The organism is Formosa algae, assembly GCF_001439665.1.
Classification (GTDB): domain Bacteria; phylum Bacteroidota; class Bacteroidia; order Flavobacteriales; family Flavobacteriaceae; genus Formosa; species Formosa algae.
On record NZ_LMAK01000076.1, the window covers coordinates 1 to 99695 of the forward strand.

Sequence of the window (99695 nt, forward strand, 5' to 3'; positions counted from 1 at the left end):
ACTGCTTATTAAAATTAAAATCGTACTAATTAAAAATGCATTTGGCAGTTGGTAATCTTCTAACCAATCTGGTCTATTACTACTTACAATAAATGCACTGGTCCACCCAGCAAATGTCATGATTAAGGAAATTAACCCGAACCAAAGCATAACTTTCTTTGCTCTGTATGTTTTTTCTTCTAAAGTACCTTCTGTTAAATCCATATTATCTTAAAAATTTATCTAGTACATATATAATTTGAATTAGCGTAATGTAAGATACACTGGCTAACATTAATTGTTTTGCAGCTAAAGCAGTCATCTTTTTAAATAAAAGAATAGCGTAATATAACATTACTAATCCAAAAAGAAATACAATTACGGCTGCTAATGGTGTTAAAAATAATTTCCCTGTAAAACCAAAAGCGGGTACTATAGATACTATAATGGTCCAAACAGTATACATTATAATTTGTACAGCAGTACCTTTATCGCGTTTTCCAGTTGGTAACATAAAGAAACCACCCTTCTTATAATCCTCAAACAAAAACCAACCAATAGCCCAAAAGTGAGGAAATTGCCAGAAAAACTGCCACATAAACAATACACCTGGTTCTATTCCAAAACTATTTGTTGCTGCAACCCAACCTAACATAAACGGAATAGCCCCTGGAATGGCTCCGACAAAAACAGACAATGGCGTTTTTGTTTTTAACGGCGTGTACACACACGTATAAATAAATATAGATATAGCGCCAAACATTGCTGTTTTAGGATTAATAGTGTACAATACTATAATACCTAATAATGTAAATACAGATGCAATTATAAATGCCATATTTACAGACATCCTGCCGGCAGGAATAGGCCTGTTCTTGGTGCGATCCATTAAAATATCCAAATCTTTTTCAATAATTTGATTGAATGAATTAGACGCCCCAACCATAAAATAGCCACCAATACCTAATAAGATTAGTGTTTTTAGATCAACCGTATCCACACCCAACAAATATCCAGTTAAAGAAGAGAACACCACACTTATAGATAAGCGCATTTTAGTGATTTCTTTAAAATCTGAAATTAGAGAATGGGTCTTAATAGACGATTGTGTACTACTCAAGGTGTCGATTACTTATCGCTTTAATTAATTTAAAGTGCGCAAATATACTTTGAAAAGTTAATTCTACAAATCAAAATACCAATTAAATAGGTCGCTGCGTAAACCTACATTAAACCATACGGTATTACTTTGAAAAGTTGTTGAGGTTATGGCATCTGGGTCGAAATTACGGTAACTAATGTTTGTAAACAGCTTTAAATTGGTCGCCGGATTAATTAAATAGCCTGCTTGCAGTTCTGCATTTACCGTTTTTGTTTTAATACCTTGCCCTATTTTAACATTAGTATCGTAAGGTCTATCGTTATAATCTTTATAAATATCGCCTCCATAACTATAGCTATCCTCATCGGTATCGTAATCTAATCCTCTTACACCTACTATTAATTTAGCATCTGCAAACCAACGCTTATAATTGTAACGTCCTATTAAAATAAACTCTCTAAAATTGGCTCCCCACAAATGTGCCATAGATTGATTGTAGTTACCGTAGTTTAGTGTAATGGTATTGTGTGAATAGGTATAAGGACGCACTTGATTATATTCTGCTTGTAGCATTAAATTATCAACCTTAAACGCATTGTAGTATTTATATCCTATTTGGAAACCGTATTTATTTTTCCAACTTTTATCTCCGCCAGTAACATCATCCAAAGAAAATTCATCTAAAATAAATTGTCCGTATAGATTCATATTATCGTTTAGCTTATACTTCGAGGTTAGTCCTAAAAGGGCATTTCCTGCACCTTGACCCGTTTCAAATTCTATAGCACGTAAAAAGATAATTGGGTTTAAATAATTAACATCAAAACCTCTATCGTTGGTATTTCGCCACACTACAGATTCAAACAATCCAATATTTAAGCGTTTTGTAACATTTAAGCTTAAATAATGATTAGACATGTATTTGGTTAAATAGGTTTTATCTTCTACAACTTCATCTCTAACATCTTTTAACCATAACCATGTACTGGTATATTTTAATTTCCAAAACGAGACATTCAACTTTAAGAACGGAGAAGGAATAGACACATCGCTTAACAATAACGAGCGATACCCATCTCCTATAAAGTTTTTACCATGACCAAATTGTACGTTTAAAAACTTTGCTGGCGAATAGGACATATAAGCTTCTGCTACTGGATAATCATAAGCATCTGTTTTATATGCTTTGGCAATACCACGACCAGGAATTATGGCTGGATCTGGTCCCCAAGCTTGTAAACTTTCAGCATATTCGTTGTAATACTGCGCAAATCGTCCTTGACTTTCATAAAACGAGGTTGAGAAACTAAAGTTTTTTCCTAAGCCTCCCTGAAAATTTACACCTCGAGTATTGTTATAAGTATAATTAAAATCGGCTTCTGTATCTTTTCCGACTTGTAAATCGAAAATAGGATCTGCAGTAAACCAATAATTTTCACCTTCTACCTCTACCAAATGATCGTTCCAGAATTTACGTCCTAACCACGTTGATACGTCTTTCTTTGTCAGTGCTTCTTCGGCTTCAAAATCGTAGTAATTACTAACATCTGAATACAATAATGGTTTAGATCCGGTATGACTATTTGTACCCACAAGATTGATATTTCTATCAAACTTCGCATAATAACTGTGACTAAATGGAATATTTAGCGTGCTTTTAAACTGCCTTTTTGTATTAAATTTAACCGACTTATTAATACTATCTAATTCGTTCTTTACACGGTCTTCTATAGGATTAATTGCAGCTACAGTAGCAATTGGTTCTGTCTGTTGCTGATAAGCAACTAAAGGAATCTGGATTTTAACCGAATATTGCTTAAATACAGGATTGCCATTATAAAGTGCTGGCTTTATATTTGGTAGAAGATTAAATACACGTCTCGCTTCATCTTGAAGAGACTGATACATCGCGTCTGTATATAATACTTTAAAAGCACCAGATTTATCTACTTCGAAAAGCACTATAAGTTCCCCTTTATATTGATCTTGAACAACCTCTTCTGGCATTTGAAATGCATGATAAACAAAATTATAAACAGTTTCATCGAAACACGATTGCAGATTGTCAAGCGTTGAAGCTTCGCAATCTTTAAATACAGGCGGTTTCTCGGAAAAGTGTTGTTGTATTTGTTGGTTTTGTGCATACTGCAAGATAGGGCATGCAAGCAGTAGTATTACAAGTAATGATTTCATAAAAAATGATAGCAATTAGTTTAACGCCGAAAGATACTATTTTTTAAGAAGACAGAAATTAAAAAAGCCGATACGATTACACATCATATCGACTTTTAATAGGTTTTCTAAGCGTTTTAATTCTGAACCTTAAATAAAATAGGCATAGTATACATTACACTTACATTTTTATTACGTTGCTTTCCCGGAATCATAGTTGGCACTTGGCCGATAACACGTTTTGCTTCGTTCTCTAATGTTTTATTTGGCGCACGTGCTTTTACATCAGTAACCTCTCCTTTATTATTTATTTTAAACTGAACATGTATTTTTTGAATACCAGTAAGTCCTTCTTCTGAAGCTAAATTGACATTAAATTTTTTTTGAATTAATTTAGAAAGCTTTTCAGACATACACGTTTTACGGGCTTCGTTAGATTTTGAAGATTCACAACCTGGAAACACTGGAACAACCTCAACACCCATCATATTAAAAATTTCATCTTCATCTTCTGGAACCTCTACAATATCAAGGTCGGATGCATCTTTTAAAACTGGTGCATCATCGGACTGAGTAAACACATCTTTAAAATCTGTTTCAACTGTAGCATCATCATCTACAATAATAGGTGTATCGCTTAAAATGGTTTTTTTAACAGTTTTTTGCTCAATGGACGGCGCATCTTTAGGTGCTTCATAAATTATAAAATCGTCCATCATGTATTCTGAAGATTCTTCAATATTTGCAGCATAATCTACCTTAGGTAAGGCATCCTGCTTAAAGGACGTTTCCAGCAAACCGTAGACTAAGAGTAAACACACAATTAATCCAATTTGGAAATAAATCATCGTGTTGTTTTTAAGCTGCACATCCTTACTGCGAATTACATCGCTTTTATCGTTGTTTTTAGACAACAACAATTCTTTTTGCTTTAAATCTGTCATAATATTTAAATTTAAATGTTAATATTATGATAAATTAACAATAAGCGTGCCGCAAAAAAAAAAAAAAAATCCCGATACGAAATGTATCGGGATTTTTATATAAACAATATTGTTGTATTTAATCCTGTACTTGGAATACAATTGGAAGTGAGTAAGGCACAATTACAGCTTTACCACGTTGCATTCCTGGCTTCATTTTTGGTAATTTATTAATTACACGAGCAGCCTCTTGTTCTAATTTAGGGTGTGGTGCTCTTGCACGTACACCTGTAATGTTACCATCTTTACCAATTTTAAAGATTACGTTAATACGTTGTCTTCCTGATAATCCTAATTCTCCAGCTAAATCTGTATCGAAATTTTTCCCAACAAATTTTGAAATTTTATCTGACATACATTTTTTCTTATCAGCATTACTTCCTTTTTCACATCCTGGAAAGACTGGTACGTTTTCAATAATTGAGAACGGAACCTCTACATCTTCGTCTACTTCTTCAATCTCTATATCCTCTACTTCTGCAATTTCTTCTTCCTGACTTGTCTCAGTAGATTCAATTACAGTTTCTTCAACCTCAACCTCATCTTCTACAACCTCAATAACTTCTGGTGCTGCTGGTGGCGGTGGTGGCGGTGGCGGTGTGTTTAACTGCTCAGTAATTGGAATTTCTTCTTCCAATTCTTCATCCATATTAATCATACCGATATCGATAGCTTCTTTATCGTAAGTTTTGTAATTGATAGCAAAATTGGTTAAGGCTAACATTATTGCTAAACCAATCGCAAAGTATAAAGCACTGTTACGAGAAACATTTGCTTGAGGATTTTTCTTAGGTTCCATAATATATTGTTTTCAGGATTGCTAAAATAACCATTTATTTGGCAAAAAAGCAAACGTTTATATTTATTTATGTTCAGTTTTCTTCTTAATCGCTAAAATTAAGAGCATTATAATTACTCCGGCACTGTTTGCTGCAATATCTAAAACATCAAATTGGCGTGTTTCTGTAAAATTCCCTTGAAGATATTCTATTAATACACCAAAACTTATTGAAAATAGACCTGCACTACATAGTGCTTTTATTTGTGACCACTTGTAACCGTATTTAAATACGATATACCAAACTAATGCAAGCAAACAATATGCCAAGAAATGAAATGCTTTGTCACTATTTTTAGGACTGCCCTCTGTGATATTGTTTAAATTAACCAAACTCAGCGTTGCTAATGCAAACGTATAGAGTAAAGCTGCTGGAATTAGAACGGATTTTTTAAGCACCTATTAAGGCTTTATAATCTGCATCTGACAATAATGTTTCAAGCTCTTCTGGATTACTAAATTTAATTTTAATCATCCATCCGCCTTCATAAGGATCAGAATTTACAACTTCAGGCTCATCTTCTAAACCTTCATTAAATTCTATAATCTCACCAGATAAAGGTAAAAACAAATCAGAAACGGTCTTTACAGCTTCCACTGTTCCAAAAACGTCTTCAATGTTTAAAGTTTCATCTACAGTTTCTACTTCAACATATACAATATCACCTAATTCGCTTTGTGCGAAATCTGTAATACCTACTGTAGCTACATCACCTTCTATTTTAACCCACTCGTGGTCTTTAGTGTACTTTAATTCTGATGGAATATTCATTTATATAAAATTTAAATTAGGTTTAACAAATGTATTTATTCAAGTTAGAATATCAAACTTAAATGCTTTAATTCCCAAAATTATAACGTAAAGTTAAACCAGTACTTAAAGTGGTCTGCGGATACGAGGTTGATATCGCATATTCTGAGAAACTATAATCGAAATAAAAGATCGCAGATAAGTTTTTACTGAACGTATAATCTGCAGTGTATTTTAACGCCCAAATGGTTTGTCCTGATGTAATTTGGGTATTATCTAAATCTAAATATCTAATGATGGTTTGATTATCTCTGAAAGACACATCTGCTTTCATGTTAATATCACTCACTATGGTTTGATTTGGACCGGCTAGTTTCGATTTCATTCGAACATCTTTAATTCTGTACCCTAATCCTAAAATGTACTCGTTACCGACAATCTCTGTCATTAAATTGTTGTCGAAACTTAAGGATAGTAATCTATCTTTTTGAAGCTCGGCTAAAACCTTTATAGAATTATTCATTTCGAAATCTATACGGACTAACGGACTAAACATTTCTGTTAGGTTAATATTACTGTATAAATTCTTGTTTTTATAATCGCCAGATTCATTAAAAACATCGTCAGACTGTTCTAAATAATCTACAGAATAATCTACATTACTATAATTTAAATTACTTGTAAATTGATTAATAGTATAGGTTGATCTATAACCGTGACTTATAGAAAATCTTTTAAAACGTTTTTTAAACCAAGCCATTTTCATGAAACCTGTATATTTTAAATCCCAGTTTGGTAACGGTACATTTCTAAATGCTCCTAAACTTACACCACCTGGATCTTCGCCTAAATAAGCTGATAAAAATGATGGTAATAATACAGCTTGATTGGTTTTTCCGAAACCTAAAGCATAGCTATTAATATCTCCATCCTCGAAGTTATCTGGGTTGGTCATATCTACACCTGCACGTTCTGCTAAACGTCTAGATATGGTTAATCTATTGGCTTTAAAATCGTCGAAGGCTTTAGACTCTGATGCCGTACTTTTTCCGAAACTCTTAATCATGATGGTAGACACATTAAAATTACCATATGTATAAGGTGTTAAAGATTCGTATTCGTAATTATTATCGACCTCATTAATCACATAATTTTCGGTTAGACTTTCTGAATACAAACGATTAAATAATAAATCAATTTTTAAATCGCTTACAGGTTCTAAATTTGCCGAGATATCTAACTGTCTGTTATGTGTTTCTATATATTGCTCGTTATAATCTTCATATAAGGTTAACCAACCATTACTAGCTGCTATTTGCCTAACATCGTCTTGACTACCTAAGGTATATCCAAATGTAGGCTCTACAGTTCCAAAAAATCCTGGTGTTTGTAAATATCCTGGTATGTAGGTACCATTATTTTCTTGATAATTTAGTTGCACACGTTTTACCATGGTCACCAAATCGATTCCTGCATTTAGCAAAGTGTTACTTTTCTTTTTAGCAGATGCTTGCTCTGCAACAGGACCGCCATCTTGAGGTAAATCTCGAGGCGATGGTCTTGACGTAGTTACACGAGCCGTTTTCTTTTTAACCAAACCTACATATTTATACAGCTTAGTTAAGTCCATAGACGTATTTATGTTATGCACATTTGCATTCTGTATGCTGTTACCCAGATCGTAAGTTTCTCCATCTATCTCTAGGTCTCCATACAAGTCTGATCCTTTTTCCCATTGAAAATCTCCGGTATATGAATAAGTTGCCTGTAAAAAACTTAAAAACGGTAGTTTATACAATGGTAATTCATAATTTATACCAAGTTGTTGGTAGAGAGTATTAGGTTCTCCCATATCGAACATGCCATCCCAAACATCTAAGCTGGCATCTTGCAATTCGTTAGTATCATCTGTATAATAATTCTTTACAATATTACTTCTAGAAGTGGTATAATTAAGCTGTAACGCACGTGTAAGATTGAAACTAAACGCATACTGAAAATCGAAGGTATAATTACGTCTATATAAATCTTCTACTCCAATATTTCCTTCTACAAGCTCTACTTCTCTATAGGTTTGTTTGTTATAATCTCTTAAGAAACTAGAACTCACCGTAAAGGTTGTTGGTAAATAATTAAAGTTGAAATCTTTTAATATTTTCCAATATTTCCCTGTAAACAAAGAGTCGTTATTTTTGAAAGGTTCGATGGTTTTTGGAGTAAAATTATAACCGTAGTTAGCACCTAAATTAATAGTTTCTTCTACAGAACTCTCGATATCAAAATCGTGATGATTTACTTTATTATACGAGTAGTTTAAAGTAAAGTTTTCTACATCGTAAAAATGAGGTTTAGTCTCTTTGGTTCTAATCTTCCTTACTCCAATAAAGTTGATACTTTTTCGCTTAGTATAATCTTGATTAACGTTTAATACAGAATCTTTATTCGTGGTACTTTCTAAAATAGCATCTAGTTCAATATCCTGATAATATTCGTCATATTTAGGAGTCGATGTTTCTTCACTTACACCATAAGTAAACGGAATTTGCACGCCCCATTTTTCTGGTAATAATTGCCCTAAATTTACATTAGCAACTAAATCATACTGCACCACATCTTCCAAACTACGTTCTGTAGAACTTTGCTCTATTGTACCAAAACCAGCCGTACTCTGACTTCCTGTTACACTTAAACTTGCAAAATCTGCAATATTGGTATCCATGCTTACAACAGCTGCCCAACCTCCTTCACTATCCATATCGGATAAGCGCAATTCGTTAAACCAAAACGTACCACATTGCTCACTAGTAGACCCGTTTTTTATTCCTAGCATTAAAGTTCTAACATCACCTGAACTCGGATTTCCTTTAATACCAATACGATGTTGCCCTAGCACATATCCAGAATACGGATCTTCTACCAAACTTAATTCATCTTCAATCACATCGTAAAACGTAGGATCTTCACTAGATAATGTACCTGCTGCTAGTCCTAAAGATTTCGCTTCTTGTAGCAAATCTAAAGACAGATTAATTTCGTTATTTTCTGGCCAAAGTGCTTCACTAGAAGAGCCTGTACTTACCTCTAACGGAATTTCTATTTGATAATAATTCTCTGTTAAATCACTACCCATTCTAATAAATGCCACAGGGTAATCACTTAGTCCAAGAGCGCCGTCATCTTCAGCATGGACAAACATTTGTAAATTGTTATACTGGCGCATATCTAAAGTGATGCTTTTATAAACACCTCTAGAATCTTCAACCTCTAAACCACAAACATCTAACACTAAAGACTGCTCGTCTTGCTCAATCACCGTGTTATTACTATATAATTCTTCTGGTTCTACATCTGGTGGAGACTCATAAATTCCGTCATTTTCTAACGTACTAATTACACCTACAGAAAACTCAGTATTTTGGTCGTCTGGAGAAATATCATTATCGTCTAATGCTAATGTATAACGAATCCAATCACTTCTAACTAAGTCTAAAGTTCCAAATCGGAATACGGTTGTATCTGTAAAATCTTTTAAATAAATACGAGCAAAACGCACCGATCTCAAATCTGAAATACCACCAATAGCTGTAGCGTTATCATCTTCTACTGGAATTCTAAATTGATACCATCTTACGTTTGTACTTTGTCCGTTTGGTAAGGTTCTAGACTCTACTTTAATATCTTTTATATATTCACTTAACGGGTTTGAATCTGGAATATTCCCTACGTCGCTCGCATTATCTGGTAAATTTTGTGGTGTTAATTCTAGTTCGTATTCGTAATAACTGTTTATGGTATTCATTGTGTTATCACGGTTAATATCTTCTACATCTGGTAGAGTTGTAGATCCTCTATTGGTATCTGTAAACACATCTGGAGAGTTCCCATCTAATCCATTATAATACTTATAACGATTAAAAATATCTCCCGTTGTATTTAAATAATACACATAATTATCATTAGAAGGATCGGCCCCGAAGTCTGTTCCAAAAACGGCTCCTTCATCTGTATCGTCATAACCATCATACCCAACATCTTGGTTTGTACGTTCTGTACCTTCTGTATCGAAAGCATAAACTAACGATTGGTTTTGAGGGACAACAGTTCCCCATGCGGTTGTTGGAAGTATGGAGATATCGCCATCGTCAGGCAATCCGTTTTCGTATTGTTTTTTTCCGTCTTTTATAACATCTTCAGAAACATTCCCTAAGTTAAATACTAATTTCCCTCCTGGATTAGATTCATTTTCCTGAAAAGGATCTTGTAACCAAAACTCGATATACTCTACATTAGATTGTTCAAAATCTGTAGTACTTAGCTCCCTAGTAATTCCTGCCCAACTGTATTGCGGGTCTTGAATTACACCACTTTTAGTATTCGGATCGAAATTATAAGGCCCACGTTCTTGAGGATAATACGCTAAATCTAAAGTACTTATTACTGTAGATTGGCCTGAGGCAACATCTTGTTCTGGAAACAGTTCGTCTATGTAAACACGACTAGTATATAAACTAGACATATCATCATCAGTCATATCCGACGGACGTTCACTAGTGTAGAAAAGCGGATCAATAGTATACCAGTTTAACATGGCACGTTGATATCCGTTTTGGATTCCGTTAGAATCTTCATTAGTATTTCCTGGTACACCTAGGTCTAAAGGCCTACTAGCTAAAGTCCATGAATCTTGAGTTAATAAAGAAATATCACTTTGTGTACCTTCAAAATCATCGACATACACGGTTGATTCTCCATCAAAATCCGAACCTGAAGACGTTCCCGGAATTAAATAGGCAAACTCACCTTGTACAGAAACATTAGATGGCACATCTGTATCTATATTTGGTAATTTATTAACTAAACGAGTTAAAAACGGTAACTCTGTCGAGTAATTTCCGTTAATACCAAAAATGGTATTATTTATAGATTCTGAACTATAACTTGATTTTTGAGTAATGGGTTTTTCATTTAAATTTAAAATGGTAGCGCCTAAAACAAATTTATCATTAAACTGGTGCTGAACATTTAACCCCATAAAAGTTTTGGTTTGCTGACCAAAAAGCGAATTATTTTCTGTAGAGACTTGTATTGGTGTATCTGAAGCTTTTAAAGCTTCATCTAAAATCTCTACGGTTCCCATTTGATAATCGACAGTATAATCTATCCCCTCTATCAATTGGCGTCCTCCTGCGGTAACCGTTACCGAACCTCTTGCTACATTGTAAGCTCCAATAGAAATACCATCACTTCCTGAAGAAGTATATTTACCAACTAACTGGAACTTGTTCTTCTCGGCATAATCTAAAGCATTAGTTTTTGTGACTTGATATAACTCATTATAGACGTATTTTTTCTGATTCTCGTTATAAGTACTAGGAAAATCGTAATCTTCAGATCCTGTCGCTACATCTAAAACATCGAATAAATACTCTCCAAAAGGCTCTACTTTAGTGAATATAATTTTTCCTTCAGAAGACATAATAGTGATATCTTCTTCATAATCGAAAAATCCGTCTCCTTTGGTTTGAGGGTCTCCATTATAATCTAGCTTATCAAAATTAAATAATCGTAATAAGGCTACTTCTTCAATAACATCACCGTTAAAAGTTGTCCCAAAATCACCATTAACCGGCGTTATAAAGTTTAGTGCAGATGCATCTTTATAATATATATTTAATTTAAAATCTTCTTCTGATAATTGATATCCGCCAGTATCATAAATGTTCTTCATCATCAGTTTCCAAACAGGCTGAGCGACACTGGTTGTAGAACTTTTAAGTAATTTTAAAACTAAATTGTTATTGGTTACTACAGTTTGGTCTCCACTATCATCTATACCTGTTGCATCTACTCCATCACTAGCAAATTCCCCAACCTGATAGACTTTTCCGCCTACAGTAAATTGGAAAGCTACCGCAAGGATATCGTCACTACTTAATCGCTGACTTAATGAAATATACCCCAATTGGGTGTTAACGGTATAATCTGTATTCTTAACTAATTTATCTGCATTTTCAAGCTTACCATAATCGTATCCTTCGCTCGTTCCTGATACTAAAATCCCAGATTGCACTGTAGATACTTCTCTTACTGCCGAAGTTAATTGAGAGTTGGCATTCCCAATCGCGGTAGGGTCAAAACCATTATTTCCGTTATCTGGATATGCGCCAGAGCTGGCATACACATTAACGGCAGAGTTTATAAATTCGGGATTAGATTCTCCTAAATCTTGAAACGCTACAATATTTCTAACATTATCGGTTTCGTTAGTTCTATTAGTTTTCCAAACTTCAATATTTGTAATTTGAATGTTTGAATTAATAAACGGATAGTTTGATAAAGCAGCATCATACTTTTCTCTAAAATACTGAGCTAAGAAAAAGTGCCTGTTCTCGTCGTAGTCTCTTGCATATAGTTCAAATTCTTCTGAAGTCCCACCACCTTCTGAGATGACAGTGGTCGTTTCTGAATTCTGTTGAGAAAATACACCTGTAACTGTAGTTTTACCAAACTTTAATTGTGTTTTAACTCCAAATAAACTTTGTGCTCCCGTAATTAACGAGCTATTTAAAGGCATACTAATATTACCGACTTCAATTTTCTGAACAATATCGTCTTCGGTAGGTGTATATTCTAATTTTACTAAATTCTGAAAATCGAAAGTCGATTCTGTATCGTAGTTTGCTGTAACTTGTAAACGTGTTCCTACTTTACCAAGCAAACTTAAACTTATACGCTGATCGAAATCGAAACTAAAATTACTTTGGTTTTGAGGAGAAAACGACGGATTATCTTGTTTAGAAAATAATACACCTAAATCCATTTCTACAGAACCTTGTGGAATCACTTCAATAGTACTTCCTCCAAAAACAGATTCAAAGAAGCTTGAATTTACATAAAATTCTGGGAGCAAATTTTTCTTAGCATCTTCTGATCCTTCTTTTTTACCATCGAAAGCATCAATTTTTTGCTTGTAATACGATTTTAAATTCTCTGCTTGTACCAATCTTTCGTACTCTGCAGGTGTTAGTATTATGGGATAATTTATATTGAATTCGCCAACCGTTTCGGTATAGATATAACGATCTGTAAACGCATCGTAAGTATATTTAGACTCTATACTTGATGGATTATTCATATGTATACGCCCTAAAGCATGACCAGTTTTAATGCTATCTTGTTCTGTCGCAGGAGCAACCTGAGCAAAAGCACTGGCACTTACTAAAAACAGAACAAAACAAAGAAGATATATTTTTGTTGTGAAATTAATAGCGTTAAAGTGAGTTGTATTCAAAATGTATTATAAATTTTTTAAAGCTTGTTTTATGATGGATTCTACGGAAGCATCTGGCTCTGTCTTTAAAATTTTCTCGACAGCACGTTCTGCTTGTTTCTTAACAAAACCAAGAACTTCTAAAGCAGATAACGCTTCATCCTTGTTGGTATTGTTTGCAGACACAGAAACTTCATCAATATCGTATATCTTTAAAACTTTATCCTTTAAATCTATAATTACACGTTGTGCTGTTTTTACTCCAATTCCTTTAATAGATTGAATTAAGGCTACGTCTTCTTTAGCAATACCTTCGCGAACTTGCTTAGGTGTTAAAGACGATAGCATGGTACGTGCTGTTCCGGCCCCAATACCACTTACAGAAATTAATAGTTTAAACATATCACGTTCAGCAATAGAAGAAAACCCATACAATGTATGGGAATCTTCTTTTACTAAAAGTTGAGTATATAATTTTATATTTTCCTGATCAGGAATCTGAGAATATGTGTGTAGAGAAATGTTTAGAAAATAGCCCACACCATGACAATCTATTACGACATCGGTTGGGTTTTTTTCTACCAATTTCCCATGAATATGTGAAATCATTTGTTAGTTTTCTTATAACTTCAAATGTAACATTTTTTTTCACATATTAAATCACTGTACGTTAATCATTACGACTTAACGTTTACGCTTTTGTTGTGCGTCTACCACAGCAATTGCCGTCATGTTTACAATTTCATCTACACTAGATCCTAATTGTAAAATATGAACGGGTTTACGCATACCTAACATTATTGGTCCAATAGACTCTGCATTGTTTAAAGATTTCAACATTTTATAAGTAATATTTGCTGAATCTAGATTTGGAAAAATTAAAGTATTTACTTTTTTACCTGCTAATTTAGAGAACGGAAATTTCTCTTGAAGCAACTCATTATTTAAAGCAAAATCTGTTTGTACTTCTCCATCTACAATCAAGTTTGGATACTGTCTGTGTAAAAACGAAACCGCTTCGCGTATTTTTGCAGCTCCAGGATTGTTTGATGACCCGAAGTTAGAATACGAGGTCATGGCAATTACAGGATCTAAACCAAACATTTTTATGGCTTGCGCAGTCATAGTAGTAATGGTTGCCAAATCTTTTGCAGAAGGATCTACATTTATGGCCGTATCACTTAAAAACATCGGGCCACGTTGTGTCATCATCAAGTTTGTAGTTGCCACACGTGTTGCACCTTTAGCCATTCCAATAACTTCCAACATAGGTTTTAATACTCTTGGATATGCTCTAGAAAACCCTGAAATTAATGCATCTGCATCGCCTTCACTCACCATCATTGCAGCAAAGTAGTTACGCTCGCGCATTAAACTCTCTGCAGAATAATACGTTACACCACGACGCTTACGTTGCTCCCAGTAAACATTTGCATAACGCGATTTACGTTCTTGTTCTTCATCAGATTTTGGATCGATAATCTCTAAATCGGCATCAAATTCAATCTCTTCCATTAAAGCTATAATAGTATCGCGACGTCCTAATAAAATTGGAATAGCAATACCTTCTTCTAAAACGATTTGAGCTGCTTTTAAGACTTCTATTTTATCTGCTTCAGCAAATACCACTCGTTTCGGATTCATTTTAGCACGATTAAATAATAATTTAATCAACTTATTATCTGTTCCTAATCGTCCTTCTAATTCAGATTCGTAATGATCCCAATTTAAAATTGGTTCTTTTGCAACACCACTTTCCATAGCTGCTTTCGCAACCGCTGGTGGAATTTTTACAATTAATCTTGGATCGAATGGTTTTGGAATAATATAATCCTTACCAAACGTTAAACGGGTTTCGCCATAAGCGATATTTACTTGTTCTGGAACGGGTTCTTTAGCTAATTCGGCAATAGCAACTACGGCTGCCATTTTCATAGCTTCGTTAATTTTAGTTGCACGAACATCTAAAGCGCCTCTAAAAATGAAAGGAAAACCAAGCACATTATTCACTTGATTAGGATGATCGCTTCGGCCAGTTGCCATAATAATATCATCTCTTGTATCTATAGCCAATTGATATTCAATTTCTGGATCTGGGTTAGCCATGGCAAATACGATTGGATTATCGGCCATGATTAATAACATGTCTGGAGTAACAACATCGGCCATAGATAGTCCGATAAACACATCGGCATCTTTCATGGCATCTGTTAGCGTATTTATATCACGATCTGTCGCAAATTCTGCCTTCTCTGCAGTTAAATTATCACGGTCTTGACGGATTACACCTTTACTGTCGCACATCACAATGTTTTCTCGACGTGCACCAAAAGCTTGGTATAATCGTGTACAAGAAATAGCTGCTGCTCCAGCACCACTAATTACAATTTTAGCATCTTCAATCTTCTTTTCTGTAATCTCTAAAGCATTAATTAACGCCGCTGCAGAAATTATAGCAGTTCCATGTTGGTCGTCGTGCATAACAGGAATATCTAATTCTGCTTTTAAACGTCGCTCAATTTCAAATGCTTCAGGTGCTTTTATATCTTCTAAATTAATTCCACCAAAGGTTGGTGCAATCATTTTAACCGTCTGAATAAATTCTTCAACATTTTCTGTTCCTACTTCAATATCAAACACATCAATATCTGCGAAAATTTTAAATAACAATCCTTTTCCTTCCATTACTGGTTTAGAAGCTTCCGGACCAATATTTCCTAGCCCTAAAACTGCAGTACCGTTAGATATTACAGCGACTAAGTTACCTTTAGTGGTGTACTTGTATACATTTTCTTTGTCTTTTGCTATTTCTAAGCAAGGCTCTGCAACTCCTGGCGAATACGCTAGTGCTAAGTCTCTTTGGGTAGCATATTTTTTAGTTGGAACGACTTCTATTTTACCTGGCTTAGGTTTTGCGTGGTAAATTAGTGCTTCTCTTCTCTTGCTTTGTTTACTCATAGTTACTGGTATTATAGACTAACAAATGTATGAATCATTACGGTTAAACTCTAATCTAATTTTCACGAAAACGATATTGTTTTATTAATTTAACAATAAGCAAGTCTCAATTTAAGAATAACATTGTTTATTTAACAATAAATATAAAATACTTAAATATTCAAAGATAGATTTAAACAGCTAGCTGTACTTTAGTAGGTTTTTATTTTTAGAAGGTTTAAATCAAACACCTAGCATAAATGCTATTGGGTGTAAAATCAATTCCGTTTCGGTTAAACAGATCATTAAAAAGCAACTATTTTTACATGCTTTATTTAAGTTAATTACTATCTTAAATAACTTGGGTGTTAAAATTTAATATAATCAATGCGAATAAAATACTTGTTTTTAATAGTGTTTGTGGTCTTGGCGAGTTTACCTACTCAAGCACAAGTTGTTAAAAAAGATAGTACTCAGATTTATCAGAAAATTCAGAATTATTCTAAAGGAAAAAAATTTACCAAAGCCATACATAAACTAATTTTTAAATCTACTGATGGTAAAAAGTCTAAAAAAAATAAGGTAGAATCGAAACCAAATCTAATTTCGTTTCAGGGAAATCCCATAAGACGCATAACAATTGAAACCTTAGATCCTTTTGGGTATTCTATAAAAGACTCTACTCAGGAACCCACCAAATGGATAGATAAATTCGGGAATAAGATTCATATTAAATCCAAGCAATTTGCCATTAAGAACTTATTGCTTTTTAAAGAAAAAACACCTTTAGACACTTTGTTGTTAAATGAATCTGAACGACTTATACGTTCTCAAAGTTACATTAGAAGTGTAAAAATTGAGGCTACTAAATCCAATCAAGATTCAGATTCTATTGATGTTAAAATTCGAGTTTTAGACTCTTGGAGCTTTATTGTAAAAGGTTCTATCTCTACATCTAAAACTAAAATAGACCTTGAGGAACGAAATTTTCTGGGGTTTGGACATGAATTTAATAATTCCATAGAAAAACGGTATGATAAAAATAATACAGGCTATCAATTTAACTACATAGTTCCCAATATAAAGAACTCTTATATTAGAACAGAAATTGACTACGATATTGATCTTGATGGCTTTTATGAAAAAAGTTTAAATATTGAAAGAACGTTTTATTCACCTTTAACCAAATGGGCTGGTGGCGTATATATAGATGAACAATTCCGTAGAGATTCATTACCTAATGCTCAAAACAATCTTGGTTATGAAAATTTTAAATACAGAACTAATGATTTTTGGGCGGGATACGCTTTTAAAATTTTTAAAGGAAAATCTATTGAAGAACGCACCACCAACCTGATAACCTCATTGCGCTATATTAATGTTGATTATAAAGAGTCTCCAACAGTGGCTTACGATTCTATTCATTATTTTTCGAACGAGAATTTCTATTTAAGTAGTGTAGCAATAGCTTCTCAACAGTTCGTACAAGACAATTATATTTTTAGAGATGGTATTATTGAAGATGTGCCAATTGGTTTAATCGCTTCAGTAACCTCAGGATATCAGAGAAAAAACAAAGAAAACCGATATTATGTTGGTACTAGTTTTACAGTTGCAGAGTACTTTAAATGGGGATATTTAAGTGGTTCTATTGGTCTAGAAACATTTTTTAATCATTCCAAGTCAGAACAATCAACCATAAATATCGGAGCAACTTATTTTACCAACTTAATTTCTATAGGTACCAAATGGAAAATGAGGCAGTTTATAAAGCCACAGCTTAATTTGGGATTTGATAGATTAAACACGCTTGCAGATCGTGTTTCTCTTAACGAAAACACAGAGCCACTAGGTTACGACCGGAATTATACCTTACGTAATAAGTACAATGCAGGAATTCCTGGTTTTGATGCTAATATTTACGGTACAAAAAAATTACTTATTGCCTCTCAAACTCAATTTTATTCGCCTTGGGATGTCTTAGGTTTTAGGTTAAATCCTTATGTAAATTTTACTGCGGGCACCATTGGAGATGACTATAATTCGCTTCATAATGGTAAAATTTATTCCTCTTTTGGAATTGGTGTTATTGTACGAAATGATTATTTAGTATTTAGCTCTTTCCAATTATCTCTTTCTTATTATCCTGAAATTCCTGGACAAGGGAAAAACATTTTTAAAACCAATTCTTTTGAAACTGACGATTTTGGATTTCAAGATATTTCTATTGGGAAACCTAGCACGCTTTTATATCCTTAATAGGATTAATTATACAAAAGCACGCCTGAAAATTTACATTCTCAGGCGTGCTTAATATTCTTGTATTATGTAAACTGACAATTATTTGTTCAGTATTTCTGCGCCTTCAGGAGCAGAAAAGAAATTATCCTCTACCGTTGGGGCAAAACTAATGTCGTCTACAGTGATTTTAGTTATATATTCTCCCATTCCATCTTTTTCTTTTGGAGCAGACCAATAGGTTTTAAACCCTGTAGCCAAAACAATACCGTCTACAGTGGTACGCCCTTGAGTAACTGTTAATTTTTCTGGAGCATGTCCGCCATTTGGAAAATACTCTGGATACGAAACTATGTATTTAAAAGCATCTACTAAATTAGTCTTAGCATTAATATATAAAATATAGTAATCGTCTGGGGCAGATCCTACGCCAGCATCATAAGTCGCTTTAATTACGTTCTGCATTTCACCATTAAATTCTTGTTCAGGTAACAATTCTAAATTAACACCTTGACCATCTAACACAAAAGGTTGTCCAGAAAAATATAAAGGTGTTAAGGCCCAAAACTGAGTATCATAAGTAAAAGATGTACTATCTTTTGCTACCACCCAAGCTTCTTCGCCATCCCAACCGTAACTGTTTGAAGGATCTGTCATACTATGATGTCTCGCTTTATTACTCCATGTATCTATGGTTTGATAAGAATCTCTTACCCCTTTTCCACTTAGTGGTTCGTAATTAAAATGAAAAGAAAAGTACCCGTTAGCAAACCATTGTTCTAATCCACCATGCGCTTCCATAGCACTCCATAAGACCTTACCTGCTTCTGTACTATCTAATTTTATATGAGCTTTTTCTACTCTTTTTTCTATCCATGAATTTGGAATATTATATTCTGATGCCACAGTTTCTGTTTCAGTATTAACTGATGGAATTTCTTTTTTTGGAGCCTCTTTACAAGCCACGAAACTTAGTACTAAAAATAAGCCTAGAAGTGTAGATGTTGTCTTCATTTATATCGTTGTTTAATTTATTATAGTCGATTAAAAATACTTTCCTTTCAAAATACAAAAATTATTTTTTTTATGGACTGCATTGCAGTTAAAGCTACAGCTCGAGTACATCTTTCTATCCAGTTCTACTTTAAAAAACTAATATTCCGTTTTAATCCAGCAAGCTTAGTCCGCTTGACAGCAGATTTCTGAAATATGGTTTTAAAGGTATCTTCAGTAATATCTTCCCAATCGCTTTTAGTCATACTTAATACGTCAGGATGTGGATTAAAAAGTGGTTCGTTATGTGGTTTAGAAAACCGATTCCAAGGGCACACATCTTGGCAGATATCACAACCAAACATCCAGTCTTCGAATTTACCTTTTTCAGATTCTGGAAGTTGATCTTTTAATTCTATTGTAAAATACGAAATACATTTACTGCCATCTACCACATAGGGTTCTGTAATTGCATCTGTAGGACAAGCATCTATACATTTTGTGCAACTCCCACAATGGTCTGTAGTTATACCATCGTAATTCAATTCTAAATCGATAATCAGTTCAGCAATAAAATAGAACGACCCCACTTGTTGTGTTAGTAAATTACTATGTTTTCCAATCCATCCTAAACCAGATTTTGCAGCCCATGCTTTATCCAAAACAGGTGCAGAGTCTACAAAAGCTCTTCCATCTACCTCTCCTATTTCTGTTTGAATAGTGTGAAGTAATTCCTTTAATTTCTCTTTTATAACAAAGTGATAATCCTTACCATAAGCATATTTTGAAAGCTTGTAAGTGTCTTTTGTTTGACATTCATGCGGATAATAATTCAGCAATAAAGACACTACCGATTTTGAACCTTCTACCAATTTAGTCGGATCTAAACGCTTATCGAAATGATGTTCCATGTACTGCATTTGTCCATGGAAATTTTTATTTAAGTATGCTTCTAAACGTGGAGCTTCCTCTTCAAGAAATTGTGCTTTACTAATCCCACAAGACAAAAAACCGAGGCGTTTGGCTTCTGCTTTAATAATATGGGTATGTTCAGATTTTAAAGACATGTAGTTTTAATCTTGTTATTTATGTCTCTTTTACTGCTACAATTACAGTCTCCGAAGGGTTAAAACCATTAAAATGATTATCGTCTTCAGTAAAAGACCTGACTTCTACCTTAAAGCCAGCTTTGCGTAATCGCAAAGTTAAACCTTCAACCGAATAAATTCTTAGATGATCTTCTTGTCCAAAATATTTTAAGCGTGCTGCAGGTGTTAAAATAGTATCGTCTTCATAAATTTCGCCCATTTTAAACGGAGTTTGTATATAACACATCCCTTCTGGCTTTAAAACACGATAAAGCTCTTCCATAGCTTTAACATCTTGTTGGATATGCTCTAAAATATGATAACAGATAATAACATCATAGCTATTATCTCCTATATTTATGGCTTCAATATTATAATTTTTATCTGCCACAAACTCTCCCATATAATCAGATGACTCATAAGTAACGGAGCTTATTTTAGACAATCTATTGCTTAAACTTTTAGAAGGCGAAAAATGTAAAATTTTTTTATCGGTAACTTGATTTTCTAGCATAGAGAATAAACGTCGTGTTCTTGGAAGACTTCCACAATTTGGACAAAGCTTATCCCCTGTTTTAAGTATTACAAAATTTGTCAATTTAAATTGGCAAATATTACATTGAAAATTATTTCCTCGATAAAATATAGAAATCAAAGCACGAAATGCCTCTTGATTGTTTCTTAACCAAGTCTTAGGAAATAGTATTTTTATAACACTTTTGAATTGGTTATACATTAGAAAAATCTAATTATTAATACACGATTAAAACAAGCCACCTTGAACAGCCCCTTTAATGCGCCCTAAGTGAGAATATGCAGCTTCGGTAACCTCTCGACCGCGTGGTGTACGCATGATAAAGCCTTGCTGAATTAAGAATGGTTCATACACTTCTTCAATGGTTTCGGCACTTTCACTAACCGCAGTAGCTAAAGTGGTAATCCCAACTGGGCCACCCTTGAATTTATCGATTATAGTCGTTAAAATTTTATTGTCCATTTCGTCTAAACCGTGAGCATCTACATTTAACGCTTTTAATCCGAATCTAGCGATGGCTAAATCTATAGTCCCATTACCTTTAATCTCGGCAAAATCTCGAACACGACGTAATAAGGCATTTGCAATACGTGGTGTACCACGGCTTCTGCCAGCAATTTCTATAGCGGCATCGACATCCATGGGAACCTCTAGGATTTCGGAACTACGTTGTACAATCGTAGATAGTAATTCAGTTGAATAATATTGAAGTCTGCTACTAATTCCGAAACGGGCACGCATAGGCGCAGTAAGCAATCCAGAACGTGTTGTAGCACCAATAAGTGTAAATGGATTTAAATGAATTTGAACCGTACGTGCATTTGGTCCAGATTCTATCATGATATCTATCTTATAATCTTCCATTGCAGAATACAGATATTCTTCAACAATAGGACTTAAACGATGAATTTCATCTATAAATAATACATCGCGTTCATCTAAATTGGTAAGTAAGCCTGCCAAGTCCCCTGGTTTATCTAAAACAGGACCTGAGGTCACTTTTATACCAACACCAAGTTCGTTGGCTAAAATATGTGCTAAAGTGGTTTTACCAAGGCCTGGAGGACCATGGAACAATGTATGATCTAGAGCATCTCCACGACGGTTAGCTGCCTCTACAAAAATACTTAGATTTTCCAAAACCTGATCTTGACCAGCAAAATCGTCGAACGATAAGGGTCTTAATGCTTTTTCAACATCGACTTCTTCTGGAGAGAAGTTGTCTTTTTCTGGATTCAAGTTTTCATTCATAAGTCGTATAAAAAAACAAAGTAAATCATTATTTAAGTCGATTGAAAGAAATTGATCAATTATCTAAATCGCCAATCACTAGTATTTGCTTTTGCTTCGAGTTCAATCTCTAAAGCATCTTCTAATTTAGGAAAAAAATCGATACCTGTTTCCGCTTCAATCCGATCTACAGATACCACATAACTTTTAATAGGTTTCTTCTCATTCGCTCTATTTGGCATTAAAAAAGCAATCATTTTAGAGTGTGCCCCATCGGCTTTAAAGATAATTTTATAAAAATAATTAGGGACAGAAACCTGATCTTTACCTATAGTTTTAAGATCACCTTTTAAAACACCACCAGTAACTACATACACATCCTGATATGATTTTGCCCAAGAACGAACCGTTTGTTCTAATTCGTTCCAAATTCCTGCATTAAAATCATGATTTTGAGGAGAAATATTACTAGTTAAAAACGTTTCATTATAAGTTTCTACCGTTTTTCTGCGGTCTGCGGCTGGACATAAATGTCCCTTATCATAACCCGATTTTTTATAACTTCTCCAATCTGCAGATTTGGTTTTTACGGCTTTGTCTTCATAAAAATACGGACGTTTTCTATCGACATAAACAATATCAGATTTCTTTAACTCATAAGCCACCCACTCTGCTTGTTCGTGGGCTTCGTTGTAAGATAAAGTATAATTATTATGATATACGATCTGACCAGTTGTAGACGTGGGTAAATAGTATGCATTATCTTTTTTATTACGAAGATCTGGTTGTTCATTATACTCTTCGTCAACATCTGTATCTGCCGTCTTGAGATATTGTTCGTACACATACACACCAATAATAATGATGACACCGATAATAGATAAAAATTTCTTCATAATATATTTAGGCAATTAAAGTACAAAGAAAAAGCCTTTTCAAACAAAATGAAAAGGCTTTTTAATATGTTAAGTAATAGAGTTCTTAGTGTTGTAACTCTTCTTCTCCTTCTTTTAAAGGAATATTTTGAGGTACAAAATCTACATCGTGACCTGGTTTACTATAATCGTAAGCCCAACGATATACTACTGGAAGTTCTCCTGGCCAGTTTCCGTGAATGTGCTCTACTGGAGTAGTCCATTCTAAAGTAGTCGATCTCCATGGATTTGCAGTGGCTTTTTTACCATAGAATATACTGATAAAGAAATTGTATAAGAATACTATTTGGAAAATTCCACCTACAATAGCAAATATGGTAATTACTTTATTTACATCGGCTAAATCGTCGAATAAAGGAAAATTAGAGTTTGTATAATAACGTCTTGGTAAACCAGCCATACCTATAAAGTGCATTGGAAAGAATACACCGTAAGCACATACTGCAGTTACCCAAAAGTGAATATAACCTAAGTTTTTGTTCATCATACGTCCGAACATTTTAGGATACCAGTGGTACACTCCTGCAAACATTCCGTAAAGAGCAGATATCCCCATTACCAAGTGAAAGTGAGCAATTACAAAGTAAGTATCGTGAACATTAATATCTAAAGCACTATCTCCTAAAATAATCCCTGTTAATCCACCAGTAATAAAAGTAGATACAAAACCAATAGAAAATAACATTGCAGTGTTCATTTGTATATTACCTTTCCAAATGGTTGTAATCCAGTTGAAAGCTTTTACAGCAGAAGGAATTGCAATTAATAATGTTGTAAATGTAAATACAGATCCTAAGAACGGATTCATACCTGAAACGAACATATGGTGACCCCAAACAATTGTTGAAAGGAAAGCAATAGCTAAAATAGAAGCAATCATGGCACGGTAACCAAAGATAGGTTTACGTGAATTTGCAGCCATAATTTCTGATACTAATCCCATTGCAGGTAAAATAACAATATATACTTCAGGGTGTCCTAAGAACCAAAATAAGTGTTCGAATAATACTGGAGAACCACCTTGATAATGTAATACTTCACCTTGAATAAAAATATCTGATAAGAAGAATGATGTTCCAAAACTTCTATCCATTATTAATAATAATGCTGCAGATAATAATACAGGGAAAGATACTAAACCAATAATAGCTGTAACGAAAAATGCCCAAATTGTAAGAGGTAATCTTGTCATAGACATCCCTTTTGTACGTAAATTAAGTACAGTTACAACATAGTTTAAACCTCCAATTAATTGAGAAGCAATAAATATAGCCATAGAAACTAACCAAAGTGTCATTCCCATCCCAGAACCACTAGATGCCATTGGCAATGCAGATAAAGGCGGATAAATAGTCCATCCTGCTGCTGCAGGTCCAGCTTCAACAAATAATGAAAAAATCATGATGATACATGATACAAAGAATAACCAATAAGATACCATGTTAAGGAATCCTGAAGCCATATCTCGTGCACCAATTTGCAACGGAATTAAAAGGTTACTAAACGTACCACTTAATCCAGCTGTAAGCACAAAGAATACCATTATAGTACCATGTATAGTTACTAATGCCAAATAAATATCTGCATCCATTACACCGTCTGGAGCCCATTTACCTAATAAAGCTTCAAATAACACATTAGGCTCTTCTGGCCATGCTATTTGCATACGGAACATAATAGACATAAGAATTCCAATAATCCCCATGAAGACTCCTGTAATCAAATATTGTTTAGAGATCATTTTATGATCTGTACTAAATATATATTTGGTTATAAAAGTTGGTTCATGATGATGTCCGTGATCGTCGTCGTGAACGTGAGTATCTGCGTGTGCTGACATAATCTATTTTCGGTTTTTTAAATCTTGTTGATTGAACTAGTTTTTTACTAAGGAATTTTTGAAAATCTTTTGCTCTTTAATCCAAGCATCGTATTCTTCTTGAGTTTCCACGATTATTTTCATTTGCATATTGTAGTGAGATTTACCACAAATTTTGTTACATAATAATAAATAATCAAACTCATATGCATCTAAAGCGTCTTCACCCTTAGCAACTAAGTCTTTACTATTTTCTACTCTAATTTCATTAATATGTTTTACTTTATCAATCATATCTGGATTCTGACGCATTTCTGCGGTCGTGATTGTTGGTGTAAAACCAAATTGAGTTACCATACCCGGAACACAGTTCATTTGTGCTCTAAAGTGAGGCATGTATGCAGAGTGTAAAACATCTTGAGAACGCATTTTAAATAATACTGGTTTTCCTACCGGTAAATGCAATTCAGAGGTAATGATATCATCTTGTGCATTCGGATCAGATTCATCTAAACCTAAGATATTTGCTTTATCAATATCAATTAATCTTACGTTAGCTTTTCCTAAAGTATTATCGGCACCACTATATCTGGCTTTCCAGTTAAATTGTTGTGCATATAATTCTACTACAATTGGATCGTCGTCTTCACTCACATTCATGATGCTTGTCCAAGTGAATAAACCGTAAATAATTAAACCTGCTAAAGTAATTACAGGAATAATAGTCCAGATCGCTTCTAAGGTATTATTGTCTGCAAAGAATAATGCTTTACGACCTTTTTGTCCTTTATATTTAAATGCAAAATAATGTAATAAGAATTGAGTAATAGTTTGTACTACAAAAATTAACACTAAAGAGATAATCATTAAATTATCAACTTCAGGTCCGTGAGCAGACGCAGAATTAGATAATAAAGGTAAGTCTCCCCATTTTACAATACATACAATAGTAATGATATAAATGAACGCCAAAAACCCCATCATAAGATAGGCGTTTATGGTATTATCTTTTTCTGTAGCAACTTGATCATTTTCAGGAAGGCCCGCTTGAGCCAAATCGAAAATCTTTACCATTTGCCAGATGGCTATTAATATAAATACTAAAACTAAAATTATAAATAAAGCAGTCATACTGTTTGTTATTGGTCTTTATATGTTATAAATAATGGACAGTGAATTAATAATGAAAATGTTCACTTTCCTTCATCAAAGGATTACGTTTTGCATGTAATGGTGCTTTTGTTAAAGCTGTAAACACGACAAATATAAACAATCCTGCAAATAATAATATTGAACTTATCTCAGGAATACCTATAGACCATCTATCTCCAACGGTAGCAGGCATAATCATGTTGAAAATATCAATATAGTGTCCGAATAAAATTACAACACCAGCCATTACAATAAACCAAGGAATACGTTTGTAATCACTGTTCATTAAAATTAATAATGGGAATAAGAAGTTTAAGACAACCATACCAAAGAAAGGTAAGTTATAATCTTCTATACGTGTAATAAAATAAGTAACCTCTTCTGGAATGTTAGAATACCAAATAAGCATAAATTGAGAGAACCATAAGTATGTCCAAAACACGCTAATACCGAACATAAATTTAGCTAAATCATGAATATGACTATCGTTAACTAATTCTAAATATCCTTTAGACTTTAAGTAGATTGTTATTAAAGCGATAACTGTAATACCACTTACAAACATACTTGCGAATACATACCATCCAAATAATGTAGAGAACCAGTGTGGATCTACACTCATAATCCAGTCCCAAGACATGATAGATTCTGTATAGATAAAGAATACTAGGAACCCTGCAGAAATACGAAAGTTTTTCTTGAAGTTAGAGTTATCATCTGCATTATCTTGAGCCAAACTAAATTTACGTGAAAAATATCTGTAAGCGCTCCATCCAGCGATAAAGACTAATCCTCTTACAGCAAACCATCCAATGTTTAACCATCCTGCTTTACCTTGAATTAATTTATCGTGAGCAACTACTTCAGGATCCATCCATACAAAAATATTGTAATGACCAATTGTTCCGGAAGCAACAGCAATTAAAAGTACAATTACAGCACCTGGTAATAAGTAAGCAGTAATCCCTTCCATCACTCTAAAAAGTACTGGAGACCAACCTGCTTGTGCAGCTATTTGTATTGCATAAAAGGCTAATACACCTAAAGCAATCATCATAAAAAAGAAAGCAGCTACATATAATGCAGACCACGGTCTATTTGCTATTTGATGTTGAACATGCTCTGCGTGAGCATCACCATGAGCGTCATGAGCATCTGCTTCTGCATGTGCATGTGCATTTTCTCCATGTGCTGGGGCTTCTCCGTGTACTTCATGAGTATCATCAGCATGTGTAGCTTGTGCTACTTCGTGACCTCCTCCTTCATGATGTGCAGCCTCAGTGGCCAACATTGTTTTTACTTCGTCTAAAGATTTATGAGAAGACATAAAACCATATACTACCCCTATAAATCCTAAGATTATTAGAGCGAAAGAAAATGTTCTTAATTTATTTGAAAGTGTGTACATATCTATATATAATCTTTATCTAATCGACTTACTTTTCTAAATCTGCTTTAAGTTGCATAACATAAGCAGCTACTTGCCAACGTTCTTCGTCTAACAATTGGTTCTTGTAAGATCCCATTGCATTCTTTCCATAATAAATAGTATGGTATACACTACCAACAGTAATATTACGTCCAGCATCATCGTATTGAGGAACCCCTAATATTTTTTCTCTTTTTACTAAGTTTCCTTGTCCATCTCCTTTTGTTCCGTGGCAAATTCCACAGTAGATGTCGTACAATTCTTTACCTCTTTTAGCGTCAATTAACGTTGAATCTAAAGGATTCATTAAGTTTAATTTTGCATCGTCGTATCCTTCTAATGTATTAGGGATAGTAAAAGGCATGTGTCCTCTTGCTATAGCACCATCTGCTGGTAACTGCGCTTCAACACCATTTCTAAATGCTGCTGTTTCACTGTACGTCTCATATCCTACAGATTCGTACATGTTAGGCATAAACTGATAGTTTGGTCTGCCGTTCTCCTGACAAGATACTGCAGATATTAAAACTACGGCTATGGCAAATATTTTTATTAAGCTTTTCATAAGTCTATTAATGGGCTTTATCTACTAAGTTAATTTCTACTGCACCTGTAGTTTTTAACAACTCGGTGATAGCGTATTCATTGTTATTATCTACTGATATCTCCATTAAAAAGTGATCATCTGTAGTTCTTGGATCTGGATTTTCTGCATCTTTAAAAGGCCAAATTCTACTTCTTAAGTAAAAAGTAATAACCATTAAGTGAGCCGCAAAAAACACAGTAAGTTCAAACATAATTGGTACAAAGGCAGGCAAGTTTTCTAAGTAACTAAAACTTGGTTTACCACCAATATCTTGTGGCCAGTCTTCAATCATGATAAAATTCATCATAAGTGTTGCCACTGTTAAACCAATACATCCATATATAAAAGCGGTGATTGCCAAACGAGTTGGCGCTAATCCCATCGCTTTATCTAGTCCGTGAACCGGAAAAGGTGTATAGACCTCGTCTATGTGATATTTTGCTACGCGAACATCTTTAACGGCAGCCATTAAAATATCGTCGTCTGTATAAATAGCGTGAATAACTTTTGAAGATTCCATATGCTACTCTTAGTTTTTTGAATTATTAACTGAGGCTCCAGAAGTTCTAGGATCTGCACCTGTTCCAACTAAACTATCTCCTCGTTCTCTGATGTTTTTATAACTCTGTCCAGAAGACTTTAAAATAGTCTTAACCTCTGCTTGAGCGATTACAGGGAATGTTCTAGAGTACAATAAGAATAATACAAAGAAGAATCCTATTGTTCCAATAAATATTCCAATATCTACAAATGTAGGTGAGAACATGGTCCATGATGATGGTAAGTAATCTCTGTGTAACGAGGTTACAATAATTACAAAACGTTCAAACCACATCCCAATGTTTACTACTATAGAGATAAAGAATGAGAACATAATACTTGTTCTTAATTTTTTAAACCACATAAATTGTGGAGAGAATACGTTACAAGACATCATCATCCAGTATGCCCAAGCATAAGGACCTGTTGCTCTGTTTAAGAAAGCGTATTGTTCGTACTCTACACCAGAATACCAAGCAATAAACAATTCTGTAATATAAGCCACACCAACTATAGAACCTGTAATCATGATTACAATGTTCATTAATTCGATATGTTGTACTGTAATATAATCTTCAAGGTTACACACTTTTCTCATAATAATAAGAAGTGTATTTACCATAGCGAATCCAGAGAATACTGCTCCTGCAACGAAATATGGAGGGAAAATGGTAGTATGCCATCCTGGTATTACTGAAGTAGCAAAGTCAAAAGATACAATGGTGTGTACAGAAAGTACTAATGGTGTTGCTAAACCTGCAAGCACTAAAGATACTTCTTCAAAACGTTGCCAGTCTTTTGCTCTACCTGACCAACCAAAACTTAATAAAGCATAAATTTTCTTTTGGAAAGGCTTTACTGCACGGTCTCTTAACATAGCGAAATCTGGTAATAAACCTGTCCACCAGAATACTAATGATACAGATAGATACGTTGAAATCGCAAATACATCCCAAAGTAAAGGTGAGTTAAAGTTCACCCATAACGAACCAAATTGGTTTGGAATTGGTAAAACCCAGTAACCTAACCATGGACGCCCCATGTGAATAATTGGGAATAAACCTGCTTGGAATACCGCAAAGATGGTCATGGCTTCTGCAGATCTGTTAATTGCCATTCTCCATTTCTGGCGGAATAATAATAGTACTGCAGAAATTAACGTTCCTGCGTGACCGATACCTACCCACCAAACAAAGTTGGTAATATCCCAGGCCCAACCTACGGTTTTATTCAAACCCCAAGTTCCAATACCAGTTGATACTGTGTATAATATACATCCTATTCCCCAAAGGAAAGCTGCTAATGAAATAGAGAAAACTATCCACCATAACTTATTTGCTTTTCCTTCTACAGGTCTTGCTACATCGACAGTAACGTCGTGGTAAGACTTTTCTCCTGTAACTAAGGGTCTTCTTATAGGTGCTTCGTAATGAGACGCCATATCCTTATCTAATTATTTCTTAATTCGTTATTATGCTTCTGTTGTATTTCTCACTTTTGTCTGGTAAATCACATTAGGTTTTGTCCCAACATGCTCTAACAAGTGATACATACGATTATCTTCTTTAAGGTGTGCTACCTTACTTTCTTTATCGTTAACATCTCCAAATACCATAGCTCCACTACTACAAGCGGCAGAACAAGCTGTTTGGAATTCGCCGTCTTTAATTACACGTCCGTCACGTTTAGCGTCAAGAATTGTTTTCTGTGTCATTTGAATACACATAGAACATTTTTCCATTACACCACGAGATCGTACTACTACGTCTGGGTTTAAAACCATACGTCCTAAGTCATCATTCATATGGTAATCAAACTCATCATTACCATTGTATAAGAACCAGTTAAAACGACGTACTTTATACGGACAGTTGTTAGCACAATATCTTGTACCTACACAACGGTTATATGCCATTTGGTTTTGTCCTTGACGACCGTGAGATGTTGCCGCTACTGGACAAACTGTTTCACAAGGTGCGTGATTACAATGTTGACACATTACCGGTTGGAAAGCGACTTGTGGATTCTCTGAAGGATGCTCCATTTCTCCAAATCCACCAAGAGAACCTTTATCTCCAAATAGACCTGAAAACTCGTCTTTCTTAGTATTATCTTCATCAAATGTTTCATCAGAAGAATAATATCTATCAATACGTAACCAGTGCATATCACGGCTACGACGTATTTCACTCTTACCTACTACTGGTACATTGTTTTCTGCGTGACATGCAATAACACATGCTCCACATCCTGTACAAGCGTTTAAGTCGATAGATAAATTGAAATGATGTCCAACACTACGGTCAAACTCATCCCATAAATCTACATCTGGAGACGTTACAGGCGTTTCAACATGGTTTAAAGATACCATTGCCATAGGATTCCATACAGATTTATCTTTAGTATTAAAGATTTCTAAAGTAGTTTCCTTAATAATATCTCCACGTCCCATTAACGTATTATGCAGTTGTACACAAGCAAATTCATGCTCACCATCAACAGCAGCAACTGTTACGTTTTGAACCGTATTAAAATTTTGATATAAACCAAAAGCGTTTACACCAGTTTTCATTTCATCTTTTAATCCAGCGTATCTACCATATCCAAACGATAAACCTACAGAACCTTTAGCTTGCCCTGGTTGTATTAAAACAGGAACACGTTCTAAAGTTACTCCGTTTACAGTTACACTAGCATAACTTCCATTTAAACCACCATTAGCAACATTCTTGTTCATTAATCCTAACGCTTCTGCATCAGATTTTGAAACTGTTAAGTAGTTATCCCAAGAGGTTCTTGTAATTGGATCTGGAAATTCTTGTAACCATGGGTTATTGGCTTGTTGACCGTCTCCCATACCTACTTTAGTATACAATACTAACTCTAGACCTTCAGACTTAGCTGAAGCTACCAGTGCAGATGCTGCAGCAGTTCCAGAGATTTCAGACACTGTAAATCCTTCACCAGAAACACCATTTTCTGCATTAACAGTTTTAGATGTAGATGAAGTTTCAAACTCGTCTTGATCTTCTTTAGCAAGACCTATACCTACAGCTGCATCGTGAATAACGTTACCAGCCCAAGTTCTATCTTTGTTGTCTTTTAAAGTTGTTTTAGTCTCTTCAATTGTTTCTTTAGACATGCCATTTACTAAAGCTCCTATTGAACCTGCAATAAAAGAACCATCGTGAATCGCTTGATTAAATGAAGCGCCACCTAAAACACTATCATTCCAAGTTTCTTTAATATAATCGTGGTAAGAAGATGTATTTCCTGTCCACGCTAATAAAGCCTCTTGAAATTGTTTGGTATCAAACAACGGACGAATAGTTGGTTGCGTAAGCGCAAAATGTCCGCGTTTTAATTCTACATCTCCCCAAGCTTCTAAATAATGAGGTGCTGCAGCTAAATATTCTGTTTGAGAAGCTGTCTCATCTGATTTCATCGAGAATGTTACAGCTAATTCTGTTTTCTTTAAACCTTCAGCAAAATCTACTGTGTTTGGTAAACTATATAATGGATTTACTCCACTCATAATAATTCCGCCAATACGACCAGCTTTCATGTCTGCTACTAATTGTGAAACAGCTTTATCGTTACCTTGTCTTGTTAAAATTGGCACTCTAGGTCTAAATGCTTTACTACGTAAGGCTGCATTAATTTCTAATACTAACGCTTGAGCATTTACATCTTGTAAACCTGTAACAACAACTCCAGCACGACCAGCTTTTTTAAGTTTTGCAGCAGCATTCTTAACAGCGGCATCTATATATTCTGGTAAAGTTCCAGAAACCGAACCACCTACTACATGACCATACAATTTAGCTAATGCTATTTTTTGTTGACTTGGAGTAGAAGGGTAACGTTTATCTGCATTCGCTCCTGTAAGAGACATATTAGCCTCGAACTGAAGGTGAAGTGACATTTTACCATCTTTAGGTATACGTCCTGCAGAATATCCAGCATCGAAACCACCACCTTGCCAATCACCAATAAAATCTGCTCCAAAAGAAACGATTGTTTCTGCATCGGCAAAATTATAATCGGCTAATGCACGGTGACCGTATTTAGCTTGGTATGCATCTAAAGCAGCAGATTCTGAAACGGCATCATATACAACATGACGTACCTTTCCGTACTTCTCTTTAAATGTATTTATTAATCGTTCTGTAGAAGGACTAGCAAAAGTTTGAGTTAACAACACGATTTCTTTTCCTGCACTACTTAAACCAGATAATTTAGAAGATATTTCAGCATTAAAATCGCTCCAAGAAACAGGGTTACCAGATTTTAATGGCCCTTGCACTCTTAAACTATCATACAATCCTAATACCGAAGCATTAACTCTTGCATTGGCACTTCCGTTAGTTTTAGCTAAGGAATTGTTCTCAATTTTAATAGGACGACCTTCTCGTGTTTTAACTAAAACACTTGTAAAATCGAAACCATCTGCGATAGTTGTAGCATAATAATTTGCAACACCAGGAATAATTTGTTCCGGCTGAACTACATAAGGAATCGATTTAATAACTGGTCCTTCACAAGCTGCAAGCGATGCGGCTGCTGTACTAAAACCAACATATTTTAAGAAATCTCTTCGAGTTGTAGAAGATGACTCAAGCGTTGCTTTATCACCTAAAAACTCGTCTGTAGGAATTTCTTCAACAAATTCGTTTTGTTTTAGCGCCTCAACAATAGAGCTATTTTCGTTTAGCTCCTCAACACTTTTCCAGTATTTCTTGTTTGATGACATATTGTATAATTGAATTACTTCTTAAATAAATTAATAATGACACTTACCACATTCTAAAGCACCCATTTGCGCAGCTGTAAGCTCCTCAACACCGTACTTTTTAGATAATTCTTCGTGGATTTTTGTATAGTAATCGTTGTCTTTAACTTTTACATTTGTTTCTCTGTGACAGTTAATACACCATCCCATTGTTAATGGAGCGTGTTGGTACATAACTTCCATTTCCTCTACAGGTCCGTGACAAGTCTGACACTCTACTCCTGCAACAGTTACGTGTTGTGAGTGATTAAAGTAAACGAAGTCTGGTAAATTATGAATTCTAACCCATTTAACTGGTTGTGTTTCTCCTGTGTATTTTTGCTCTGTATCATCCCAACCAACAGCTTTGTATAACTTCTGGATTTCGCCATCGTAAAACTCTTTACTGTGTTCTGGAGTTGCTGTAGATTCTGCTACTTCATAAATAGATTTATGACAGTTCATACACACATTTAAAGATGGTATACCTGAAGTTTTACTCACTCTTGCAGACGAGTGACAGTACTTACAATCGATACCGTTATCCCCAGCGTGAATTTTATGAGAATAATGAATTGGTTGTACTGGTTGATACCCTTGATCTACCCCAACTTGCATCATAAAGCCATAAGCGTAATACGCACCAACTAATAATAAAATCACAACGGTTACTAAAACCAAGAATTGATTTTGAATAAATGCTTTCCATAAAGGTAAGCCTGAAGTTTTTTCAACCTCTACACCTTTAGCTTCAGCAAAACGATTTAAAGTTTGACGCACTAAGATTAAAGCCATCGCTAACAAACCAAATAAAAGCACTAAAGCCCCTAAAATAATTTGATTAGAAATACCATCACCATCACCACTTGCAGGAGCAGCACCAACAGCACCCGCTGCGGCAGGAGCCGGAGCAGCTTTTTCTTGCGCTGTATACGCTAAAATATTATCTAGATCCTCGTCTGACAACTGAGGAAAAGCCGTCATTGGAACATTATTGTATTCATTAAAAATCTTGTTCGCATATGCGTCTCCAGACTTAATCAATCCAGAACTATTACGTACCCATGAATGAATCCATTCTTTATCAAGACCCTCTTCACTTAACCTTGCTTCGATATTACGCAACGCAGGACCTGTCATTTTTTTATCTAATTGGTGACATGCGGCACAATTAGAATTAAACAATGCTTTTCCTTTTGCCGGGTCGCCCTGAGCCGATACAGAGGTTGTAAACGCAAGTAAAATAACTATAGCTAAACGAAAGATGTTTTTGCTGAATTTACGGTGAATCACCTGTTTCATATTATTGGTTGAATTAACTTCTTAACTTTGGTAAAATTTCTCCATCTAGAAGAGACGAAAAAACAGTCATAAAATATGCAACAAAAATAACATTTAAAGTGGATTGAGAAAACGTTATAGTATTGTTAATGGTAATTTAGAAAAGGTCTAAATAAAAAAACATAATCCCCGATATAGGTGGATTATATCAGTATTTTCAGTAATACTAGCTAATTATATTCACAGCATGAACACCTCAATTCATGTATTAATGAAGTGAATACACTGCTTTAAGATTCTAATTTTAAACACGTTCAAAATCTATCATTATAGCAAATTATTAATGTGTGCAAACGTTTTCATATCGCTAAATTTAAGCGAAGTTAACTTTAGTAGTAGACGTAAAAAATCTAGAAAAAACTCTTATTACTATACCATATTATAGTGCAGAATAAGCTTAGACCTTAAGCGTGAAAAAAGAATGTATAGACAGTTTATTATATCTTTATCTGAATTACTTTACATTTGTAAATGCAAATAATAACTAGAACATGAAATTATTTAAAATAAAGACTATTGCCTTAACTGGTTTTTGTGCTATAGCACTTTCAGCAACAAGCTATGCACAACAAGGAAGTGTTGTACTGAATCAAGATGATAAGATTGATAAGTTACTCGAGGTAAAAAAAGAAATGAATAAGGATGAAAATGCGACAAATCGTTTTAAGATTCAAATTTATTCTGGTAGTCGTGTAGGTGCAGAAAAAGAATTATCAAACTACAGAAACGGATTTGATCAATGGAAAGCGACTTTAGTTTATGAAACACCAAACTATAAGATTTGGATTGGAAGTTACCGTACCCGATTAGAAGCAGATCGTGCACTAACAGAAATTAAGGAGAAATATCCTAATGGTTTTATTTTTCAACCCAAACCAAAGAATTAAAAAAGTAAACGCATAAAAAAAGGCAACCAAATGGTTGCCTTTTTTGTTACTATATATAAAACTCTTATTTAAGTTTCTTTTTCACTTCTACTTCGTGGAAAGATTCGATAACATCGCCTTCTTTAATATCATTGTAGTTTTTAATTTGCATACCACAATCATAACCTTTAGACACTTCTTTAACATCATCTTTAAATCGTTTCAATGAAGCTAATTCTCCAGTGTAAACTACCACACCGTCTCTAATTAAACGGACACCAGAAGTTCTGATAATTTTACCGTTTGTAACCATACAACCAGCAATACTTCCGATTTTAGATACTTTAAAGATTTCTCTAATTTCTGCTGTTCCAGTAATCTCTTCTTTAAGTTCTGGAGATAACATCCCTTCCATAGCATCTTTAAGATCGTTAATAGCATCGTAGATAATTGAATATGTACGGATATCTATTTCTTCTTTATCTGCCATGGCTCTTGCATTACCCATTGGTCTTACATTAAATCCGATAATAATCGCATCTGATGCAGACGCTAATAACACATCACTTTCTGTGATGGCACCAACACCTTTATGAATAATATTTACTTGAATCTCTTCAGTAGATAATTTCTGGAATGAGTCTGTTAATGCTTCTACAGAACCATCCACATCACCCTTAAGGATAATATTTAATTCTTGGAAGTCTCCTAAAGCAATACGACGTCCGATTTCATCTAGAGTAATATGACGTTGTGTTCGTACAGATTGTTCACGTTGTAATTGCGTACGTTTAGTCGCAATACGTTTCGCTTCACGTTCGTCTTCGAATACATTGAATTTATCTCCGGCTTGTGGCGCACCATCTAAACCTAAAATAGATACTGGTGTACTTGGTCCCGCTTGCTTAACTTCGTTTCCACGTTCATCATGCATGGCTTTAATCTTACCACTGTTTTTACCAGCTAAAACGTAATCACCAATTTTTAATGTCCCTGCTTGTACTAATATCGTTGATATATAACCACGACCTTTATCTAAATATGCTTCTACAACTGTTCCTGAAGCAGACTTATTTGGATTGGCTTTAAGCTCTAATAATTCAGCTTCAAGTAATACCTTTTCTAATAATTCTTTTACACCTGTCCCTACTTTTGCAGAAATATCGTGAGATTGTATTTTACCTCCCCAGTCTTCTACTAATAAGTTCATTTGTGCTAAACGTTCTTTAATACGTTCTGGATTAGCGGCTGGTCTATCTATTTTGTTAATCGCAAATATAATTGGCACACTCGCTGCTTGAGCATGAGCAATGGCTTCTTTAGTTTGCGGCATAATATCATCATCGGCAGCAACTACAATAATTGCTAAATCGGTAACCTGAGCACCACGAGCACGCATAGCTGTAAAGGCTTCGTGACCTGGAGTATCTAAGAATGCGATTTTTTGTCCGCCATCTAATTGCACTCCATAAGCACCAATATGCTGTGTAATTCCTCCAGATTCTCCTGCAATAACGTTTTCCTTACGGATATAATCCAGTAAAGACGTTTTACCGTGATCTACGTGACCCATTACTGTAACAATCGGTGCACGCTCTATTAAATCTTCTGGTTTATCTTCAATAACCTCTAAGTTATCTTCAAGATCTGATGTTACAAACTCTACTTGGTAACCAAATTCGTCTGCAACAATAGAAAGTGTTTCAGCATCTAGACGTTGGTTCATGGTAACCATCATACCTAACGACATACAAGCCGAGATAATTTGTGTTACAGACACATCCATCATCGTTGCTACTTCACTAGCCGTAACAAATTCAGTTACTTTTAAGATTTTGCTTTCTACTTCTTGTTGATCAAGGTCTTTCTGACTTTGTTCTCTATGTGAATCTCTTTTATCTCTACGATATTTAGCTCCTTTACCTTTACTAGATTTTCCTTGAAGTTTTTCTAAGGTCTCTCTAACTTGTTTTTGAACATCTGCTTCACTAGGTTCTTCCTTAACGATCGGACGTCTTGCTTGTCCTGGACCGCCAGCTCTTTTACCTTTATAAGTACTTGGTTTTACAGTTCTACCAGGTCCGCTAGTGTTTCCACCAGGTTTATTGGTATTGTTATCACCAGGTTTACTTATACGTCTACGCTTTCTTTTATTTGCAGCAGCATTATCGCCAGATTTAGCAACAGGCTTCTTTTTAGGCTTATTAAACTGAGATAAATCTATCTTTTCTCCAGCAATTTTTGGCCCTGAAAGTTTAGTATACTTTGTTTCTATACGTTCATCTACAACCGGTTTTTCCTCTTCAGCTTTTGGCTCTGATTTTTTAACAGGTTCTGATTTTTTTGGAAGTTCTGTTTTCTTAACCTCTTGAACAGGTTTAGACGGAGATGGTTTAGCAGGAGTTGAAGGTGGCGTTACTGGTTTTGGCTTATGCTCTACTTTTGGGGTTTGTGGAACTTTGGGCTCTACCTTTTTAACTGGCACTTCTTCTTTTTTCTCTGCTTTTGGTTCTACTTTTTCAACAGGCTTTTCTTCCTGCTTTACTTCTGTTTTCACCTTTTCTGCTTCTGGAACAACGTCCTTAGGTTTCTCTACTTCTGCTTTAGGCTGAATAGGTTCTTCCTTTTTTGCTACAGGCTTCGCAACATCTTTCGGTTTGGGATCTAAGTCGATCTTACCTACTTGTTTTGGGCCCGAAAGCTGTGATTTGGCTTTTACTATCTGCTCCTTCTTAGCTTCTTCTTTTTGTTTAGCTTCAAGTTCACGCTCGCGCTGTTCACGCAAGGCTTCTTTTTCTTTTAGCTTCGCTTCACTTACTTCTTGAGAGGCCACCTTCTTACTTGCGTCTGTTTGAAATTCGCCTGAAAGTACATTATATACTTCCTGAGAAATTTTTGTAGTAGGACGCTTATCGATGTCGATGCCTTTAGACTCTAAAAAATCTACTGCACGGTCGATAGAGATGTTTAACTCACGTAAAACTTTATTTAATCTTATTGTTTCAGCCATAAATTGCCTTTAATATACCCCAAATATAAGTTATTCTTCAAACTCTTCTCTAAGAATTCTAATAACTTCGTTAATTGTTTCTTCTTCTAAATCGGTTCTTTTCACCAAGTCTTCTACATCTTGTTCAAGAACACTTTTTGCTGTATCAAGCCCAGCTTTGCTTAACTCATCAATAATCCACTTATCAATTTCATCAGAAAATTCAGATAATTCAACATCTTCTTCTGCACCTTCTCTAAACACATCAATCTCATAACCTGTTAATTGACCGGCTAATCTAATGTTGTGACCACCACGTCCAATGGCTTTACTTACTTCTTCAGGCTTTAAAATAACCTCTGCACGTTTGTTTTCCTCATCAATTTTAATCGATGTCACTTTTGCTGGACTTAACGCTCTAGTGATGTACAATTGTAGGTTACTTGTATAATTGATAACGTCTATATTTTCGTTACCTAATTCACGAACTATGCCGTGTATTCTAGACCCTTTCATACCTACACAGGCACCAACTGGATCTATACGATCATCGTAAGAATCTACAGCTACTTTTGCTTTTTCACCTGGAATTCTTACTACGTTTTTAACAGAGATTAATCCGTCAAAAACTTCTGGTATTTCTTGCTCGAATAATTTTTCTAAGAATAAAGGCGATGTACGCGACATAATAATAGCCGGTTTACTTCCTTTTAATTCTACATTTTCGATAACTCCTCTTACATTATCTCCTTTACGGAAGAAATCTGAAGGAATTTGTTTTTCTTTTGGTAAAATGATTTCGTTACCTTCATCATCTAACAAAATTACAGCTCTGTGACGAATATGATGTACTTCTGCTGTATAAATATCTCCAATTAAATCTTTAAATTGCTTGTAGATATTTGTATTATCATGTTCATGAATTTTAGAAATTAAATTCTGACGTAATGCTAAAATAGCACGACGACCTAAATCTATTAATTTCACTTCTTCAGATACATCTTCACCAACTTCAAAATCAGGCTCAATTTTACGAGCAGCTGTTAAAGAAATCTCTTGATTAGGTTCTTCTACTTCACCATCTGCAACGACAACACGGTTTCTCCATATTTCTAAATCACCTTTATCTGGGTTAATAATAATATCAAAATTATCATCGTCTCCAAATTTTTTCTTTAAGGCGTTTCTAAAAACATCTTCTAAAATCGCCATTAACGTTACACGATCTATTAATTTATCGTCCTTAAATTCTGAAAAAGAATCAATTAACGCAAGATTTTCCATAACTCTTTTGAATTAAAATTTAATCATCACTTTAGCTTCTACAATATCGTTATAAGAAATATTTGCTTTTTTCTGAACAGTCACTTTACCTTTCCCTACCGGTTTAGGCTCTCTAGCTTTCCATTCTAAAACTATTTCATCTTCATTAGCATCAACCAAAACAGCTTCAATAGTCTCTGTTTCCGTTTTAACTTCTAAGGTTCTTCCTATATTTTTAACATACTGCCTACTTTGCAACAAAGGCGATGCAGCTCCTGCCGACATAACTTCTAGCGAAAAATCTATTTCTTCTCTATCTATATTATGTTCTATAGCTCTACTTATAAACATACAATCCTCAACACTCACACCCTCATCTCCGTCAATAATAACTTTAACAGCATTATCTCCAGAAATAGTTAAACTTATCAAAAACAAGTCATCTCGTTCTTGTAAGGCGCTTTCTAATAAATCTTCAACAGTTGTTCTAAACATTTTTTAGTATAAAAAGAGGGGACTCTGTCCCCTCGCATATTCTTTTTTCTTACAACGGGGCAAATATACAATTTTTTTATTGATTCACACAAGCTTTCAAATATCAATTTTTATCCGTAATTTTATATAGCCGTTTAACAAAAAACAAATATACTTATGAAAAGAATAATGGTCCCAACAGATTTTTCGGATGAAGCAAAATACGCTACTAAAGTTGCCGCAAAATTTGCCAAAAAATTTGATTGTGAAATACATTTACTTCACATGATAGATCTACCAGTAGGAGAATTAGACAAAATGACTCCAACCTACAGCGAAATACCTGAAGCACTATTTTTTATGAAGCTTGCTGCTAAAAATTTCGCAGAACTTTTAGAAGAAGATTTCTTACAAGATGTAACCGTACACCACTCTATTAAAACAAACACGACTTTTGAAGGTATTAATGAAACCGCAAAAGAATTAGACATAGACCTAATTATTATGGGCTCTCATGGCGCCACTGGTTTTAAAGAAATATTTATTGGATCGAACACAGAAAAAGTCGTTCGTACATCGCATATTCCTGTTTTAGTGATAAAAAGCACTGAAAACGAATTTGAAGCCAATGATATGGTATTCGCATCAGATTTTAACTTAGACAATAAACACACATACACACAAGCTGTAAAATTTGCTAAAAAATTCGATTCTAAAATTCATTTATTGTTAGTGAATACACCAAACAATTTCTCTACAACTAAAGAATCTTCAGACCGTATTGAAAAATTTATTGCTGGTTCAGATTACACAAACTACACAATAAATATTCACAATGATGATACTGTTGAAAAAGGAATTCTAAACTTTGCCGAAAAAATAGGTGCCGATCTTATTGGTATTAGCACACATGGCAGACAAGGTATTGCACATTTCTTTAATGGCAGTATTAGTGAAGACATAGTAAACCACGCAGTACGTCCTGTAATTACTTTTAAAATATAAACAAATTAAAACGGAAAAATTAAAGCCCCTATAATGTTAATTCATTTTAGGAGCTTTTTTTTATGTTATAAATAAGCGCTACATCTTTTTAATAAAACACGTATAATTAAACATTAAAAGACCACCTAAATGCAGATGGTTTATTCATCATTATATTTACTCTCCTATTAAAGGTAAAGATTCCTGCAACACTTCGTCTATCGACGTTTGCACATACCGTTCAAACTGCACAAATTGAGAAGCCGTTTTAGCACCCAATTCTTTTTTCACCTTTTTATAATATTTTTTCTGAAGTTTTTCACTCTTTGCTCGTATAGAAAATGTCTCTTTAACAATTACATCTGCTTGCTCGTCTGTTAACGCATCATACTGCTCTACATATTTTTCCAACAGCGACATACGTCTATTACTTATTTCTTTGCGTTCTAAAATATAGGCATCATAAATACCATTAAAAATCATTGCAGCTGTTGCATCTAAATCTAAAAACTCACCTATTACCGTTTTCTTTTCAGAATTAAACAAATCTTTAAAAGCTTCTAATTCTGCATCTTGAGCAAACACACCCAAACTAAATACCAGAGTGAATACAAGTAAAATCTTTTTCATATCAATTTAATTTTTAGTTACTATGTTTTTAAAGATATAATAAAATGAATTAATTAGAAACAGATTTACAACGCTTCTTTTTATAAAAAAAGCATTTTAAAATATATACATCACAAAGGCAAACCCCTAAAAACCAGACGGCACGTAAAAACGAGACCATTTCGCAAAACACACATTATCAATGCCATCTAAAAAAGCTTGGCTTGACTTAAATTTTATCAAAATTAACCGTTCGTCTAGAATCTAAATTTTCGAGTTCAAAAACAAAACTAATTTTATATATTTGGTAATACCTACTTATTAAATCAACTTATTAACCTAAAAAACAACACTTTAAGATTAACCCCAAAACACAAACATCTACTAGAATTTTATGACTCAACACGCTCCTTCCGTTATAAATCAAATTTCAGACAACATCTTAGGACTCTTGTCCTCTTACGAAGATCCTGAATTTAAAGACATTTTTAAGAAAACAAATCCAGGTAAAATAGACATGGATTATATTGCAAAAGCATTGCAAAGAAAAGAATGGGAAAAATACTCCAAAGACGCCATTAAAGACAAACTAATTCGTGATGGCTATATTACAGAACACGAAAATGGGAGTTTAACCATTACACGTTTTGGTTTAGAGTTTCAGAAAAAAGGTGGTTATTACCTACAAGATCTAAATCTAAACCAAACAACACAAACAGAAACGCCTTTTGAAAAAATAAAGAAAAAAATGGACTGGCAATTTATCCTACTAGGTGTAGCGCTATTTGTTATTCAAATCTTATCTATAGACTACATCAAGGATTTCTTTAATTAAATCGCTTAATAAACATTTAACCTATAAAATAACAAAACCCCAACCTTTTTCAAGATTGGGGTTTGTTGTTGGCCCACTAGGGCTCGAACCTAGACTCTTTGGTACCAAAAACCAACGTGTTGCCAGTTACACCATGGGCCATCAATAATTTGAGAGTGCAAATATAGAACATTTCATAATACACACAAACTTTTTTTTAAAAAATTTTAAACTAAATATTAAGGTTTACATAAAACGCTTCACTGTTACATATTTATTATTAAATTCGCCCTACTGAATAAACAACAAATTTCATGACACAATTCAACTTTAAAAAGTGGAATACCATCCTAGGTTGGTTTGCTTTTGCAATTGCTTTAGTAACCTACGGACTAACAGTCGAACCTACCGTAAGCTATTGGGATGCTGGAGAATATATTTTAACATCGGCAAAACTTCAAGTAGGTCACCCACCAGGAGCTCCGTTATTTCAAATGCTTGGAGCATTTTTCTCTATGTTTGCTCTAGAACCGAATCAGATTGGGTACATGTTAAATTTAATGAGTGCCGTTGCTAGTGCATTCACTATTTTATTCATGTTTTGGACCATAACTTTATTATTAAAAAATATAATTTCTAAAGACGAATCTTTATCTAAAGCTAAAGCCATGGCTATTCTTGGTAGTGGTTTAGTAGGAAGTTTGGCTTTTACTTTTACAGATTCGTTTTGGTTTAATGCTGTAGAAACAGAAGTATATGCTATGGCCACTTTAATTATGGCCATTATGTTTTGGTTGGGATTACGTTGGGAACAAGATATGCATACGCCACGCGGAAATCGCTGGTTGGTTATTATTGCTTTTGTTATTGGATTGTCGTTTGGAGTACACTTTATGGGATTATTAACCATTCCTGGTATTGCACTGGTGTATTACTTTAAAAATTACAAAACCATTACCGTTAAGAATTTTATTATTGCCAATGTTGTAGCCGTAGCGATTTTACTTTTTATCTTTAAATTGTTACTTCCTAATGCGCTATCCTTTTTTAGTACTTCAGAAATATTTTTTATCAATACTGTAGGATTACCGTTTAATTCAGGAACTATAATCGCTGCTATTTTACTTATAGCTGCATTTTATTTCGCTTTAAAATATACCAGAGATAAAGGCTATGTCCATTTAAATACCTTAGCGCTTTGTTTAATATTTATTTTTATCGGATTCTCTTCTTGGATGATGCTTCCTATTCGTGCAAATGCAAATGTGGTTGTAAATGAAAATGCACCGTCTGATGCGCGTGAATTATTAGCCTATTATAACTTAGAACAATATCCGGAAACGCATTTATTTTACGGTCCGCAATTCACTGAACAATATTCAGGTTTAGATGAAAACAATCCATATATAGACGATAAACCAAATTACGAAAAAGACGAAGCCCAAGGCAAGTATGTAATTGTAAACGATTATAAGCGCGCCAAACAAAATTATAATTCAGAGCACGCTTCTATTCTTCCTCGTATGTGGAGTTCAGAACATGCAGAAAACTATATGTTGTTTACTGGCTATTTAGATTTTAAGTTGAAACCGGAATACCAAATGGAAAACCAATTGCGTACTTCTGTGTCTAACTTTAAAAACGATGTTGCTCAGGGTAATGTAGATTTTGAAGATTACAACAGCTTCTTAACCCAATTCGGACAATATTTAGATATCGAAAAACCGTCTTTAGCAAGTAACATTGTATACTTATTCCAATATCAATTAGGCTACATGTACTGGCGTTATTTTATGTGGAATTATGTAGGTCGCCAAGACGATATTCAAGGAAGATACGACAATCATGGAAATTGGTTAAGCGGCATAAACTTTATAGACGAATGGCACTTAGATATGCCACAAACCAATTTACCTAGCGACGTTAAAAACAATAAAGCGAGAAATACCTATTATTTCTTACCGTTTATTTTAGGACTTATAGGTCTATTCTTCTTATTTAACAAAGACAAAAAAATGTTTTGGGTACTCTTTGTTTTCTTTCTCTTTACCGGAGTTGCCATACAAGTGTACACCAACGTCAGACCTTTTGAACCTAGAGAACGTGACTACTCGGTTGTAGGATCATTTTATGTGTTCGCCATTTGGATAGGTTTTGGTGTGTATGCCATTTTCGAAGCTCTTAAAAAGCATGTAAAAACACCATTACTGGCTCCAGCAATAACACTAGCTTGTCTGGTACTTGTTCCTGGAATAATGGCAGCCAATAACTGGGACGATCACGATAGATCTGATAAATACACGGCACGTTCTATGGCCAAAATGTATTTAGATTCTTGTGCCGAAAATGCCATCTTATTTACCATTGGAGATAACGATACGTTTGCCCTGTGGTATGCTCAAGAAATTGAAGGCTACCGTACAGATGTGCGTATTGTAAATACCAGTTTATTCCAAACAGATTGGTATATCGATCAAATGAAACGTAAAGCTTACGAGAGTGATCCTATTCCATCTCAGCTTACGCATGAACAATATAGATACGGTACGCGTGATTATATCATGAAACGTATAGTCTCTCAAGACACTATGGATATTAAAGACTTTATCAATTTTGTAGGTAGCGATAATCCTAAGACTAAATTTAAATACATCTTAGAAATGCAAGGCGAAGACCCTAGCTATTACCCTACACAGTTGCAAAACTCTAATTATTTCCCTGTAGAGAATCTAACAGTTAAAGTCGATAAACAAGCCGTACTTAACAATGGTATAGTGGCCGCAAAAGATGCCGACAAGATTGTAGACAAAATCAATTTAAACATTAGTAGTAGTGCACTGTATAAAAACAGATTATTAATGTTAGATATTATTGCTAATAACAATTGGAAACGCCCAATTTACTTTACTGGCGGTAGTTTTGGAGACGATGATTATTTATGGATGAAAGATTACCTGCAACTAGACGGTATGTGTTATAAATTAGTCCCTATAAAAACGCCTATTAGTAGAAGTAACCCATTTGATATGGGACGTGTAGATGCCGACTTAATGTACAAAAAAGTTAAAGCCTGGGATTGGGGTAATAGCGGAAGTCCTGACATTTATCACGATCCAGAAACGCGTAAAAATTCTATTTCTTACAGAGGAAACTTAGCCCGATTAATGGAACAATTAATAAACGAAAACAAATTTGACAAAGCTGAAGATGTAGCCGATATTGCTATGGAAAACATGCCTGTAGATTATTTCGGATATTACACCCTTTTAGAACCATATATTGCAGGGTATTATGAGGTTGGTGCAACAGAAAAAGCAAGAAAACTGTTTAAAGAAGTGGCTGCCAAGTATCAAGAAAATTTAAATTACTACAGTACTTTAAAAGTTGAAAAGCAATACGACATAGCCGAAGAAATTGTAACCAATATAGAGCGTTACAAATCTTTAGTAGATGTTTTATTACGTAAAGATGAAGCGTTTGCGAAAACAGAAATGCAAACGTTTAATAATCATTTAAAATTATTTGAACATTTTTATGGTGGTAGCGCTCCAGAACCTGAAGACATACAACCCACAGAATTAGATATTCGTCCTAATGATAGTGCGATTGTACCAGTAGAATAAATATGGGATTAATACCTGTTAAAACACCAAAATTTATAAAAGGCATATTTCCGAACTACGTTTGGGATATGCCTTTATTAGATACAAAGACCATCTATTTAACATTCGACGATGGTCCGAATCCAGAAATTACACCTTGGGTTTTAAAAACGTTAGAAGCTTACCAAGCTAAAGCCACATTTTTCTGTATTGGCGATAATATTAGAAAGTACCCAGACACCTTTGAAGCCACCATTGCTGCAGGTCACGCCATAGGAAATCATACGTTTAACCATTTAAAAGGATGGAAAACAAATACAGAAACGTATATTGAGAATGTAGAAAAAGCGGCGCAATTAATGTCTTCAAAACTATTTAGACCACCTTACGGCAAGATAAAAAATAAGCAGGCAAAGTTATTAAAGCAGCAAGGCTATCACATTATAATGTGGAGCATTATTTCTTTTGATTGGGATAAAGATTTATTGGAAGAAGACTGTTTAAAACATGTTATTAAACATGCCGAAGACGGACATATAATTGTGTTTCATGACAGCTTAAAAGCAGCTAAAAACATGCAATATGCTTTGCCTAAAGTCTTAGAATATTATAGTAAAAAAGGATATCAGTTTAAGTCACTTTCGGTTTAAAGAAACTGCTGAACAATGCCAATAAGTGTATTCGCATCTTGTTCGCCACTATGTCTCCATTTCATTTCGCCGTTTTTATAGACAATTAATGTAGGCAAACCTTTTACTCGAAGTGCTTCAGCTAATTCTTTGTTTTTTTCAACATCAATTTTTATCACTTTAGCTTTATCTCCAAGAGCAGCTGCCACATCACGTAATATAGGATGCATGGCTGTAGATTGTTCATTCCATTCGGTAAAGAAATTTAATAATACCGGAATGCTAACATCTATTAATTCCCCGAATTTTGACATATTTTACTATTTAAGAGCTCATTTTTTATTTCAACATCCTTATTAATAGTCATAAAAAAACTAATAAAATAAGGCTTTTGCTCGTGTTCTATCACATAAAAATAAGCAATTCTAAATTAATAATACCATTTATGTTAATTTAGGCCGTTTCAGAGCCTTTTTTAAGCTCTATAACGGTAATTTCTGGCCATATACCAACACGACCGGGAAAACCTAAGAAGCCAAAACCACGGTTTACATTAATATATTGTCCCATTTCTTTATATATCCCTGCCCAATATTTGTAGCGCCATTTTATGGGACTCCATTTTACCCAACCCGGAATTTCAATCCCGAATTGCATCCCATGTGTATGTCCGCTTAAGGTAAGATGATAATGGTAGTCGTCATGAATCACTTGGTCTTCCCAATGCGACGGATCATGACTCATTAAAATCTTAAAATCGTGAGCATCTATTTTAGACACCGCTTGCTTTAAATCGCCTGCTTTTTTAAAGTGACCTCTCCCCCAATTCTCGACACCAATTAAAGCAATACGTTGGCCATCTTTTTCAAGGTATCTGCTATCATTTAAAATCAGATCAAATCCAATCTCTTTCTGTATCGCCTTCAAATCTTCTAAATTTTGATCTTTTTCAGCCTCAGAATTCCACTGCACATAATCACCATAATCATGATTCCCCAATACAGAAAACTTACCATCTTTAGCCTGTAGTTTACTAAATGTCGTTTTCCAAGGAATCATTTCTTCTGCTAAATTATTTACCATATCACCTGTAAACAAAATGGTATCGGATTGCTGTTCATTTATCAAATCAATAGCGTATTCTATCTTCTCTCTATTATCAAAACTCCCGCTATGTATGTCACTAATTTGAGTAATTCTATACCCATCAAACGCTTCTGGTAAATCTTCAAAATTCATAGTATATTTTAATACCCTGAAATCATATTTTCCTTTAAACATCCCGTATAATAATCCTGCAAAAGGGATAGCAGCCATACCTATAGCGAGTTTACTAATAAAGGCTCTGCGTTCTGGAAAGTAACCAAACTCTTGCTTGTCTTTTGTAAAATAACGGTACACCCCTTGAGGAAAACGCAACAGGTCTTCGAAACCCAAAACCACTAATAAAATTAATTTAGGCACGATTACTACCAATAAAAATCCGAACGCATAACTTTTCGCATGCGTAAGCACTTTTAAATGACTAGGATTTAGAAGTAACTGATAAACAAAATTACCTAAAACAAGAGCACTTAAAACCCAATAAAGACGATACACATACCGTTGTTTGGTTATGGATTTAAAAGCCTGAAACGAATACCAATCTAAAAGAGCATAAACTAAAAAAAACAGAATCCAGCGTATCATGTAAACTTAATTAAAAGGTAAAATTAACAAATACACCATCAATGTATCTTATTATAGTGTTAAAGCTTGGGCCCTTGGAATTGATAACAGAAGTATTTGAAATAACAGAAATAAGCTTCAGTTTGAACGACAATAAGAGATTCAATTAATCTAAAACCACTTGAGTGTAAAATCGACTAGTTTTTGTTTAAAATTGGTATACGGTGGAAACAGAAATTCTATACTTCCTTTGGTATGTTGTTTTAACACCGAACGCATATTAGAAAACTCCTGAAACCCAAAATAGCCATGCGCTTTACCAATGCCACTATTATTACTACCTCCAAATGGCAAATAGTGATTGCTATATTGTAATACATTTGTATTGATACAAGTACTTCCCGCACGCGTATTATTGATAATAAACTGAGTTTCCTTTTTGTCTTTACCGTAAATATACAAGGCTAGCGGTTTTTCGTTAGCGTTTACATAGGTAATCACCTCGTGTATATCTGTATAAGTTTTAACAGGTAAAATCGGACCAAAAATTTCTTCTTGAAATAGTACAGAATCTTCTGCTAAATTAGAGATCACTGTCGGTTCTATAAAATTATCTAAATCGGTGGTGTGACCACCAAGTTCTATAGTAGCATCATCTTCTTGGGCTTGATTTATATAATTTTTCAGCCTATTAAAATGCTTATCATTTACAATTCTAGCATAAGACTCTGAATTTTCTGCTTTATCATAAAAACTTTGAACTGCAATTTTAAACTCAGCAATAAACTCTGCTTTCAAACCTGCTTCAATATAAATGTAATCTGGAGCGATACACGTTTGTCCATTATTTACAAATTTTCCCCAAGCCACACGTTGGGCAGCTGTTTTTAAGTTTGCACTAGGTGTAATAATTGCTGGCGATTTTCCTCCCAACTCTAAAGTTACAGAAGTTAAATGTTTTGCTGCGGCCTGCATAACAATTTTACCAACATGTGGAGACCCCGTAAAAAAGATATGATTAAAGGGAAGTTTTAGCAATTCGGTAGAAACGTCTACTTCTCCTTTTACTAAAGCAATTTCATTTTCAGGAAACAATTCCGAAATAAGCTCACTCATCACTTGTGTGGTGTGCGGTGTTAATTCCGAAGGCTTAATAATTACTGTATTTCCTGCTGCAATGGCCGACACTAACGGACCCAAGGTGAGATTTAAAGGAAAATTCCAAGGCGAAATAATTAAACACACGCCTTTAGGCTCGTATTTAATCCAAGACGACGACCCTAATAATTGCAAAGGCGTATCGACTTTTTGTCGTGCCATCCATCCTTTAAGTTCAGAACTCACATATTTAATTTCACTAATAACAGGATAAATCTCGGTGAGATCGGTTTCTAAAAACGGCTTTTTAAAATCGGCATATAACGCCTCGCGTATACGCTGCTTATAATCTACAGCAATGGCTTGTTTTAACGCTTTAAGTTTTTCTATACGTGCTTTATACGTGGTATTTCCAACATTAAATTGATTGGCTTTTTGGGCATTAAAAATATCTTGATAACGGTTCATTAATCTTAAGATTCGCGCGCTGGCAGTTTAGAATAATTTTGCAATCCGCTTACAAATATATTGGCTAAAAAATGAGCCATTTCCTCTTTAGACGATTCAAAATAATTGTGATGTAAGCACACAAAAAGTTCTGATGCCGAAGATATAGCAACCAAACTAAACATTTTAAAATATTTATTATCGGCAAAAGCCACTTCGGGAAAACGTTTTAAATCTTCTTGCATATTAAGCACCAAACTCAATATGCTTTCACTACCGTAAGAAATGCTTCTAATTTGGTTCTGATTGTTTTTATGAAACAGCATCATATCTTCCGTACTCACCAAATCTAAATACGCTTTAAACGAGGCATACAAAAAATCGTAAGCACTTTTTAGCCCAACCTGAGCTTGTTTCACTTCAAAATTAATTTTGCAATTCAGTTCATCTAAAATCACACAGAAAACATCTTTAGGCGTATTAAAATAATTATAAAATGTTCCGCGACCAATATTACTTTTTTCAACAATATCGCTAATAGACGTGTTTTCTAATCCTTGTTCAGAAAACAGTTTTAGCGAGGCTTTTATAATACGTTCACGTTTTTCTTTTTTATTTAACTCTCGTCTACTCATTCTGCGCTATCCTACTTTAGTTTTTGTCAAAAAATAAAAGTACATAATAAAGCGTAAAAGCATCTGAGATCTCTAAAATAAATACGGTTTCCCTCAAATTTTTAAGACATTATGTAAATTCAGTTTTAAAAATATTGGTTCTTTATTTAAATTCTAATTAACACGCCTTTTTTTGTAGTTTTGACATTCTTACAAAATCTATATCATGTCAGAACAAAAACGTCTATTTTTAGTTGATGCTTATGCACTTATTTTTCGCGGTTATTACGCTTTTATAAAAAACCCAAGAATCAATTCTAAAGGCTTGGATACCTCAGCTATTTTAGGGTTTACAAATTCGTTATTAGACGTTATAAAACGTGAGCGTCCAGACCATTTGGCAGTGTGTTTTGACAAAGGCGGAAGTGTAGATCGCGTTGAGATGCTTGAAACATACAAAGCAAATCGCGATGCCACACCTGAAGCCATAAAAACTGCAATTCCTTATATCTGTAGTATCCTTGAAGCGATGCATATTCCAATTATGGTGAAGGAAGGTTTTGAAGCCGATGATGTGATTGGAACCCTAGCAAAAAAAGCAGAGCTTGAAGGTTACCAAACGTTTATGGTCACACCAGATAAAGATTTTGCGCAGTTGGTTTCCGAAAATATTTTTATGTACCGCCCTGTTTTTGGTGGTGGTTACGAAACTTGGGGTATTCCTGAAGTACTTAAAAAATTCGAAATTGAACGCCCAGAACAAGTGATCGATTTTCTTGGTATGATGGGAGATGCTTCCGATAATATTCCAGGCCTTCCTGGCGTTGGAGAAAAAACAGCCAAGAAATTTTTAGCGCAATACGGCAGTATGGAAAACCTTTTAGCAAACACACACGAGCTAAAAGGCAAAATGAAAGAGAAAGTTGAAGCCGCTAAAGAACTGGGATTATTATCTAAGAAATTAGCCACCATTATGCTTGATGTGCCGGTTGATTTTGATGCTGAAGATTTTGAAATGTCGCATCCAGATATCGATGCTGTAAAAGGCATTTTTCAAGATTTAGAATTTAGACGACTTGTAGATAGCTTTGAAAAAATATTTACCGTACAAACGGAAGCGACAAGCGATACGACTACGGAAAAAACAGCTTCTAACGCTTCAACATCGGCAGCAGGTGCAGGACAATTCTCGCTATTTGGCGGAGATGCAGCACCAACTTCAGATGCAACAGCAGAAGATCCTAACCAAAGAAAAACAGCCGAAAACACCTCGCATTTTTACCAAAGTGTAGCCTCGGGCATGGCCACAAAATTATTCCTTAAAAATTTAATGAAACAAACCAGCGTTTGTTTCGATACAGAAACTACCGGTTTAGATCCGCTTACAGCAGAACTTGTTGGTATTGCGTTTTCTTGGGAGACAGGTAAAGGATTTTACTTACCCTTTCCTGAAGATAAAACCGAAGCTCAAGAATTAATCGAAATACTTCGTCCGTTTTTTGAAGCTGAAGACATTCAGAAAATCGGTCAGAATTTAAAATACGATATTAAAGTCCTTCGCAAATATAACATCACGGTTAAAGGCAAGTTGTTCGACACCATGTTAGCGCATTATCTAATCAATCCAGATATGCGTCACAATATGGAAGTTCTGGCCGAAACCTATTTAAATTACTCGCCAATTTCTATTGTGGATCTGATTGGTAAAAAGGGAAAAAACCAGTTATCCATGCGCCAAGTGCCTTTGGATAAGCAAACAGAATATGCCGTTGAAGATGCCGATATTACCCTGCAACTTAAAGAACATTTTGAAAACGAATTAGGCCAAGCCAATACTCAGAAACTGTTTGATGATATCGAAGTGCCACTACTTCGCGTGCTTGCAGACATGGAATTAGAGGGAATAAATTTAGATGTGCCGTTTTTAAACGATTTAGCTGGAGCTTTAAACAACGATATCGCTACACTTCAGGACAAAATATATACTGAAGCTGGCGAAGAATTTAATATCGCCTCACCAAAACAATTAGGAGAAATCTTATTTGGTAAAATGAAGCTAGTCGATAAACCTAAAAAGACCAAATCTGGACAGTTTGCAACCTCAGAAGATATTCTATCGTACTTGGCCAAAGACCACGAGATTATTCAGCATATTTTAGACTATCGTGGCCTAGCAAAACTAAAAAGCACCTATGTCGATGCCTTACCGTTACAAGTCGAGCCATCAACAGGGCGTGTGCATACAGATTATATGCAAACCGTTGCAGCTACTGGCCGTTTAAGTAGTAATAATCCGAATTTACAGAATATTCCCATTCGTACCGAACGCGGTCGCCAAGTTAGAAAAGCCTTTATTCCTAGAAATGAAGACTACATCTTACTAGCAGCCGATTATTCGCAGATTGAACTTCGTATTATCGCCGCCTTAAGTCAGGAGGAAACCATGATTGAAGCCTTTAAAAACGGTGAAGATATTCATGCCTCTACCGCAGCAAAAGTATTTAATGTGCCTTTAGAAGACGTGACCCGAGAACAACGTAGCAATGCAAAAACCGTGAATTTCGGGATTGTGTATGGAGTATCTGCTTTCGGATTAAGCAATCAAACCGATTTATCTCGTAGCGAATCTAAAGACCTTATCGACACCTATTACAAAACTTATCCGAAACTGAGAACCTATATGAGTGAGTTGATAGATTTTGCTCGCGATAATGGCTATGTACAAACCGTTTTAGGACGTCGTCGTTATTTAAAAGATATCAATTCCAGAAATGGTGTAGTTCGTGGTGCTGCCGAACGTAATGCGGTTAACGCCCCTATACAAGGAAGTGCTGCCGATATTATAAAGCTAGCCATGATTAATATTCATGAGAAATTAGTCGCTGGCGACTTTAAAACCAAAATGCTTCTACAGGTTCATGATGAATTGGTATTCGACGTTTATAAACCCGAGCTAGACACCATAAAAACCCTAGTAAAAACCGAAATGGAAAATGCCTTTGTTATGGATGTACCTTTAGATGTAGAAATGGATACCGGTTTGAACTGGTTGGAGGCGCATTAAAACATGAAAATAATTCAGGTTACTTGTGCTATTATTCTGTTCGATGATAAAGTTTTAGCTGTTCAAAGAAGTAAAACCATGAAACTTCCTTTGAAATGGGAATTTGCAGGTGGAAAAATTGAAGCAGGAGAAACTGAAATTGATTGTATTAAAAGAGAAATATTTGAAGAATTAAATATAAACATTCAAGTTAACAAGAGACTTACACCTGTAATTCATGAATACCCAGATTTTAAGATTGAATTAATTCCTTTTATAACAGAATACCGTTCAGGCGAACTAAAACTAAGTGAACATTCTGATTTTGTTATCGCTAATAAAAAAGAATTACTTAATTTAGATTGGGCTGAAGCAGATTTACCTGTTTTAGAAGAATTTTTAGCATTATGAATCAAGGTATTTATGAAGAATTAATCACACAACTTGTATCTGAAAAACTGAAGACACTTGACAAAGAAAAATTCTACTTAAAGAAAAATATCATTGACAAAGAAGAAGCTTCGACCATTCTCTCTAAACATGTATCGCAAACTTTAAAACATGCTTTTCAACTTATAAAAGGTGGAAATAAAGTAGAACAACAAATCTCAATTGCGAATAAAATTATTAGATTATTAAAAGAAGAACTCAATAATCAAGAGTTTGAAGATGATTTAGTAAATATTGAAGGTGAAATTTTAAAAGCTGTATTTTCTAAAACAGATGCTCATTTTACAAATCTAGATCTTCACCTTAAAGAAATAACACCATACACAAGATTAACACAAAGTGAACTGTTCACAGGAGGAAATGCAGGTTTATCTTTAGAAAGCGAACTCAAAAAGGAGATCCTATCTTCTAATAAAATAAATTTATTAGTCTCCTTTATTAAATTTAAAGGCATTATTATTCTTGAAAAGGAGTTAAGAGAATTTACCGAACGTGGTGGAAAACTAAACATAATTACCACCACTTATATAGGCGCAACAGATTATAAAGCCATTCAATTACTTTCTAATTTACCAAATACAGAAGTTAAAATATCTTATAATACGAGTAATGAAAGATTACACGCTAAAGCATATTTATTCTATAGAAACACAGGATTTCATACCGCTTATATTGGCTCTTCTAACTTTTCAAGGTCTGCTTTAACAGATGGATTAGAATGGAATTTAAAAGTAACAACTAAAGAAGTTAGCCATATTATAGATAAGTTTCAAAAAACATTTGATGCCTATTGGTTAAGTGACGATTTCGAATTATTTAATGATTCCATTCATAAAGAAAAACTTCAAAATGCATTAAAGCAAAGTAAATTCAGTAAGCCATACGAGAACACAACGGCTTTGTTTGATATAAAACCCTTTCCATATCAAAATGAGGTTTTAGAAAAACTAGAGGTAGAAAGAACTGTACATAATAGATTTAGAAATCTTGTGGTTGCCGCAACCGGAACAGGAAAAACAGTAATTTCTGCATTTGATTATAAATACTTTAAACAAAACAATAAATCATCTAAACTACTATTTCTTGCTCACAGAAAAGAGATTCTACAAAAATCATTATCTACTTTTCAAGGTGTTTTACGAAACAATAATATAGGCGAATTATGGGTTGACGGTATGGTTCCTGATAATTTTGAATTTGTATTCGCTTCAGTTCAATCTGTCAATAATCAATTTAAAAACTACAACCTAACACCGGAATATTACGATTATATAATTATTGATGAATGTCACCATCAAACCGCAAATAGTTATAGAGAAATAATTAATTATTTTAAACCAAAAATACTTCTTGGCCTTACAGCAACGCCCGAACGTATGGATGGCGGAGATATTCTAGAAGATTTCAACAATAAAATTGCTGCAGAAATACGATTACCAGAAGCAATGAACAGAAAATTGCTTTGTCCTTTTCAGTATTTCGGAATAACAGACAGTATAGATTTAACTCACGTAAGTTGGGCAAGAGGAAAATACGTCGCTAGTGAATTGACCAATTTATATACAGGAAATGACAGAAGAGTTCGAGAAATAATTGATGCTTTAGATAAATACACGAAAGACATAAACGATATTAGAACTTTGGGATATTGTGTTTCTATGGAACACGCCAAATACATGGCAGAGAAATTTACTCTAGCAGGTTTAAAAGCAGATTACCTTACAAGTAAAAACAGTAATGACAGAGTTTTAATTCGACAGAAACTAGAAAAGAAAGAGATTAATTATCTTTTTGTTGTCGATATGTTTAATGAAGGAATTGACATTCCTGAAATTGACACCGTACTATTTTTAAGACCAACAGAAAGCTTAACGGTATTCTTACAACAATTAGGAAGAGGCTTGAGACTTCATGAAGAGAAAGACTGTTTAACTGTTTTAGATTTTGTTGGAAACTCTAAACCTGAGTATAATTTTGAAAGCAAGTTTAGAGCTTTAATAGGCAAAACAAATACAACTGTTTTAAAAGAAATTGAGAATGATTTCCCACATCTTCCTTTAGGTTGCTCCATTATTTTAGAGAAGAAAACAAAAGACACCATTCTTAAAAATATTTCGGCAGCAACAACTTTAAATAAAAATAAATTAATTCAAAAAATTAAGCAATTTCAACATGATACTAGTTTGCCATTAACTATCGGTAATTTTAGCAAGTTTTACAACATCCCCATACAATCTATTTATAAAAGAGAAAGTTGGAAACGCTTATGCCAACTAGCAGGAAAAATAGATAATTTCAATTCTGAAAACGAAAAAGCTATCGTTTCTGCTATTTCAAACAAATGGTTATCCACAAATTCACTAAGCTATTTTACTTTCATTTTAAAAATTGCTAAGCAGAATTTTAACGTGACTCTTTCCGAATTAAATGAAAATGAAAATACAATGCTTTTAATGTTACATTATGATGTTTGGCAAAAAGAAGGCGGTTTTAATTCCTTAGAAAAAAGCATAAATAAAATTGGAGCAAATACTGTTTTAGTTGAAGAAATAAAAGAAGTTCTTGAGGTGTTAATTGAAAACATAGACTTTAAAGAATTACCTATTGAACTTCCTTATGAGCAACCACTGAAATTACATAGTCGTTATACTAGAGACCAAATCTTAGCAGCTTTTAGACTTAGTGATTTTAATAAAAAATCGTCTAACAGAGAAGGAACAGCTGAAAATAAGGATATAAATACAGAACTTTTATTTATCAATTTAATTAAATCTGAAGAAAATTTTTCACCAACAACCATGTATGACGATTATGCTGTAAACGAGTTATTATTCCATTGGCAAACACAAAACTCAGCAAGACCAGATTCAGGTAAAGGTTTATCATATATTAAACATAAAGAGCAAGAAAAACGAATATTACTTTTTGTTCGTGAAAAAGCAAAAAACGAATTTGGTAATACAAATGGCTATGTTTTTATTGGCGAAGGTGAATTAAAAGATCATTACGGCTCTAAACCAATAAGTATTAATTGGGAATTATTAGAACCCATGCCTCATTATCTATGGAAAGATGCAGCTAAACTTTCTGTTGGATAAAACATTTTTTTAACCCCCTCTACTTCCCATCAAAATGTTCCTTAAGTTTCACACCAGGATTTGTTGCTCTATTAATGTATCCATGATACAGACTACTCAACACCAAAAGTATAGCCGATCCCATTGCTGTATAGGCTACAGCCGTATTGACATCTGAATTTGCCACATAAATAGCTATTAAAGCCCACGCCCCAACAAGTGCAAATTCTCTCATGTTTCGTGTCCACGTCACCACTAGATTTATAATAGTTGCAATCGCAATTAAGCAAATCGCCCAAAATGTAGGAGACAAACCAAAACCATCCCAATTGTATTTTACTAACACTGCCGATACATTAGCAATACTAGCTACGGTAACCCAACCACTATAAAATACAAAGGGCCACCATAAAAAGGCGATTACCGATATGGGTGCATCAAACACTTGCATCCTATTTTTAAGCACAATCTGAATTAATGAGAAGAGCAAGAGAAAAATAAACACAGACGATAAGGCCGTGTAATTATAGATCCAAGCTACAATCCATAAACAATTTGCTAGGCAAGACACCACAAACCACCATCCGGTTTTTAGAATAAAATCGTCGTCTCTTACGGCTACAAATAAACTGCGCCCTTGATAAACAATAAAACCTAGAACCAACAGGTATATTAAGCCCCAGATTGAAAACGCATAGCCTGCAGGCGTAAACAACGTATTGTATTGCTTAGACACTTCGCCTATAGTGGTGTCGTTTAAAATCCCTGTGTTAGAGAGGTAGTTTAGTACAACCATGCCTATAAAACTTAAACCATTTGCTATTTGTAGTTGCTTTTTCATATTCTTCTTTTTATTACCTAAAATTTACTAAAAATGTATCCTAATCCAAAATAGTATAACCTATAAAAAAGGGTTAGATTTAAATATCTAACCCTTTGTAAAATTATAATATGACGATCTTATGCCGTTTGCATCTCGTGTTTTCCTTCGCTAACTTCTTCTACCAGTTTCTTATTAAATGCTGGTAAATCTTTTGGCGAACGACTAGTTACTAAGCCTTGGTCTACAACTACTTCTTTATCGACCCAATTGGCGCCGGCGTTAACAATATCTGTTTTTATAGAATGGAACGATGTTACTTCGCGTCCTTGTAACACATCGGCTTCTGCTAATAACCAAGGTGCATGGCAAATGGCTGCTACAGGTTTATGTGCTGTAAAGAAATCTTTAATAAAGCTTATGGCTGTTTCTTCTCGTCTTAATAAATCTGGATTGATAACTCCTCCAGGAAGCACTAAGGCATTATAATCGGAATGAGACACTTGTTCTAATGTTTTATCTACCGTATAGGCATCACCCCAATCTCCGTCTGCCCAAGCTTTAATCGTTCCAGATTCTAAAGATACAATGTGTACTTCTGCTCCTGCTTCTATTAATGCTTCTTTAGGCGATTTTAATTCACTTTCTTCAAATCCGTTGGTTGCTAAAATAGCAACAGTCTTATTTTTTAAATCTTTCATTTTAATAATTTTTAATGTGCATTAAACTTCACGGATGATTTACCTAATGGGAGTTACAATCAACTCAACCTATTAATCCTTCCGTTTTTATTTAAATCAAAGATCTGAAACATTTTACGTTTGCATTGATTCGTTTAAAGTAAAAATGAACGCAAATAAAAAGTCACCCCAACAGAATGACTGTTTTCTAAATTATATAATTGTATGATTACAATAACTTTTAGGCATGAACTAAAATCCAAAGCTCAACTTCTTCCGTCGCACGCCAATTTTGATTACGTTTGGTTTTCTCCGATGCCGATTTTACCGAGCGTTTTAGACACTGTTCTAATCTAAATCGTCCGCCGTTGGCTAACTCCTGTTCTATAGGATGCGTTTCTGTAACCTTTGTTATTTGTGCTAGATTTGAGAATATAAGCACTAGCTTTCCTTCGGGCAACAAGCGTTGTTTAGCACCTTCAAAAAAATCAGGAAACAGTGAGTCATTATAAGAAATGGCTTCATCGATTTTATCTAGATTATGAGTTGCTGGCAACCAAGGTGGATTAAACACAATAAGTTCGGTTTGCTTCTCCCACTTTCCAAAAAGTGAAGCAAAGTCCAGTTCAATTTTTCTAGATAGTTTAGTGTCTCCCATAGCTTCTGTAAGTCCAACAATGGCATTCGGATTGGTATCGGTTCCAAATACTTTCTGTAAACCAAACTTTACCAGTTGTAAAGCCAACACACCACTTCCAATACCGACATCTATAGCCGATTTTTTTGGTCCGTTATAGCGATTTAACCAATTGTCGAAAAGTATTAAATGATCGAATCGCGTAGGGAAATACACGCCATAATACGGATGAATTTTACTTCGTAACACCGGTAAGCTAATTCCGTTTGTATACCATTGCCAAGCACTATTTAAACCTTGCACTTTGGTAAATGGCAATAAAAAATTATTATGTTCTGGATAAAGTTTAGCCAACCAACCAATGGAAGGCGCTTTCTTCACGATTAATTTATAATCTACAATGTCTATGTAAATAAGCTTGGATAACTTCTGATAAGCTAAACGATAGGCACGTTGTTCTTTAAATGTCTGATTAGGAAACTGTTTTTTTAAATGCTGATGCAACGCTTTAAGCAAATCCAAACCATCGCTATAAAATGCTGTAATTAATACGGGCTTACCTGCTTCTAAAGCCTTAATTGTAAGCGTTACATTTGAAGCTCGGCTAAATGATATTAAAGGCTCTTCTGAAAAAAAGGGCATGGGTTTGTTTACATGTATATCTGTAATCATCGTTAAGATTAAATAAAGACGGATTGCAAAGTAATGAGGAAAGCAAAGCGTAAGATTAAAATGACTATAACATAGTTACTTACTAGCGATCAGGCATTAAATTGGCCACTAGAGTTTAGATTAATCAATACAGAGACTTTAAGTGAAAGCCAATATATTCCGCCGTAGGTATGCGAAAGAAAACAATTAATATCAACAGATAAATTATAAGTAGACAAAGATACTTTATTAAATCTCATAAAGTTCAACTAAAAGAATCTGTTTAGATTACGACAAACCAATTAAGATATTTATAATAACTTTGATGCTGTAAAAAACCTATAAACATGTTTAAAAAACTGGTAGCCATAGAACCCGTAAGTTTGATTCCATCGGCAGAAAAAAAATTACATTCCCTTGCAGAAGAAGTCATCCTATACGAAGATATGCCAACCTCTGTAAACGAGATTGTAAAACGTATTGGAGATGCAGATGCTGTTTTACTTAGTTACACCACAACATTAAGCAAAGCCATTTTATCGCAATGCAATCATATAAAATATATTGGTATGTGCTGTTCGCTATATACCCCAGAAAGTGCCAACGTAGATATTAATTATGCCAATTCTCGTGGCATTACGGTTACAGGTATTCGGGATTATGGAGATGAAGGTGTTGTAGAATATGTTATAAGCGAACTTGTAAGATGTTTGCATGGCTATGGAACCACAACTAACGGAGTACAAAGACAACCTTGGAGCGGCATGCCTAGAGAAATTACTGGATTAAACGTGGGGATTATTGGTTTGGGAAAATCTGGTGGTATGATTGCAGATGGATTACGGTTTTTAGGTGCAAACATTACTTATTTTGCACGTAGCGAAAAGCAAGACGCTAAAGGCAAAGGCTATGGTTTTTTACCCTTAGACCAATTGCTAGAAACTAATGAAGTTGTTATTGCTTGCTTAAATAAAAACACCGTGTTATTACATGAACACGAATTTTCAAAATTAGGGAATCATAAAATACTATTCAACACAGGACTATCACCTGCTTGGGACGCCGAACCTTTCAAAAAATGGTTAGCAAAAGATAACGTTGTGTATTGCGACACTTTTGAAGCCTTAGGAGATAAATCGCTTTTAAACTTACCTAATGTAAATTGTTTTGGTGTGTCTTCCGGAAGAACACAACAAGCCTTTGTTAGATTAAGCGAAAAGGTTTTGGCGAATATCGATTCGTATATCAAAGTACAATAACATTTTTAATATAGTTACACTATACCATAAAAAAAGCCATCCCACAAGGATGGCTTTTATACTTTTAATAAGTAATCTAGATTAACTTAACGCTTCTGCTACTAAATAATAAAATGCAGGTCTGCTTTTCATTTTAATAGCCGACATTTTTTCTACCACACTACTAATAGCAGCCATCGCTTTCTCTTTATCTTTTACTCCTAATTTTTTTTCAGCGAAATTACGACGTACAGTTTCTAATTCGGTAGCATCTGTTCCAGACACTAAAACAGCATCTTTATTATTTACCATAGTCTTTAAACTATTTACGTATACGTCTAATTTTTCTTCGTCTATACTACTTACGCCACAATCGGTTAATTGTTTTAAGGCTGTTTCTTTTAGTTGAGCTAATTTTGCACTTAGATCACTCATGGTTTAAATTTTTAAAATTATTGATTCGTTACTTTATATGTTAGTAAGTTAAAAAATTATTTGCTAACGCGCTCGCTTTTAGTCGAATTTTATTACACAAACAGCAACTAAAATTACTTACACTAAATTAAAAAACACAGTTAAGTATTTAAAACATAAGTGTATTGCGATCTAAGCCCAAATACTAAGAGATCTATTATTTAAGGATTAGAGTACACTATTTTTTACTTTTAAATACAAGTTATAAACAACATTTATATAAAATACGGCATGCACTTTTTTTAATTTAGACGACATAGTGCAGTGTTAAATTTTAAAATAAAAATTAAATAACTGACGCTCAGTAAATAAAATTTACGCCATACTATTTGGTTATCAAATAGATTATCGTAAATTTGCAAACTCTTTTTAAGAGAGGAATGTTTAATAAATAAAATTAATTAGTGTGGATACATTAAGCTACAAAACGATTTCAGCCAACAAAGCTACTGTTAATAAAGAGTGGGTTTTAGTTGATGCTGAAGGTCAAAGTTTAGGTCGTTTAGCTTCTAAAGTTGCAAAACTTATTAGAGGTAAACATAAACCTAATTTCACACCACACGTTGATTGCGGTGATAACGTAATTGTTATCAATGCAGAGAAAGTCAACTTAACAGGAAACAAGTGGAATGACAAAACGTACATTCGTCACACAGGTTATCCAGGTGGTCAAAGAAGTTTAACTGCTACAGAATTGTTTGGAAAAGATCCAGCAAGGTTAGTAGAAAAATCAGTAAAAGGAATGTTACCTAAAAACAAATTAGGTGCAGCATTATTCCGTAATCTAACTGTTGTTTCTGGTACAGCACATGCACATGATGCTCAAAAACCAAAAACAATCAACTTAAACGAATTCAAATAATGGAAGTAATTCACAAAATTGGCCGTAGAAAGACGGCTGTTGCTCGTGTATACGTTGCCCCAGGTGAGGGTAAAATTACAGTGAACAAAAAAGACGTGGCGGATTATTTTACTACTGCAACTTTGCAGTATAAAGTAAACCAACCTTTAACCATGACTAACAATGATAGCAACTTTGATATTACAGTAAATGTATATGGAGGTGGTATTACTGGACAAGCAGAAGCAATCCGTTTAGCTATTTCTCGTGTTATGTGCGAGATTGATGCAGAAAACAGATTAATTCTTAAGCCAGAAGGTTTATTAACTAGAGATCCAAGAATGGTGGAGCGTAAGAAATTCGGTCAGAAGAAAGCGCGTAAGAAATTCCAATTCTCAAAACGTTAATATCATCCTCAACTCGATTGGGAATCGCTTCTTAGCACTCTCAATCTGGTTGAATTTTAAAAAATTAAAAATAAGTTATTGTTGTCCTAGTTGAAAAACAGGATTTAGTTTAGCATCTAAATGAAGCCAACAGCCTTAAGGTTATAAAACCTAAAGCCCAATGGAACATTGCTAATTCAACAGAACGTAAACTATTACAAAATGGCAAAAGTAGAAGTAAAAGAATTACTAGAAGCAGGTGTACATTTCGGTCACTTGACTCGTAAATGGGATCCAAACATGGCTCCTTACGTATATATGGAACGTAACGGTATCCATATTATCAACTTATATAAAACTGCAGCAAAAATTGATGAAGCTGGTGAAGCATTAAGCAAAATCGCTGCTTCAGGACGTAAAATCCTTTTCGTTGCAACTAAAAAGCAAGCTAAAGACATCGTATCAGAAAAAGCTGGGGCAATTAACATGCCTTACATTACTGAAAGATGGCCTGGTGGAATGTTAACTAACTTCGTAACTATTAGAAAAGCGGTTAAAAAAATGGCTTCTATTGATAGAATGAAGAAAGATGGTACATTCATGACCTTATCTAAAAAAGAACGTTTACAAGTTGATCGTTTAAGAGCTAAGTTAGAAAAAAACTTAGGTTCTATTAGCGACATGACACGTTTACCAGGAGCTTTATTTGTAGTAGACATTAAGCGTGAGCATATCGCGATTAAAGAAGCACAAAAATTAAACATTCCAATCTTTGCAATGGTAGATACTAACTCTGACCCACGTCAAGTTGATTTCGTGATCCCTGCAAACGACGATGCTTCTAAATCAATCGATAAAGTTTTATCTCACGTAACTGGTGCTATTGCAGATGGTTTAGCAGAACGTAAGGCTGATAAAGATTCTAAAGATTCAGCAAAAGCTGAAAAACCTTCACCTTCTAAAGCAAAAGCAACAGCTGGCGAAGAAGAAGAATAAACTACAAATAATCATTACATAACATAAATAAGTCGTTTAGTTCTTTTCTTTGCAGAAAAATAATTGAACGACTTTTTTTAAACTTATATTACTTAGAAATTATGGTAAAAGTAACAGCCGCAGAGGTAAACAAACTTAGACAAGCTACTGGTGCAGGAATGATGGACTGTAAAAAAGCGTTAGTTGAAGCTGAAGGAGATTTCGATAAAGCTATCGATGTCTTACGTAAAAAAGGACAAAAAGTTGCTGCAAACAGAGCAGATAGAGATTCTAGTGAAGGTGCTGCTGTAGCAAAAGTAAACGACGCTAACACTGTAGGTGTATCTATAGTATTAGGTTGTGAAACTGACTTTGTTGGTAAAAACGAAAACTTCGTAGCTTTAGCAAATAAAATTGCTGACATCGCAATGACTGTTAGCAGTAAAGAAGAACTTTTAGCTGCAGATATAGATGGTCTTACTGTTGCTGATAAATTAGTTGAACAAACTGGTGTTATTGGTGAAAAATTAGAGATTAAAGATTACTCTAGATTAGAAGCTCCTTATGTAGGTTCTTATGTACATATTAACAAAATTGCTGCTTTAGTAGGTCTTTCTGCTGTAGTAGACAATGGTGATGTTTTAGCTAAAGATTTAGCAATGCAAGTAGCTTCTATGGGAGCTTCAACATTATCTTATAAAGATTTCGATCCTGCATTCGTAGCATCAGAAACTGAAGCTAGAATTGCTGTTATCGAAAAAGATAATATCGAATTAGGACGTTTAGGTAAAACACTTAAAAATGTACCTCAATACATTTCTATGTCTCAAATTACTCCTGAAGTTTTAGCGCAAGCAGAAGAAGATGCTAAAGCAGAACTTAAGGCAGAAAACAAACCAGAAAAAATCTGGGATAAAATTCTTCCAGGAAAAATGGAGCGTTTCATTTCTGACAACACAACGTTAGACCAAGAACAATGTTTATTAGACCAAAATTTCATCAAAGATGAAAAAATGAAAGTTAGTAAATATGTAGAGTCTTTCAACGTATCTGTTACAGGATTTACACGTGTTGCTTTAGGATAACATACATATAACTGATATTTTTCAGTAAACATATTAAAGGCCATTACTCTACATTAGAGCTAATGGCCTTTTTTTTTAAAGACATAAGACAGGCAAAATTTAATCATGCATTTTAAAAAATTTATGTAATTTTGCGCAACTTCTATAAAACAAACTATGAAATTTAAACGCATCCTTTTAAAATTATCAGGCGAAGCTTTAATGGGCGAACGTCAATACGGTATAGACCCTGTACGTTTAGCCGAATACGCTCAAGACATTAAAACCATTACCGATTCTGGTGTTGAAGTGGCTATTGTAATTGGAGGAGGAAATATTTTTAGAGGTGTTGCAGGTGCAAGTAACGGTATGGATCGTGTACAAGGCGACCATATGGGCATGTTAGCAACCGTAATTAACGGTTTAGCACTACAGAGTGCTTTAGAAGATGCCGGAATCCCTACACGTTTACAAACGGCCATTAAAATTAACGAAGTCGCAGAACCTTTTATTCGCAGAAAAGCCATGCGCCACCTAGAAAAAGGGCGTGTTGTTATTTTTGGTGGAGGGACAGGAAACCCCTATTTCACAACAGATTCTGCTGCTGTATTAAGAGCCATAGAAATTGAAGCAGATGTTATATTAAAAGGCACACGTGTAGATGGTATATATACCTCAGATCCTGAAAAAGACAGTAATGCTGTGAAATTTGACACCATTTCTTTCGACGAAGTATTAAGAAAAGGACTTAAAGTAATGGATACAACTGCATTTACATTAAGTCAAGAAAATAAATTACCAATTGTTGTTTTTGATATGAACACGAATGGAAATTTATTGAAAGTTGTTTCTGGAGAAAACATTGGAACAGAAGTAAATGTTTAATTTGATTTTTTAAATTTATATCACAGTAAAGTTTAAAACCATGAATGAAGATATTCAATTTATTATAGATTCTACCAAAGAAGGCATGGACGCTGCCGTTAGACATCTTGAAAAACAATTTGTAAATATTAGAGCAGGAAAAGCAAGTCCAGCAATGCTTGGTAGTGTAATGGTAGATTATTACGGATCGCCAACACCATTAAGTCAAGTAGCCAATGTAAATACGCCTGATGGTAGAACGATAAGTGTTCAGCCATGGGAAAAAAACATGCTTCACGAAATTGAAAAAGCAATTATGGTTGCCAACATAGGCTTTAATCCTATGAATAATGGTGACATGATTATTATAAATGTACCGCCTTTAACTGAAGAACGCAGACGCGAACTAGCTAAACAGGCCAAAGCTGAAGCAGAAGATGGTAAAATTGGTGTTAGAAACGCCAGAAAAGATGCTAACAACGATATTAAAAAGTTAGATGATGCTTCTGAAGATGAAAAGAAAATTGGAGAAGTAGAAATCCAGAAACTTACCGATATATATGTCAAGAAAATTGACGAAGTGCTTTCGGTCAAGGAAAAGGAAATAATGACTGTATAAAAAATAAAGCGACAATTCAGTCGCTTTTTTTTATCCTACTAATCAATTCTTACGCTAAAGTAAGTCGTGTTTTAATTTAAAGTTCGTTTAATTTACCGCTATACATATCTATATGCTTAAATACTATCTAAGTTTTATATGCTTATGCTCTATTTTTATTAGTAGAGCACAAGTTATTGCTTCAGATGTTAGCAGTGCAAAAGACAGTATAAAAGCAATAAAAAAAGCAGAATTAGTACACCATATTGGTAATGGTTATATTCCTTTAAAGTATTTTAATTTAGACCTCAGATACTTAATTAAATTTAATCAGTACGAAGGTATAAGAACCGGTTTAGGCGGCACAACAAGTAACAAGCTCTCTGAGGCATTTAGAATAAATGGTTATGCGGTTTACGGATTTAAAGATGCACAATACAAATATAGTATTGGCGCTGGTTACCGTATAAATAAATCCCACAATACATGGTTTAATGCGTCTTATACAGACGACTTACAAGAAACAGCAAGTACACACTTTTTAACAGACAAGCGCATCTTTCAATTTTTTGAGCCGCGTTTGCTTAATATCAGTTTATTTTATCGTCATAAAACAAAATCGGCTTCTATTCAGCATGATTTTGGTCCGAAGTTAAATAGCGAAACACAATTTTCTGCTAGCGAAATAGATCCTAAATTCGACTATCAATTTATTACAGATGAAGGGTCTTATTCTAATTACGATCTTAGCATGGCTAAATTTGCGTTATATTGGAGTCCGTTTGATATTTACAAACCCACAGAATTCGGAAACAAAAGAACGCATAGCGGATACCCTAAGCTTACCTTTCAGTACTCCCAGAGTTTTAACGGTCCTAGTTTTGGAGATTTTAGCTTTCAGAAGTTAGATTTTAAAACTACTTATCACTTTATTCACAATAAAGCCTCGCATAGCGAAATAGATTTGGTTACTGGAATTGCTATTGGCGACACGCCACTTACCCATTTATACCACGCCTATCCAAACAACATAAACAAAGCTACTATTATGCAACGTTTTTCCGTGGCCGGGTTAAATAGCTTTGAAACCATGTACTTTAACGAGTTTTTCTCAGACATGTTTTCGGTGGTTCAGTTTAAACATTTTTTTAAACCTTTTTATAATTCTACATTCTCCAGGCCCCAATTGGTCCTACTCTCTCGCTTTGCTATAGGCGACATGAAAAACAAAGACCGACATGAAGGCATCACTTTTGACACGCTTGATAAAGGGTACTTAGAATCGGGTTTTGAACTAAATCAATTAATATTTGGTTTCGGACTAAGCTTAACGTATCGCTATGGCGCTTATCATTTACCAGAAATTGAAGATAATTTTGCTTTAAAGTTTACATTTAACGTTACATTATAATAGTTTAGGCTTAAGTAATACGTAGCTTTTTTCTACATTTGCGGTTCTTTAATAAACTTATGCTTAAACTATTCACAACAGGCTTTTGGGAGCGTATTGCAAGATTAATTTTACGAAATAAAATCGCGATATTAATTGCTATTGTTCTGGCTACTATTTTCTTAAGTACGCAATGGAAATACATGCGCTTTACTTATACAGAGGCAAATTTATTACCAGACCATCATGAAGTAAATCAGACTTATAACGATTTTTTAAATATTTTTGGTGAAGAAGGAAACCTTATTGTGTTAGGTGTTAAAGACAGTACTTTTTTTACCGTCGATAAACTTAATGCTTGGAATAAACTTGCCGAAAGTTTTAAATCTGCAAACGAAGTTGATGCCGTAATTTCCATAAAAGATTTACAAAAATTAATAAAAAACGACAGCCTTAAAAAGTTCACTCTTGAGCCTTTTATTATAGATTCATTGTCGACTTCTAAACAAGTAGATACCTTACAAGAAGAGTTGTTTGAAAAGTATCCGTTTTACGATAATTTCTTATTCAACAAAAAAACAAAAACCATACGTACGGCAATCTACATGAATAAAGATGTCGTGAACACGCCTGCACGTAAAGATTTTGTAATGGATATTCTGATTCCTAAAATTGAAGCGTTCGAAAAAGATACGGGCATAAACGTTCATGTTTCGGGAATGCCATACGTAAGAACGTTAAATGCTCAGAATATAGTCGATGAAATTGGTCTTTTTGTAGGTGCTGCATTATTGGTAACATCTCTAATTTTCTTTTTCTTTTTCAGATCGTTTAGAGCCACATTTATATCGCTTATAGTCGTATGTATTGGTGTAATGTGGACATTAGGAATACTCGGACTTTTAAAATACGAGATTACGGTATTAACGGCTTTAATTCCGCCATTAATCATTGTAATTGGGATACCTAACTGTATATTCTTAATAAATAAATATCAGCAAGAGGTTAAATCTCATGGTAACAAAGTCAAGTCTTTACAACGCGTTATTACTAAAGTTGGTAATGCAACTTTAATGACAAATATTACCACAGCCTCTGGTTTTGCAACTTTTATCTTAACCGAGAGCACCTTGCTTAAAGAATTTGGTATTGTAGCTTCATTAAGTATCATTGCCATTTTTATATTATGCTTACTAATCATCCCTATTCTATATACATTTTTACCGTTCCCGAAAGAGCGTCATTTAGAACACTTAAATAGACGTTGGATTGGAGCCTTTGTTGGCTGGATGGAATATATGGTAAGACATAGACGCATTTCAATTTACATTTCTGCAGTAATCCTTTTAGCAGTTAGCATTATTGGTATTTATCAAATTAAAATATCGGGAAGTTTACTTGAAGATATGCCACAAAAGGCCCATTTCTTTAAAGATATAGAATTCTTTGAGCAAGAGTTTGATGGTATTATGCCATTAGAACTTATGGTCGATACTCAGCGTAAAAAAGGAGTGATGAAGCTGAGCACACTAAAACGTATAGACGAATTAGAAGAAGCGATTATCGATATACCAGAATTGTCAAGACCCATTTCTGTAGTAAGTTTAGTTAAATATTCTAAACAAGCTTACTATAACGGAAATCCGAAATATTACCAATTACCAACGTCTCAAGAGAGTAGTTTTATCTTGTCTTACGCCAAAAATTCGTCTAACGATACCGAGTTATTACAAAGTTTTGTGGATAGTACAGGGCGTTATGCACGTATTACCACCTTTATGAAAGATATTGGTACAGATAAAATGCAAGATATTGAAGACAAGCTTCAAACTAAAATAGATAAAGTATTTCCAGACGATCGCTATAAAGTGATTATGACAGGAAAAGCATTAGTTTTCCAAAAAGGTACAACCTATTTGGTTAAAAATTTAGCAATCTCATTAACCTTAGCCATCTTACTTATTGCCTTATTTATGGCTTATATGTTTAGATCGCTAAAAATGATTTTAATCTCTTTAATTCCAAACCTATTGCCTTTACTAATTACGGCAGGTTTAATGGGATATTTAGGTGTACCAATAAAACCATCTACCATATTGGTATTTAGTATTGCTTTTGGTATTTCTGTAGATGATACCATTCACTTCTTAGCCAAATATCGCCAAGAATTACAAGCCAATAATTGGAAAATTAAACGCTCGGTTTACGGAGCATTACGCGAAACAGGTGTAAGTATGTTTTACACTTCTACAGTCTTATTTTTCGGATTTTCGGTATTTATGATTTCTAGTTTTGGAGGTACGGTAGCCTTAGGAGGATTAGTATCCGTAACGTTATTATTTGCTATGCTTTCTAATTTACTCTTGTTACCTTCATTATTATTATCGTTAGAACGTAACATTGCCAATAAAGAAGTATTAAGAAAACCTGCTATTAACATTATCCCAGATGATAGCGAAGATACCGAAGACGAAGAAAAACAATAACAACAATTAAAATATGCTGTGCATAAAGAATTATATTTGCATGTTTAAAAATATTTAAAATGAAACCAAGTACAATTTCAGAATTATTAAAACAAGACTTTACTTTACAAGAAGTAGACATTAAAGGTTGGGTAAGAACATTTAGAGCTAACCGTTTTATTGCTTTAAACGATGGTTCATCATTACAAAACATTCAATGTGTTGTCGACTTCGAAAATACAAACGAAGACATATTAAAACGCATCACAACAGGAGCTGCGGTTCATATAAAAGGGGAATTAGCCGAAAGTCAAGGTAAAGGACAGTCGGTAGAGATTCAAGTGAAATCAATAGAAATTCTAGGAGATTCAGATCCTGAAACTTACCCTATTCAACCTAAAAAACACTCTTTCGAATTTTTAAGAGAAAATGCTCATTTACGTACTAGAACAAATACATTTAGTGCTGTAATGCGTTTACGTTCATCATTATCTTTTGCCATTCACAAGTATTTTAACGACAATGGTTTCTTCTATGTGCATACTCCAATTATTACTGGTAGTGATGCAGAAGGAGCAGGAGAAATGTTTCGTGTTACCAATTTAGATGCTAAAACACCACCATTAACAGAAGATGGAAACGTAGATTTTACTGAAGATTTCTTCGGAAAAGAAACAAATCTTACCGTTTCTGGGCAATTAGAGGCAGAAACTTACGCCATGTCTTTAGGTAAAGTTTATACATTTGGACCAACATTTAGAGCAGAAAACTCGAATACATCTAGACATTTATCTGAATTCTGGATGATTGAGCCAGAAGTTGCCTTTATGGATCTTGCTGGAAACATGGATTTAGCTGAAGATTTCATGAAATCTGTAATCGGACATGTACTTGAAAACAATTTTGAAGATTTAGAATTTTTAGATCAACGTTTACAAGACGAGGATAAAAAGAAACCACAAGCAGAACGTAGTGAAATGACGTTAATTGAAAAATTACGTTTCGTAGCAGATAACAATTTTAAACGTGTAAGCTACACAGAAGCTATCGATATTTTACGCAACAGTAAGCCAAACAAAAAGAAAAAATTCAAATATATTATTAACGAATGGGGAGCAGATTTACAAAGTGAACACGAACGTTTTCTTGTAGAAAAACACTTTAAGTGTCCTGTAATCTTATTTGATTATCCAGCAAATATTAAAGCATTTTACATGCGTTTAAACGAAGATGGCAAAACCGTACGTGCTATGGATATCTTATTCCCTGGTATTGGTGAAATTGTTGGTGGTGCACAACGTGAAGAACGTTTAGATGTATTAAAGCAAAAAATGGCCGTTTTAGGAATCGACGAAGAAGAGCTTTGGTGGTACTTAGACCTTAGAAAATATGGTACTGCAGTACACTCTGGTTTTGGATTAGGATTTGAGCGTTTAGTGATGTTTGCAACAGGAATGTCTAACATTCGTGATGTGATCCCTTTCCCAAGAACACCGCAGAACGCAGAATTTTAATCTAATAAAATACTCATAAAAACAATCTATGTACACCTTTATGTAGATTGTTTTTTTTATTTTTATTGATAAATCGCACTAAACTTTTATGCTTAAGCAAAACCTTCAGTTTAAATTATCGCAGAAATTATCTCCGCAACAAATTCAATTAATGAAATTGATACAGTTGCCTACGCAAGCATTTGAACAACGCCTAAAGCAAGAAATAGAAGAAAATCCGGCACTTGATAGCGGGAAAGAAGAACCTATTAGTGAGTTTGACGATAATTTTGATAATACCGCAGATGACTATAACGACGATTCGGAAACTATAAATTCAGAAGATATCAATGTCGATGAATATTTAAGTGACGATGAAATCCCAGATTACAGAACACAGGCCAACAATTACAGTAGCGACGACGAAGAGAAAACCATGCCTTACGCTGCAGGAACCTCTTTTACACAGCATTTAATATCTCAGTTAAATACATTCCGCCTTACAGATGAAGAACGCGATATCGCAGAATTCTTAGTTGGTAGTGTAGACGAAAGTGGTTATATACGCAGATCGACTCCAGATATTATGGATGATTTGGCATTTACACAAAACGTATACACTACAGAAGAGACGATAAATAAAGTGTTCCGTACGGTACATCAATTAGATCCTGCTGGAGTTGGAGCCCGCGATTTGCAGGAATGTTTGAGTATCCAATTACACAGAAAAGAAAAGTTTGCCGATATTGTATTGGCCACACAAATTATAGATGATGCTTTCGATCAATTTACGAAGAAACATTATCAGAAATTAATGCAAAAATTCGACGTTAGCGAAGATCAACTTAAGGATGCTATTGAAGAAATTGAACGTTTAAACCCTAAACCTGGCGGATCGTATTCTGGAAACAACAGAATTGTAGAACATGTTGTTCCCGATTTTGCCATTCGTATAGTCGATGGTGAATTGGAACTTACTTTAAATGGAAGGAATGCTCCCGAATTACACGTATCTCGCGAGTATAATGATATGCTTAAGGGGTATAAAGACACCAAAGATAAGTCTAGGTCGCAAAAAGATGCAGTTTCGTTTATAAAACAAAAATTAGATGCCGCTAAATGGTTTATTGAAGCTATTAAGCAGCGCCAGCAAACCCTCTTTGTTACTATGAGTGCTATTATGCACTACCAAAAGGAGTATTTTTTAACTGGAGACGAGCGTAATTTAAAACCCATGATCTTAAAGGACATTGCAGACGACATTAATATGGACGTTTCAACCGTTTCTAGGGTAGCAAACAGTAAATATGTAGATACACCTTACGGAACGAAATTAATCAAGGAATTCTTCTCTGAATCCATGAAAAATGACCAAGGTGAAGATGTGTCTACTAGAGAAATTAAAATGATTCTAGGTACGGTTATAGATCAAGAAGATAAAAGAAAACCGCTAACCGATGAAAACCTAGCATCTATTTTAAAAGAAAAGGGCTATCCAATTGCGAGACGTACCGTTGCAAAATACAGAGAACAACTTGATGTGCCTGTTGCGCGATTAAGAAAGCAGTTATAATAGCTTTTTATTTTGACATCTATACTATAAGAAATGTATAAATGATCATACATTTATAATTTAAAGACCCCTTAGATCTATATGCAAAAAAGCATTTCTTATATTTTCCACCCCATATTTATGCCATTAGTGGGAGTGCTTTTTTATTTTTCTAAGTCACCACGATTTATTCCACTTGCTGTAATACAAACTAAATTGGTGTCGTTAAGTATTCTTACACTTATATTACCCATATTGGCAGTCATTTTATTAAAAACATTAGGCAGGGTTAATTCAATTGAATTAACAAAAACTAGAGAACGTATTATTCCTTTAATGATATTCTGTTGTATCCTACTTATCGTTATAAAGCGGGTAATTACGCCTTATGATTTTATTGAATTGTATTATTTTTTTGTAGGTATATTAGCATCAACAATAAGCTGTTTAATCTTAAATATATTAAACTTTAAGTCGAGTATTCACTTAATGGCTATATCTGGAGTATGCATGTTTTTTATTGGGCTTAGCATACATTTTAGTATAAATATATTGGGCAGTATTGCACTAATAATTTTTATTATGGGAGCTGTAGCAACTTCAAGACTAAGTTTAAAAGCACATAATTATCCAGAAATTCTAATTGGTTGTGCCACGGGATTAATCCCACAACTTATACTTATACCTAATTGGTTATAATAAATAGAAAATTAAACCAAATTTAATTGCATTCATATCTACAGATTCTTGGGTAAGCAACGTTTTAACGTCATCTTCAAAAATAGAGTTTAAGGCATAATACACGTAGAAATTCCAAGTATTATATCCTACACTTAATGTTAACCCATATTGCAAATCATTAAATCCATCAATATTGGTATATCTCACGTCTCCAACTTCACCTTGGAAGTTACTAATATTATAAAACACATAACCTAGCTTAAAACCCGTGTAAACACGCCAAAAACGATAATCTGTTGCCGTAGAAGTACGCCATCTAAATTCTATGGGCAATTCTACCATATGTAGATAAAAATTGTTCTTACTATAATCAAAGTCGTAAGTATCATCTAAGACCACGAAATTAGTTACATCATCGTCACCTTTAATAATCCCTAAATTCTGATTAAACGAATTGTAAGAATAGCCAAGTCCAATACCTATAGCTACATTGCGTTGTTTATTAATTGGCATATCTTTAATAAATCCTGCATGTAAACCTAAGGAAAACCCTGTTTGTTCTACTCCAGAAGGTAGATTAGCAAGAACATTATAAGTCATGGAAAGATAAAACTGATCTTCTTTATATAAAGAATCGATAACAGTTAAAGCCTCTGCTTTAGGTTTGGAGTCGTTCTGAGCAAAACTAAATTGAGAAAACCCAAAACATACAATACAAAATAGAATGTAATAATTTTTCATAACTCGTTAGATAAACTTATAACGCTAAGATAATAGTAGTTGATACCATATAAAAAAGGTGCTTTGATAAAATCAAAACACCTTTTATAATATAAAATTAAGAGTAAACTTAGTTCTTTAAACCGGAAAGTGCATCACCTTTTCTAGTTGTATAGTTTATTTTTAACGCATTTACTTTACGTAATTCCTGTTTAATGTCTGATACTAACCCCATATTGGCATCACTATCTACTTTTAAAGCAGTTGTTAAAAACGGTACTAATTCTTCACGTTTTGAAGCTCTTTCAGCAGAAATAAAAGCTGCAATTTCAGAAACATCTGCAAACTTATCATTTAACTGAATTCTAGACTCTGTACCATATTGACTTTCGAACCTCTGACTCGGTTTCCCTGCATAGATGTACATTACCAAATCTTTTTTATCTAGTTTTTCAACTTGATCTGCAGCAGGTAACTTATTTTCAATCATTAAGGTGTTTTGTCTCATTTCAGTAGCCACCATAAAGAAGAATAATAACATAAATACGATATCTGGTAATGATGCGGTAGATATTGCAGGTAATTCTCCTCCTTTTTTCTTTTTAAATTTAGACATAAATTTTAGTGTTTATCTAATTAGACTTTTTAGGCTCTGCTTCAGAGAATTTTTGAGGTATCATTATTTTGATGGCCTCTAACTTCTCTTTTAAACGTTCTTTCTCAGAAGACGATGTTCTTGGATCTGAATACTTCTTGTCTGCTTCTACAAAATTCATATCTAAATTAGGATAGGCTTTTACAAACTCTCTATTTCTAAGTTGATTGTAAGCCGCTAAAATTTCGTTTTGTATAGCAATATACACATCGTATTTAGCTCCTCTATCATTTTGTAAAGACACAATAGCTTTATCAAAGTTATCAGAAGATTTTGGATTTCTGTTACCTTGACAGTTTCTACAAGCATCTTCGCCAACTCCACCACCGTTATCTAAGAAATCGACTGTAGCTTTACGCAAGTCCTTGATTTCAATCACTTTCTCTTCTCCTCCAGTATTCAATAACAAGGCATTATTTTTATTAACCTGTAATTGAAAAATGTTCTTTTTCTTGATAATTACATCTTCTTGTTGTGTATCATCCAGAGGTGGAAGTTTTCTACTTAAACCTGAATCAGTCTCAATAGTTGTTGTTACTAAGAAAAAAATTAAAAGTAAGAAAGCGATGTCAGCCATAGAGCCTGCATTAACTTCTGGTGCTGATCTTTTTGCCATAATTACTTAGTTTATTAATTTTTTAATATTTGCGTATACCATAGAACCGATAGCGATTATAGCTAAAGCGTAAAAGGCATATAATCCAGCTCCAACATACTTAGATGTTGATTCTGTAACATCCATTCCTTTATTAAGGAAAGGTGTTAAATCTAAATCTGTACCAGAAGACATAGCGTAAGCGATAAATAAAACCACTACAAATGCTCCTACTGATAATAGGGTCTTTTTAATGTTACCCTCAAATAATCCTTTAATCACAAACACTAATACAAGTGCTAAGATGATAGCTAGAACTAAATAAGTAACATATAACATATTATCAACCATACTATCATTTCCAGTAATAATCATCAATGCGAAGATGATTCCAACTACTGATAGTATACCAACAATAATTTTTATTATTTTATGTAAACTCATCGTTTAATGTGTTTTAAATTATTACTTCTTGTGTCTGATTAACAAGTCCATTAATGTAATTGAAGCATCTTCCATATCGTTAACGATACTATCAATTTTAGCAATAATGTAATTATAAAAGATTTGAAGAATAATTGCAACGATTAATCCGAATACAGTTGTTAATAAGGCTACTTTAATACCCCCAGCAACAAGTGATGGTTGCATATCTCCAGCTGCTTCAATTTTATCGAAGGCTTGGATCATACCAATTACCGTACCCATGAATCCTAACATCGGAGCTAATGCGATAAATAAAGAAATCCAAGATACGTTTTTCTCAAGTTGTCCCATTTGAACACCACCGTAAGCTACAACAGCTTTTTCAGCAGCCTCTAAACCTTCATCGGTTCTGTCTAGACCTTGATAGAAGATAGATGCAACAGGTCCTTTTGTATTTCTACAAACTTCCTTTGCAGCTTCAACACCACCTGATTGTAATGCGTCTTCTACTTTTTGAGTTAATTTTTTTGTGTTTGTTGAAGATAAATTTAAAAAGATAATTCTCTCAATAGCGATTGCTAAACCTAGAATTAAACATAATAGTACGATTCCCATGAATCCAGCTCCACCTTCGATGAAACGTTTTTTTAATTCTTGGTGAAAACCTAAATCTTCAGTTGCAGTTGCGGCTGCATCATCTTGAATTGAAGAAACTACGGTAGTTGCTACAGCAGCAGCGCTAGTTGTAGTTGCATTAACAGTTCCGAATGCCACCATAAGTGTAATGGCTAGGATAGAAAATAATCTTTTCATTGTTCTTGATCTTAATTTTATTAGTTAAAGTGTTAAAGATATAAAAAAATTGTAATTAAAAAACAAAAAACGTCATCAGAATTATCTGCAGAGAGGAAGGGATTCGAACCCTCGATACGCTTTTGGCGTATACACACTTTCCAGGCGTGCGCCTTCGACCACTCGGCCACCTCTCTGTTTTTCATTTTTCAATAACATACGGCAAATAACAAAAAATCTTTAAGACCTGAAAATTTTATCAGTTAATTTTAAATCATTTCTCCTCTTAAAGATGTTTCATATATGGTTTTGAATACTTTAGCAGACACATTCTGTCCAAGTAAATACATCAATTTACAAATGGCAGCCTCAGATGTGATGTCTTTTCCGGAAATAACGCCTAATTTCTTTAATTCTTCACTTGTTTGATATTGTCCCATAAGCACACTCCCCCCAGAACATTGGGTGATATTTATGATGTGAATACCCTTAGCTATTGCTGTTTTTAAAATATTAAAAAACCAAGATTCTGTAGTGCAATTTCCTGCGCCGTAAGTTTCTAAAACCACACCTTTTAGTCCGGGTGTATTAAAAATACTTTGTAAAACGCCTTCAGAAATTCCAGGAAAAAGCTTAACCAAAGCAATATTTACATCTAAAACTTTATGAACTTTAAAACTTTTTTTAAGATTAGGCTTAAACAAATAATCCTGATTAACCTTTAAATGCACTCCAGAAGTAACCAAATCGGGATAATTTAAAGATGCAAAGGCTTCAAAATGTTCTGCATTAATTTTTGTAGTGCGGTTTGCCCTGTATAATTTATATTCAAAATACAAGGTCACTTCTTTAATAACTGGCTTATTATAACGCTGTAAAGACGCCACATGGATAGACGTTATTAAATTTTCTTTAGCATCTGTACGCAAGTCTCCTATTGGCAATTGCGAGCCCGTAAACACCACTGGTTTTGCTAAATGCTCCAACATAAAGCTTAATGCAGATGCCGTATAACTCATGGTATCGCTTCCGTGCAATACTACAAACCCATCAAATGCATTGTAATTAGACTCTATAATTTCAGCAATTTCCACCCAATATTTCGGATTCATATTACTAGAATCTATCGGGTCTTTAAAAGAAAACGTCTCGATATCACAATCTAACTGTTTTAATTCTGGAATTTTGTCTAATAAATTTTTAAAATCGAAGGCTTTTAAAGCTCCCGTTTCAAAATCTTTAACCATACCAATGGTTCCACCGGTATAAATAAGTAAAATGTTAGTTTTGGATTTCGTCATGTATTAAATGCTAAATATATCTTTAGAATTCTGAGTTGTTATGGTAGCAATTTCGGCTTCAGAACATTCATAAATGTCTGAAAGTTTTTCCAAAACCTTAAGAATATAAAGACTTTCGTTACGTTTACCGCGATAAGGTGTTGGAGCTAAATATGGAGAATCGGTCTCTAAAACAATATGTTTTAAATCAATTTCGTTTAAAAATGTATCAATTTTACCATTTTTAAAGGTTGCTACACCTCCAATGCCTAACTTCATATTATAAGAAATGGCTTGTTTTGCTTGTGCTAACGTACCCGTAAAACAATGAAATACGCCAAAAAGGTCTGCTCCTTTTTCTTCTTCTAAAATATTAAAAACTTCATCAAACGCATTTCTGCAATGTATAACGATAGGTAATTTGTGCTGTTTTGCTAAGTGAATTTGATGTCTAAAAGCAGCTTCCTGAATTGCAAGTGTAGATTGATCCCAATACAAATCAATTCCAATCTCTCCAATGGCACAATAGGTGTGTTTAGATAATAGTTCTTCTACATGACGTAGTTCTGCTTTATAATTCTCTTTAACATGCGTTGGATGCAATCCTGACATTAAAAACATATGTTCTGGAAAATCGCGCTTTAACTGAAGCATGCGTTCTGTATATTCGGAATCTATGGCAGGAATAAAGAATCTTGAAATGCCTGCATCTATAGCACGTTGAATCATGTCTGATCGATCCTCATCAAACGCCTCACTATATAAATGTGTATGTGTATCTGTTATAATCATTCTGCAAAATTAATGGTTTTACATTACTATATTTACCAAAATTAATTTTTAAGATGACATCACTTCAAGATTTTCTATTAAACAAAGATTACGTTAAGATAAAATTAAAGCTCACCAAAACCAATCATTTTGAAATTCTGGCAACTATTAATGGAGAAAAAGGGTTATTTATATTAGACACCGGAGCATCTAGTTCTTGTGTAGGTTTTGAAGCTACAGAACGCTTTAACTTAAAGGTTAAAGATTCTAAAATCAAAGCGGCTGGTGCTGGAGCCATTAACATGAACACGCAACTTTCTAAGAAAAACACTGTTAAAATAGGAAAGTGGAAAAACGGAAATCTTAGTTTGATCTTATTTGATTTGACCCATGTAAATACAGCGTTAATAAATCACAATTCCACACCTGTAGACGGCATAATTGGTGCCGATATACTTAAAAAAGGTAAAGGCATTATAGATTACGATAAAAAATATCTATATCTTAAAAAAACAACATTGCGTAAGAAATAGTATATTTAAATTAAAATACAGAATTTTCCTTCCTATGAAATCTTCAATTGTTATAGCAGACGATCACCCTTTAATGCTTAAAGGTATGACCAACTATTTAACATCTATAAATTATAATATAGTGGGAAGTGCTACCGATGGGCAATCTGCATACAACCTTATTGTTAAATTAAAACCTGAAATTGCCATTCTAGATATTAGAATGCCACTTAGAACAGGTATTGAAATTGCTGAAGATTGTAAAAAACACGATATTAATACCAAAATTATTTTAATCACTTTCGATAAACGTGAAGATGTGTTTAATAAAGCCAAAGAATTAAATATTTATGGCTATATATTAAAAGAGTTTGCTGTTGAAGAAATTGAAAACTGTATTGAAAGTGTAATAAACAACAAACCATATTTTAGCCAGGAAATTATTCCCAACTTAGAAAAAACATCGACTAGCACCGATCTCACGGTGTTAAATAAACTGACTAAAACAGAAATAAAAATTATAAAGCTTATTGCTAAAAATATGACTAGCCCTGAAATAGCCGACGAATTATCCATATCCTTTCGTACTGTAGACAAACACAGAAGTAACATTGTAAACAAGCTTAAAATTGAAGGCAAACACAATGCTTTATTTATTTGGGCAACAAATAATAGAGAGGTTTTATAAAGAATACGTAGAAATACGTATTTCAAACTACGCTTATTTAAAATACCTTTACAATGCTATTAATTAGTTCTTAGGGAGGATTATTAATTTAACTCTGCATTGTAATGGTGCAGAGTTTTTAGTTTAAAGCCACTTTACTACGACAACTTAAATCTTAAATTAAGATTGAAAAGTGATTTTTTACTTTAGAGTATTATTAATTCACTCTGAAAACGTAAACAATTTAAGTGATATGGAAAATCAAACCAATTTTCAGAACGTTATACTTATTTCAAGTATATTTTTATTTGCATTATTTACAATTGCTTTAAACCTTATTGTTTATTATCAACATTAGAATAAAAAAAAGGACAATCACATGATTGTCCTTTTTTTTATTTAAAATTAAGATTGTTCTATAGTTCTAGAGCTTTCTTAACATCGTTATTCATTAAGAATTCTTGTGGGTTTTCTAAAGCTTCTTTTACAGCAACTAAGAAACCTACACTTTCTTTACCATCTATAATTCTGTGATCGTAAGATAAGGCAACATACATAATTGGTCTAATTACTACCTGACCATCTACAGCTACGGGACGCTCAACAATGTTATGCATACCTAAAATACCACTTTGAGGTGGGTTAATAATTGGCGTAGATAACATACTTCCAAACACACCACCATTAGTAATTGTGAATGTTCCACCTGTCATTTCATCTACAGTAATTTGTCCGTCTCTTGCACGAAGCGCTAAACGTTTAACTTCTGCTTCAACACCTCTAAAACTTAAATTTTCTGCATTTCTAATAACAGGAACCATTAAACCTTTAGGTCCAGAAACCGCAATACTAATATCACAGAAATCGTAAGACAACATTTCTTTACCATCCATCATAGAGTTAACTGCAGGATACATTTCTAAGGCTCTAACAACTGCTAAAGTAAAGAAACTCATGAATCCTAATCCAACACCATGCTTAGCTTTAAACGCTTCTTTATACTCGCTTCTTAAAGAAAATATAGGAGACATATCTACTTCGTTAAACGTAGTTAACATCGCTGTTTCGTTTTTAACGGCAACAAGACGCTCTGCAACTTTACGACGTAACATAGACAATTTAGAACGCGACTCTCCTCGAGATCCTCCAGTTGGAGTTCCCATAGAAGGTTTTGCCTGCACTGCATCTTCTTTAGTTATTCTTCCAGCTTTACCTGTACCAATAACACTAGCAGCATCCATTCCTTTTTCTGCTAAAATCTTTTTAGCTGCAGGACTAGCTGTACCGGACGCATATGTTTTTTCTGCTGCTGGAGCAGTTTTAGGAGCTTCTGCTTTTGGAGCAGGAGCCTCTTCTTTTTTATCTTCTTTTGCTGGCGCATCACCTTCTGGTTTTGCAGCACTTGTATCTATTAAACATACAACCTCACCAACGGCAACAGCATCTCCTTCTTCTGCCTTAAGCGTTATAATTCCGCTTTCTTCAGCAGGAAGTTCTAGTGTAGCTTTATCACTATCCACTTCAGCAATTGCTTGATCTTTCTCTACATAATCACCATCTTGAACTAACCATGTTGCTATTTCTACTTCTGTAATAGATTCTCCTGGAGAAGGTACTTTCATTTCTAAAATCATCGTTCAATATTTTAGTTTAATCTTATTGTTAAATTATCGTTGGTTGTTTTTTGTTTTATCGAAAACATAGTCGATTACTTCTTTGTGGCGGCGTTTAGATCGTGTAGAACTACCCGCAGCAGGTGCACCATAAGGACGTCTTGCAACAAATCTGAATGTTTTTGCTTCGTCAAAATGCATTAACATATGCGCATAAGCACCCATGTTTCTTGGTTCTTCTTGTGCCCAAACTACTTCTTCTGCATTACTGTATTTTGCAATCGTTTCTCTCATAGCTGTCGCTGGCAAAGGGAATAATTGTTCGATACGCACTAAGGCAACATCATCTCTTCCTTGTTCTTCTTTTACTTCTAATAAGTCGTAGTAGAATTTACCTGTAACAAAAACAAGTGATTTTACTGTATCTACCTTTGCTTCTGCATCGTCTATTAGCATTTGGAAACTTCCATTCGCAAATTCATCTACAGTAGATACTACTTTTGGATGACGCAATAAACTCTTAGGTGTAAAAACAATTAAAGGTTTTCTGAAGTTAGATTTCATTTGTTTACGTAACAAATGATAAATGTTAGCAGGTGTGGTACAATCTGCTACAAACATATTGTCTTTAGCACACAATTGTAAATAACGTTCCATACGTGCCGATGAATGCTCTGCTCCTTGCCCTTCATAACCATGTGGTAATAACATAACCAATCCGTTTTGAAGCTTCCATTTATCTTCGGCAGCAGAGATATATTGATCTAACATAATTTGCGCTCCATTACTAAAGTCACCAAATTGTGCTTCCCAAATTGTTAATGTTTTTGGACTTGCCATAGCGTAACCATAATCGAAACCTACAACACCATACTCTGAAAGTAATGAGTTATAAATAAAGAATTTTCCCTGGTTATCGCTTAAGTTATTTAAAAGTACAACTTCTTCTTCACTGTCTTCTACTTTAATCACAGCATGACGGTGAGAGAAAGTACCACGCTCTACATCTTGTCCAGACATTCTAACATCAAAACCTTCTTCTAAAAGGGTTCCATATGCTAAATGTTCTGCCATGGCCCAATCTAATCTATCCTCTTCAAACATTGTTTTTCTAGATTGCACTAAACGTTCAATCTTACGGATAAACTTTTTGTCTTCAGGTAAATTAGAAATTACTTGTGCAATCTGAGCTAATTTTTCTTTAGTTACTGTAGTATCTACAGGATTCATCATATCTTGTTCAGTAACGCGAACAAAATCACACCACTCATCTTGCATGAACGGTGTTATAACTGTTTTCTCTTCTTTTCGAGAATCTTCTAATTCTTCTTCTAGGCTAGCTTTATAAGCAGCCTCTAACTCCTTAACGTAACCTTCATCAATCACACCTTCCTTAATTAATTTTGCAGCATAGATATCTCTTGGATTCTGATGCTTAGCAATAGCTTTATATAATTTAGGTTGTGTAAAACGAGGTTCGTCACCTTCGTTATGACCGTATTTTCTATACCCTAACAGGTCAATAAATACATCGCGTTTAAAATGCATTCTAAAATCTAATGCAAAAAGTGTAGCATGTACAACAGCTTCAACATCGTCTGCATTCACGTGTAACACAGGAGACAATGTTACTTTAGCAACATCTGTACAGTATGTACTAGAACGTGCATCTAAATAATTGGTTGTAAACCCAATTTGGTTATTTACAACAATATGAAGCGTTCCGTTAGTTTTATAACCATCTAGTTGCGCCATTTGTACAATTTCGTACACTAAACCTTGACCTGCAATAGCGGCATCACCATGCACTACAATTGGTAGTACTTGAGATGGGTTATCTGCATATTTATCGTCTTGTTTAGCACGAACAATACCTTCTACAACAGCTCCAACCGTTTCTAAGTGCGATGGGTTAGGTGCTATATTTAAATTTATTTTCTTTCCGCTATCTGTTTGGCGATTACTTGTCCATCCTAAGTGATATTTTACATCACCATCAAAAATTTCTTCTTCGTAATCTTTACCATCAAATTCACTAAAGATATCTTTAGCCGATTTTCCGAAGATATTTGTAAGCGTACTTAAACGACCACGGTGGGCCATACCCATTACAAATTCTTTAACGCCATAGTCTGCTGCTTTTTCAATAACGGCATCTAGTGCTGGGATTAAAGATTCTCCTCCTTCTAAAGAAAAACGTTTCTGCCCTACATATTTAGTATGTAAGAAACTTTCAAAAGAAACGGCTTCATTTAGTTTTTTAAGAATGTGCTTTTTCCCTTCTGCATCGAAGTTAGGCTGGTTATCGTTTACATTAAGTTTTTGTTGAATCCATGTCTTACGATCTGGATTTCTAACATACATATATTCTATACCAATAGAATCACAGTATATTTTTTCTAAATGTTTAACAATTTCTTTTAGCGTTTGAGATCCGATACCTAAGATTTCCCCTGCTGAAAAAACAGTGTCTAAATCGCTATTAGATAATCCGAAATTCTCTAAAGCCAAAGTTGGCGAATAGGTTCTACGATCGCGAACTGGGTTTGTTTTAGTAAACAGGTGCCCTCGGGTTCGGTAACCGGCAATCAATTGAACAACTTGAAACTCTTTAGTTAGATTTTCTGACACATGGTCACAGGAGAAATTCTCCATAAGTTCTTGGTCAGCGATATCGTTTTCGCTACCAAAATCATAACCTTGAAAGAAAGCTCTCCAACTTGGCTCAACTGAATCTGGGTTTTCTAAATATTGATCGTATAATTCAGCAAAATATGCTGTATGTGCTGCGTTTAAAAAGGAATATTTATCCATTATATTTTTTGAGAAATTCTCGCTTTGACAAAATTTATCCAAAAGTACAACTTTTACTAAACTTAGATACCTTTTTCTTATATTTATAAAGGAATTTTAACGAAACTTTATCCTTGCCATGAAAAAATCATATAAATACTTTCTTAGAAGTATAATCTTAATTTCATTTTTTTCTCTGAGTTTTAAGAATATTTATGCACAAAATTCAAGTTTTAGCGATAATGTTAAATTTGGAGGAGGTATAGGTCTTGGCTTTAGTAATGATTTTTTTAGTGGTACAATAGAGCCCGCTGCACTCTATCAATTTAATTCGCAATTTGCACTTGGCGTAGGTTTAAATTTTACTTACAATTCTCAAAAAGATTTTTACAAATCGACTATTATCGGAGGAACGTTAACTGGACTTTACACACCAATATCTAACATTCAACTTTCAGGAGAGTTTCAGCAATTACATGTCAATAGAACATATGATAACGACAGAATATTTTATGACGATGAAAAATATTGGTTTCCAGCTTTACTTTTAGGAGTAGGTTACCAAACCAACAACGTAACTATAGGTGTTCGTTACGATGTGCTTTACGATGACGATAAAAGTATTTACGGCTCGCCATGGTCGCCGTTTATAAGAGTATATTTTTAACCGATAGCGTTAATGTATTACCTAAATCCTACCTACTTTTCATAAAAAAATTAAAAATGGAAAAATTATTAAGAATTATCGGAGCTGCTTGGGGAGCAAAAAAAATTGGAGGTGGTAAATGTGGTTGTATCGGAACAGTAGTTGTGTTCTTAATTTTATACTGGCTACTTGGATTTGTATTTAATATGTTTTAAAAACAACCTTAAATTACATGCTAATTTTTACTCCTATTTATATTGATGCTTAAACCACACTTTCTGCCATTCGCGTTTTAAAATTAGAAACGCAACTTGCTCAGAGAGTTTTAAAGTATCGCTACCATCTAACATCTTTATTTGTTGCTCCGGCACGTCAATAATATAGAGTAGATTTAAATACTCTGCAAAATTATTTTGGATGAGCTGATATACGGTTTCATGCAATTGCAGCTTTAAATCTTCAGGTAGAATAGACGATTCGACATCGAAATCTATATTTGCTAATCTGAAGTCTTTATTAAGCTGAAACACTAAATTTCCATACAATTCGTATTGTAAAGAAGTATTCAATAAGTCTTGTATGGATTCTATTTGCATCACACTAATTTGGGAGTTATACTTTTCTAGTCATTAAATTTTCACCAAAAAGTCTTAAAAGTTTCTTTTTCTCTTCACTTATATCTAAGGTGTCGAGCACAGAAAATGCTTTATTTGTATACGCTTCAATGGCTTTAGTAGTTGCATCTGCTGCACCACTACTTAAAAATAATTGCTTTACAGACTGCACTTTATCACTACTATCTGTTGGACTTACACTAAACAAATGTTGAAGTTCGCGTTGTTCTGCTTCTGCAGAGAATTCTAGCGTTTTTAAGTAAAGAAAAGTCTTTTTGTTTTCTATAATGTCTCCTCCTACTTGTTTTCCAAATGTTTTTGGATCACCAAAAGCATCTAAATAATCGTCTTGCAATTGAAAAGCCACACCTAAATTTCTTCCGAAGTCGTAAATACCTTCTTGCTCCGCCTTAGAAGCCTGAGCTACAATTGCTCCCATCTGCATCGCAGCACCAACCAAAACAGCCGTTTTATATTCAATCATTTTTAAATATTCAGGAATCGTAACGTCGTCTCTATTTTCAAAATCTACGTCGTATTGCTGTCCTTCACAAACTTCTAAAGCCGTTTTACTAAATAACTTTGCTAAATCTCTAAACGTTTCAGGCTCATAATTCTCAAATAACTGATACGCCATAATTAGCATAGCATCTCCAGACAAAATACCTGTATTTACATCCCATTTTTCATGAACAGTTTGGTTTCCGCGACGTAATGGTGCATCATCCATAATATCGTCATGAATTAAAGAAAAATTATGAAACACCTCTATACTCAATGCCGCATCTAACGCCTTTTTATAATCGGTGTTAAAAATTTCTGCCGACATTAAAGTTAAAACGGGTCTTAATCGCTTTCCTCCTAAATTTAAAATATAATCGATTGGCTCGTATAAAGATTTAGGTTCTCTGTCTGTTTTAAATTGCTTCAAGTAACTAATAAAAGCCTCTTGATAAGATAATATATTTTGCATGAGACAAAAATAACAGAATAAACGAAATTATCACATAGAGTTCTCCAATGTTAACAAACAATTAAAACTTAAGAAACTTTTATTGTTTTTTAAGTTTCCATGACTATATTTGCGCTCGAATTTAATGCAAATGAAAAAGAAGATTATTATAAAGTCTACCGAGTTATTTTTAAATCTAGGATTTAAAAGTGTGACTATGGATGACATTGCTGCTGAGATGGGCATTTCTAAAAAAACCATCTATCAATATTTCGAAACCAAAACAAAATTAATAGAAGCTACTGCGATATACAAATTTGAATCAATATCAGAATCTATTGATGCAATTTTTACTTTAGATGCAAATCCTATAGAAGAACTTTTTAAGATTAAAGAGTTTATTACTAACTATATGACCAACTTAAAGAAGTCGCCAGAATTTCAATTAAAAAAATATTATCCGCGAATACACACCATTTTAAGACAAAAACAATTTGAAGTGATGCAAAGTTGTGTGATTGATAATTTAAATAGAGGTATTGCTGAAGGACTTTATAGAGACAATCTAAACGTAGAAATTATTTCAAGATTATATTTCAATGCTTTAGGCGCACTTAAAGACGAAGAATTATTTCCAACTAATCAATTTACATTACAAGAATTACTAGACTATTACTTAGAATACCATTGTAAGAGGTATTTGCACGCCATTAGGCACAACTTTATTAAACAAAAAAAATACTACTAAAATTAATAACGAACAATGAGAAACAAACTAATACTATTATTTAGTTTATGCTTAAGCATTACAGCATTCGCTCAAGACGGACCAGTATCCTTTAGTTTACAAGAAGCTATAGATTACGCATTAGAAAATAATAGAACAGTAAAAAATGCAATTAGAGATATTGAAATTGCAGAAGAACAGAAATGGGAAACTACCGCAACAGGTTTACCTCAAATTAGCGGAACGGTAGATTACCAAAACTGGCTACAACAACAGGTATCTTTACTTCCTGCAGAAATTTTTGGCGGAGAAGCCGGCACTTTTATTCCTGTAGAGTTTAATACAAAACAAAACATTGGAGCAACTGCAACTTTAAATCAGTTATTATTTGACGGATCGTATTTAGTAGGTTTACAAGCCTCTAAAGTGTATTTAGAAATTTCTAAAAACTCTAAAACTAAAACAGATTTAGAAATTAGAAAAGCAGTTATAAATGCCTACGGAAATGTTTTATTAACAGAAGAAAGCCTAAAAATCTTAGAAAGCAATAAAGAAATTTTAGAATCTAATTTAAATGAAATTCAGAAGACCTTTGAAAATGGTTTAGAAGAAGAAGAAAGTGTTGAACAAATTAAAATTACATTGTCTGGTTTAATTAGTGACTTAAACAATGTAAAACGTTTAAATGAATTATCGTACCAAATGCTAAACATTACATTAGGTATAGATTTAAACACAGACACAACACTTACAGACAACCTTGAAATATTAGCCTTGCAATACACGTCTTTAGAAGCTCTTGCTGCCGATGAAAGTGTAGAAAATACTATCGATTATTTAATTGCACAAAACGACGTAGAAAGCAAAGACTTATTAGTAAAGTTAGCCATGAGTGATGGTATGCCAACCTTAAGTGCATTTATAAATGGAGGTTATTCTGCTTACGGCGAAACTTTCGGCTTTTTTAACAGCAGTCAAAAATGGTACAGCTCTTCGTTATTTGGTGTGAGTTTAAATATTCCAATATTTAGCTCGTTAGGACGCTCTGCTGCAACACAACAAGCACGAATAGATTTAGACAAAGCACACGAGTCTTTAACAGAAACAGAACAACAACTTAAACTTCAAATAGCAACAGCAAAAAGTGAGTACCAATATGCTATTGAAGATTACGGCAATAAAAAACTAAACTTAGAACTTGCAGAACGTATAGAACATAAAAATCAAGTTAAATTCTTTGAAGGAATTTCTTCAAGTTTCGATTTAAGACAAGCACAAACACAATTATATTCTGCACAACAAGAATATTTACAAGCCATGCTTGACATCATTAACAAAAAAGCAGAACTAGACGCCATTTTAAGTACTTTAAACAATTAATAAGCCCATTATGAAACATATATATACAATCGCAGCTTTTGCATTTCTATTAATTTCCTGCGGAGGAAAAGAACAAACCGTAGAACAAGTTTTATCTGAAGGAAATCTTGAAAACATTCGTGCTAAACGTAGCGAAATAGAAGAAAAACAAGTCGCTATTAGTAAACAATTAAAATTAATTGATGAAAAAATAGCCGAATTAGACGATTCTAAAAAACTTCCATTAGTTACCACGGTTAGCGCAAAAACAGAAAACTTTGTACACTTTTTAGAATTACAAGGAAGCGTGCAAACCAAAGAAAATATTGTAATTTTTTCTGAAACGTCAGGAATATTACAAGACGTTTATGTTAAGGAAGGACAACACGTTAGCAAAGGACAACTTTTGGCCAAAATAGACGATGGCGGATTAGAGCAACAAGTCTCTCAAAGCGAAATTCAATTGGCACTAACAAAAACTACTTTTGAGCGCCAGAAACGTCTTTGGGATCAAAAAATTGGAAGTGAAATACAATACCTTCAAGCTAAATCTACTTTTGAAGCGCAAGAGCAAGCTGTAAATCAACTAAAAACACAATTAGCTAAGGCCGCAATTACAGCTCCTTTCTCTGGTGTTATAGACGATATTATTACAGAACAAGGAAGTGTTGTAAGCCCAGGACAATCTCAGCTTATGCGTATTGTAAACCTAAAAAACATGTATATAGAAACCGAAGTACCGGAAAACTATATTAAAAGTGTTGTTGAAGGTAAAGATGTAAAAGTAGAGTTCCCAATTTTAGGCACTAGCGTAGATACTAAAATTCGTCAAGCAAGTAATTTTATTAATCCAGCGAACAGAACTTTTAAAGTAGAAGTTGCCGTACCTAATAAAGACGAAAACATTAAACCTAACTTAACTGCAAAGCTTAAAATTAACGATTACACTAGCGAAAACGCACTATTAATTCCGTTAAGTATTATTTCTGAAAATGCTAACGGAGAGCAATACATCTACGTTATTTCTAATAAAAATGATAAAGGAGAAGCTACTGTTAATCGTGCCATTATAGAAACTGGAAAATCGCAAAACGATGTGATAGAAGTATTAAGCGGTATAGAAAATGGTACCGAAATTATTAAAGAAGGTGCACGTAGTGTAAGAGATGGGCAAACCGTTAAAGTTATTAAATATTAAGCCTAAACCATGACTAAACACAAAAAGCAAGTAGACAAAGAATTTGGAATGTCGACGTGGGCTATTAATAACAAAACCACGATTTACGTTATTATGGCTGTAATTTTCTACCTAGGAATTACTGCTTATTACCAAATGCCAAGAGAAAACTTTCCAGAAGTTGTAGAAACTAAAATTTATGTGAGTTCTATATACCCAGGAAACACTGCAGAGGATATTGAAAAACTGATTACAAATCCTCTAGAAGACAAATTAAAAACAATAAGTAATGTTGTTGAAATAACATCTACGTCTCAAGAAGACTACTCTATGATTATTGTAGAATTCGACGAGAGTATAAGCGTAGAAGCTGCCAAACAAAAGGTTAAAGACGAAATAGATTCTGAAACGGCAGGTGAAGATTGGCCAACATTTAACGATGCTAAAGTAGAACCTAATGCTTTCGATTTAAATCTATCGGAAGAAATGCCTATTCTCAACATTAATATTTCTGGAGATTACCCAGTCGATAAATTAAAAGATTTCGGTGAATATCTTCAAGATGAAATAGAAGATTTACAAGAAATTAAGCAAGTAGATATTCGTGGAGCTCAGGAAAAAGAAGTAGAAATTGCGGTAGATATTTATAAAATGATGGCTGCTAAAGTAAGTTTCTCTGACGTGATTAATGCCGTTCGTGGCGGAAACGTAACCATGTCTGCAGGAAATTTAATTTCTAGCGGTCAACGTCGTACTATTAGAATTCTAGGGGAAGTAGAAACTCCAGCAGAACTGAATAATTTCGTAATTAAATCAGATAATAGCAATCCGATTTACTTAAAAGACATTGCCAAAGTATCATTCAAAGAAAAAGACAGAACAACTTATGCTCGAGAATTTGGTCATCGTGTTGTCATGTTAGACGTTAAAAAACGTGCTGGTAAAAACATGGTCGATGCTGCAGAACAAATTCAAGACATAGTAAACGATGCTAAAGACAATGTGTTTCCACAAGATTTAACAGTAACCATTGCTAACGACCAATCGTCGGTAACCATTGGCCAGGTAGACGACCTAGTAAACAATATTATTTTTGGTATTATACTAGTGATTACCGTACTTATGTTTTTCTTAGGTTTTAAAAACGCACTCTTTGTTGGATTTGCCATACCTATGTCTATGTTTATGTCTTTAATGATTTTAAACTTCTTAGGCTATACTTTAAACACCATGATCCTTTTCGGATTAATTATGGGGTTAGGAATGTTGGTAGATAATGGTATTGTTGTTGTAGAAAACGTATACCGTTTAATGGACGAAGAGGGTATGAGCAGGAAAAAAGCTGCAAAAATAGGTATTGGCGAAATTGCTTACCCTATTATTATCTCTACCGCAACAACTGTAGCGGCATTTATTCCTTTAGGCCTTTGGCCTGGAGTTATGGGGAAATTCATGATTCTTTTACCTATAACATTATCGACCGTTCTAGGGTCTTCTTTAATTGTTGCAATCTTTTTTAACTCGGTATTGGTTTCTAAATACATGACTGTAGAAGATAAAGACATGCCTTTAAAAAACGTTGTTACCATTACAGGTATCGTTTCTGTAATAGGATTGCTTATTTTAATATTCGGTGGAGCGTATAGAGGTCTTGGAGGATTAATGATTTTTACAGCTGCAATGCTTTGGATTTACCGTTTGTTTTTAAGAAAAATGGCAAACACTTTTCAAACAAAAATATTAGTGATTTTTGAAAACTTTTACGAACGTGAATTAAGACGTGCATTAAGTAAAAAATGGCCTGCTTTTATTACCATAACTACATTTGCATTATTAATATTAGCTTTTGTAGCCTTTGGTGCCTCTTTAAAATCTCAACGTACAAAAGTTGAATTCTTTCCAGACAATAAGCCGAATCAAATTATTGTTTACATAGAATATCCTGAAGGGACCGATATAGAAAAAACCAACACGATTACTAAAGAAATTGAGAAAAAGGTTTACGATGTATTGGACGACGATGAATATAAAGATGGCGACTACAACTTTTTAGTAGAAAGTGCCGTGTCTCAAGTTGGAGAAGGTGCAGGTAATCCACAAACAGATGGTGGGTCTTCTGCAGAAATGCCACACAAAGCAAAGATTACAGCATCTATGCGAGAGTATAAGTACAGACGTGGTAAAGACAGTGAATTACTGCGTCAGAAAATACAAAAGGCATTAGTGGGAATTTATCCAGGTGTATTAATATCTGTAGAAAAAGATCAGAACGGACCTCCAGCAGGATCGCCAATTAATATTGAAATTGAAGGTGACGATTATGCAGAGCTTATAGGAATTGCACAAAGCATGAGAGATTTCATTAACCAGAAAAACATTCCTGGAATAGACGAACTTAAAATAGACGTTAATAAAGGAAAGCCAACGATGTTGGTTGAGGTCGATAGAGCAAAATCTGGAGAATTAGGTGTAAGCGCCAGTCAGGTTGGAACACAATTACGTAATTCTATTTTCGGTAGTAAAGCGGGTGTATATAAAGAAAACGGCGACGATTACGATATCTATGTGCGTTTTAACGAAGACAACAGATATAATATCAGTGCCATTTTTAATCAGAAAATGACCTTTAGAGACAACACTGGACAAATTAAAGAAATCCCTGTTTCTGCTGTTGCGAAACAAAGTAATACTTCTGGATACAGTGCGATTAAACATAAAGACACCAGACGTGTTGTTACGGTATATTCTGCTTTATCTCCTGGATTTACAGATGCTGCTGCAATTGTGGGGCAAATTCAGAATGAAATGAAAACATTCGAAAACTTACCTGCAGGGATTAATATAGATTACACAGGTCAGATTGAAGAACAAAATAAACAAATGGCCTTCTTAATTAACGCATTCTTTACTGGATTAGCCCTTATCTTTTTCATTTTAATATTCCAATTCAATTCAATTTCAAAACCAGGAATAATAATGTTAGCGATTTTCTTAAGTTTTATTGGGGTGTTTGGCGGACTTGTGGTTACCGGAGATGCTTTCGTAATTATGATGACCATGATGGGTATTATATCCTTAGCTGGTATTGTTGTAAATAATGGTGTGGTACTTTTAGATTACGCCCAACTCCTTATTGATAGAAAGAAAATTGAGCTCGACATTAAAGACGATGATTATTTAAATAAAGCAGATTTATACGAATGTATTGTTCGTGCTGGAAAAGCACGTTTACGTCCTGTATTATTAACCGCTATTACTACTATTTTAGGATTAATACCGTTAGCCATTGGACTAAATATTAACTTCTTTACGTTAGTAAGCGATTTTAACCCTAACATTTATATTGGAGGAGATAATGTCGTTTTCTGGGGACCATTAGCATGGACCGTTATTTACGGACTGTTAATTGCCACATTCTTAACTTTAATTGTAGTCCCTGTATTTTTCTACTTAACCTCACTATTTAAATTGTGGTTATCAGAAAGAAAAATTGTAAAGGTAGCCGACTAAAATCAAAACATGACACAAACTAAAAATCCGGAGCTTTATACTCCGGATTTTTTTTATTTATAAGTGTTAGTTGATATTAGTACGACTAACTCTTATACTATTTAAAAGCTAGAATTTATAATTGAATCCAATACTAAAATTAGTACCTAACTGCCCCAATTGTTGTACTTCTGAAGAATAAGTAAATCGCGATGCAGCTTCAGCAGTTCCTGTAGATGCTAAAGTTTCATCTGGATACACATCAAAAATATTATTTAGAATTCCTGTTATACTTAACTTATCTGTAAAATGATAGCTTAAACTTAAATCTGTAGCTACTTTTGAGGATAAATCTTGATCAAATTCTTCCCCTAAAGGAGATGTTATAGTTACTTCTCCAAACATGGTATTGTAAAGTCCTACATTGAATTTATCTGCGATATAATCAATTCCTAAGATAATTTTAGATTTTGGTCTAGAATTAGTAATCAAACCCTGTTCAATTCTTTCAAAAATATCATAGCCATTAGCAGCCAAATCATCTGGTGTATTAATAGCATCTATAGTAGTTTCATTAAAGTTAGCAGCCAAATTAACATTTAATATAGCGCTCCCAAGATCTATATTATCGTAGTTTAATACAATATCTAACCCTGTTGTTTTAGTATCTCCTGCATTAATAAAAAACTGAACTGCAGTCACTCCATTTTCTGCTAAAATTTGCTCCACAGGATTTGTAGTGGTATCGTCTGAATCGGATCCAATTTGAGAAGAGAACAACACACGATCATCTACATTTATTTGATAAAAATCTAAAGACGCGTAAAAATTACTATTAAATTTATACGTAATACCAGCAGCTATATTTTTAGATGTTTCAGCAAAGAGATTTGGTACGCCTAAAGCTTCTACAGCAGGATTATTATTTGCCAATGTTCCTTGTAATAACGGCTCTGAAGAACCGGCAACAATAATATACTGGCTATTTGTTAAAAAACGTTGGTGTAAAGTTGGCGCTCTAAATCCTGTACTATAAGAAGCTCTAATTGCTCCATTAGCTCCTAATTTTTGGCGTCCAAATATTTTCCATGAAAAGTTATCTCCAAAATCAGAAAAATCTTCATATCTACCAGCAATACCTAATAACAAGCTTTCAGTAATATCAAAATCTAAACCGGCATAAACACCTAAGTTATTTCTATCCCATTTCCCAGCTTCTTCTGGTTTTATACCTGCAAAAGAATCTGATCCAGCACCGTAATAAGATAATGGCTCTCCTTCTACAGCTTCAAAATATTCTATTTTATATTCTAATCCGAATGAAGCACTTATCATTTCAGTAAATACAGATGAAAAATCTAAATTACCAATAATGTTACTTAAACTATAGCCTCCTGGTTCAAATGATGTTGGAGACGTTCCATGTTCTGCTAAATAATCTCTATTTACAGAATTGTTTACTGTATAACTTACACTATTTCTTCCGTAAGTTACACTTGCATCTGCGAACCAATTATTTCCTAAATCCATTTTTAAACCCATAGAATTAATATGATCTTTAATTCTAGCCTCAAAAGTTGGTTGATATCCTTCAAAATCTTCGGTAGGCGTTAGAAACTGAGCATCGGCTACATCTTGCCTCCAATACGGCGCTCTGTAATACGCAAAACTTTTACCTGTTCTTAAGGTATATCCATTAAAAGAATAAAACTCAGAACTTTCGCCAACGGGATGAGATATATTAACAAACACATCCCCTTTCTCTAAATCTGGCTGACCAACAGTCATTCCCGCTTTAGGATTATTGGCTAACCATTCAATTTCATAATCTCTAGTCGCTCCTTCGGCATCAACATCTACAACTCCAGCTCTATTTGTATGTGACTGGTTGTAATATCCGAGTGTTAAGTTTATAGAACCTCCTTCTCCAAAACCAAGTGTTGTATTAAAATCTGTGGCAAAATTAAAACCATCTCCGTCTGTAGTTAATCCAGATTTGGCACTAAAAGTAGAAAATTGAGCATCTTTTTTTAATACCATATTAATAACTCCTGCAATAGCATCAGACCCATATTGTGCTGATGCGCCATCTCTTAAAATCTCTACACGTTCTATTGCCGCAGTAGGTATACTTTTTAAATCTACTCCAACCTCTCCTTTTCCAGGCGTTCTATTTAAATAAACTTGTGCACTTTGGTTTTTACGTTTTCCGTTTATTAAAACTAATGTTCTACTTGGTCCTAAACCACGTAAATCTGCCGGATCGTAATGTGCAGTAGCATCTGCTATAGCCTGCGTTTGCGCATTAAAAGAAGGCACTTTAAAAGTAAGCATAGCTTCTATTGTAGGCTGACCTCCTCCTGTTAATTCTTCTACTCCAATATTATCTATAGGAACAGGAGAATCTAAAAGTGTTCTTGGTTTTGCTCTGTTTCCTAATAAAACAACAGCATCTAAAGCAACTCCAGCAGTCATGGTAACATTTACCACACTTCCAGAAACAACGACTTCTTTAGTATCGTACCCAACATAAGAGAATACTAAGGTAGCCCCAATATCAGCTTTCAAACTATATTCTCCTTCGAAATTAGTAGTAGTTCCTACCGCTGTTCCCTTTACTAAAACAGAAACACCCGGTACAGAACCTGTATCGTCTACAACCTTACCCGTAACCTCTTGAGCTACAATAACATTAGATATTCCGATACATGCTAAACACATCAATAACTTTAATTGTAATAATTTCATCATAATATCTGTTTTTTTAAAATTACCCTATTACTAAGATATGTATTTTATGTTTTATTTAACAGTTTTTAATCAGATATTAGTGATTTTTATTAAGTTTAAATCAATATAGACGCTAAATTATTACATATTACATAATATATTAACAAAAAAGAGCTGTTTAAATTATTAAAAAAAATAATTAGAAGACCTATATAACGAATACTAAAAAAAAAGTACAAGAATAAAGAGAATAACACATGTGAAAACACAACGAAAAGGTTGTAATACACAAACTAAAAAATCCGAGGTATAATGCTTCGGATTTTTTAGTTTATAATCATTTAACTTCATTAAATTTGCACATCAAAAAATTCAATATGTATAGAAGTAATAATTGTGGCGAACTAAGATCGTCTCATATAAATAATGAAGTAACACTTTCTGGCTGGGTACAAAAAGTGCGTGATAAAGGATTTATGGTTTGGGTAGATTTACGTGATCGTTACGGTATTACGCAACTTATTTTTGATGAAGAACGCACACCAAAAGCCATGATGGAACAGGCTCAAAAACTGGGTCGCGAATTCGTTATTCAAGTTAAAGGGACCGTTATAGAACGTGCTTCTAAAAACCCAAAAATTGCTACTGGAGATATAGAAATTTTAGTTTCAGAACTTACTATTTTAAACAGTGCAATCTTACCTCCTTTTACAATTGAAGATGAAACTGATGGTGGAGAAGAGTTACGTATGAAATATCGCTACTTAGATATTCGTCGTAATCCCGTAAAAAACAGCTTAATTTTCCGTCATAAAGTTACTCAAGAAGTTAGAAATTATTTATCTAATCAAGACTTTATTGAAGTTGAAACCCCATATTTAATTAAATCAACTCCAGAAGGTGCTCGCGATTTTGTAGTGCCATCTAGAATGAACGAAGGACAATTTTACGCCTTACCACAATCGCCACAAACTTTTAAGCAATTGCTTATGGTTGGTGGTATGGATAAATATTTCCAGATTGTAAAGTGTTTTAGAGATGAAGATTTACGTGCCGACAGACAGCCAGAATTCACACAAATAGACTGTGAAATGGCCTTTGTAGAGCAAGAGGATATTTTAAATGTCTTTGAAGGCTTAACACGCCACTTACTTAAAGAAGTTAACGGTGTAGAAATTGAAGAGTTCCCAAGAATGCTTTACGATGATGCGATGCGTTTGTACGGAAATGACAAACCAGACATTCGTTTTGGTATGCAATTCGGAGAATTAAACGCCGTTGCACAACACAAAGATTTTAAAGTCTTTAACGATGCAGAATTGGTTGTTGGTATTGCTATTCCTGGCGGAAACAGTTACACACGTAAAGAAATTGATAAATTAATAGACTGGGTTAAGCGGCCGCAAGTTGGGGCTTTAGGTATGGTCTATTCACGTTGTAACGACGATGGAACTTACAAATCTTCAGTAGATAAATTTTACAATCAAGACGATTTAGCAAAATGGGCAGAAGTAACACAAGCCAAAGCAGGCGATTTAATTTGTGTGCTTTCTGGACCTACAGATAAAGTACGCGCACAACTAAGTGCATTACGTATGGAAATGGCAGAACGTTTAGGATTAAGAGATCCAAAAGTATTTGCTCCCCTATGGGTTATGGACTTCCCGCTTTTAGAATGGGATGAAGACACCAAGCGTTATCACGCCATGCACCACCCATTTACATCTCCTAAACCTGGACAAATAGAATTATTAGACACCAATCCTGGAGAAGTAAAAGCTAATGCTTACGATTTAGTTTTAAATGGTAATGAAATCGGAGGTGGATCTATTCGTATTCACGATAAGGCAACACAAGCTATTATGTTGAAGCATTTAGGTTTCTCTGATGAAGAGGCTAAAGCACAATTCGGTTTCTTAATGGATGCATTTGAATACGGCGCACCGCCACACGGTGGATTAGCATTTGGTCTAGACCGTTTGGTTGCCATTTTAGGTGGACAAGAAACCATTCGTGATTTTATCGCATTCCCTAAAAACAACTCTGGTCGGGATGTGATGATTGATGCACCATCCAAAATAGACGATTTACAGCTTGAAGAACTAAGTCTAAAACTCAATATCAAATCATAACTATTAAATCCCGCACCTCAGCGGGATTTATACACTTAAGATAACATGCCAACACAAAAAAAATCATTATTAACAAAATTCTTGCTTTGGAAAACAAAGCATGTTGGTCATAGAAATTTCGTTTACTTTTTAAGCATCCTTGTAGGATTAATTGCAGGACTTGGTGCTGTTATTCTTAAAAATTCAACCCACTTTATTCAACATCTAATGGAGAATAAGGTGGTTAGTAATTACCATCACCCCTTTTATTTTTTGTTTCCTCTTGTGGGGTTATCTCTCACATATTTGGTCAAAAAATATGTAATAAGACAAGAATTTGGACATGGTATTCCCTCTACGCTTCGCGCTATTGCGAAGAAAAAAGGAATCATGAGACAATATCAAATGTTTTCTGCGCTGCTTACAGCACCTCTAACCGTGGGTTTTGGAGGTTCGGTTGGACTGGAAGGTCCAACAGTATCTACTGCTGCGGCTATTAGTTCTAATATTTCGCGCTTATTTCATACCAATCAATCTACCCGTACACTTTTAATGGGCTGTGCTGCTGCAGGAGCAATTGCATGTATCTTTAAAGCGCCTATTGCAGCCATAGTATTTGCTATAGAAGTGTTTAGTTTAGACCTTACTTTAATTTCATTATTACCGTTATTGATCTCATCTATTTCAGGCGTACTATTATCGTATTTTTTCTACGGTACAGACACTATTTTACCTTTTGAATTGATTGATAAATTCACATTAGGGCAAGTTCCCTTTTTCGTAATATTTGGTGTATTAGCAGCATTGACATCTATCTATTTCACTAAAGTATATGCCTATTTTCATGATTTCTTCGACGGTATCAAATCGCCTATAAAACGTTTACTTATTGGCGGTCTGGGGTTAGGTATTATTGTCTTTTTTATCCCGCCACTTTACGG

The 99695-nt window shown here is 34.1% G+C and carries 77 protein-coding genes, 2 tRNA genes and 1 pseudogene; 31 read left to right on the plus strand and 49 right to left on the minus strand.

Annotated features, from left to right (window positions below):
• The 10 genes and pseudogenes from AST99_RS16120 to AST99_RS16165 all read right to left on the minus strand — a co-directional run.
• A pseudogene (locus AST99_RS16120) lies at window positions 1–204 on the minus strand (cytochrome c oxidase subunit 3); the annotation flags it as partial.
• Window position 205: 1 nt separating this feature from the next.
• Complete coding sequence (cyoE, locus tag AST99_RS16125; RefSeq protein ID WP_057783522.1) at window positions 206–1099, minus strand: heme o synthase; 894 nt, start codon at window positions 1097–1099, stop codon at window positions 206–208.
• A gap of 63 nt (window positions 1100–1162) precedes the next feature.
• A complete protein-coding gene (locus AST99_RS16130; protein WP_057783524.1) occupies window positions 1163–3274 on the minus strand; it encodes a hypothetical protein in 2112 nt (703 codons plus the stop codon).
• A 116-nt stretch (window positions 3275–3390) separates the two neighbouring features.
• Window positions 3391–4197, minus strand: a complete 807-nt coding sequence (locus AST99_RS16135) for an energy transducer TonB family protein (protein WP_057783526.1) — start codon at window positions 4195–4197, stop codon at window positions 3391–3393.
• A 118-nt stretch (window positions 4198–4315) separates the two neighbouring features.
• The gene (locus AST99_RS16140; protein ID WP_057783529.1) at window positions 4316–5035 is read right to left on the minus strand and encodes an energy transducer TonB; all 720 of its coding nucleotides are present in this window, start codon (window positions 5033–5035) and stop codon (window positions 4316–4318) included.
• A 63-nt stretch (window positions 5036–5098) separates the two neighbouring features.
• The gene (locus AST99_RS16145) at window positions 5099–5473 is read right to left on the minus strand and encodes a VanZ family protein (RefSeq protein WP_057783531.1); all 375 of its coding nucleotides are present in this window, start codon (window positions 5471–5473) and stop codon (window positions 5099–5101) included.
• On the minus strand, window positions 5466–5846 hold the full coding sequence (gcvH, locus tag AST99_RS16150; protein ID WP_057783533.1) for a glycine cleavage system protein GcvH: 381 nt from the start codon (window positions 5844–5846) through the stop codon (window positions 5466–5468). Before gcvH ends, AST99_RS16145 begins: the two co-directional genes overlap by 8 nt.
• Window positions 5847–5913: 67 nt before the next feature.
• Window positions 5914–13116, minus strand: coding sequence for a T9SS outer membrane translocon Sov/SprA (gene sov, locus AST99_RS16155; RefSeq protein WP_057783535.1), 7203 nt, complete (start codon window positions 13114–13116; stop codon window positions 5914–5916).
• Between the two features lie 6 nt (window positions 13117–13122).
• Entirely contained in the window at window positions 13123–13704 is a 582-nt protein-coding gene (ruvA, locus tag AST99_RS16160; RefSeq protein WP_057783537.1) for a Holliday junction branch migration protein RuvA, read from the minus strand.
• Window positions 13705–13779: 75 nt separating this feature from the next.
• Complete coding sequence (locus tag AST99_RS16165) at window positions 13780–16053, minus strand: NADP-dependent malic enzyme (protein ID WP_057783538.1); 2274 nt, start codon at window positions 16051–16053, stop codon at window positions 13780–13782.
• A gap of 366 nt (window positions 16054–16419) precedes the next feature.
• On the opposite strand from AST99_RS16165, the gene AST99_RS16170 reads away from it, so the two are divergent.
• Window positions 16420–18291 carry a BamA/TamA family outer membrane protein gene (locus AST99_RS16170; protein ID WP_069727871.1) on the plus strand — a complete coding sequence of 624 codons (1872 nt, stop codon included), beginning with the start codon at window positions 16420–16422 and terminating at the stop codon, window positions 18289–18291.
• 81 nt (window positions 18292–18372) lie between these two features.
• Here AST99_RS16170 and AST99_RS16175 read toward each other — a convergent pair whose 3' ends face one another.
• The 13 genes from AST99_RS16175 to AST99_RS16235 form a co-directional block, all read right to left on the minus strand.
• Window positions 18373–19284 carry a hypothetical protein gene (locus tag AST99_RS16175; protein WP_057783542.1) on the minus strand — a complete coding sequence of 304 codons (912 nt, stop codon included), beginning with the start codon at window positions 19282–19284 and terminating at the stop codon, window positions 18373–18375.
• Window positions 19285–19409: 125 nt separating this feature from the next.
• The gene (gene queG / locus AST99_RS16180) at window positions 19410–20330 is read right to left on the minus strand and encodes a tRNA epoxyqueuosine(34) reductase QueG (RefSeq protein WP_057783544.1); all 921 of its coding nucleotides are present in this window, start codon (window positions 20328–20330) and stop codon (window positions 19410–19412) included.
• 19 nt (window positions 20331–20349) lie between these two features.
• Complete coding sequence (locus AST99_RS16185; RefSeq protein ID WP_232301638.1) at window positions 20350–20949, minus strand: class I SAM-dependent methyltransferase; 600 nt, start codon at window positions 20947–20949, stop codon at window positions 20350–20352.
• 165 nt (window positions 20950–21114) lie between these two features.
• Window positions 21115–22137, minus strand: a complete 1023-nt coding sequence (ruvB, locus tag AST99_RS16190) for a Holliday junction branch migration DNA helicase RuvB (protein ID WP_057783548.1) — start codon at window positions 22135–22137, stop codon at window positions 21115–21117.
• Window positions 22138–22196: 59 nt separating this feature from the next.
• Complete coding sequence (locus AST99_RS16195) at window positions 22197–23012, minus strand: DNA/RNA non-specific endonuclease (RefSeq protein WP_057783550.1); 816 nt, start codon at window positions 23010–23012, stop codon at window positions 22197–22199.
• An 85-nt stretch (window positions 23013–23097) separates the two neighbouring features.
• On the minus strand, window positions 23098–24891 hold the full coding sequence (locus AST99_RS16200) for a cytochrome c oxidase subunit I (RefSeq protein WP_057783552.1): 1794 nt from the start codon (window positions 24889–24891) through the stop codon (window positions 23098–23100).
• A 36-nt stretch (window positions 24892–24927) separates the two neighbouring features.
• Complete coding sequence (locus AST99_RS16205; protein ID WP_057783554.1) at window positions 24928–26001, minus strand: cytochrome c oxidase subunit II; 1074 nt, start codon at window positions 25999–26001, stop codon at window positions 24928–24930.
• Between the two features lie 46 nt (window positions 26002–26047).
• Window positions 26048–27430: a cation-translocating P-type ATPase gene (locus AST99_RS16210; protein ID WP_057783556.1), complete on the minus strand. Its 1383-nt coding sequence runs from the start codon at window positions 27428–27430 to the stop codon at window positions 26048–26050.
• A gap of 28 nt (window positions 27431–27458) precedes the next feature.
• A complete protein-coding gene (locus tag AST99_RS16215; RefSeq protein WP_057783558.1) occupies window positions 27459–28016 on the minus strand; it encodes a c-type cytochrome in 558 nt (185 codons plus the stop codon).
• A gap of 7 nt (window positions 28017–28023) precedes the next feature.
• Complete coding sequence (locus AST99_RS16220) at window positions 28024–28557, minus strand: DUF3341 domain-containing protein (RefSeq protein ID WP_057783560.1); 534 nt, start codon at window positions 28555–28557, stop codon at window positions 28024–28026.
• 9 nt (window positions 28558–28566) lie between these two features.
• Window positions 28567–30018, minus strand: a complete 1452-nt coding sequence (nrfD, locus tag AST99_RS16225) for an NrfD/PsrC family molybdoenzyme membrane anchor subunit (RefSeq protein ID WP_057783562.1) — start codon at window positions 30016–30018, stop codon at window positions 28567–28569.
• Between the two features lie 30 nt (window positions 30019–30048).
• Window positions 30049–33330, minus strand: a complete 3282-nt coding sequence (locus AST99_RS16230; protein ID WP_057783564.1) for a TAT-variant-translocated molybdopterin oxidoreductase — start codon at window positions 33328–33330, stop codon at window positions 30049–30051.
• A 30-nt stretch (window positions 33331–33360) separates the two neighbouring features.
• Window positions 33361–34650: a c-type cytochrome gene (locus tag AST99_RS16235; RefSeq protein ID WP_057783567.1), complete on the minus strand. Its 1290-nt coding sequence runs from the start codon at window positions 34648–34650 to the stop codon at window positions 33361–33363.
• 530 nt (window positions 34651–35180) lie between these two features.
• Between AST99_RS16235 and AST99_RS16240 the strand changes: the two genes are divergently transcribed.
• Window positions 35181–35576 carry an SPOR domain-containing protein gene (locus tag AST99_RS16240; protein WP_057783569.1) on the plus strand — a complete coding sequence of 132 codons (396 nt, stop codon included), beginning with the start codon at window positions 35181–35183 and terminating at the stop codon, window positions 35574–35576.
• Between the two features lie 64 nt (window positions 35577–35640).
• Here AST99_RS16240 and infB read toward each other — a convergent pair whose 3' ends face one another.
• The 3 genes from infB to rimP are packed head-to-tail and all read right to left on the minus strand — an operon-like array spanning window position 35641 to window position 40302.
• Complete coding sequence (infB, locus tag AST99_RS16245; RefSeq protein WP_057783571.1) at window positions 35641–38565, minus strand: translation initiation factor IF-2; 2925 nt, start codon at window positions 38563–38565, stop codon at window positions 35641–35643.
• 30 nt (window positions 38566–38595) lie between these two features.
• A complete protein-coding gene (nusA, locus tag AST99_RS16250) occupies window positions 38596–39828 on the minus strand; it encodes a transcription termination factor NusA (protein WP_057783573.1) in 1233 nt (410 codons plus the stop codon).
• Between the two features lie 12 nt (window positions 39829–39840).
• Entirely contained in the window at window positions 39841–40302 is a 462-nt protein-coding gene (gene rimP, locus AST99_RS16255; RefSeq protein ID WP_057783575.1) for a ribosome assembly cofactor RimP, read from the minus strand.
• A gap of 156 nt (window positions 40303–40458) precedes the next feature.
• Between rimP and AST99_RS16260 the strand changes: the two genes are divergently transcribed.
• The gene (locus AST99_RS16260) at window positions 40459–41286 is read left to right on the plus strand and encodes a universal stress protein (RefSeq protein ID WP_057783577.1); all 828 of its coding nucleotides are present in this window, start codon (window positions 40459–40461) and stop codon (window positions 41284–41286) included.
• A 156-nt stretch (window positions 41287–41442) separates the two neighbouring features.
• Here the strand turns inward: AST99_RS16260 and AST99_RS16265 are convergent, their stop codons facing one another.
• Window positions 41443–41895, minus strand: a complete 453-nt coding sequence (locus tag AST99_RS16265; protein ID WP_057783579.1) for a hypothetical protein — start codon at window positions 41893–41895, stop codon at window positions 41443–41445.
• A gap of 373 nt (window positions 41896–42268) precedes the next feature.
• On the opposite strand from AST99_RS16265, the gene AST99_RS16270 reads away from it, so the two are divergent.
• Window positions 42269–42709: a hypothetical protein gene (locus tag AST99_RS16270; RefSeq protein ID WP_057783581.1), complete on the plus strand. Its 441-nt coding sequence runs from the start codon at window positions 42269–42271 to the stop codon at window positions 42707–42709.
• Window positions 42710–42777: 68 nt separating this feature from the next.
• Here the strand turns inward: AST99_RS16270 and AST99_RS16275 are convergent.
• Window positions 42778–42850 (minus strand) — tRNA-Gln (locus tag AST99_RS16275).
• A 152-nt stretch (window positions 42851–43002) separates the two neighbouring features.
• Between AST99_RS16275 and AST99_RS16280 the strand changes: the two genes are divergently transcribed.
• Both AST99_RS16280 and AST99_RS16285 read left to right on the plus strand, forming a co-directional pair.
• Window positions 43003–46311 carry a glycosyltransferase family 117 protein gene (locus AST99_RS16280; RefSeq protein ID WP_057783583.1) on the plus strand — a complete coding sequence of 1103 codons (3309 nt, stop codon included), beginning with the start codon at window positions 43003–43005 and terminating at the stop codon, window positions 46309–46311.
• 2 nt (window positions 46312–46313) lie between these two features.
• The gene (locus AST99_RS16285) at window positions 46314–46940 is read left to right on the plus strand and encodes a polysaccharide deacetylase family protein (protein WP_057783585.1); all 627 of its coding nucleotides are present in this window, start codon (window positions 46314–46316) and stop codon (window positions 46938–46940) included.
• Here AST99_RS16285 and AST99_RS16290 read toward each other — a convergent pair.
• The 4 genes from AST99_RS16290 to AST99_RS16305 form a co-directional block, all read right to left on the minus strand.
• A complete protein-coding gene (locus AST99_RS16290; RefSeq protein WP_057783587.1) occupies window positions 46937–47233 on the minus strand; it encodes a thioredoxin family protein in 297 nt (98 codons plus the stop codon). The two genes, AST99_RS16285 and AST99_RS16290, sit on opposite strands and share 4 nt — an antisense overlap.
• Window positions 47234–47372: 139 nt before the next feature.
• The gene (locus AST99_RS16295; protein WP_057783590.1) at window positions 47373–48608 is read right to left on the minus strand and encodes a metallophosphoesterase; all 1236 of its coding nucleotides are present in this window, start codon (window positions 48606–48608) and stop codon (window positions 47373–47375) included.
• A gap of 150 nt (window positions 48609–48758) precedes the next feature.
• Window positions 48759–50153 (minus strand): aldehyde dehydrogenase family protein, encoded by a 1395-nt coding sequence (locus tag AST99_RS16300; protein ID WP_057783592.1) that lies wholly within the window; start codon window positions 50151–50153, stop codon window positions 48759–48761.
• A gap of 5 nt (window positions 50154–50158) precedes the next feature.
• Complete coding sequence (locus tag AST99_RS16305; protein ID WP_057783594.1) at window positions 50159–50767, minus strand: TetR/AcrR family transcriptional regulator; 609 nt, start codon at window positions 50765–50767, stop codon at window positions 50159–50161.
• Between the two features lie 205 nt (window positions 50768–50972).
• Here AST99_RS16305 and polA point away from each other — a divergent pair, with 205 nt between their 5' ends.
• Genes polA through AST99_RS16320 form a run of 3 tightly spaced genes read left to right on the plus strand, consistent with a single transcriptional unit; the run spans window position 50973 to window position 57337 of the window.
• Window positions 50973–53810 (plus strand): DNA polymerase I, encoded by a 2838-nt coding sequence (polA, locus tag AST99_RS16310; RefSeq protein WP_057783597.1) that lies wholly within the window; start codon window positions 50973–50975, stop codon window positions 53808–53810.
• A gap of 3 nt (window positions 53811–53813) precedes the next feature.
• Window positions 53814–54200: a (deoxy)nucleoside triphosphate pyrophosphohydrolase gene (locus AST99_RS16315; protein ID WP_232301639.1), complete on the plus strand. Its 387-nt coding sequence runs from the start codon at window positions 53814–53816 to the stop codon at window positions 54198–54200.
• Window positions 54197–57337 carry a DEAD/DEAH box helicase gene (locus AST99_RS16320; RefSeq protein WP_057783599.1) on the plus strand — a complete coding sequence of 1047 codons (3141 nt, stop codon included), beginning with the start codon at window positions 54197–54199 and terminating at the stop codon, window positions 57335–57337. Before AST99_RS16315 ends, AST99_RS16320 begins: the two co-directional genes overlap by 4 nt.
• A 19-nt stretch (window positions 57338–57356) precedes the next feature.
• Here the strand turns inward: AST99_RS16320 and AST99_RS16325 are convergent, their stop codons facing one another.
• The 3 genes from AST99_RS16325 to AST99_RS16335 form a co-directional block, all read right to left on the minus strand.
• Window positions 57357–58157 carry a tryptophan-rich sensory protein gene (locus AST99_RS16325; protein WP_057783602.1) on the minus strand — a complete coding sequence of 267 codons (801 nt, stop codon included), beginning with the start codon at window positions 58155–58157 and terminating at the stop codon, window positions 57357–57359.
• A gap of 119 nt (window positions 58158–58276) precedes the next feature.
• Window positions 58277–58837, minus strand: coding sequence for a type 1 glutamine amidotransferase domain-containing protein (locus tag AST99_RS16330; RefSeq protein ID WP_057783604.1), 561 nt, complete (start codon window positions 58835–58837; stop codon window positions 58277–58279).
• A 220-nt stretch (window positions 58838–59057) separates the two neighbouring features.
• On the minus strand, window positions 59058–60125 hold the full coding sequence (locus AST99_RS16335) for a methyltransferase (protein ID WP_057783605.1): 1068 nt from the start codon (window positions 60123–60125) through the stop codon (window positions 59058–59060).
• A gap of 326 nt (window positions 60126–60451) precedes the next feature.
• Between AST99_RS16335 and AST99_RS16340 the strand changes: the two genes are divergently transcribed.
• Window positions 60452–61363 carry an NAD(P)-dependent oxidoreductase gene (locus AST99_RS16340; protein ID WP_057783608.1) on the plus strand — a complete coding sequence of 304 codons (912 nt, stop codon included), beginning with the start codon at window positions 60452–60454 and terminating at the stop codon, window positions 61361–61363.
• A gap of 81 nt (window positions 61364–61444) precedes the next feature.
• Here the strand turns inward: AST99_RS16340 and AST99_RS16345 are convergent, their stop codons facing one another.
• Window positions 61445–61777, minus strand: a complete 333-nt coding sequence (locus AST99_RS16345) for a DUF2853 family protein (RefSeq protein ID WP_057783610.1) — start codon at window positions 61775–61777, stop codon at window positions 61445–61447.
• A gap of 445 nt (window positions 61778–62222) precedes the next feature.
• On the opposite strand from AST99_RS16345, the gene rplM reads away from it, so the two are divergent.
• The 11 genes from rplM to AST99_RS16400 all read left to right on the plus strand — a co-directional run bounded on the left by rplM (window position 62223) and on the right by AST99_RS16400 (window position 74143).
• Window positions 62223–62678, plus strand: coding sequence for a 50S ribosomal protein L13 (gene rplM, locus AST99_RS16350; RefSeq protein ID WP_057783612.1), 456 nt, complete (start codon window positions 62223–62225; stop codon window positions 62676–62678).
• A complete protein-coding gene (rpsI, locus tag AST99_RS16355; RefSeq protein ID WP_057783614.1) occupies window positions 62678–63064 on the plus strand; it encodes a 30S ribosomal protein S9 in 387 nt (128 codons plus the stop codon). The genes rplM and rpsI overlap by 1 nt, the downstream gene beginning before the upstream one ends.
• A 201-nt stretch (window positions 63065–63265) precedes the next feature.
• Window positions 63266–64039, plus strand: coding sequence for a 30S ribosomal protein S2 (gene rpsB / locus AST99_RS16360; RefSeq protein ID WP_057783616.1), 774 nt, complete (start codon window positions 63266–63268; stop codon window positions 64037–64039).
• Window positions 64040–64140: 101 nt separating this feature from the next.
• On the plus strand, window positions 64141–65103 hold the full coding sequence (gene tsf, locus AST99_RS16365; protein WP_057783617.1) for a translation elongation factor Ts: 963 nt from the start codon (window positions 64141–64143) through the stop codon (window positions 65101–65103).
• Window positions 65104–65259: 156 nt separating this feature from the next.
• On the plus strand, window positions 65260–65967 hold the full coding sequence (pyrH, locus tag AST99_RS16370; RefSeq protein WP_057783620.1) for a UMP kinase: 708 nt from the start codon (window positions 65260–65262) through the stop codon (window positions 65965–65967).
• Between the two features lie 40 nt (window positions 65968–66007).
• Entirely contained in the window at window positions 66008–66565 is a 558-nt protein-coding gene (frr, locus tag AST99_RS16375) for a ribosome recycling factor (RefSeq protein WP_057783622.1), read from the plus strand.
• Between the two features lie 112 nt (window positions 66566–66677).
• Window positions 66678–67955 (plus strand): hypothetical protein, encoded by a 1278-nt coding sequence (locus AST99_RS16380; protein WP_057783624.1) that lies wholly within the window; start codon window positions 66678–66680, stop codon window positions 67953–67955.
• 59 nt (window positions 67956–68014) lie between these two features.
• Complete coding sequence (locus tag AST99_RS16385; protein ID WP_057783626.1) at window positions 68015–70420, plus strand: efflux RND transporter permease subunit; 2406 nt, start codon at window positions 68015–68017, stop codon at window positions 70418–70420.
• Window positions 70421–70479: 59 nt separating this feature from the next.
• A complete protein-coding gene (asnS, locus tag AST99_RS16390) occupies window positions 70480–71913 on the plus strand; it encodes an asparagine--tRNA ligase (protein ID WP_057783628.1) in 1434 nt (477 codons plus the stop codon).
• 88 nt (window positions 71914–72001) lie between these two features.
• Window positions 72002–73465: an RNA polymerase factor sigma-54 gene (rpoN, locus tag AST99_RS16395; RefSeq protein ID WP_057783630.1), complete on the plus strand. Its 1464-nt coding sequence runs from the start codon at window positions 72002–72004 to the stop codon at window positions 73463–73465.
• Window positions 73466–73546: 81 nt separating this feature from the next.
• Window positions 73547–74143, plus strand: a complete 597-nt coding sequence (locus AST99_RS16400) for a hypothetical protein (RefSeq protein WP_057783632.1) — start codon at window positions 73547–73549, stop codon at window positions 74141–74143.
• On the opposite strand, the gene AST99_RS16405 is transcribed toward AST99_RS16400, so the two are convergent.
• The 8 genes from AST99_RS16405 to AST99_RS16440 all read right to left on the minus strand — a co-directional run bounded on the left by AST99_RS16405 (window position 74138) and on the right by AST99_RS16440 (window position 79385).
• The gene (locus AST99_RS16405; RefSeq protein ID WP_057783634.1) at window positions 74138–74866 is read right to left on the minus strand and encodes a porin family protein; all 729 of its coding nucleotides are present in this window, start codon (window positions 74864–74866) and stop codon (window positions 74138–74140) included. The two genes, AST99_RS16400 and AST99_RS16405, sit on opposite strands and share 6 nt — an antisense overlap.
• A 109-nt stretch (window positions 74867–74975) precedes the next feature.
• Window positions 74976–75461 (minus strand): ExbD/TolR family protein, encoded by a 486-nt coding sequence (locus AST99_RS16410; RefSeq protein ID WP_057783636.1) that lies wholly within the window; start codon window positions 75459–75461, stop codon window positions 74976–74978.
• Window positions 75462–75477: 16 nt separating this feature from the next.
• Window positions 75478–76116 (minus strand): ExbD/TolR family protein, encoded by a 639-nt coding sequence (locus AST99_RS16415; RefSeq protein ID WP_057783638.1) that lies wholly within the window; start codon window positions 76114–76116, stop codon window positions 75478–75480.
• Between the two features lie 6 nt (window positions 76117–76122).
• Window positions 76123–76470, minus strand: a complete 348-nt coding sequence (locus AST99_RS16420) for a hypothetical protein (RefSeq protein ID WP_232301640.1) — start codon at window positions 76468–76470, stop codon at window positions 76123–76125.
• Window positions 76471–76560: 90 nt separating this feature from the next.
• Window positions 76561–77334 carry a MotA/TolQ/ExbB proton channel family protein gene (locus tag AST99_RS16425; RefSeq protein WP_057783642.1) on the minus strand — a complete coding sequence of 258 codons (774 nt, stop codon included), beginning with the start codon at window positions 77332–77334 and terminating at the stop codon, window positions 76561–76563.
• Window positions 77335–77422: 88 nt separating this feature from the next.
• Window positions 77423–77510, minus strand: a tRNA-Ser gene (locus AST99_RS16430).
• Between the two features lie 72 nt (window positions 77511–77582).
• Window positions 77583–78614: an asparaginase gene (locus AST99_RS16435; protein ID WP_057783644.1), complete on the minus strand. Its 1032-nt coding sequence runs from the start codon at window positions 78612–78614 to the stop codon at window positions 77583–77585.
• 3 nt (window positions 78615–78617) lie between these two features.
• Window positions 78618–79385 carry a TatD family hydrolase gene (locus AST99_RS16440; protein WP_057783645.1) on the minus strand — a complete coding sequence of 256 codons (768 nt, stop codon included), beginning with the start codon at window positions 79383–79385 and terminating at the stop codon, window positions 78618–78620.
• A 53-nt stretch (window positions 79386–79438) separates the two neighbouring features.
• Here AST99_RS16440 and AST99_RS16445 point away from each other — a divergent pair, with 53 nt between their 5' ends.
• Window positions 79439–79897, plus strand: coding sequence for a retropepsin-like aspartic protease family protein (locus AST99_RS16445; protein WP_057783647.1), 459 nt, complete (start codon window positions 79439–79441; stop codon window positions 79895–79897).
• Between the two features lie 34 nt (window positions 79898–79931).
• Entirely contained in the window at window positions 79932–80564 is a 633-nt protein-coding gene (locus tag AST99_RS16450; RefSeq protein ID WP_057783649.1) for a response regulator transcription factor, read from the plus strand.
• A gap of 395 nt (window positions 80565–80959) precedes the next feature.
• Here AST99_RS16450 and odhB read toward each other — a convergent pair whose 3' ends face one another.
• Together odhB and AST99_RS16460 are read right to left on the minus strand one after the other, a co-directional pair.
• The gene (odhB, locus tag AST99_RS16455) at window positions 80960–82177 is read right to left on the minus strand and encodes a 2-oxoglutarate dehydrogenase complex dihydrolipoyllysine-residue succinyltransferase (protein WP_057783651.1); all 1218 of its coding nucleotides are present in this window, start codon (window positions 82175–82177) and stop codon (window positions 80960–80962) included.
• Between the two features lie 33 nt (window positions 82178–82210).
• Window positions 82211–84970: a 2-oxoglutarate dehydrogenase E1 component gene (locus tag AST99_RS16460; RefSeq protein WP_057783654.1), complete on the minus strand. Its 2760-nt coding sequence runs from the start codon at window positions 84968–84970 to the stop codon at window positions 82211–82213.
• A 118-nt stretch (window positions 84971–85088) separates the two neighbouring features.
• On the opposite strand from AST99_RS16460, the gene AST99_RS16465 reads away from it, so the two are divergent.
• Window positions 85089–85616, plus strand: a complete 528-nt coding sequence (locus tag AST99_RS16465) for a hypothetical protein (RefSeq protein WP_057783656.1) — start codon at window positions 85089–85091, stop codon at window positions 85614–85616.
• A 56-nt stretch (window positions 85617–85672) separates the two neighbouring features.
• Window positions 85673–85810 (plus strand): hypothetical protein, encoded by a 138-nt coding sequence (locus tag AST99_RS18805; RefSeq protein ID WP_172441674.1) that lies wholly within the window; start codon window positions 85673–85675, stop codon window positions 85808–85810.
• A 33-nt stretch (window positions 85811–85843) separates the two neighbouring features.
• Here AST99_RS18805 and AST99_RS16475 read toward each other — a convergent pair whose 3' ends face one another.
• Window positions 85844–86191, minus strand: a complete 348-nt coding sequence (locus AST99_RS16475) for a hypothetical protein (RefSeq protein WP_057783659.1) — start codon at window positions 86189–86191, stop codon at window positions 85844–85846.
• Between the two features lie 16 nt (window positions 86192–86207).
• A complete protein-coding gene (locus AST99_RS16480; protein ID WP_057783661.1) occupies window positions 86208–87182 on the minus strand; it encodes a polyprenyl synthetase family protein in 975 nt (324 codons plus the stop codon).
• Between the two features lie 130 nt (window positions 87183–87312).
• Between AST99_RS16480 and AST99_RS16485 the strand changes: the two genes are divergently transcribed.
• Genes AST99_RS16485 through AST99_RS16500 form a run of 4 tightly spaced genes read left to right on the plus strand, consistent with a single transcriptional unit; the run spans window position 87313 to window position 93934 of the window.
• Window positions 87313–87909 (plus strand): TetR/AcrR family transcriptional regulator, encoded by a 597-nt coding sequence (locus AST99_RS16485; protein WP_307413858.1) that lies wholly within the window; start codon window positions 87313–87315, stop codon window positions 87907–87909.
• Window positions 87910–87924: 15 nt separating this feature from the next.
• Window positions 87925–89268 (plus strand): TolC family protein, encoded by a 1344-nt coding sequence (locus AST99_RS16490; RefSeq protein ID WP_057783663.1) that lies wholly within the window; start codon window positions 87925–87927, stop codon window positions 89266–89268.
• Window positions 89269–89278: 10 nt separating this feature from the next.
• Complete coding sequence (locus AST99_RS16495; RefSeq protein ID WP_057783665.1) at window positions 89279–90445, plus strand: efflux RND transporter periplasmic adaptor subunit; 1167 nt, start codon at window positions 89279–89281, stop codon at window positions 90443–90445.
• A gap of 9 nt (window positions 90446–90454) precedes the next feature.
• Window positions 90455–93934 carry an efflux RND transporter permease subunit gene (locus AST99_RS16500; RefSeq protein WP_057783667.1) on the plus strand — a complete coding sequence of 1160 codons (3480 nt, stop codon included), beginning with the start codon at window positions 90455–90457 and terminating at the stop codon, window positions 93932–93934.
• A 108-nt stretch (window positions 93935–94042) separates the two neighbouring features.
• Here the strand turns inward: AST99_RS16500 and AST99_RS16505 are convergent, their stop codons facing one another.
• Window positions 94043–96664, minus strand: a complete 2622-nt coding sequence (locus AST99_RS16505; RefSeq protein WP_057783669.1) for a TonB-dependent receptor — start codon at window positions 96662–96664, stop codon at window positions 94043–94045.
• Window positions 96665–97020: 356 nt separating this feature from the next.
• Between AST99_RS16505 and aspS the strand changes: the two genes are divergently transcribed.
• The gene (gene aspS / locus AST99_RS16510; protein WP_057783671.1) at window positions 97021–98775 is read left to right on the plus strand and encodes an aspartate--tRNA ligase; all 1755 of its coding nucleotides are present in this window, start codon (window positions 97021–97023) and stop codon (window positions 98773–98775) included.
• Between the two features lie 45 nt (window positions 98776–98820).
• Window positions 98821–99695, plus strand: an 875-nt coding sequence (locus AST99_RS16515; protein ID WP_198151536.1) for a chloride channel protein, incomplete at its 3' end; no start/stop codon positions are given.

What these genes read in the sequence shown, in the direction of transcription:
- AST99_RS16130 (WP_057783524.1), bottom strand. Translation starts at nt 3,274, where the DNA reads ATGAAATCATTACTTGTAATACTACTGCTTGCATGCCCTATCTTGCAG.
- AST99_RS16135 (WP_057783526.1), bottom strand. Translation starts at nt 4,197, where the DNA reads ATGACAGATTTAAAGCAAAAAGAATTGTTGTTGTCTAAAAACAACGAT.
- AST99_RS16140 (WP_057783529.1), bottom strand. Translation starts at nt 5,035, where the DNA reads ATGGAACCTAAGAAAAATCCTCAAGCAAATGTTTCTCGTAACAGTGCT.
- gcvH (WP_057783533.1), bottom strand. Translation starts at nt 5,846, where the DNA reads ATGAATATTCCATCAGAATTAAAGTACACTAAAGACCACGAGTGGGTT.
- ruvA (WP_057783537.1), bottom strand. Translation starts at nt 13,704, where the DNA reads ATGATTTCACATATTCATGGGAAATTGGTAGAAAAAAACCCAACCGAT.
- AST99_RS16165 (WP_057783538.1), bottom strand. Translation starts at nt 16,053, where the DNA reads ATGAGTAAACAAAGCAAGAGAAGAGAAGCACTAATTTACCACGCAAAA.
- AST99_RS16170 (WP_069727871.1), top strand. Translation starts at nt 16,420, where the DNA reads ATGCGAATAAAATACTTGTTTTTAATAGTGTTTGTGGTCTTGGCGAGT.
- AST99_RS16175 (WP_057783542.1), bottom strand. Translation starts at nt 19,284, where the DNA reads ATGAAGACAACATCTACACTTCTAGGCTTATTTTTAGTACTAAGTTTC.
- queG (WP_057783544.1), bottom strand. Translation starts at nt 20,330, where the DNA reads ATGTCTTTAAAATCTGAACATACCCATATTATTAAAGCAGAAGCCAAA.
- ruvB (WP_057783548.1), bottom strand. Translation starts at nt 22,137, where the DNA reads ATGAATGAAAACTTGAATCCAGAAAAAGACAACTTCTCTCCAGAAGAA.
- AST99_RS16195 (WP_057783550.1), bottom strand. Translation starts at nt 23,012, where the DNA reads ATGAAGAAATTTTTATCTATTATCGGTGTCATCATTATTATTGGTGTG.
- AST99_RS16200 (WP_057783552.1), bottom strand. Translation starts at nt 24,891, where the DNA reads ATGTCAGCACACGCAGATACTCACGTTCACGACGACGATCACGGACAT.
- AST99_RS16205 (WP_057783554.1), bottom strand. Translation starts at nt 26,001, where the DNA reads ATGACTGCTTTATTTATAATTTTAGTTTTAGTATTTATATTAATAGCC.
- AST99_RS16210 (WP_057783556.1), bottom strand. Translation starts at nt 27,430, where the DNA reads ATGTACACACTTTCAAATAAATTAAGAACATTTTCTTTCGCTCTAATA.
- AST99_RS16215 (WP_057783558.1), bottom strand. Translation starts at nt 28,016, where the DNA reads ATGAAAAGCTTAATAAAAATATTTGCCATAGCCGTAGTTTTAATATCT.
- AST99_RS16220 (WP_057783560.1), bottom strand. Translation starts at nt 28,557, where the DNA reads ATGGAATCTTCAAAAGTTATTCACGCTATTTATACAGACGACGATATT.
- nrfD (WP_057783562.1), bottom strand. Translation starts at nt 30,018, where the DNA reads ATGGCGTCTCATTACGAAGCACCTATAAGAAGACCCTTAGTTACAGGA.
- AST99_RS16230 (WP_057783564.1), bottom strand. Translation starts at nt 33,330, where the DNA reads ATGTCATCAAACAAGAAATACTGGAAAAGTGTTGAGGAGCTAAACGAA.
- AST99_RS16235 (WP_057783567.1), bottom strand. Translation starts at nt 34,650, where the DNA reads ATGAAACAGGTGATTCACCGTAAATTCAGCAAAAACATCTTTCGTTTA.
- AST99_RS16240 (WP_057783569.1), top strand. Translation starts at nt 35,181, where the DNA reads ATGAAATTATTTAAAATAAAGACTATTGCCTTAACTGGTTTTTGTGCT.
- infB (WP_057783571.1), bottom strand. Translation starts at nt 38,565, where the DNA reads ATGGCTGAAACAATAAGATTAAATAAAGTTTTACGTGAGTTAAACATC.
- nusA (WP_057783573.1), bottom strand. Translation starts at nt 39,828, where the DNA reads ATGGAAAATCTTGCGTTAATTGATTCTTTTTCAGAATTTAAGGACGAT.
- rimP (WP_057783575.1), bottom strand. Translation starts at nt 40,302, where the DNA reads ATGTTTAGAACAACTGTTGAAGATTTATTAGAAAGCGCCTTACAAGAA.
- AST99_RS16260 (WP_057783577.1), top strand. Translation starts at nt 40,459, where the DNA reads ATGAAAAGAATAATGGTCCCAACAGATTTTTCGGATGAAGCAAAATAC.
- AST99_RS16265 (WP_057783579.1), bottom strand. Translation starts at nt 41,895, where the DNA reads ATGAAAAAGATTTTACTTGTATTCACTCTGGTATTTAGTTTGGGTGTG.
- AST99_RS16270 (WP_057783581.1), top strand. Translation starts at nt 42,269, where the DNA reads ATGACTCAACACGCTCCTTCCGTTATAAATCAAATTTCAGACAACATC.
- AST99_RS16280 (WP_057783583.1), top strand. Translation starts at nt 43,003, where the DNA reads ATGACACAATTCAACTTTAAAAAGTGGAATACCATCCTAGGTTGGTTT.
- AST99_RS16285 (WP_057783585.1), top strand. Translation starts at nt 46,314, where the DNA reads ATGGGATTAATACCTGTTAAAACACCAAAATTTATAAAAGGCATATTT.
- AST99_RS16290 (WP_057783587.1), bottom strand. Translation starts at nt 47,233, where the DNA reads ATGTCAAAATTCGGGGAATTAATAGATGTTAGCATTCCGGTATTATTA.
- AST99_RS16295 (WP_057783590.1), bottom strand. Translation starts at nt 48,608, where the DNA reads ATGATACGCTGGATTCTGTTTTTTTTAGTTTATGCTCTTTTAGATTGG.
- AST99_RS16300 (WP_057783592.1), bottom strand. Translation starts at nt 50,153, where the DNA reads ATGAACCGTTATCAAGATATTTTTAATGCCCAAAAAGCCAATCAATTT.
- AST99_RS16305 (WP_057783594.1), bottom strand. Translation starts at nt 50,767, where the DNA reads ATGAGTAGACGAGAGTTAAATAAAAAAGAAAAACGTGAACGTATTATA.
- polA (WP_057783597.1), top strand. Translation starts at nt 50,973, where the DNA reads ATGTCAGAACAAAAACGTCTATTTTTAGTTGATGCTTATGCACTTATT.
- AST99_RS16315 (WP_232301639.1), top strand. Translation starts at nt 53,814, where the DNA reads ATGAAAATAATTCAGGTTACTTGTGCTATTATTCTGTTCGATGATAAA.
- AST99_RS16320 (WP_057783599.1), top strand. Translation starts at nt 54,197, where the DNA reads ATGAATCAAGGTATTTATGAAGAATTAATCACACAACTTGTATCTGAA.
- AST99_RS16325 (WP_057783602.1), bottom strand. Translation starts at nt 58,157, where the DNA reads ATGAAAAAGCAACTACAAATAGCAAATGGTTTAAGTTTTATAGGCATG.
- AST99_RS16330 (WP_057783604.1), bottom strand. Translation starts at nt 58,837, where the DNA reads ATGAAAGATTTAAAAAATAAGACTGTTGCTATTTTAGCAACCAACGGA.
- AST99_RS16335 (WP_057783605.1), bottom strand. Translation starts at nt 60,125, where the DNA reads ATGATTACAGATATACATGTAAACAAACCCATGCCCTTTTTTTCAGAA.
- AST99_RS16340 (WP_057783608.1), top strand. Translation starts at nt 60,452, where the DNA reads ATGTTTAAAAAACTGGTAGCCATAGAACCCGTAAGTTTGATTCCATCG.
- AST99_RS16345 (WP_057783610.1), bottom strand. Translation starts at nt 61,777, where the DNA reads ATGAGTGATCTAAGTGCAAAATTAGCTCAACTAAAAGAAACAGCCTTA.
- rpsI (WP_057783614.1), top strand. Translation starts at nt 62,678, where the DNA reads ATGGAAGTAATTCACAAAATTGGCCGTAGAAAGACGGCTGTTGCTCGT.
- rpsB (WP_057783616.1), top strand. Translation starts at nt 63,266, where the DNA reads ATGGCAAAAGTAGAAGTAAAAGAATTACTAGAAGCAGGTGTACATTTC.
- tsf (WP_057783617.1), top strand. Translation starts at nt 64,141, where the DNA reads ATGGTAAAAGTAACAGCCGCAGAGGTAAACAAACTTAGACAAGCTACT.
- pyrH (WP_057783620.1), top strand. Translation starts at nt 65,260, where the DNA reads ATGAAATTTAAACGCATCCTTTTAAAATTATCAGGCGAAGCTTTAATG.
- frr (WP_057783622.1), top strand. Translation starts at nt 66,008, where the DNA reads ATGAATGAAGATATTCAATTTATTATAGATTCTACCAAAGAAGGCATG.
- AST99_RS16380 (WP_057783624.1), top strand. Translation starts at nt 66,678, where the DNA reads ATGCTTAAATACTATCTAAGTTTTATATGCTTATGCTCTATTTTTATT.
- AST99_RS16385 (WP_057783626.1), top strand. Translation starts at nt 68,015, where the DNA reads ATGCTTAAACTATTCACAACAGGCTTTTGGGAGCGTATTGCAAGATTA.
- asnS (WP_057783628.1), top strand. Translation starts at nt 70,480, where the DNA reads ATGAAACCAAGTACAATTTCAGAATTATTAAAACAAGACTTTACTTTA.
- rpoN (WP_057783630.1), top strand. Translation starts at nt 72,002, where the DNA reads ATGCTTAAGCAAAACCTTCAGTTTAAATTATCGCAGAAATTATCTCCG.
- AST99_RS16400 (WP_057783632.1), top strand. Translation starts at nt 73,547, where the DNA reads ATGCAAAAAAGCATTTCTTATATTTTCCACCCCATATTTATGCCATTA.
- AST99_RS16405 (WP_057783634.1), bottom strand. Translation starts at nt 74,866, where the DNA reads ATGAAAAATTATTACATTCTATTTTGTATTGTATGTTTTGGGTTTTCT.
- AST99_RS16410 (WP_057783636.1), bottom strand. Translation starts at nt 75,461, where the DNA reads ATGTCTAAATTTAAAAAGAAAAAAGGAGGAGAATTACCTGCAATATCT.
- AST99_RS16415 (WP_057783638.1), bottom strand. Translation starts at nt 76,116, where the DNA reads ATGGCAAAAAGATCAGCACCAGAAGTTAATGCAGGCTCTATGGCTGAC.
- AST99_RS16420 (WP_232301640.1), bottom strand. Translation starts at nt 76,470, where the DNA reads ATGATTATTACTGGAAATGATAGTATGGTTGATAATATGTTATATGTT.
- AST99_RS16425 (WP_057783642.1), bottom strand. Translation starts at nt 77,334, where the DNA reads ATGAAAAGATTATTTTCTATCCTAGCCATTACACTTATGGTGGCATTC.
- AST99_RS16435 (WP_057783644.1), bottom strand. Translation starts at nt 78,614, where the DNA reads ATGACGAAATCCAAAACTAACATTTTACTTATTTATACCGGTGGAACC.
- AST99_RS16440 (WP_057783645.1), bottom strand. Translation starts at nt 79,385, where the DNA reads ATGATTATAACAGATACACATACACATTTATATAGTGAGGCGTTTGAT.
- AST99_RS16445 (WP_057783647.1), top strand. Translation starts at nt 79,439, where the DNA reads ATGACATCACTTCAAGATTTTCTATTAAACAAAGATTACGTTAAGATA.
- AST99_RS16450 (WP_057783649.1), top strand. Translation starts at nt 79,932, where the DNA reads ATGAAATCTTCAATTGTTATAGCAGACGATCACCCTTTAATGCTTAAA.
- odhB (WP_057783651.1), bottom strand. Translation starts at nt 82,177, where the DNA reads ATGATTTTAGAAATGAAAGTACCTTCTCCAGGAGAATCTATTACAGAA.
- AST99_RS16460 (WP_057783654.1), bottom strand. Translation starts at nt 84,970, where the DNA reads ATGGATAAATATTCCTTTTTAAACGCAGCACATACAGCATATTTTGCT.
- AST99_RS16465 (WP_057783656.1), top strand. Translation starts at nt 85,089, where the DNA reads ATGAAAAAATCATATAAATACTTTCTTAGAAGTATAATCTTAATTTCA.
- AST99_RS18805 (WP_172441674.1), top strand. Translation starts at nt 85,673, where the DNA reads ATGGAAAAATTATTAAGAATTATCGGAGCTGCTTGGGGAGCAAAAAAA.
- AST99_RS16475 (WP_057783659.1), bottom strand. Translation starts at nt 86,191, where the DNA reads ATGCAAATAGAATCCATACAAGACTTATTGAATACTTCTTTACAATAC.
- AST99_RS16480 (WP_057783661.1), bottom strand. Translation starts at nt 87,182, where the DNA reads ATGCAAAATATATTATCTTATCAAGAGGCTTTTATTAGTTACTTGAAG.
- AST99_RS16485 (WP_307413858.1), top strand. Translation starts at nt 87,313, where the DNA reads ATGAAAAAGAAGATTATTATAAAGTCTACCGAGTTATTTTTAAATCTA.
- AST99_RS16490 (WP_057783663.1), top strand. Translation starts at nt 87,925, where the DNA reads ATGAGAAACAAACTAATACTATTATTTAGTTTATGCTTAAGCATTACA.
- AST99_RS16495 (WP_057783665.1), top strand. Translation starts at nt 89,279, where the DNA reads ATGAAACATATATATACAATCGCAGCTTTTGCATTTCTATTAATTTCC.
- AST99_RS16500 (WP_057783667.1), top strand. Translation starts at nt 90,455, where the DNA reads ATGACTAAACACAAAAAGCAAGTAGACAAAGAATTTGGAATGTCGACG.
- AST99_RS16505 (WP_057783669.1), bottom strand. Translation starts at nt 96,664, where the DNA reads ATGATGAAATTATTACAATTAAAGTTATTGATGTGTTTAGCATGTATC.
- aspS (WP_057783671.1), top strand. Translation starts at nt 97,021, where the DNA reads ATGTATAGAAGTAATAATTGTGGCGAACTAAGATCGTCTCATATAAAT.